The 115,343-nt window shown below is 58.9% G+C and carries 98 protein-coding genes, 8 tRNA genes and 1 pseudogene (1 of these 107 running past the window's edge); 87 read left to right on the forward strand and 20 right to left on the reverse strand.

Annotated elements, in window-relative coordinates; translation table 11 throughout:
- Window positions 1-24 precede the first annotated feature (24 nt).
- The 9 genes from ADJ74_RS06965 to bioB all read left to right on the forward strand — a co-directional run bounded on the left by ADJ74_RS06965 (window position 25) and on the right by bioB (window position 15,535).
- Window positions 25-2,130, forward strand: a complete 2,106-nt coding sequence (locus ADJ74_RS06965) for a methyl-accepting chemotaxis protein (protein ID WP_050343007.1) — start codon at window positions 25-27, stop codon at window positions 2,128-2,130.
- Window positions 2,131-2,167: 37 nt separating this feature from the next.
- Window positions 2,168-4,639 carry a leucine--tRNA ligase gene (gene leuS, locus ADJ74_RS06970; protein ID WP_050343009.1) on the forward strand — a complete coding sequence of 824 codons (2,472 nt, stop codon included), beginning with the start codon at window positions 2,168-2,170 and terminating at the stop codon, window positions 4,637-4,639.
- Between the two features lie 51 nt (window positions 4,640-4,690).
- Window positions 4,691-5,839, forward strand: coding sequence for an HD-GYP domain-containing protein (locus ADJ74_RS06975; protein ID WP_050343011.1), 1,149 nt, complete (start codon window positions 4,691-4,693; stop codon window positions 5,837-5,839).
- 142 nt (window positions 5,840-5,981) lie between these two features.
- Complete coding sequence (gene uvrB, locus ADJ74_RS06980) at window positions 5,982-8,024, forward strand: excinuclease ABC subunit UvrB (protein ID WP_050343013.1); 2,043 nt, start codon at window positions 5,982-5,984, stop codon at window positions 8,022-8,024.
- Window positions 8,025-8,037: 13 nt separating this feature from the next.
- Complete coding sequence (gene uvrA, locus ADJ74_RS06985; protein WP_050343015.1) at window positions 8,038-10,866, forward strand: excinuclease ABC subunit UvrA; 2,829 nt, start codon at window positions 8,038-8,040, stop codon at window positions 10,864-10,866.
- 48 nt (window positions 10,867-10,914) lie between these two features.
- On the forward strand, window positions 10,915-11,832 hold the full coding sequence (locus ADJ74_RS06990) for an AEC family transporter (protein ID WP_009442927.1): 918 nt from the start codon (window positions 10,915-10,917) through the stop codon (window positions 11,830-11,832).
- A gap of 13 nt (window positions 11,833-11,845) precedes the next feature.
- On the forward strand, window positions 11,846-13,003 hold the full coding sequence (locus ADJ74_RS06995) for a metallophosphoesterase (protein WP_050343018.1): 1,158 nt from the start codon (window positions 11,846-11,848) through the stop codon (window positions 13,001-13,003).
- On the forward strand, window positions 13,000-14,442 hold the full coding sequence (locus ADJ74_RS07000; protein ID WP_050343020.1) for a glycosyl transferase family 41: 1,443 nt from the start codon (window positions 13,000-13,002) through the stop codon (window positions 14,440-14,442). Before ADJ74_RS06995 ends, ADJ74_RS07000 begins: the two co-directional genes overlap by 4 nt.
- A gap of 82 nt (window positions 14,443-14,524) precedes the next feature.
- Window positions 14,525-15,535: a biotin synthase BioB gene (gene bioB, locus ADJ74_RS07005; RefSeq protein ID WP_050343022.1), complete on the forward strand. Its 1,011-nt coding sequence runs from the start codon at window positions 14,525-14,527 to the stop codon at window positions 15,533-15,535.
- 57 nt (window positions 15,536-15,592) lie between these two features.
- Here bioB and ADJ74_RS07010 read toward each other — a convergent pair whose 3' ends face one another.
- On the reverse strand, window positions 15,593-16,291 hold the full coding sequence (locus tag ADJ74_RS07010; RefSeq protein WP_050343024.1) for a Crp/Fnr family transcriptional regulator: 699 nt from the start codon (window positions 16,289-16,291) through the stop codon (window positions 15,593-15,595).
- Window positions 16,292-16,320: 29 nt separating this feature from the next.
- On the opposite strand from ADJ74_RS07010, the gene ADJ74_RS11580 reads away from it, so the two are divergent.
- A complete protein-coding gene (locus ADJ74_RS11580; RefSeq protein ID WP_071844305.1) occupies window positions 16,321-16,470 on the forward strand; it encodes a secretion protein HlyD in 150 nt (49 codons plus the stop codon).
- Here the strand turns inward: ADJ74_RS11580 and ADJ74_RS07015 are convergent.
- The 3 genes from ADJ74_RS07015 to ADJ74_RS07025 form a co-directional block, all read right to left on the reverse strand.
- Window positions 16,456-16,983 carry a flavin reductase gene (locus ADJ74_RS07015; RefSeq protein WP_050343026.1) on the reverse strand — a complete coding sequence of 176 codons (528 nt, stop codon included), beginning with the start codon at window positions 16,981-16,983 and terminating at the stop codon, window positions 16,456-16,458. The two genes, ADJ74_RS11580 and ADJ74_RS07015, sit on opposite strands and share 15 nt — an antisense overlap.
- A 97-nt stretch (window positions 16,984-17,080) precedes the next feature.
- Window positions 17,081-17,156 (reverse strand) — tRNA-Val (locus tag ADJ74_RS07020).
- Between the two features lie 39 nt (window positions 17,157-17,195).
- Window positions 17,196-17,272 (reverse strand) — tRNA-Val (locus tag ADJ74_RS07025).
- 206 nt (window positions 17,273-17,478) lie between these two features.
- Between ADJ74_RS07025 and ADJ74_RS07030 the strand changes: the two genes are divergently transcribed.
- Window positions 17,479-18,621, forward strand: coding sequence for an amidohydrolase (locus ADJ74_RS07030; protein ID WP_050343030.1), 1,143 nt, complete (start codon window positions 17,479-17,481; stop codon window positions 18,619-18,621).
- Between the two features lie 50 nt (window positions 18,622-18,671).
- Here ADJ74_RS07030 and lgt read toward each other — a convergent pair whose 3' ends face one another.
- Genes lgt through ADJ74_RS07050 form a run of 4 tightly spaced genes read right to left on the reverse strand, consistent with a single transcriptional unit; the run spans window position 18,672 to window position 23,343 of the window.
- On the reverse strand, window positions 18,672-19,496 hold the full coding sequence (gene lgt, locus ADJ74_RS07035) for a prolipoprotein diacylglyceryl transferase (RefSeq protein ID WP_050343032.1): 825 nt from the start codon (window positions 19,494-19,496) through the stop codon (window positions 18,672-18,674).
- 13 nt (window positions 19,497-19,509) lie between these two features.
- Window positions 19,510-20,061 carry a phosphoribosyltransferase family protein gene (locus ADJ74_RS07040; protein WP_050343034.1) on the reverse strand — a complete coding sequence of 184 codons (552 nt, stop codon included), beginning with the start codon at window positions 20,059-20,061 and terminating at the stop codon, window positions 19,510-19,512.
- Window positions 20,062-20,065: 4 nt separating this feature from the next.
- Window positions 20,066-21,379: an aspartate aminotransferase family protein gene (locus ADJ74_RS07045; RefSeq protein ID WP_050343037.1), complete on the reverse strand. Its 1,314-nt coding sequence runs from the start codon at window positions 21,377-21,379 to the stop codon at window positions 20,066-20,068.
- 17 nt (window positions 21,380-21,396) lie between these two features.
- Window positions 21,397-23,343, reverse strand: coding sequence for a peptidase U32 family protein (locus ADJ74_RS07050; RefSeq protein WP_050343039.1), 1,947 nt, complete (start codon window positions 23,341-23,343; stop codon window positions 21,397-21,399).
- 341 nt (window positions 23,344-23,684) lie between these two features.
- On the opposite strand from ADJ74_RS07050, the gene ADJ74_RS07055 reads away from it, so the two are divergent.
- From ADJ74_RS07055 to ADJ74_RS07105, 11 genes are read left to right on the forward strand one after another with little or no spacing between them, the layout of a single operon-like run.
- Window positions 23,685-24,038 (forward strand): NADH-quinone oxidoreductase subunit A, encoded by a 354-nt coding sequence (locus ADJ74_RS07055; RefSeq protein WP_009442917.1) that lies wholly within the window; start codon window positions 23,685-23,687, stop codon window positions 24,036-24,038.
- Window positions 24,029-24,568: an NADH-quinone oxidoreductase subunit B gene (locus ADJ74_RS07060; protein ID WP_050343041.1), complete on the forward strand. Its 540-nt coding sequence runs from the start codon at window positions 24,029-24,031 to the stop codon at window positions 24,566-24,568. Before ADJ74_RS07055 ends, ADJ74_RS07060 begins: the two co-directional genes overlap by 10 nt.
- A complete protein-coding gene (locus tag ADJ74_RS07065) occupies window positions 24,565-25,053 on the forward strand; it encodes an NADH-quinone oxidoreductase subunit C (RefSeq protein ID WP_050343044.1) in 489 nt (162 codons plus the stop codon). Before ADJ74_RS07060 ends, ADJ74_RS07065 begins: the two co-directional genes overlap by 4 nt.
- Window positions 25,053-26,153 (forward strand): NADH-quinone oxidoreductase subunit D, encoded by a 1,101-nt coding sequence (locus ADJ74_RS07070; protein WP_050343046.1) that lies wholly within the window; start codon window positions 25,053-25,055, stop codon window positions 26,151-26,153. Before ADJ74_RS07065 ends, ADJ74_RS07070 begins: the two co-directional genes overlap by 1 nt.
- Window positions 26,154-26,165: 12 nt before the next feature.
- Window positions 26,166-27,212: an NADH-quinone oxidoreductase subunit NuoH gene (nuoH, locus tag ADJ74_RS07075; protein WP_009442913.1), complete on the forward strand. Its 1,047-nt coding sequence runs from the start codon at window positions 26,166-26,168 to the stop codon at window positions 27,210-27,212.
- Window positions 27,213-27,224: 12 nt separating this feature from the next.
- Window positions 27,225-27,839, forward strand: coding sequence for a 4Fe-4S dicluster domain-containing protein (locus tag ADJ74_RS07080; RefSeq protein WP_050343048.1), 615 nt, complete (start codon window positions 27,225-27,227; stop codon window positions 27,837-27,839).
- Window positions 27,836-28,330 carry an NADH-quinone oxidoreductase subunit J gene (locus ADJ74_RS07085; protein ID WP_050343050.1) on the forward strand — a complete coding sequence of 165 codons (495 nt, stop codon included), beginning with the start codon at window positions 27,836-27,838 and terminating at the stop codon, window positions 28,328-28,330. The genes ADJ74_RS07080 and ADJ74_RS07085 overlap by 4 nt, the downstream gene beginning before the upstream one ends.
- Entirely contained in the window at window positions 28,327-28,632 is a 306-nt protein-coding gene (gene nuoK / locus ADJ74_RS07090) for an NADH-quinone oxidoreductase subunit NuoK (RefSeq protein ID WP_009442911.1), read from the forward strand. The genes ADJ74_RS07085 and nuoK overlap by 4 nt, the downstream gene beginning before the upstream one ends.
- Window positions 28,633-28,646: 14 nt before the next feature.
- Window positions 28,647-30,551, forward strand: coding sequence for an NADH-quinone oxidoreductase subunit L (nuoL, locus tag ADJ74_RS07095; RefSeq protein ID WP_050343052.1), 1,905 nt, complete (start codon window positions 28,647-28,649; stop codon window positions 30,549-30,551).
- Entirely contained in the window at window positions 30,548-32,077 is a 1,530-nt protein-coding gene (locus tag ADJ74_RS07100; RefSeq protein WP_050343054.1) for a NuoM family protein, read from the forward strand. Before nuoL ends, ADJ74_RS07100 begins: the two co-directional genes overlap by 4 nt.
- On the forward strand, window positions 32,077-33,531 hold the full coding sequence (locus ADJ74_RS07105; RefSeq protein ID WP_050343056.1) for an NADH-quinone oxidoreductase subunit N: 1,455 nt from the start codon (window positions 32,077-32,079) through the stop codon (window positions 33,529-33,531). Before ADJ74_RS07100 ends, ADJ74_RS07105 begins: the two co-directional genes overlap by 1 nt.
- A gap of 94 nt (window positions 33,532-33,625) precedes the next feature.
- Here the strand turns inward: ADJ74_RS07105 and ADJ74_RS07110 are convergent, their stop codons facing one another.
- Window positions 33,626-33,907 (reverse strand): type II toxin-antitoxin system mRNA interferase toxin, RelE/StbE family, encoded by a 282-nt coding sequence (locus ADJ74_RS07110; RefSeq protein ID WP_050343058.1) that lies wholly within the window; start codon window positions 33,905-33,907, stop codon window positions 33,626-33,628.
- Window positions 33,904-34,176: a type II toxin-antitoxin system RelB/DinJ family antitoxin gene (locus ADJ74_RS07115; protein ID WP_009442906.1), complete on the reverse strand. Its 273-nt coding sequence runs from the start codon at window positions 34,174-34,176 to the stop codon at window positions 33,904-33,906. The genes ADJ74_RS07110 and ADJ74_RS07115 overlap by 4 nt, the downstream gene beginning before the upstream one ends.
- A gap of 135 nt (window positions 34,177-34,311) precedes the next feature.
- On the opposite strand from ADJ74_RS07115, the pseudogene ADJ74_RS11585 reads away from it, so the two are divergent.
- Window positions 34,312-34,455 (forward strand): annotated as a pseudogene (locus ADJ74_RS11585) (recombinase); the annotation flags it as partial.
- Window positions 34,456-34,683: 228 nt separating this feature from the next.
- Here ADJ74_RS11585 and ADJ74_RS07125 read toward each other — a convergent pair.
- The 6 genes from ADJ74_RS07125 to ADJ74_RS07150 form a co-directional block, all read right to left on the reverse strand.
- On the reverse strand, window positions 34,684-35,400 hold the full coding sequence (locus tag ADJ74_RS07125) for a hypothetical protein (RefSeq protein WP_050343062.1): 717 nt from the start codon (window positions 35,398-35,400) through the stop codon (window positions 34,684-34,686).
- The gene (locus ADJ74_RS07130) at window positions 35,397-37,010 is read right to left on the reverse strand and encodes an amino acid ABC transporter ATP-binding/permease protein (protein ID WP_371257537.1); all 1,614 of its coding nucleotides are present in this window, start codon (window positions 37,008-37,010) and stop codon (window positions 35,397-35,399) included. Before ADJ74_RS07130 ends, ADJ74_RS07125 begins: the two co-directional genes overlap by 4 nt.
- Entirely contained in the window at window positions 37,010-38,653 is a 1,644-nt protein-coding gene (cydD, locus tag ADJ74_RS07135; protein WP_050343067.1) for a thiol reductant ABC exporter subunit CydD, read from the reverse strand. The genes ADJ74_RS07130 and cydD overlap by 1 nt, the downstream gene beginning before the upstream one ends.
- 8 nt (window positions 38,654-38,661) lie before the next feature.
- Window positions 38,662-39,678 carry a cytochrome d ubiquinol oxidase subunit II gene (gene cydB / locus ADJ74_RS07140; protein WP_050343068.1) on the reverse strand — a complete coding sequence of 339 codons (1,017 nt, stop codon included), beginning with the start codon at window positions 39,676-39,678 and terminating at the stop codon, window positions 38,662-38,664.
- Window positions 39,679-39,680: 2 nt separating this feature from the next.
- Window positions 39,681-41,051 (reverse strand): cytochrome ubiquinol oxidase subunit I, encoded by a 1,371-nt coding sequence (locus ADJ74_RS07145; RefSeq protein ID WP_050343070.1) that lies wholly within the window; start codon window positions 41,049-41,051, stop codon window positions 39,681-39,683.
- 158 nt (window positions 41,052-41,209) lie between these two features.
- The gene (locus ADJ74_RS07150) at window positions 41,210-42,571 is read right to left on the reverse strand and encodes an HAD-IC family P-type ATPase (RefSeq protein WP_050343072.1); all 1,362 of its coding nucleotides are present in this window, start codon (window positions 42,569-42,571) and stop codon (window positions 41,210-41,212) included.
- Window positions 42,572-42,825: 254 nt separating this feature from the next.
- Between ADJ74_RS07150 and ADJ74_RS07155 the strand changes: the two genes are divergently transcribed.
- Window positions 42,826-44,370, forward strand: a complete 1,545-nt coding sequence (locus tag ADJ74_RS07155; protein ID WP_050343074.1) for a glycine betaine ABC transporter substrate-binding protein — start codon at window positions 42,826-42,828, stop codon at window positions 44,368-44,370.
- Between the two features lie 79 nt (window positions 44,371-44,449).
- Window positions 44,450-46,348 (forward strand): fructose-bisphosphatase class III, encoded by a 1,899-nt coding sequence (locus tag ADJ74_RS07160; RefSeq protein WP_050343076.1) that lies wholly within the window; start codon window positions 44,450-44,452, stop codon window positions 46,346-46,348.
- A gap of 285 nt (window positions 46,349-46,633) precedes the next feature.
- On the opposite strand, the gene ADJ74_RS07165 is transcribed toward ADJ74_RS07160, so the two are convergent.
- Complete coding sequence (locus tag ADJ74_RS07165; RefSeq protein ID WP_050343078.1) at window positions 46,634-47,620, reverse strand: protein-tyrosine-phosphatase; 987 nt, start codon at window positions 47,618-47,620, stop codon at window positions 46,634-46,636.
- A gap of 156 nt (window positions 47,621-47,776) precedes the next feature.
- On the opposite strand from ADJ74_RS07165, the gene ileS reads away from it, so the two are divergent.
- From ileS to ADJ74_RS07215, 10 genes are all read left to right on the forward strand, one after another.
- Complete coding sequence (gene ileS, locus ADJ74_RS07170) at window positions 47,777-50,896, forward strand: isoleucine--tRNA ligase (protein WP_050343080.1); 3,120 nt, start codon at window positions 47,777-47,779, stop codon at window positions 50,894-50,896.
- 29 nt (window positions 50,897-50,925) lie between these two features.
- Complete coding sequence (locus tag ADJ74_RS07175) at window positions 50,926-51,780, forward strand: MurR/RpiR family transcriptional regulator (protein ID WP_050343081.1); 855 nt, start codon at window positions 50,926-50,928, stop codon at window positions 51,778-51,780.
- A gap of 207 nt (window positions 51,781-51,987) precedes the next feature.
- Window positions 51,988-53,322, forward strand: coding sequence for an MFS transporter (locus ADJ74_RS07180; RefSeq protein ID WP_050343083.1), 1,335 nt, complete (start codon window positions 51,988-51,990; stop codon window positions 53,320-53,322).
- 29 nt (window positions 53,323-53,351) lie between these two features.
- Window positions 53,352-54,770 carry a decarboxylating NADP(+)-dependent phosphogluconate dehydrogenase gene (gene gnd / locus ADJ74_RS07185; RefSeq protein WP_172664522.1) on the forward strand — a complete coding sequence of 473 codons (1,419 nt, stop codon included), beginning with the start codon at window positions 53,352-53,354 and terminating at the stop codon, window positions 54,768-54,770.
- A gap of 126 nt (window positions 54,771-54,896) precedes the next feature.
- Window positions 54,897-55,574, forward strand: a complete 678-nt coding sequence (locus tag ADJ74_RS07190) for a metal-dependent hydrolase (RefSeq protein ID WP_050343085.1) — start codon at window positions 54,897-54,899, stop codon at window positions 55,572-55,574.
- Window positions 55,574-56,560 carry a tRNA (adenosine(37)-N6)-dimethylallyltransferase MiaA gene (gene miaA, locus ADJ74_RS07195; protein ID WP_050343087.1) on the forward strand — a complete coding sequence of 329 codons (987 nt, stop codon included), beginning with the start codon at window positions 55,574-55,576 and terminating at the stop codon, window positions 56,558-56,560. Before ADJ74_RS07190 ends, miaA begins: the two co-directional genes overlap by 1 nt.
- Complete coding sequence (hfq, locus tag ADJ74_RS07200; protein ID WP_009442889.1) at window positions 56,529-56,762, forward strand: RNA chaperone Hfq; 234 nt, start codon at window positions 56,529-56,531, stop codon at window positions 56,760-56,762. Before miaA ends, hfq begins: the two co-directional genes overlap by 32 nt.
- An 80-nt stretch (window positions 56,763-56,842) precedes the next feature.
- On the forward strand, window positions 56,843-57,295 hold the full coding sequence (locus ADJ74_RS07205; RefSeq protein WP_050343089.1) for a deoxyuridine 5'-triphosphate nucleotidohydrolase: 453 nt from the start codon (window positions 56,843-56,845) through the stop codon (window positions 57,293-57,295).
- A gap of 105 nt (window positions 57,296-57,400) precedes the next feature.
- On the forward strand, window positions 57,401-57,844 hold the full coding sequence (locus ADJ74_RS07210) for an Rrf2 family transcriptional regulator (RefSeq protein WP_050343091.1): 444 nt from the start codon (window positions 57,401-57,403) through the stop codon (window positions 57,842-57,844).
- Window positions 57,844-58,971, forward strand: a complete 1,128-nt coding sequence (locus ADJ74_RS07215) for a cysteine desulfurase family protein (RefSeq protein ID WP_050343094.1) — start codon at window positions 57,844-57,846, stop codon at window positions 58,969-58,971. Before ADJ74_RS07210 ends, ADJ74_RS07215 begins: the two co-directional genes overlap by 1 nt.
- Before the next feature lie 2 nt (window positions 58,972-58,973).
- On the opposite strand, the gene ADJ74_RS11590 is transcribed toward ADJ74_RS07215, so the two are convergent.
- A complete protein-coding gene (locus tag ADJ74_RS11590; RefSeq protein WP_253271739.1) occupies window positions 58,974-59,099 on the reverse strand; it encodes a secretion protein HlyD in 126 nt (41 codons plus the stop codon).
- A 169-nt stretch (window positions 59,100-59,268) separates the two neighbouring features.
- On the opposite strand from ADJ74_RS11590, the gene ADJ74_RS07220 reads away from it, so the two are divergent.
- The 12 genes from ADJ74_RS07220 to pyrR are packed head-to-tail and all read left to right on the forward strand — an operon-like array spanning window position 59,269 to window position 68,595.
- On the forward strand, window positions 59,269-60,150 hold the full coding sequence (locus ADJ74_RS07220) for a RodZ domain-containing protein (RefSeq protein ID WP_050343096.1): 882 nt from the start codon (window positions 59,269-59,271) through the stop codon (window positions 60,148-60,150).
- Between the two features lie 27 nt (window positions 60,151-60,177).
- Window positions 60,178-60,642 (forward strand): transcriptional regulator NrdR, encoded by a 465-nt coding sequence (nrdR, locus tag ADJ74_RS07225; RefSeq protein ID WP_009442884.1) that lies wholly within the window; start codon window positions 60,178-60,180, stop codon window positions 60,640-60,642.
- A gap of 15 nt (window positions 60,643-60,657) precedes the next feature.
- Window positions 60,658-62,406, forward strand: coding sequence for a radical SAM protein (locus ADJ74_RS07230; protein WP_050343097.1), 1,749 nt, complete (start codon window positions 60,658-60,660; stop codon window positions 62,404-62,406).
- A complete protein-coding gene (pgeF, locus tag ADJ74_RS07235) occupies window positions 62,403-63,218 on the forward strand; it encodes a peptidoglycan editing factor PgeF (RefSeq protein ID WP_050343098.1) in 816 nt (271 codons plus the stop codon). The genes ADJ74_RS07230 and pgeF overlap by 4 nt, the downstream gene beginning before the upstream one ends.
- Complete coding sequence (locus tag ADJ74_RS07240; protein ID WP_009442881.1) at window positions 63,215-63,934, forward strand: YggS family pyridoxal phosphate-dependent enzyme; 720 nt, start codon at window positions 63,215-63,217, stop codon at window positions 63,932-63,934. The genes pgeF and ADJ74_RS07240 overlap by 4 nt, the downstream gene beginning before the upstream one ends.
- A 6-nt stretch (window positions 63,935-63,940) precedes the next feature.
- The gene (locus ADJ74_RS07245; protein ID WP_050343099.1) at window positions 63,941-64,441 is read left to right on the forward strand and encodes a cell division protein SepF; all 501 of its coding nucleotides are present in this window, start codon (window positions 63,941-63,943) and stop codon (window positions 64,439-64,441) included.
- 6 nt (window positions 64,442-64,447) lie between these two features.
- Entirely contained in the window at window positions 64,448-65,257 is an 810-nt protein-coding gene (proC, locus tag ADJ74_RS07250; protein WP_050343101.1) for a pyrroline-5-carboxylate reductase, read from the forward strand.
- Window positions 65,258-65,291: 34 nt separating this feature from the next.
- A complete protein-coding gene (locus ADJ74_RS07255) occupies window positions 65,292-66,086 on the forward strand; it encodes an RNA-binding protein (protein ID WP_050343103.1) in 795 nt (264 codons plus the stop codon).
- Between the two features lie 17 nt (window positions 66,087-66,103).
- On the forward strand, window positions 66,104-66,679 hold the full coding sequence (locus ADJ74_RS07260) for a DivIVA domain-containing protein (protein ID WP_253271683.1): 576 nt from the start codon (window positions 66,104-66,106) through the stop codon (window positions 66,677-66,679).
- Window positions 66,680-66,684: 5 nt separating this feature from the next.
- Window positions 66,685-67,143: a signal peptidase II gene (lspA, locus tag ADJ74_RS07265; protein ID WP_050344240.1), complete on the forward strand. Its 459-nt coding sequence runs from the start codon at window positions 66,685-66,687 to the stop codon at window positions 67,141-67,143.
- On the forward strand, window positions 67,140-68,042 hold the full coding sequence (locus ADJ74_RS07270) for an RluA family pseudouridine synthase (protein ID WP_050343107.1): 903 nt from the start codon (window positions 67,140-67,142) through the stop codon (window positions 68,040-68,042). Before lspA ends, ADJ74_RS07270 begins: the two co-directional genes overlap by 4 nt.
- A gap of 4 nt (window positions 68,043-68,046) precedes the next feature.
- Window positions 68,047-68,595 carry a bifunctional pyr operon transcriptional regulator/uracil phosphoribosyltransferase PyrR gene (pyrR, locus tag ADJ74_RS07275; RefSeq protein ID WP_050343109.1) on the forward strand — a complete coding sequence of 183 codons (549 nt, stop codon included), beginning with the start codon at window positions 68,047-68,049 and terminating at the stop codon, window positions 68,593-68,595.
- 93 nt (window positions 68,596-68,688) lie between these two features.
- Here pyrR and ADJ74_RS07280 read toward each other — a convergent pair.
- Window positions 68,689-68,777, reverse strand: a tRNA-Ser gene (locus ADJ74_RS07280).
- A 54-nt stretch (window positions 68,778-68,831) separates the two neighbouring features.
- Window positions 68,832-70,184, reverse strand: a complete 1,353-nt coding sequence (gene brnQ / locus ADJ74_RS07285) for a branched-chain amino acid transport system II carrier protein (protein WP_050343111.1) — start codon at window positions 70,182-70,184, stop codon at window positions 68,832-68,834.
- Window positions 70,185-70,362: 178 nt separating this feature from the next.
- Between brnQ and map the strand changes: the two genes are divergently transcribed.
- The 40 genes from map to infB form a co-directional block, all read left to right on the forward strand.
- On the forward strand, window positions 70,363-71,235 hold the full coding sequence (map, locus tag ADJ74_RS07290) for a type I methionyl aminopeptidase (RefSeq protein ID WP_050343113.1): 873 nt from the start codon (window positions 70,363-70,365) through the stop codon (window positions 71,233-71,235).
- A complete protein-coding gene (locus tag ADJ74_RS07295) occupies window positions 71,232-72,497 on the forward strand; it encodes a DEAD/DEAH box helicase (RefSeq protein WP_050343116.1) in 1,266 nt (421 codons plus the stop codon). Before map ends, ADJ74_RS07295 begins: the two co-directional genes overlap by 4 nt.
- 49 nt (window positions 72,498-72,546) lie before the next feature.
- Entirely contained in the window at window positions 72,547-73,266 is a 720-nt protein-coding gene (locus ADJ74_RS07300) for a nuclease-related domain-containing protein (protein ID WP_050343119.1), read from the forward strand.
- A 105-nt stretch (window positions 73,267-73,371) separates the two neighbouring features.
- On the forward strand, window positions 73,372-74,634 hold the full coding sequence (gene pfp / locus ADJ74_RS07305; protein WP_009442868.1) for a diphosphate--fructose-6-phosphate 1-phosphotransferase: 1,263 nt from the start codon (window positions 73,372-73,374) through the stop codon (window positions 74,632-74,634).
- Window positions 74,635-74,775: 141 nt separating this feature from the next.
- Window positions 74,776-74,851 (forward strand) — tRNA-Met (locus tag ADJ74_RS07310).
- A 12-nt stretch (window positions 74,852-74,863) separates the two neighbouring features.
- A tRNA-Tyr gene (locus ADJ74_RS07315) sits at window positions 74,864-74,949 on the forward strand.
- 8 nt (window positions 74,950-74,957) lie between these two features.
- Window positions 74,958-75,033, forward strand: a tRNA-Met gene (locus tag ADJ74_RS07320).
- 9 nt (window positions 75,034-75,042) lie between these two features.
- A tRNA-Thr gene (locus ADJ74_RS07325) sits at window positions 75,043-75,118 on the forward strand.
- Window positions 75,119-75,124: 6 nt separating this feature from the next.
- Window positions 75,125-75,201: transfer RNA gene (locus ADJ74_RS07330), tRNA-Met, on the forward strand.
- A 164-nt stretch (window positions 75,202-75,365) separates the two neighbouring features.
- Window positions 75,366-75,515, forward strand: a complete 150-nt coding sequence (gene rpmG / locus ADJ74_RS07335) for a 50S ribosomal protein L33 (protein ID WP_006307107.1) — start codon at window positions 75,366-75,368, stop codon at window positions 75,513-75,515.
- A gap of 11 nt (window positions 75,516-75,526) precedes the next feature.
- Window positions 75,527-75,712: a preprotein translocase subunit SecE gene (gene secE / locus ADJ74_RS07340; RefSeq protein ID WP_009442867.1), complete on the forward strand. Its 186-nt coding sequence runs from the start codon at window positions 75,527-75,529 to the stop codon at window positions 75,710-75,712.
- A gap of 14 nt (window positions 75,713-75,726) precedes the next feature.
- On the forward strand, window positions 75,727-76,278 hold the full coding sequence (gene nusG / locus ADJ74_RS07345) for a transcription termination/antitermination protein NusG (RefSeq protein WP_050343121.1): 552 nt from the start codon (window positions 75,727-75,729) through the stop codon (window positions 76,276-76,278).
- Between the two features lie 45 nt (window positions 76,279-76,323).
- A complete protein-coding gene (gene rplK, locus ADJ74_RS07350) occupies window positions 76,324-76,749 on the forward strand; it encodes a 50S ribosomal protein L11 (protein WP_006690943.1) in 426 nt (141 codons plus the stop codon).
- A 57-nt stretch (window positions 76,750-76,806) separates the two neighbouring features.
- Complete coding sequence (rplA, locus tag ADJ74_RS07355) at window positions 76,807-77,490, forward strand: 50S ribosomal protein L1 (protein WP_009442864.1); 684 nt, start codon at window positions 76,807-76,809, stop codon at window positions 77,488-77,490.
- A 295-nt stretch (window positions 77,491-77,785) separates the two neighbouring features.
- Complete coding sequence (rplJ, locus tag ADJ74_RS07360) at window positions 77,786-78,322, forward strand: 50S ribosomal protein L10 (protein ID WP_009442863.1); 537 nt, start codon at window positions 77,786-77,788, stop codon at window positions 78,320-78,322.
- 45 nt (window positions 78,323-78,367) lie between these two features.
- Window positions 78,368-78,739, forward strand: coding sequence for a 50S ribosomal protein L7/L12 (gene rplL, locus ADJ74_RS07365; RefSeq protein ID WP_050343123.1), 372 nt, complete (start codon window positions 78,368-78,370; stop codon window positions 78,737-78,739).
- Between the two features lie 204 nt (window positions 78,740-78,943).
- Entirely contained in the window at window positions 78,944-79,750 is an 807-nt protein-coding gene (sigH, locus tag ADJ74_RS07370; protein WP_039981611.1) for an RNA polymerase sporulation sigma factor SigH, read from the forward strand.
- Window positions 79,751-80,133: 383 nt separating this feature from the next.
- Window positions 80,134-80,874 carry a vWA domain-containing protein gene (locus ADJ74_RS07375; protein ID WP_050343125.1) on the forward strand — a complete coding sequence of 247 codons (741 nt, stop codon included), beginning with the start codon at window positions 80,134-80,136 and terminating at the stop codon, window positions 80,872-80,874.
- 142 nt (window positions 80,875-81,016) lie between these two features.
- Complete coding sequence (locus ADJ74_RS07380; protein WP_050343127.1) at window positions 81,017-82,051, forward strand: sirohydrochlorin cobaltochelatase; 1,035 nt, start codon at window positions 81,017-81,019, stop codon at window positions 82,049-82,051.
- A gap of 127 nt (window positions 82,052-82,178) precedes the next feature.
- Window positions 82,179-83,165 (forward strand): Gfo/Idh/MocA family protein, encoded by a 987-nt coding sequence (locus ADJ74_RS07385; protein ID WP_050343129.1) that lies wholly within the window; start codon window positions 82,179-82,181, stop codon window positions 83,163-83,165.
- Between the two features lie 3 nt (window positions 83,166-83,168).
- Window positions 83,169-84,059, forward strand: coding sequence for an ABC transporter ATP-binding protein (locus ADJ74_RS07390; RefSeq protein WP_253271684.1), 891 nt, complete (start codon window positions 83,169-83,171; stop codon window positions 84,057-84,059).
- Window positions 84,059-84,796 (forward strand): ABC transporter permease, encoded by a 738-nt coding sequence (locus tag ADJ74_RS07395; RefSeq protein WP_009442856.1) that lies wholly within the window; start codon window positions 84,059-84,061, stop codon window positions 84,794-84,796. Before ADJ74_RS07390 ends, ADJ74_RS07395 begins: the two co-directional genes overlap by 1 nt.
- Window positions 84,797-84,826: 30 nt before the next feature.
- Window positions 84,827-85,654, forward strand: a complete 828-nt coding sequence (locus ADJ74_RS07400) for a metal ABC transporter ATP-binding protein (protein WP_050343131.1) — start codon at window positions 84,827-84,829, stop codon at window positions 85,652-85,654.
- A complete protein-coding gene (locus ADJ74_RS07405) occupies window positions 85,645-86,487 on the forward strand; it encodes a metal ABC transporter permease (protein WP_050343133.1) in 843 nt (280 codons plus the stop codon). The genes ADJ74_RS07400 and ADJ74_RS07405 overlap by 10 nt, the downstream gene beginning before the upstream one ends.
- Before the next feature lie 66 nt (window positions 86,488-86,553).
- Window positions 86,554-87,006, forward strand: coding sequence for a ribose 5-phosphate isomerase B (gene rpiB, locus ADJ74_RS07410; RefSeq protein WP_050343134.1), 453 nt, complete (start codon window positions 86,554-86,556; stop codon window positions 87,004-87,006).
- Window positions 87,007-87,025: 19 nt separating this feature from the next.
- Complete coding sequence (gene glyA / locus ADJ74_RS07415) at window positions 87,026-88,288, forward strand: serine hydroxymethyltransferase (RefSeq protein WP_050343136.1); 1,263 nt, start codon at window positions 87,026-87,028, stop codon at window positions 88,286-88,288.
- A gap of 25 nt (window positions 88,289-88,313) precedes the next feature.
- A complete protein-coding gene (gene upp, locus ADJ74_RS07420; RefSeq protein WP_039981014.1) occupies window positions 88,314-88,970 on the forward strand; it encodes a uracil phosphoribosyltransferase in 657 nt (218 codons plus the stop codon).
- 253 nt (window positions 88,971-89,223) lie between these two features.
- A complete protein-coding gene (locus ADJ74_RS07425; protein ID WP_157040600.1) occupies window positions 89,224-90,858 on the forward strand; it encodes a ShlB/FhaC/HecB family hemolysin secretion/activation protein in 1,635 nt (544 codons plus the stop codon).
- Between the two features lie 414 nt (window positions 90,859-91,272).
- On the forward strand, window positions 91,273-105,915 hold the full coding sequence (locus ADJ74_RS07430; RefSeq protein WP_050343138.1) for a filamentous hemagglutinin N-terminal domain-containing protein: 14,643 nt from the start codon (window positions 91,273-91,275) through the stop codon (window positions 105,913-105,915).
- 253 nt (window positions 105,916-106,168) lie between these two features.
- Complete coding sequence (gene hrcA, locus ADJ74_RS07435) at window positions 106,169-107,203, forward strand: heat-inducible transcriptional repressor HrcA (protein ID WP_050343140.1); 1,035 nt, start codon at window positions 106,169-106,171, stop codon at window positions 107,201-107,203.
- Window positions 107,197-107,787: a nucleotide exchange factor GrpE gene (gene grpE / locus ADJ74_RS07440; protein ID WP_050343142.1), complete on the forward strand. Its 591-nt coding sequence runs from the start codon at window positions 107,197-107,199 to the stop codon at window positions 107,785-107,787. The genes hrcA and grpE overlap by 7 nt, the downstream gene beginning before the upstream one ends.
- A gap of 37 nt (window positions 107,788-107,824) precedes the next feature.
- Window positions 107,825-109,690, forward strand: a complete 1,866-nt coding sequence (dnaK, locus tag ADJ74_RS07445) for a molecular chaperone DnaK (protein WP_050343144.1) — start codon at window positions 107,825-107,827, stop codon at window positions 109,688-109,690.
- 9 nt (window positions 109,691-109,699) lie between these two features.
- Window positions 109,700-110,848 carry a molecular chaperone DnaJ gene (gene dnaJ, locus ADJ74_RS07450; RefSeq protein WP_050343146.1) on the forward strand — a complete coding sequence of 383 codons (1,149 nt, stop codon included), beginning with the start codon at window positions 109,700-109,702 and terminating at the stop codon, window positions 110,846-110,848.
- A 128-nt stretch (window positions 110,849-110,976) separates the two neighbouring features.
- Window positions 110,977-112,542 carry a hypothetical protein gene (locus ADJ74_RS07455; RefSeq protein WP_050343148.1) on the forward strand — a complete coding sequence of 522 codons (1,566 nt, stop codon included), beginning with the start codon at window positions 110,977-110,979 and terminating at the stop codon, window positions 112,540-112,542.
- 14 nt (window positions 112,543-112,556) lie between these two features.
- Window positions 112,557-112,916: a hypothetical protein gene (locus ADJ74_RS07460; protein WP_050343150.1), complete on the forward strand. Its 360-nt coding sequence runs from the start codon at window positions 112,557-112,559 to the stop codon at window positions 112,914-112,916.
- A 175-nt stretch (window positions 112,917-113,091) separates the two neighbouring features.
- Window positions 113,092-113,541: a ribosome maturation factor RimP gene (gene rimP / locus ADJ74_RS07465; RefSeq protein WP_050343152.1), complete on the forward strand. Its 450-nt coding sequence runs from the start codon at window positions 113,092-113,094 to the stop codon at window positions 113,539-113,541.
- Between the two features lie 12 nt (window positions 113,542-113,553).
- Window positions 113,554-114,687, forward strand: a complete 1,134-nt coding sequence (nusA, locus tag ADJ74_RS07470) for a transcription termination factor NusA (protein WP_050343154.1) — start codon at window positions 113,554-113,556, stop codon at window positions 114,685-114,687.
- Window positions 114,688-114,978 (forward strand): RNase P modulator RnpM, encoded by a 291-nt coding sequence (gene rnpM, locus ADJ74_RS07475; RefSeq protein WP_050343156.1) that lies wholly within the window; start codon window positions 114,688-114,690, stop codon window positions 114,976-114,978.
- Complete coding sequence (locus ADJ74_RS07480) at window positions 114,962-115,294, forward strand: ribosomal L7Ae/L30e/S12e/Gadd45 family protein (protein WP_050343157.1); 333 nt, start codon at window positions 114,962-114,964, stop codon at window positions 115,292-115,294. The genes rnpM and ADJ74_RS07480 overlap by 17 nt, the downstream gene beginning before the upstream one ends.
- Window positions 115,294-115,343, forward strand: the 5' portion of a protein-coding gene (gene infB / locus ADJ74_RS07485) for a translation initiation factor IF-2 (protein ID WP_050343158.1). It continues 2,536 nt past the right edge of the window; the window shows 50 of its 2,586 coding nt (coding positions 1-50); the start codon lies at window positions 115,294-115,296; the stop codon falls past the right edge of the window. The genes ADJ74_RS07480 and infB overlap by 1 nt, the downstream gene beginning before the upstream one ends.

Genomic DNA, 115,343 nt, shown 5'->3' on the forward strand with positions numbered 1-115,343 from the left:
GTTTTTTCGTAGGGAGGAATGTTTATGTTTGGGCTCTTTGATAAAAAGAAGGAAGCGGAGGTTTCGCTCGCTGACCGCATTGCAGCAAAACCGTTGGTGGCAGCAGGTGCACAGCAGGGAGCGTCCGCCGCAAAGCCGCGTGTGCCGTTCGCGGGACTCGGCAGCGTCGGCGCAGGCGATATGAAGTCTGCCTATCTCTCGCGCAGCGAGCTGACGGCAGAGCGTCTGCGCGATCTCTACGATGTGCCGGGCGGCCCTGCGATTGTGCTCGGCTTCGTCTCGTCCGATCTCCCCATGGCGGAGATTGCGCGTACAGTACAGACAGCATCACCTCCCGATGTTCAGGTTTTGCTCATCTCCTCGTGCGGGGAGCTGACACATACGCCGGGGACACGCTCCTACTATATGGATGCGAAGGACGGACGCGCAAAGGTGCTGCTGCAGGTCTACAGCAAGCGCATGATCGCGCAGACCCACATGATGACAATTCCCCTGCACAACGAGGACATACGGCGCGGTACGGTGGAGTTGACCCCTGACGAGCGCATTAAGAGAATCCGCGAGGGGGTTGACGCACAGCGCGTTCCATTCCCCGTGCGCTTTGACAATACCTTTGCCTTTGTCTATATAGACGGCGTGACGGCGTGCGAGTCGTTCGTGCTGAAGGCACTCTATGACAGCGAGTTCCTGCCCTGCCCCTACATCGGCGGCAGCGCGAGCGGCGCGCTCGATTTCTCCCACACCTATATCTACAACGGGAAACAGGTACTTGAGAATCACGCCGTCGTGCTCGTTGTTCGGCTTGCCGATGATTACCGCTACTCTATTTTCAAGACTCAGGCGGCAGAGCCGACGGGGGATAAGTGGACGATCATCGGATCGGATGCGACGCTCCGTACGGTGGAGACGGTTGCCGACGCAGAGGGGCATCCCGTGCCCTTTGCCGATGTACTGATGGAGCATCTCCATGTCTCCGACGTGAATGCACTCAGTGATGCGCTTGCCGGCTATACCTTTGCCTCGCACGTCGGCAAGCAGTATTTCATCCGCTCGCTGCAGCAGTTTGACGCGGCGGAAAAGCGGTTCCATTTCTACTGTGACATTACGGCGGGTGAGGAGATCTTCCTCATGCGGCGGGAGAACTTCGTCAAGACGCTGAAGGATGAGTACGCCGCATACGCAAAGGGCAAGCCGGCGCCGATCGGCGCAGTGCTGAACGACTGCATCCTGCGGCGCCTGACCTTTGCCGCAGATCTCGCAGGAGCGGATCTCTTCGATGGGATGCCAATCGCGGGGTTCTCTGCCTTTGGGGAGATTGCCGGTCTGCACATTAATGAGACGCTGACGGCAATTTTCTTCTATCAGCTCTCTGGCGGTATGTTCAGTGACGGCTATATGGATCGTTTCCCGTCGAAGTACGCGCTGTACCAGAAGACGTATCTCGAGCATGAGATCAGCCGACGCGCGATCATCGCGCATCTGCGTGAGGGGATCATTCAGGAGTTTGACAGCTACCGTCAGCAGATGATGGGACTCTCGGATGTCATGGAGCATGTGGCGGAGAGCGTTGAGAACGTCTCCGGGCTCGTCAACCAGATGAGCGACGGCATCGGCGATCAGGGCAATATGACGAAGGAACTGCTCGCACGAAATGCTTCGATTACACCGAAGCTGGAGCATCTGACCGAGAGTACGAAAAAGATCGAGCAGGTCATGCACATGATCACGGAGATCTCCGCGCAGATCAACCTGCTCGCGCTCAACGCCGCCATCGAGGCGGCACGTGCGGGCGAGATGGGACGCGGGTTCGCCGTCGTCGCAGGAGAGGTGCGCAAGCTCTCCGAGAATACACGCGAGCGGCTGGAGGCGTCCGATGAGGCGATCCGCGAGCTCCTGCATGATGTGAACGAGATCGATCAGATGCTCGCGCAGAATCAGGAGTTCGATACGAAGGTCGAGGACTTCGAGCAGGACTTTGACGGGCGCGTGACGGATATGAAGAGCAGTCTCGCGAGCGGTGTCGATGCGATCCGTCATTCGAGTGGCTCGCTGGAGAGGGCAGGGGCGCTTGGCGCGGCACTGTCGAAACGCGTGGAGGAATTGGATGCGGTGCTCCGCTCCATTCGATAAGTAATGGCATTTGATATTTGGGAGGAGCTCGAGTAGAGTGGAGAGATATTGTCCGCAGGAGATTGAAGCAAAGTGGCAGAAGATCTGGGAGACGGAGCACAGCTGCCACACGGAGATGGATGCGACGAAACCGAAGTACTACGCGCTTGAGATGTTTCCGTATCCGTCGGGAAAACTTCACATGGGGCATGTCCGCAACTACTCGATCGGCGATGTGATTGCGCGCTTCCGCACGATGGAGGGGTACAACGTCCTGCACCCGATGGGGTTTGACTCCTTCGGCATGCCCGCCGAGAATGCAGCGATCAAGAACAAGGTGCATCCGGCGGAGTGGACGTATGCGAACATCGCGAACATGGAGAAGCAGCAGCGTGCGCTTGGGCTTGCCTACGACTGGGACCGCGAGGTCATCACCTGCCGGGAGGATTATTACCGCTGGACGCAGTGGCTCTTTGAGCTGTTTTATAAAAAGGGGCTTGCCTACAAGAAAAAAGCATCCGTGAACTGGTGCGATACCTGCGGCACGGTGCTCGCGAACGAGCAGGTCGAGGACGGCAAGTGCTGGCGCTGCAAGTCCGAGGTGCACAAGAAGGATCTCGCACAGTGGTTCTTCAAGATCACGGACTATGCCGATGAGCTCCTCGCCGATCTCGACAAACTCCCGGGCTGGCCCGAGCGCGTCAAGACGATGCAGGCCAACTGGATCGGACGCAGCGAGGGCCTTGAGTTCCGCCTGCCTGCGCCCGCGCTCGATGCGGAGATTCCCGTCTACACGACGCGTCCCGACACCGTGTTCGGCATGACCTTTGTCGCGCTCGCACCCGAGCATCCTCTCGTAGAGAAGATCTGCGCCGTCAGCGACAAGGCAGAGGAGATCCGTGCGTTCTGTACGCGCGTCAAAAAGCAGTCCGATATTGAGCGCTCCTCGAGCGAGTCGGAAAAAGAGGGTATTTTCACAGGGATTACCTGCACGAATCCGTTCAACGGGGAGCAGGTCGAGATCTGGGTCACGAACTACGTCCTCTTTGAGTACGGCACGGGCGCGGTCATGGCCGTCCCGTCGGAGGATCAGCGCGACTGGATGTTCGCGGAGAAATACGGCATCCGCAAGATCCTCACGATCCGCCCGAAGGACGGAGAGCTGTGTCTCGAGGACATGACAGCGGCATATACCGAAAAGGAAGGCATCCTCATCAACTCCGGCAAGTTCACGGGGATGGAGATGCACGCGGCGATGCAGGCGATCATGGATGAGGCGGAGGCACAGGGATACGGCAAACGCCGCGTCAACTACCGCCTGCGCGACTGGCTCATCTCACGCCAGCGCTACTGGGGTGCGCCAATCCCCATCATCAACTGCCCAAAATGCGGCGAGGTACTCGTCCCGGAGGCAGAGCTGCCCGTGCGTCTCCCCGAGGATGTCTCATTCGAGCAGGGAGCAGTCTCGCCGCTCTCGTCGAGCGAGCACTTCCTCCACTGCAAATGTCCCAAGTGCGGCGGCGATGCGACGCGCGAGACGGATACGATGGACACGTTTATCTGCTCCTCGTGGTACTACTACCGCTATACGGATCCGAAGAACACGGAGCGTCCCTTTGACCGCGACAAGGTGAACTACTGGGCTCCCGTCGATCAGTACATCGGCGGCATCGAGCACGCGATCCTGCATCTCCTCTATGCACGCTTCTTCACGAAGGTACTGCGTGACGCAGGGATGCTCGACTTCGACGAGCCGTTCACGAATCTCCTCACGCAGGGCATGGTCATCAAGGACGGCGCGAAGATGTCGAAGTCGCTCGGCAACGTTGTCTCGCCCGAGGAGATCATCGACCGCTACGGAGCGGATACGGCACGGCTCTTCATCCTCTTTGCCGCGCCCGTGGACCGTGACCTCGACTGGAGCGATCAGGGCGTCGAGGGGGCGTACCGCTTCCTCGGGCGCGTGTGGCGTATCCTCGGACAGTTCGCAGAGACGATCAAGGGCGCGCCTGCGTCCTACGATGCAGCAACGCTCAGCACAGAGGAGACGGAGCTGCGCCGCGTGCTCCACGCGACCATCAAGAAGGTCACGGAGGACGTGCGCGACCGCTTCATGTTCAACACGGCGATCTCCTCCATCATGGAGCTGGTCAATGCGCTCTACGCATTTCAGGACAAGGAGCTCACGCCGGGGCTCGCGCGTGAGACGGCGAGCGCACTCGTGCGGATGCTCGCGCCGTTTGCACCGCACATCACGGCGGAGTTGTGGGCACAGCTCTTCGGCGGGAACGTTCACGCAGAGACGTGGCCACAGTACGACGCGGCGGCACTCGTGCAGGATGAGGTAGAGATCGTCCTGCAGATCAACGGCAAGGTGCGCGACCGCGTCAAGGTCGCCACGGGACTTGACCGTGCGGCGCTGGAGCAGCTCGCAGCGGAGCTGCCGCGTGCGAAGGAACTCACGGCGGGCAAGACCATCGTCAAGGTTGTCTGTGTCCCCGGCAAGCTGGTCAATATTGTTGTGAAGTAAGGTGTAACGTCAGGGAAAAGTAACATCAGAAGATAAGGGAGAGAGAACATTATGCTGAAAGCGTTTGCAGTACGAAGCCTGCTGCCGGAGATGCTGATTGGCCGTACGGTTTATGATGGTGACAGCGAGAACGTACTCGTCGAGGGCGGCACGGTACTGGACAAAGAGACGATCAAGCTGCTCAAGAAAAAGGGCATCGCCTCTGTCTATGTCGATGAGGACAGCATTATCGCCGCCGTTCAGAAGGAAAAGGCAGTCAAGGCGGAAAAGGCAGCCGTTATCGGCAGTGGTCCCGCTCCCGAGCGCGAGATCAAACTGGACAGCAAATACGAAGAGGACTATCGCTACGTCTACGGCGAGATGGAGAAACTCTTTGCCGAGGCAGCAGAGACCGGAAAGCTCAACATGAGCATCCTGCAGGACGTGATGTCGAGCGGCCGTCTGCGCGACCTCTACAAGGAGGGAGCAACGGCCGTCTCCATGATGTACAGCATGAATCAGGGGGGCAACTACAACCTGCATCACTGCGTACATCTCGCCATCCTCGGTGGGCTTATGGCGAAGTGGATGGGCCTCGTGGGCATCGACCGTCAGAACATGGTACTCGCCGGGCTCTTCCTCGATATTGGCAAGCAAATGGTTCCGAAGGAATTACTCGAGAAGAAGGGCCTCCTGACCGAGGAGGAATTCGACATCCTGAAGAATCACGTTGTTGAGAGCTTCAAAATCGTGGAGAACAGTGAGCTCGAGGGACGTACCGACCTCATGAACGGCATCATCCAGCATCATGAGCGCGACGATGGCACGGGTTATCCCTCGGGGCTGAAGGGGGATGCGATCACGACCTTCGGCAAGGTGCTCGCCATCCTCGACTGCTACGATGCGATGGCATCCAGCCGCAGCTACGCGGCGAAGCGTTCCCCGTTCGAGGTGTTCAAGGTACTCTATGCCGACGTACTGGACGGAAAGCTTGACTCGGAGTACGCCGTTCTCTTCATGCGCAAGATGAATGCCGCACTCAACGGCTGCTGGCTCCGTCTCTCGGACGGTTCAGCAGGACGCATCGTCTACGTCGACGAGTCACGCGTCACGGCGATGCCGGTCATCCAGCTCTCAGATGGCGGCTTCATCGACCTCAATACCGTCAAGGATCTCACCGTTGTCGAGATCATGACGGCGAGCGATGTCAGCAAGCTGTAAACGGATGATGCTCAAAGCACCCGTATGGGTGCTTTTTTCATGGAAATCGTTGATGAGATAGGGAAAAATTCTGCGCTTCCATTGTACCCCTTGACGTATGCGATATAATGAAAAAATAGCTTTTCGTGAAGGAGGGGAACGCATGGCGATGGTGCCAAAACTTAATACAACGCAGTTCGAGGGGGAGATCCCGTTCAAGGTCGTCGCACCGTTTGAACCGATGGGCGATCAGCCTCAGGCGATTGCCGATCTTGCCGGCGGCATCGAGAACGGCATGACGGCACAGGTGCTGCTCGGAGCCACGGGCACGGGAAAGACCTACACCATGGCGAAGGTCATCGAGCACGTTCAGCGTCCGACCCTCGTCATCGCACACAACAAGACTCTCGCCGCGCAGCTCGCGAGTGAGTTCAAGTCATTTTTTCCCGACAACTACGTCGGTTACTTTGTCAGCTACTACGACTTCTACCAGCCCGAGGCGTACATCGCCCAGACGGATACCTACATTGAGAAGGATGCGTCGATCAACGATGAGATCGATGAGCTGCGCCACTCCGCGACCTGTTCGCTCTTTGAGCGGCGCGACGTCATCATCGTGGCGAGCGTCTCGTGCATCTACGGTCTCGGCTCACCGGAGAGCTATCACGAGATGGTTCTCTCCGTGCACAAGGGGCAGACAATCACGCGCGAGGAGATCCTGCAGAAGCTCATCTCCATCCGTTACGAGCGCAACGATATTGCGTTTGAGCGCGGACGTTTCCGTGTGCGCGGCGACGTGATTGAGATCTTTCCCGCAGGGTACAACAACCGCGGCGTGCGCATTGAGATGTTCGGCGACGAGGTGGAGCGCATCATCGAGTTCGACGTGACGACGGGCGAGGTTTACGGCGAGCGGCTTCACTCCATGGTGTTTCCGGCGTCCCACTACGTCACGGACGATGAGGATATGAAGATCGCCATGGCTGACATTCGCACGGAGCTTGAGGAGCGGCTTGCCGTACTGAAAGGTGAGGGCAAACTCCTTGAGGCACAGCGGCTGGAGCAGCGCACGAACTATGACCTCGAAATGATGCAGGAGATGGGCTACTGCTCCGGCATCGAGAACTACTCGCGTCACCTCACGCACCGTGCGCCGGGCGCGACACCGTACACTCTCCTCGACTACTTCCCTGAGGACTTCCTCATCATGATCGACGAGTCCCACGTGACTCTGCCGCAGATTCACGCCATGTACGGCGGCGACCGCAGCCGTAAGGTCTCACTCGTGGACAACGGCTTTCGTTTGCCGTCTGCGTTCGATAACCGTCCGCTGACGTTCGAGGAGTTCGCGGCGCGCATCAATCAGATCGTCTACGTCTCCGCGACGCCCGGAAAATACGAGATGCAGCAGGCACAGCAGGTCGCCCAGCAGATCATCCGCCCGACGGGACTCCTCGATCCCGAGGTCGAGGTGCGTCCGCTCGCAGGGCAGATCGACGACCTCATGGGCGAGATCCGCCTGCGCATCGGGCGCAATGAACGCGTCCTCGTCACGACGCTCACCAAGCGCATGGCGGAAAACCTCACCGAGTACCTACGCGAGGCGGGGGTGAAGGTGCGCTACCTCCACTCGGACATCGCGACCATCGAGCGTGCGGAGATCATCCACGACCTGAGAGCGGGCGAGTTCGACGTGCTCGTCGGCATCAATCTCCTGCGTGAGGGGCTCGATATGCCGGAGGTCTCGCTCATCGCCATCCTCGACGCGGACAAGGAGGGCTTTCTGCGCTCCGACACCGCGCTCATCCAGACCATCGGACGTGCCGCCCGCAACGCCGGCGGGCACGTCATCATGTACGGCGATGTCATCACGGGCTCGATGCAGCGCGCCATCGACGAGACGGAGCGCCGCCGTGCGATACAGCAGGAGTACAACGAGGAGCACGGCATCGTGCCGAAGACCATCGTCAAGCCCATCGTCCCGCTCATCGAGATGACGCTTGTCGCGGCTGAGGATAAGAGCCCGTACGGGAAGAAGGACGGCAAGGCAAAGAAAAAACTCGGCAAAAAGGAGCGCGAGAACCTCGTCAAGAGTCTTCTGCGCGAGATGCAGCAGGCGTCGCGTGCGCTGGAGTTCGAGCGTGCGGCAGAGCTGCGCGATATGATCGTCGAGCTCGAGGGCGAACTGCCGAAGAAGAAAAAATAAGGACATACAGATAATGAATGAATACATCAAGATCGAGGGGGCACGCGCCCACAATCTGAAAAATATTACAGTGCAGATACCGCGCGATAAATTAGTTGTGGTGACGGGGCTCTCCGGCTCGGGGAAGTCCTCGCTCGCATTTGATACGATCTATGCCGAGGGGCAGCGCCGCTATGTGGAGTCGCTGTCCGCCTACGCACGGCAGTTCCTTGGGCAGATGGACAAGCCCGATGTGGACAACATCGAGGGGCTGTCGCCTGCCATCTCGATTGACCAGAAGACGACGAGCCATAATCCGCGCTCGACGGTAGGGACGGTGACGGAGATCTACGACTATCTGCGCCTGCTCTATGCGCGCGCGGGACGCCCGCACTGCCCAAACTGCGGCAAGCCGATCACGCAGCAGAGCGTCGATCAGATGGTGGATCGGATCATGCAGCTGCCCTCAGGAGCAAAGCTCCTCATCATGGCGCAGCTCGTGCGCGGCAAGAAGGGCGAGCACAAGAAGGTGCTCGAACAGATTCGCCGCGAGGGCTATGTGCGCGTGCGCATCGACGGAGAGCTGCATGATCTCGGCGAGGAGATCGCGCTCGAAAAGCAGAAGAAGCACACGATTGAGATCGTCGTAGATCGCCTCGTCGTGCGCGAGGGCATGGAGAGCCGTCTGGCAGACTCGCTGGAGACGGCGCTCCACGCAGGTGAGGGCGTGGTCTACGTACAGGTGGTGGACGGCGATCTCCTCATGTTCAGTGAGAACTTCGCCTGTGTGGACTGCGGCATCTCACTGCCCGAGATCGCACCGCGCATGTTTTCATTTAACAGCCCATTCGGCGCGTGCCCCGTCTGTACGGGGCTCGGCAGTCACAAGGAGTTTGACCCTGCGCTCGTCGTTCCCGACCCGACGCTCAGCGTGGCAGACGGTGTCTTTGCACCGCTCTCGAAAAACCCGAACTCCTATGGGATGCGGGCGATCACAGCACTCCTGGCGGCGCATGACTACGATGCGCATACGCAGTGGAACCGCATCGACAAGAAGACGCAGAAGATGCTGCTCTATGGGGCGGATGAGTATGTTTCCTTCCAGTACACGAATATGTTCGGCGAGGAGAAGGAATACCATGTCCCGTACGAGGGCGTTTTGCCCGCACTCACGCGCCGCTATCGCGAGACGGACTCAGAGGAGATGCGCGAGAGCTACGAGGACTATATGACGGATACGCCGTGCTCGGCGTGCCACGGGGCGCGATTGAAGCCCGAGGCGCTCGCCGTGACGGTCGGCGGGAAGAATATCGCCGCACTCACGGCCCTTACGATTCGTGAGGCAGATGCGTTTCTAACGGAGGCAGAGCAGGATTTTACGCCGCGTGAGGCAAAAATAGCCGGAGAGATTTTGAAGGAAATTCATGCACGCCTCCATTTTCTCCTCGATGTGGGACTCGACTATCTGACGCTCTCGCGTGCGGCATCGACGCTGTCGGGCGGAGAGGCACAGCGCATCCGCCTCGCGACGCAGATCGGCTCGGGGCTGATGGGGGTGCTCTACATCCTTGATGAGCCGAGCATCGGGCTGCATCAGCGCGACAACAACCGCTTGCTCGCGACCCTTCGGCATCTGCGTGACCTCGGCAATACGCTCATTGTTGTGGAGCATGACGAGGATACGATGTACGCCGCCGACCATATCATTGATATTGGCCCCGGCGCAGGAGAGCATGGCGGCGAGGTGGTTGCAGAGGGAACGGCGGCAGAGATCATGAAGAATCCTGCATCCATCACGGGGCAGTATCTCTCACGCAAAAAGTTCATCCCCGTGCCCGCAGAGCGGCGCAGGGGAAACGGCTATTTTCTGGAGATCGTGGGTGCGGCGGAGAACAATCTGAAGAATGTCAATGTGAAATTTCCGCTTGGCACGCTAACGCTTGTGACGGGCGTGTCCGGCTCGGGCAAGTCGACGCTCGTCAACGAGATCCTCTATCGCGGTGTCGCCTCGCGGCTCTACCGCGCGAAGGGAAAGCCCGGCAAGCACAAGAAGATCAAGGGGCTTGAGCATATCGACAAGGTCATCAACATCGATCAGCAGCCGATCGGACGCACGCCGCGCTCGAATCCCGCGACCTACACGGGGGTGTTCGATGCGATCCGCGAGCTGTTCAGTCAGGTGAGCGAGTCGCGTATGCGCGGCTATAAGGCGGGGCGGTTCAGCTTTAACGTGAAGGGCGGACGCTGTGAGGCGTGCCGGGGTGACGGCATCCTGAAGATCGAGATGCAGTTCCTTCCCGATGTCTACGTTCCCTGTGAGGTCTGCAAGGGGGCGCGCTACAACCGCGAGACGCTCGAGGTGCACTACAAGGGCAAGACCATCGCCGAGGTGCTCGACATGACGATTGACGAGGCAGTGGAGTTCTTTGCGAATGTGCCGCGCATCGCGCGCAAGCTCGAGATCATCCGCGACGTGGGGCTCGGCTACATCCGCCTCGGACAGCCTGCGACGACGCTCTCGGGCGGTGAGGCGCAGCGCGTCAAGCTCGCGACGGAGCTGGCGCGGCGCAGCACGGGAAAGACGCTCTATATCCTCGACGAGCCGACGACGGGGCTGCATGCGGCGGATATCCACAAGCTGCTCCTCATCCTGCAGCGGCTCGTAGACGGCGGCGATACGGTGGTCGTCATCGAGCACAATCTTGACGTCATCAAGACGGCGGATCACATCATCGACCTCGGTCCCGAGGGCGGCACGGGCGGCGGCACGATTGTCGCCCAGGGAACGCCCGAGGAGATCGTGCAGGTGAAGGCATCCTATACGGGGCAGTTCCTCAACCCCCTGCTGGAAGAAAAACATTGATGGCTTGCATGAAAGAGAAATAACTGAAATAAAGAAGGTAATGTAGAAATGCTGATTTTAGGGCAGATGATCGTATTCTTTCTGATGATTTTTGCAGGGGCGCTTGCCCGCCGATACAAGATCATCATTCCGAACAATCAGGAGCAGTTTTCCTCCCTGATTGTCAATATCGCGTGCCCCTGCCTCATCATCTCCTCAGCGATGCACGCACAGGAGCACATGGATCTGGCGCAGGTTATTGACACCTATCTCGACTACGCCATTCTCCTCGTGATGATGTGCGCCGCCGGTTTCCTGCTGCCGATTCTCCTGCGCTATCGCGGACGTCTGCGCGGTGCGGTGAACCTCTCGTTTTGGTTCAACAACTCACTCTTCATGGGGCTGCCGCTCGTGCAGGGGGTGTACGGCGATCAGGCGGTCGTCTATATGACGCTGTTCTTCATTCCCGTCAATCTGCTCTTTTTCATCTACGGCGTTTCCTCCATCAGCATTCATAAACAGCGCGGTCTTGAGATGGTGCGCATGCTGCTGAATCCCGGCATCATCGCCTCGCTGATCGCCTGCGTGATCTACTTCGGTGAGATTCCGACAAATCCGCTCCTCCTGCAGGCGTTTACGATGGTCGGTGCGATGACGGCGCCGCTCGCGATGATGATGATCGGCGCATCGCTGAAGGATATCCACATGCGCCACATGCTGACCGACCGCAAGCTGCTCGTCTACACCTTTCTCAAGGCCGTGGTGCTGCCGATCCCTATTCTCTTTGCGATGAAGTTCTTCGTCACGAATCCCTACATCCTCGGCTGCAGCCTCGTCATCGTCGCTGCGCCGACGGGCGGCATGGTGGCGATGGTCGCCCTGCTCTACAACAAGGTCGCCTATCCGCTCATGACGGAGATCATCGCGCTCTCGACAGTCATCTCCGTGGCGACGATACCGCTCGTGTCGATGATTACGGGAATTTGACAGGGAGGTACATTTGCCCATCTTTGTTCTGATCTTAGTGTCTGCCATAGCCCTAATCGCAGGGCTGTCGGCATTTTTCCTGCGGTACCTGACGGAGGGACGGCGGCTGCGCGCGGCGCGTGCGGCGATCGTCCTCTTTGATGTCCTCGGCGTCGGCGCGATGCTCTTCCTCTTTGCCTCGCATCGGACGGAGGGCTGGGCGGGGATGATCGCCCTGCCGATCTTCCTCGGTTACGTCGCGCAGATCATCGCGCTGCTCCTGACGATGCTCGCCGTCCTCGTGCGTGCAGCCGGCCGCAGGCTGCGCGGCGTCCCGTACAGCCCCGCGCGGCGGCGCGTGCTGAAATGTGCCGCGCTCTATCCGGCGGCGGGAGCGCTGCTCGGCAGCTACGGCGCATTCATCGAGCGGACGGCGACCGTGCGCCGTGACTACCGTATCCCCATACGGAATCTCTCGCCTGAGGCGGATGGGCTGGTGATCGCTCAGATCAGCGACGTGCATCTCGGCGCGTTTTTCTCTGTGGAGGAATTCGATGCGCTTCTCACCGAAACAGCGGCAGGGGGGGCTGATCTGCTCGCCGTGACGGGCGACCTCTTTGATGCGGAGCATCTGAACGAGGCGGCGGCTGCGGTGCTTGAAGCACACGCAGAGGATTTTCCGCGCGGGATCTGGTACTGCATCGGCAATCACGAATACTATCGGCGGAATGCGCTCCCCATTGTTACGCAGATGGCACGCAGAGGTCATGTCCATGTCCTTCTCAATGCGGCGGAGCGTGTTCCGGGCTGCGGCGCGCTCTACCTCGCGGGGACTGACTATCCTTTTGCACGCGGGGATGCGTTCTACACGGAAAAGGCAGCGTTCTTTGCGGCAGCGATGGAGGACGTTCCGGCGCACGCGGTGACAGTGCTCCTCGCGCATCATCCCGAGTTCATCGACGATGCAGCGGCAGACGGGCGCGTCCCGCTGACGCTGACGGGACATACGCACGGCAGTCAGTTCGGTATCCTCGGGCAGCCGCTTTTCCCCGTCTTTAAGTACACGCGCGGGATGGTGCGCATCGGGGAGAATTATGGCTATGTGCATACGGGCAACGGAAGTTGGTTCCCCCTGCGGATCGGCTGTCCGCCCGAGACGGCGTATTTTAGATTGGAGCGAGGCGACGTATGAGCTGGATTGAGGACTACAGTGCCCTGCGTGAGGATATCCATACGGGGTACATCTACGAGGCGATTGAGGCGATTCTCTACATGCGCGCGCATGAGGAGATCCCCGCAGAGGAGCAGTGGCGCTTCTCTGAGATGATGGGGATGTGCTGCCGTGCGCTCGCCGATACGGAGGGGGCGATTGCCGCGTATTTCGAGGCGGCGACCGAGGACAAGAGACTGCGCCTTCAGCGGGAACATTTCTCCCGCTACCTCTATCTCTGTCATGCGGCGGCGCAGCTGACACCGAAGGAGCTGCAGCCGCAGTTTGCGATGTGTGCGTCGCTCTATCAGCGTGAGGAGCCGCTCCCGCCGCGTGCCCCCGTCCATCACGCGCGTCTGCGCATCGGCTTCCTTGCGCCGCAGTTTGACCATACGGCAGTCTACGGCGCACTGGCAACGCATCTGACAGAGCGATACGATGTCTATGCCTATGCGCTCACCGACCGCACGAATGCACCAACGTCATGGGAGGCGGCGGGCGTTCATACTGCCGCGCTCGCGCAGGGGACGCCGCAGGAGCAGGCGGAGCGCATCCGTGCGGATGAGATCGATATCCTGATTGACCTCGGCGGGCATCGGGACGGCGGCGCGACACTCCCTGTGCTCGCGCTGCGCCCTGCGCCCGTACAGATGGCGGGGCTGGATGCCGCCTCGACGACGGGGATGCCCTTTGTCGATGGGTTCCTGACGGATGAGCTGCTCTCTCCTGCGGGGACGGAGGAGTTCTACAGCGAGGAGCTGCTGCACCTGCCGCATGCGCTGTGCTATGCGGCGGATGATGCCCTGCGCCGTGCGCCTCTCGCGGAGCGTGCGGCGGATGCACCGCTGACCTTCGGTGTGATGCAGGACTTCATGTGCATCAACGAGGAGGTACTGAAGGTATGGGGACGCATCCTGAAAAAACTCCCGAAGGCGCAGCTCATCCTGCAGGATACGGAGGACAGCCCCCTGCGCGTGACGACGATTGTCGAGATGCTGGACGGGCTGAAACTGCCCATGAAGCGCATCTTTGTGAAGCCGGGCGGTGCGGGCGCTTTGGACGATGGCTCTGTCGATGTCGTCCTTGACACCTTCCCCTTTTCCGGAGCGGCTGCGGTGGCAGAGGCGCTCCTCCATGGTACTCCCGTTGTAACTCTGTGCGGGGAGACGCATACGGCACGGCGCAGTGCGTCCGTGCTCGCGGCGGCGGGGCAGACGCAGTGGATCGCGTCCGATGCGCGTGCCTATGAGCGGATTGCCTGTGCGCTCGCGGAGGATGTCGCCGCTCTGCGTACACGCCGCGCCGCACTGCGTGACGCGGTGCTCGCATCGCCTCTGACCGATCTATCGGCGTATACGGCATCCGTTGCGGCGGTACTGGACGGGTATTGGGATGAGCGTGGAGCAAAGGTAAACCAATAGACAATATCTAGTTGACGTAATAAAATTCCTGCTCTATAATAGACCTCATACGTACGATCTATGATAAGGCAGGGATTTTTTTATGAAGAAACGCCGTATTGCTGAACTGACGCAGAAGATTATCGCGGGCTACCGCGTCCGCCGTGAGGACGACCGCTCGATATTCATGGATGCCCCGCTGGAGGAGCTGCAGGAGGGGGCTCATCGTCTGCAGCAGCAGTTCTGCGGAAACCACATCGATCTGTGCACGATCGTCAACGGCCGCAGCGGCCGCTGCGGGGAGAACTGCAAGTACTGCGCACAGGCGGCGTGTCACAAGACGGGCGTGGAGACGTATTCATTTCTCCCGCAGGAGGAGATCATCGCTCATGCAAAGGCGAATCAGGATGCGGGAGCGAACCGCTTCTCCATCGTCACCTCGGGCGGGGCTCTCTCGGGTGAGGAGTTTGAGAAGGCTCTTGACACCTATCGGGCGATGCGCAAGTCGCTGACGATTGATCTCTGCGCGTCACATGGCCTCCTCACGCGCAGCCAGCTGCGCCGCCTGCGTGAGGCGGGGGTGACGAGCTATCATCACAACATCGAGACATCGGAGCGGTATTTTCCGCAGATCTGCACGACGCATACGTACGCCGACCGCATCCGCACGATCAAGGCGGCACAGGCAGAGGGGATGTGTGTCTGCTCGGGCGGCATCATCGGCATGGGTGAGACGTGGGAGGATCGCTTTGACATGGCGTTCGCCCTGCAGGAGCTCGGCATCGAGTCCATCCCCATCAACTCGCTGATGGCGATTCCGGGGACGGCACTGGAGCATCTCGCTCCGCTCTCGGGGGAGGATATCCTGCGTACGGTGGCGATCTTCCGCTTTATCAATCCGACGGCGAACATTCGCCTCGGCGCAGGGCGTAAGCTGCTCCCGGAGAACGGCGCGACGGCGTTCCTCTCCGGAGCGTCCGCCTCCATCACGGGCAACATGCTCACGACCTCGGGCACGACGATCGCTCAGGATATGGAGCTGCTGAAGGAGCTCGGCCTGACGAACCGCGACGAGGACTGCAGTGTGCACACGGGCTCGTGTGCCGCACGGTAATTCATCAAAAACAAAAACCGCCAACGAAGCTGAACTGTTTCGTTGGCGGTTCTTTTGTTATAGGTAGCTCTCAAATTTTTCCATATCTGTGATGCAGATCTTGCGCCCTGCCGCCTTGAGAATGCCCTCACGCTGCATCGCACTCAGCTCGCGTGAGAGGGAGGGGCGGCTGACGGCGAGGTCGGCGGCAATGAACTCGCGGCTGACAGAGAGTGCAGCGCATCCATTTTTTTCGATGTAGGGGAGGAGGTAGCGCACGATTTTCTCGCGCAGCGTACCGCTTGCGAGGACTTTGAGCTTCGTGTGCATCGCGTATGCCTTGCCCGCGAAGATGCGCATGAGGTTGCGCTGGACGAGCAGGGCGGAGCGGTGCGGCGTCTTGCCGATGTCCAGCGTGAAGAGGTGGCTCGATACCTCGAGCAGGGTCGTTCTGGTGACGGCTGTGACATACATATCGTAGGGGCGCTGCAGCACCTCGTAAACCTCGCCGAACATATCGCCCGGCTGATTGATCTCGGAGATGAAGATCTGGCGCCCCGAGCGCGTATCCTTGAGGATGTGCACCTCCCCCGCAATCAGGATGTAGAGGGAGTGGGGCATATCGCCGTCGTGAAAGATGATCGTATCCTTTGGATAGGTGTGCAGGCGCACGTCGCTTGAGGCGAGGAGCTCCTCGACATCCTCCTCGTTCATATTGCGGGCAAGAGAGGAGGCGGCGAGGATGCGCGCGGCAGTTTCCTTGTCGTTCGCTGGCATAGTTACTCCTTTAGGGAAACGCTGATAAAATGAAGTCCGTCGGATTGGTGCAGATTTTTTGTCCTGTCCAGGAGACAAACCGGACGCATAGCAGAAGCTATGTGGAGGATTTGTCGACACAGACAGGGCGAAAAAGATGTGCTAAGACGGCGGCGCTGAATTTATCAGTGTTCCCGTAGTAGGATGTTCTCGATCTCTGCGATATACATCGTGTGGTAGTCATGCTCCGGATAGTAGGTTTGGGGAAAATCCTCCTGCCCATTTACCGCAGCGTTCATAAAGCAGGAGGGATCCAATTTCTGCGCATAGAGTTTCTTCGTGAGCATGGTGAGGCGCGCCTCCTCAAAGTAGATATAGCTACCGTGCTCCTTCTTCGTCAGCGCGTATTTTGCGATCTTATCCTCGTCGCGCCCGGACACCGTTCCAAAATACTGTATCATGGGCTTGTATTTCTTCTCAAAGACCGAAAGGGTGATGCCGTCGGATGCGTCGACAAACTCTTTCGTATAGCGCGTCGGACGAATGAAAACATAGGCGACCGGGCGTGCCCAGAGAAAGCCAAGACCGCCCCACGACGCCGTCATGCCGTTGACCTTTCCGTCGTGTACAGCGCTGACCAGCATCCAGTCCTGACTGATTAGCTTGAATACGTTCTCCGTTAGATCCATGGGGCGAATTTCCTTGATTGCCATGATATATACCTCCTAGAATATTCTGTGTTGGCTCTCATTATAGCATAGGAGAACGCACAAAAAAACCGTCCCCGTGGGACGGCATCAGATATCTTTATGGTGCTCACTGAGGGATTCGAACCCCCGACCCCCTCCATGTGACGGAGATGCTCTACCAACTGAGCTAAGTGAGCCTAAGAAAAAATCCGCACAACTGCGGATGAAAAATCAAATGGTGGGGTTAACAAGATTCGAACTTGTGACCTCCTCGATGTCAACGAGACACTCTAACCAACTGAGCTATAACCCCATTTGTTTGTCGCTCATTTCCAAACGACAGAACGAATTATAACAGATGAAATACAGCCTTGTCAACCCGAAATTTTCAAAAACTTGGCGGCGCGAGAATCCTCCATTTATCGGTTCAGGATCAAAGTGCGGTTGACAAGACAGAGAGCGCAATATATAATTCGGTTATAACATATCGAATATATATGGATTAAAAGGGAGAATATCATGGATGCAATTGAGGATATAGAGGCATTCATCGTAGAGGAATTTGAGTGGTTCCATCGTCACCCCGAGCTCTCCTACGAGGAGGTCGAGACGACGAAGCGCATTCGCGCCGCCTTGGAGCGGGCGGGGATCCACATTCTGGATCTGCCGCTCAAGACAGGACTGGTCGCGGAGGTCGGGCAGGGGGAGCCGCTCGTTGCGCTGCGCACCGATATAGACGCCCTGCCGATCGAGGAGCAGACGGATCTGCCATACCGCTCGGAACATAGAGGACGGATGCACGCCTGCGGGCACGACTTCCATATCTCGTCGGTGCTCGGCGCGGCGCTCCTGCTCAAGCAGCATGAGGCGGAGCTCACGGGGCGCGTGCGCATCTTCTTCCAGCCGGCAGAGGAGGCACCGGGCGGTGCGAAGGTACTCATCGAGGCAGGCGCGTTGAGGGACGTTGCAGCGATTTTCGGTCTGCACGCCTCGCCCCTCATGGAGGTCGGCACGGTTGGCATCTCGGCGGGAGCGGTGATGGCAGCGGTGGATCGCTTTGTTTTCCGCTTTCATGGCACGGGGACGCATGCCGCACATCCCGAGTCCGGCGTCGATCCGATTGTCCTTGCGGCGGCGTTCATCCAGTCCGTGCAGACGGTTGTCGCACGTAATCTCAATCCGTTCTCCGCGGGCGTTGTGAGCGTCACGCATATTGCGGCGGGGAATACGTGGAACGTGATTCCCGAGGAGGCACTCGTCGAGGGGACGACGCGCAGCATGAATGCAGAGGAGCGTACGCACATCCGCGCGCGTGTCTGTACTCTCGCAGAGCAGCTGGCAGCATCCTACGGTGCCGCGGTGGAGACGGATTGGTACGAAGGACCTCCCGCAACGTGCAACGATGGCTTTTGGGCGTCGTACGCCGCGGAGAAGGCGAAGGAGCGCGGGCTGAATGTCGTACCCGCACCGAAATCGCTTGGCGGTGAGGATTTTGCCTTCTATCAGGAAAAGGTGCCGGGCATGTTCGTTCTCGTCGGGACAGGGCTTTCTGCTGCCATCCACAATCCGACCTTCCGCGTTGACCCGCATGCCCTTGCGCCGACGGCATGCTATCTGGCGGAACTCGTGCGCGGCGCATTGGGGAAGGTGAAGGAACGATAGTTTATCTGTGATGAAAAAAGCTGCCATTTTTTGGCAGCTTTTTTCGTATGTTATTTCTTTCGATGCGATTTTTTTGCGATGTGGTCCTTGAGTGGTGCAGCTGAGGGGGTACCGCGCCAGCCAAGCCAGAGGAAGAAGCCGAGGGCGATGAACCCGAAGGCGAGGCTTCCCGTTTGCGCGCTCGTGAAGAGTCCAAAGTATTTCTCCGTGTAGTCGCCGCGCAGATACTCGAGCGCAAAGCGCACGAGGCTGTAGAGCATGATGTAGAGGGCGAAGCACTGCCCTCGTGCATGACCGCGCGCGCGGAAGAGGAGGAGGAGCGCGAAGATGACGATGTCGAGCTGTCCCTCCCAGACCTCCGCCGGCCAGAGTGGCTGTGCGCCGTATGTGTGGTGGGCGAGGGTCGACGCGGGATAGAGGATGCCGAAGTCTCCGCCGGTCGGTGCGCCGAAGGCGTCGCCATTGAGGAGGTTCGCGCAGCGTCCGAGTGCCTGACCGAGGACGATGGCGGGCGCGACAACGTCGAGGAAATGGATGGTGTCAAGACCGTGCTTTCGGCTGTAGAGAATGCCGACGAGCACGCCGAGAAAAACGCCGCCCTGGATGGCCATGCCGCCCTGCCAGACGTTCAGCAGCTCGGTCAGGTGGTGCTGATAGTAGTCCCAGTCAAAGAAGAAGACATCCCAGAGCCGCGCACCGAGAAGCCCGGCGATGCCGCAGTAGATGCCGATGTCGGTGATGTACTTCTCGTAGCCGCGTCCGTCCGCCTTTGCGAGGTAGTAGGCGACCCCGGTAGCGAGAAAAATCGAGAGGGAGATCACGACGCCGTAGGCACGGATGGGAAAATTTCCGATGTAGAAGAGATATTGATGCACGAAATGCCCCTTCCTATGCGGGCGTATAGAGCGGCAGCGTCTCGAGGAAGATGATGTCTTTCCGCTGTGCCGCCTCGCCTTCGGCGAGAACGGCCGCCTGTCCGATGACGTGCGCACCAGCCTTCTCGGCGAGATGGGCGAGCGCCTTCATCGAGCCGCCCGTGCTGATCACGTCGTCGAGCAGGAGGACGCGGCGTCCCTTGATGCGTGCGATGTCATCCGCCGTGAGGTAGAGCCGCTGTTTGCCAAGCGTCGTGATGGACTCGTCCTCGACCCAGATGGGATCCTCCATGTACGCCTTGATGGATTTGCGTGCCGTGATGTAGTAGGGCATGCCAAGCTGCCGTGCGAGTTCCGCCGCCAGGGGGATGCCCTTCGTCTCGGCGGTCATGAGGATCTCCGTGTCCGTCGGAATCACCTTTGCCAGCTCGCGTGCACACGCCGTGCACAGCTCCACATCGCCCAGCATGACGAAACCTGCGATCGCCAGGTGTTCGTTGAGGTTCAGGATGGGGAGACTGCGGCGGCAGCCTGCGACGGTGAGTTCATGGTAGCGTTTTGCCATAGCGTTAGAGTCCTTTCTCCGTCAAGATGATCTCCACCGCATTCAGCACGTCGCTGATGTTCTGCTCCGTGATGATGAGCGGCGGCTGAAATGCCATGACGTTGCGGGCGATGCCGTTTTTGCCGACGATAAAGCCGCGGTTCTTGAGCTCCTCGAGCACGGCATCCAGCTCGGCAGGGGCGGGGGATTTGTCCGCGTGGACGAATTCTGCGCCGACCATCAGCCCGAGGCCGCGAATGTCGCCGATGATGGGATGCCGCGCTGCAATCTCCTGCAGCCCTGCACGCAGCTGTGCGCCGCGCCGCTCGGCGTTCCCCATGAGATCATGCGACTCGATATAGCGGATGACGCCGAGTCCTGCCGTGGAGGAGACGGGATTGCCGCCGAGGGTCGATGCGCCGGGCTTCTTGTATTTGTCGGCGACTGTCGGCGTCGCGATAAATGCACTGATGGGCGCACCGTTGCCGAGTGCCTTTGCCATGGTCATGATGTCGGGCTGCACATCGTAGTGCTCGATGCCGAACATCCTGCCCGTGCGCGCAAAGCCCGTCTGCACCTCGTCCGCGATGAAGAGCGTGCCGAAATGTGTGAGGATCTCCTTGATGCGCTTGAAGTAGCCGGGCGGCGGGACGACGATGCCCGCGTTGCCCTGGATGGTCTCGGCGATAAAGGCGGCGGGGCGCCCCGATGTAACTGTTCGGATGATGTCCTCGACCATATTGGCACAGGCAAGGTCACAGGCGGGGTATTCCTTCCCCATGGGACAGCGGTAGCAGTAAGGATTCGGTGCAAAGCTGATGCCTCCGACGGGGTTCGGGTCGGTGCGCCACATGGCAATGCCCGTCAGGCTCATCGTCAGTTTCGTGCGCCCGTGGAGTCCGCTGCGCAGGGCGATGAACTCGCTGCTGCCCGTAGCGATCTCGGCAAGCAGTGCCGCACCCTCATTCGCCTCCGTGCCTGTGGAGCAGAAGAAGCTTTTCTGCAGTGCGCCCGGGGTGATGCGGGCGAGCTGCTCGGCGAGATTGACGAAGTTCTCCGTAAGGTAGATGTTGCAGACGTGCTGGAGGGTATTGACCTGCTCCGTGACGGCGGCGTTGATCTCGGGGTTGCAGTGCCCGCAGTTGATGACCGAGACGCCCGCGAAGCAGTCGAGATACGCTCTCCCCTCGCTGTCGTAGAGGTACTGCATGGAGCCGCGTACGATCTGGCGCGGGGCGCTGTAGAAATGCCCCAGACAGGGCATGATGTACTTCTTTTTCTTTTCCAGTATGGCAGCTGCGCCGATGTAGGAGTGTTCGCTGATAGAATCTGTTGCCATGAAATATACTTTCTTGATTAAATCGAATTGCGGCTCTGACGGAAGCGGTAAGTTCCGATGCCCAAGGGGCGCGGAGCAATCTCTGTGAGGCGGTCAAACTCCGCCGCACGATAGCCGTCGCCGCCCGCGGCGAGACGGTCGAGTGCCGCACGGTAGATGCGGACGATCTCCGCCGTCACGTCCGCCGTGTAGTCCTGCGCCTCGATGCGGTACGAGCCGAGCCCATTGAACTTTTCGAGGTAGGGGTAGAGGCACAGATCCTTGGCAAAGTAGATGTGACTGCGCCCGTACTGGTCGATGCGGATCGAATGGACGCCGCCTGCCTCGTCACGGAACGCATAGTGCGTGTCGAGCAGCTCGGGCGAATCGAGGTCGTTGTATGCGGGCAGCGACATCGCGGGGAAGTTGTAGTCGCAGATCATGGACTCGTACGCGCCGTGGACGACCGCCTCGATCGGCAGGACGGCGTTCTCGACGATCTCGCGCAGCTGACGGAAGGACAGCTCATAGGATGCCGTCGCCATGGTGAGCCCGTTTTCCTTGAGAAAGGCTGCGGCGAGATGGTTAAAGAGGTTAAAGGAGTGATCCGCCTGAATGGGAAGCTTCGTGAGCGTGCGCACGAGCTTCAGCGTGCCGAGGTTGCCGACCATGACGCCGTCCACGCCGATGTCATTGAGGGCAGTGAAGAACTGCTCGAGCTCTCCGCATTCGCGGCGCATGGTTGTGCGCGGTGTATTCACGATGACGTGAGCGCGTCCTGCCGCGTCGCGCACGAGTGCCTCATAGTCGCGCAGCGTCCACGGACGCTGCGGACGAAACGCCTCGCCGCCGACGTAGACGGTGTCGGCACCTGCGTCGATGGCGGCGCGCGCCGCCGCGGGAGTGCCGACGCGGACACTCAGGCGACGACTGGGTTCGTTTTCCTTTGCGATCGGCGGCTCCTCGCGCAGCACCTCGTCGGCAAAGCCCGCCTCCTCGATCGCCTGACTGAAGAAGCGCGGCTCGCGCTCGCCCGTCATGCCGATGTCGATTGCTGTCGGCTGTCCAAATGCGAATGTGGTCGTGTAGTCGCGCACACGGTTTTCGTAGAGGCTGCGCCAGCCCTCCTCATCCGTCGTATAGCCGTTCGGATCGGCGATGTAGGCGTCGATGGCGGCACGATAGGTAGAGACGAGGCGGCGGATGAATTCCGGCGCACGCATCCGCCCCTCGATCTTGAACGAAAAGACACCCGCCTGTATGAGAGCGGGGATGGCACGATACATGCACATGTCCTTGAGCGCGAGCTTGTACGGTCCGGGGCTGGACGCGTCGAGCACCTCTCCCGTCTCCTCGTTGATGAAGGCAAACGGCCAGCGGCAGATCTTCATGCAGCGCCCGCGGTTGCCGCTCTGCCCAAAGAGAACGCCCGAGTGGATGCACTGCCCGCTCTCGGAGATGCACATATCGCCGTGCATGAAGTACTCCACCTCGATGCCCGTGCGCGCACGGAAGAGGGCGAGCTCGGAGAGCGTCATCTCACGACCGACCACGATGCGCGTGATGCCGTACTCCTTGAGCTTTTCGATGGCGTATTCGTTGTGCGTATTCATCATGACCGAGGTGTGCAGGGGTACGGTGATGCCCATCTCGTGCACGAGCTCGAGCACGGCAAAGTCCTGTACGAGAATCGCATCGGGGCGGATCTCCTCCAGATAGGCGAGATAGTCGCGCAGAGCCGGCAGCTCCTCGTTGCTGATGAGGTTGTTGAGGGTTATGTAGAGGTGGACGTCATGGGCGTGGGCGTAGTCAATTGCCTCCTTGAGCCGCGCGTCGTCGAAGTTAAAATCGCCCTCGTGCAGGCGCATATTGAAATGTTTGCCGCCCAGATAGACGGCGTCCGCGCCGGCATCAATCGCTGCCGTCATGGCATCCCATGTGCCGGCAGGTGCAAGCAGTTCGACGGATTTACGGTGTAACAGCATTGTGTAAAGTCTCCTTTGTTGCCGGAGGTGCCGCTGACAGACAGGGACACTCCTTCATCATTGTTTCTGATTATAGCAGGAAATACCATTTCTTTCAAATAAGCATGGCCTTCTTTTCCCTATCGTTTGATGGAGTTTATCAATAGAAAGTTTTTTGCGCTGTATCTTGTAAAAAAGGCACTTTTCAGGTATGATGATATATAGATTTTATCGTTTATACTGACAATTATAAATACAACGTCTGTTAAGCCGTGATTATATTTTTTTGCCCTTGAATTATTGTTTTAAATTATTTACTTTTCCTATGTATTTATTAATTCTTCTATAAGGAGGGCTTATGTATGGGAGAATATGGGAGCTTGGGCATTTTTCTTCTCGTAGCGTTGTTTTTCCCCGTCATGGCACTGGGACCGGCATTCCTGCTGCAGCCGAAGAAGCCGTCGCCGCAGAAGTACATTCCCTACGAGTGCGGTGTCGATTCGATCGGGTCGCCCTACGTCCAGTTTCGTGCGGGGTATTTCCTCTACGCGCTACTGTTCATCGTCTTTGACATAGAGACGGTGTTCCTCTACCCGTGGGCGGTGGAGTTCCGCATGCTCGGCGCATTTGCGCTCATCGAGATGTTCATCTTCGTTGGGATTCTGGTGCTCGGCCTTGCCTATGCGTGGCGAAAGGGGGATCTCACATGGAAATAGCAGAGCGCGTCCCGGAGTGTCTGCGGGAAAATGTCTTTGTCGTCAAGTTGGATGAACTGCTGCGCTGGGCGCATGCAAACTCGATCTGGCCGCTGTCCTCGGGGCTGGCCTGCTGCGCCATTGAGATGATGACCACAGCGACGGCACGGTTCGACCTCGCACGATTCGGCTACGAGGTGTTCCGTCCCTGCCCGCGTCAGGCGGATCTCTTCATCGTCGCGGGGACGCTGACGTGGAAGATGGCGCCGGCAGTCGTGCGTCTCTATGAGGAGATGCCCGAGCCGAAGTATGTGATTGCGATGGGGGCGTGCGCGATTGCGGGCGGCCCCTTTGCGGATTCGTACTCGGTTGTCTCGGGGGTCGATGAGCTCCTGCCCGTGGATGTCTACATCCCGGGCTGTCCGCCGCGCCCCGAGGCACTGATCGACGGCATGCTGAAGCTGCGCGAGAAGATCCTCCATCCCGAGCGCGTCCGCGCGGAGCGTGCCTACTGGGCAGAGCGGGCGGCAGAGAGGGCGGTGAACGCATGAGGAACAAGTATGTGACGCCTGCAATGCTGGAGGCACTCAAGGTCGCCTTTTCGTCGGCGGAGTACGATGTGGAGGCAGAGCGTCCCGCACTCTATATTGCTGCCGAGGAGCTCCTCGGCCTGCTGCGCGTCCTGCGTGACGACGGGACACTGCAGCTGACGCGGCTGGAAAATGTGACGGCGGTGGACTGGAAAGACCGCTTCGAGATGGTCTACCATCTCTTTTCACCGACGGAGCTGCACTGGCTGACGCTGAAGGTGACACTGCCGCATGATGTGCCCGTGCTCCCCTCGGTGACGCCCGTGTTCCCCGGCGCAGAGTTCGAGGAGCGCGAGGTGTATGATCTCATGGGCATTGTGTTCACGGGTCACCCCGATCTGCGGCGTGTCTTCCATGCGGACGATTTTGTCGGGTATCCGCTGCGCAAGGACTTTGTCCCGCCGCCGCCGCCCGATGTCCCATCCTTTCGGAAGGAGGAGTCCTGATGCTGCGTACCGAGACCTATACGCTCAACATGGGTCCCCAGCATCCGTCGACGCACGGCGTGCTGCAGGTGCAGCTCGAGCTGGACGGCGAGCGCATCGTGAAGGCGACGCCGATCATGGGCTATCTCCATCGCGGGATTGAGAAGCTGCTTGAGGCGCGGACGTATGCGCAGGGGCTTCCCTATACCGACCGCCTCGACTACATCTCTGCCATGAACAACAACTTCGGCTATGCGCGTGCGGTGGAGGAGCTGGCGGGGATCGAGACGACGCCGCGCGCAGAGTACATCCGCGTCATCATGGCGGAGCTGAACCGCATCAACAGTCACCTGATCTTCATCGGGACGCTTGCAAATGATCTCGGCGCGTCGACGGGAATGCTCTATTGTTTCCGCGACCGTGAGAAGATCCTCGATATTTTCAATCTCGTCTGCGGGGCACGTCAGACCTTTCACTATATCCGCATCGGCGGGGTAAAGGAGGATCTCTCGCCCGAGGCGGCGGAGATGATCCGCGCCTTTGTCGACAGCGTGCCTGACTTCCTCGCGGAGTACAACCGTCTCCTCACGGGCAACGAGATTTTTGTCCGCCGCATCCGCGGCACGTCGCCCATGACGACGGAGGAGGCACTCGCGTGCAGTATGACTGGGCCAAACCTGCGCGCGACGGGGCTCGCCTTTGATCTGCGCAAGGTGGACGGCTACAGCGTCTATGATGATTTTGACTTCGAGATCCCCGTGGGTGAGCACGGCGACAACTGGGACCGCTACATGGTCAAGCTCGCCGAGATCGCGGAGAGCGCGAAGATCGTGCGGCAGGCAATCGACGGACTGCCCGAGGGCGACTTCATGGCAAAGAAGGTGCCCAAGGTCATCAAGCCGCCCAAGGGCGAGGTGTTCAGCCGGACGGAGGGAACGCGCGGGGAGCTCGGCTTCTACATCGTCAGCAATGGTACGACGAAACCGTACCGCATTCACATCCGCCGTCCCTCGTTCGTAAATATGCAGGGGCTCAATCCAATGTGCCGCGGCATGCTCATCGGCGACTCGGTCGCCGCCTACTCGTCCATTGACCCGATCATGGGCGAAGTGGACTGCTGAGAAAGGAGACGAATGATGGAGAGCTCTTTTCTTTCTGCGACTGCGGTGGGGCTGGACGGACTCATCTACCGCCTGATCCCGATTCCGTTCGTAGTGGATCTTGTGATGACCTTCGTCGGTATTGCCATCCTGCTCGGTATCATCTCGATGGCGGCGATTGTCTTTACCTACACGGAGCGCAAGATCTGCGCGTTCATCCAAGTGCGCATCGGGCCGAACCGCGTGGGCGGAAGATTCGGTCTGCTGCAGCCCGTTGCGGATATGCTGAAGCTGATGAGCAAGGAGGACATTATGCCCGCCGGTGCGGACAAGGTGGTCTGGGCACTCTCGCCCGCGCTGCTCTTTGTCCCCGCAGCGCTCGTCTACGCGCTTTTCCCGTTCGATGCGGGGGCGGTACTCGCCGATGTCAACGTCGGTGTGTTCCTCCTCTTTGCCATCTCGGGGCAGGCAGTGCTGCCATTCCTCATGGGCGGCTATGCATCGAACAATAAGTATTCGTTTATCGGCGGCATGCGCACCGTCGGGCAGATGCTCAGCTATGAGGCGCCGCTCCTCTTCTCCCTGCTCGGCATCATCATGCTGACGGGCTCACTGCGCCTCGACGATATCGTCCAGATGCAGGCGCAGAACTACTGGTTTATCTTCATGCAGCCGCTCGCGTTTATCATCTTCCTGATCGCAGCGGTCGCCGAGACGAACCGTACGCCGTTTGACCTCGTGGAGGGCGAGTCAGAGATTATCGCAGGACCGTTTACGGAGTACTCGGGAATGCGCTGGGCGCTGTTCTTCCTCGCAGAGTACGCGAACCTCCTGACGGCGGCGATCCTCGCGACGACGTTTTTCCTCGGCGGCTACAGCGGGCCGTCGTTCCTGCCGGGATTCGTCTGGTTCGGCTTCAAGGCGGTGCTCATGGTGCTGCTCATCATGTGGTTCCGCTGGACGTTCCCGCGCACGCGCGTGGATCAGATCCTGACGTTCGGCTGGAAGGTGCTCGTCCCGCTCTCGATTCTGAACGTTGTTCTGACGGGCGCGCTGATGTTCTGGTTCGGTATCGTTTAAGGGGGGACGCACATGTTTGGAAAAGGCCTTTTGACCGGCATGAGTGTCACATGGAAGCATCTCTGGGGCAAGAAGGAGACGGTCTGCTACCCTGAGGAGAAGCTGCCCATGACGGATAATTTTCGCGGCGGCAATCTCGCGATGGACTGGCGCGTCTGCATCGGCTGCTCGATGTGCGCAAATGCGTGCCCGAACAAGGCGCTTGATCTGACAATTGTCCCAGATGCGAAGAAGAAGCGCCACATGAAGTCCTACATTCATCACTCGGGGCGCTGTCTTTACTGCAATCTCTGTGTGGAGGCGTGTCCGGTCCATACGCTCGTCTGGGATAAGAACTACGCCATCGCCACGTGGAGCAAGGAGACGATGACGCACGATGCCATGACGGACGAAGACCGTGCCGATCTCGCGGACTTCCTCGCACAGGCAGAGGTCGAGGCGGCAGAGGAAAAGGCGAAGAAAGAAGCCGCTGCCAAGGCAAAGGCGGAGGCAGAGGCAAAGGCGAAAGCCGAAGCGGAGGCTGCCGCAAAGGAAAAAACCGCTGAAGAAAAAGCTGCGGCGGACACATCCGCCACGGAAAACGGCACGGCAAAGGATGCGCAGACGACGGAAGGAGGGGCGACATGAGCTTTATCTTTTACTTTCTCGCTGCCGTGACGATCATCGGCGCGCTCGGTGTCGTTCTCTCACCGAATGTCGTGCACAGTGCACTCTTTCTCGTACTCTCATTCATCGGTGTGGCGGCGATCTATTTCTACATCGGTGCGGAGTTCCTCGGTGCGGTGCAGCTCATGGTCTACAGCGGCGCAGTCGCTGTCCTCATCGTCATGGCGATCATGCTGACGCGGCGGGACTCGATGGCGCACTCCAATCCCTCGCAGAAGCTCTTTCGCCGCGTCGTAACGGGGCTGCTGGCAGGCAGTATCTTCTTCCTCATCGGATGCGGCATTGTCCTTGCTCCGCTTCCTGCGGGCGAATTTGCTGCATCGACGGGGGCAGACGAGATCGCCCAGCTGATGCTCGGCACGTATCTCGTGCCGTTTGAAGTGACGGCGGTACTGCTCCTCGCGGCGATGGTCGGCGCACTGCTCTTGGCGAGAGGAGGGGATGCGGCATGATCGGTATTCCTGATCTGCTCTTTTTGTCTGCACTGCTGTTCTGCATTGGGCTCTATGGGCTCCTCACGCGGCGCGGCATCATCCCGATTCTCATGTGCGTGGAGCTGATGCTCAATGCGGTCAACATCAATCTCGTTGCCTTTGACCGCTTTTACGCGCACAACGCGGAGGGGCAGCTGATGGCACTCTTCTCGATTGCGGTCGCTGCATCCGAGATCGCCGTCGGGCTGGCTCTCGCATTCCGCCTGTATCAGATTCGGTTCACGACGAATGTCGATGAGCTGGATACGCTGAAAGACTAGGGGAGGGGAGTGCTATGTTTACCTTTGCTCTGACGCATGCCTATCTGATTCCCCTGTTCCCTGCGCTTGCGTTCCTCATTATTGCACCCTTTACGCGGCGGGAGAAGAACCTCTCGGCGACGATTGCGATTGCGATGATGGCTCTGGCCTTTGCGTTCTCCGTCTTTGTTGCACTCGCCGCGGTAAACTATCAGATCACGATGGGCGATCCCTACGTGATGAAGACGGTCTGGGCGCACATCGGTGCGGTGGAGCTCGCGATGGGCGTTCTGATCGACCCGCTGACGGCACTCATGCTCGTCATCGTGACGCTGGTCTCGCTGCTCGTCTACATCTACTCTGTCAGCTATATGGAGCACGATGAGGGGATGGGGCGCTTCTTTGCGTTCATCTCGCTGTTTTCGGCCGCGATGCTCGGGCTGGTCGTCTCGGTCAACTTTCTCCAGCTCTATGTGTTCTGGGAGGGCGTCGGGCTCTGCTCCTACCTCCTGATCGGATTCTACTACAATAAGGTCTCGGCGCGCGAGGCGGCGAAGAAGGCGTTCATCACGACGCGTATCGGCGACTTTGGAATGCTGGTCGGCATCCTGCTCGTGCAGGTTGCGTTCGGGACGATGGACTTCATCGAGCTGCGGCTGATGATGCCCGCGTATGTCCTCGTCGCGGGGACGGGCTACTTGACGGTGATCGGTCTGCTGCTCTTCATGGGGCCGATCGGAAAGTCCGGTCAGTTCCCGCTCCACGTCTGGCTGCTCGATGCGATGGAAGGCCCGACGCCGACCTCGGCGCTCATCCATGCGGCGACGATGGTCGCAGCAGGTGTATTCCTCGTTGCGCGTGCCTTTTTCATCTTCAGTGAGTGTCCGCTCGTGATGGACTTCATCGCAGGGCTCGGAGCGTTTACGGCGCTCTTTGCGGCGGTTATCGCCGTGACGCAGCGGCGATTCAAGGCGGTGCTTGCCTACTCGACCATCAGTCAGCTCGGCTACATGATGCTCGCGGTCGGGATTGGCGCGTTCTCCGCCTCGATGTTCCATCTCATGACGCACGCCTTCTTCAAGGCGATGCTCTTCCTCTGTGCGGGCGCGGTGATGCACGCACTCCACGATGAGACGGACATCACCAAGATGGGCGGGCTCTGGAAAAAGATGCCGCTCACCTTCGTGACGATGCTGATCGGTGTCCTTGCGATCTCCGGTATCCCACCGTTCTCGGGCTTCTTCTCAAAGGATGAGATCCTCGCCGCGGCGATGCACGCGAGCACGCCGCTCTATCTCATGGCAACGTTCACCTCCTTCCTCACGGCTTTCTACATGGCACGTCTCCTCATTGTCGCCTTTCTCGGCGAGAGCCGCAGTGAACACGAGGCGCATGAGGTCGATGCCTTCATGCGCTGGCCGATGATTATGCTCGCGCTGCTTACGATTGTAAGCGGTCTGTGGGGCTACTTCGGCGGATTCTCTCTGTGGATCTACGCGGATGCACCGCATCATGAGGCGATCGACTGGACGGTGGCGGGGACGAGTATCGTGCTCGCCCTCCTCGCCTTTGCGGCGGCGTATCAGGTCTATGGCCGTCATTGTCTGCGCACGGCGATGCAGCAGCGAAGCTTCGGCTTCCTCTATCGCGTCGTCTACAACAAGTTCTATGTGGATGAGCTGTATGGCTACTTCCGCGAGCGCTTCGTCTACGGCACGGCGGTGGTTCTCAAGTGGGTCGATGAAAAGATTTTCGACGGCATCATAAATGGACTCGGCGCCTATGGTCTGGCAATGAGCGAGGTGCTGACGGAGAACGTCAACGGGCAGGCACAGCGGTATGTCGTCGTGTTCTACACGGGCGTCGTGATTCTCCTGTGCTATGCGCTGTATTGGGCGGTACAGGTTCTGATGTATCTGGGAGGAGGTCTTCTGCGATGACATTTCCGATTCTCTCGGTCATTCTCCTCACACCGCTCGTGGCCGCGCTCATCCTCGCCTTGCTGCCGGGACGCCTGCACGATACGATACGTCAGCTCTCGGCACTGGCGATGATCATCGTGACGCTGCTGACGCTCTTTGTCTACGCGGACTACGATATGGCGCTCGGCGGGATGCAGTACACAGAGTACATGCTGTGGATCACGGATCTCGGCGTTGCCTACTCGCTCGGTGTGGATGGGATCTCTCTGCCGATGCTCCTCCTGTCAAGCGTCGTTGGGCTCGCGGCTGTCTACAGCTCATGGCATGTGGAAAAGCGGGTCAAGGAGTACTTCGTCCTTCTGCTCATCGTGATCGCGGGTGTCTCGGGAGCATTCCTCGTGCGCGACCTCTTCTTCTTCCTCGTTCTCTGTGAGATGGTCGTCATCCCCGCGTATCTGATGGTGATGATCTGGGGCTCGTCCGAGCGCGTGACGAAGGAACACGCGGCGATGAAGATGACCATTTTCCTCCTTGTCGGCTCGGCGTTCATGCTCGTCGGCGTGCTCCTTCTCTACGTGAGTGCATACGAGTCCGGGATGCGGACGTTCGACTTTGAGGCACTCGCCGCCGCTGCTATCGCGGGACATATCTCGTGGGAGGTGCAGGTGACGGCATTCCTCCTCCTGCTCGTCGGGTTCGGTTCGCATCTCTCGATGTTCCCGATGCATATATGGTCGCCCGACGGCTATGCAGGTGCACCGACGGCGATCTCGATGATCAATGCGGGTGTGCTGAAAAAGATCGGCGGCTACGCGCTCATCCGCGTCGGCCTCTTTATCCTGCCGCTCGGGGCAAAGTTCTGGGCACCGCTGATCGCGATCCTCGCCACGATCAATGTGATCTATGCGTCCTATATCGCACTCGCGCAGCGCGACATCAAGTACATGATCGCCTACTCCTCCATCTCTCACATGGGCTACGTTCTCCTCGGCTTCGCGGCACTCAATGTCGTGAGCGTCGGCGGCGCCGTTGCCTATATGGTGGCGCATGGCATCATGCTCGCACTCTTCTTCTCGCAGGTCGGCTACGTCTACGAAAAGACGGAGCTGCGCCGTGTAGGCGATCTCTGGGGCTTGGCGCACTATATGCCGCATGTCACGGTCGGCTTTATGCTCGCAGGGCTGTGCTCGCTCGGGCTGCCCGGCCTGATCGGCTTTGTGCCGGAGTTTACCATCTTTGTGGGGACGGTGGAGGCATATCCGGCTCTCACGGTGATTGCGGTCTCCGGCATCATCTTTACCGCATTCTATGTTCTGCGCATGCTCGCGCGCGTGCTCTTCGGCCCGAAGGTGGAACGCTTCGCGAAGTACCCCGATGAGCGGAAAATCGACGTTGTTCCGCTCGTTGTGCTCGGCGTTTTCCTCGTCGGATTCGGCGTCTTCCCGGGGCTCCTCATGGGCATGGTGGACGCGGGGACTGCGCCGTTGGCACCGCTTCTTGAGATGATTCAGGATGCACCGACGATTCTGGGAGGTGGGCAGTGATGATGCAGGAAATGAATCTTGCCGCGATCTCCATCGAGCTGGGCATCGCCGTACTCATGGCGGCCGTGCTCCTGATCGACCTCTGTATGGCGCGTGGGACATCGCGCCGCGCCCTCGCCCGCGTGACTGCGCTCGGACTGCTCGGCGTCCTCGCTCTCGCCGTGCGGATGTATCCGCCGGATGGGGGAGCAACGGCGTTCTTCGCGGGGCTCTACATCGTTGACGGCTATGCCGTGTTCTTCAAAATTCTCTTTATCGTCGGTGTTCTCGCCACCGTGCTTTTCGCAGAGGACTATGTGGAGAAGATGATCCGCCACAGGGGCGAGTTCTATCTGCTCCTCCTGTCCGCCCTGCTTGGCATGTGCGCTCTCGCCTCGGCGAACGACCTCATGACGGCATTTGTCGGGCTGGAGCTCATGACAATCTCGTTCTATACACTCGTTGCGATCCGCACGGATGCGCCGCTCTCGGCAGAGGCGGGCATCAAGTATCTGGTGTTCGGGTCGGGCTCGACGGCAGTGCTCCTCTACGGCATGAGCCTCGTCTACGGGATGACGGGGACAATGATGTTTCAAGGGATTGCACAGGGGCTTGGTCTCGTGCTTTCCCTCGGGCTCATCGGCGTGGTCTTTATCCTTGCGGGCTTCTTCTTCAAGCTCTCGATCATCCCGTTCCATCTCTGGGCACCCGATGTGTATGAGGGAGCACCTGCGCCCGTGACGGCGCTCCTCGCCATGTGCTCCAAGGCGGCGGGGGTGGCGATCCTCCTGCGCGTGCTCTTCGTCGCATTTCCTGCGCTCTCGGCGTACTGGACGCATCTGATGGCGGCGCTTGCGTGTGTCTCCATGGTTGGGGGCAACATCATGGCGTTCCGTCAGACGAACATCAAGCGGATGCTCGCCTACTCCTCGATTGCGCAGGCGGGGTACATGATGACGGCGATGGTTGCGACGAACGCGGCGGGCATCAAGGCGGTGCTCTTCTACGCGATGGTCTACGTTTTGGCGAACGTCGGGGCGTTCGTGACCGTCTCCTATCTCGAGACGGAACGCGGCAGTGCGGACTTCCGCAGCGTGCGCGGGCTGGCGCATGACTCTCTGCTTCCGGCGGGCATCCTGATGGTTGCGCTCCTGACGATGGCGGGCATCCCGCCGACGGCAGGCTTTGTCGGCAAGATTTACATCTTCTCCGCAGCGATTGATGCGGGCTACCTCTGGCTCGCGGGGCTGGGCTTTGTCGTGTCGATGATGTCCGTCTACTACTACCTCCTTGTCATCAAGGAGATGTTCCGCGATGTCGAGGCAGATGAGCCGATGATCGACACGCCGCTGCGTCTCCCGTTCTCGGCAGGAGCCATGGGCATCATTGCTGTCGCCTTTACCCTCGTCATCGGCGTCTGGGCAGAGCCACTCTCGATCTTCAGCAATATCGCCGTCTATACCTTTATGCGTTAGAAAATTTGTGATAAGAAAGAGGCTGCTGCACGAAACAAACGTGCAGCAGCCCCTTTGATTTACTGTCTGTTCTCTAGGGAGCAGACCAAACAACTTATTCATCGAATATGTCTGCATGGGTTCCAGTTTCGACTAGGGTCAAGGTTAGGACGTCGTTTTCAACGAGGTATATCAACAACCAATCCGGTTGAATATGGCACTCGCGAAATCCCTCCCAATTGCCATGAAGTGCATGGTCACGGTATTTGGCATCTAGCTTGTGCCCCTGTCCCAATGCTTCAACAACATTATCCAGTAGCTTGAGATTCAAGCCGCGTTTCTTGGCACGCTTGTAACTTTTCTTATAAGCGTTGGTGAACTTGATGTGATAGGTCATTCTTCCAATGCCTTCTTCAAGTCGTCCATGTTGTCATAGCTAGGAACATCCGGGTTGCGGGAGATTTTTCTTGCTTCTTCCATAGCCGCCAAGGTGCTTTGTTTATAATGGGGCATTTCGATAGAAAATGGGATGCCTCCACGAAGGACACACTGATGGAGAAACATATTAACGGCACCGGACATATCTAGGCCCAGCCCAGAGAACAATGCGCTAGCCTGTTCTTTTATGTTCCGGTCAATTCTTATTTGAGTAGGGACGGTTGACATGATGACCACACTCCTTTCTTTTGGAACCAGTATAGCTTGTTTGGTTTACGATGTAAAGCGAAACGTTTGAGTATAACTAAGGAGAGGCGGTCAAAGCTTTCTTTTTTACAAAAGCAGAGAGTCGCAATAATCTCCAAGCCATGCAGCACAAAGCATCTAACGGAAGAGGAGATCAAACAGATTTTCGTCAAGGCACTGAACTCCTTGCTGAAAGTCAAAGAGAACGTAATTGCGAGACGCCGCTCCCTGATTGACAGCATTTGCCAGACGGGAAAGCTCTGTAGGAAGAAAAAGTGATAAAACCTTTGAATTAGATGGGAGCTGTTGCACGAAACAAATGTGCAGCAGCCTTAATTTTGTGAAAAAACACAGAAGGAGCTATTGCACGAAGGTAAATTTATCTTTGTGCAATAGCCCCTTGTGTTCTGCTTTAGAATAGTTCGGCATGTGATCCTGTGCGTGATGCAGTCAATCTAAGATAGCGGTGCTGAATTTATCAGTGCTTCCTTAAATATCCCAGTGAAGCCGTGCAGGATCGGGAGTGGCGCGGTCGATCTCGCGCAGAATCCATGAGGCGTTTTCGTGTGTCTGTGCAAATGCATCGGCAAGGGGTTGTTTGTAGTCAGGCGGGATCTCCATCGCGTGAATTGCCATGTGCATGTAGTCTTTTGCGATGAGGACGACACCGCGCTCGGCGGCGAGATGTGCCTTGAATCGGTAGCCGTAGTACAGGTAGCTGTTGTGCGGGACGGCATCCTCCAGTCCATCAAAGGCGGCGATGCGCTCGTCTGCCTCCGCCTCGGCGTCCTTGGTCATGCCGAGTTTGTGCATGAGGTTCCACCGATCCGCCCACAGTTCACCGCGCAGAATGTACTTGTAGAGGAAATCCGTCCCCTCGGCGCACTCGATCGCAAGATTGATGTGATCGAGTGCCGCTTCCTGAGTTTCCTTTTCCTCCGCCTCAAGTGCCGAGAGCCCCTGCATGGCGTAGACTTTCTCCTCTACGTCCTGCGCGAGTTCCTCGTTCACCTCGGCATCCATAACACTTTGAAAGAGTTCGATGGCCTCTGCGCGATGCTCCGGCATCTGTGCGAGAAAATGGGCGAGCCGCGCCCGTGCGTGCCAGTCCTCCACACCGCCGGCAAAGAGCTCGTGGGGCGGGGCGTTTTTTCCGAGACGGTCGATAACGAGATGGATGCGTTCATGAAATGTTTCCGGCGTCATAGTTTTATCACCTGTTTCATTTGATTCAAAAGGGGCAGATCGTGTGTGATGACGATGAGCGTTGCGCCGCGTGCATCGGCATCTGCCAAGACGGATGTGATGAGGCGTGTACCGCAGGCAGCATCGAGCCCTGCTGTCGGCTCATCGAGGAGCAGGATCGGCGCATCGCCCGCGAGTGCAAGTGCGGTGAGCAGGCGGCTGCGCTGTCCCCCCGAAAGACGGGAGGCGTTCATTCCGAGCGGCTCGTCGAGCCCTGCGGGCAGAGCCCGAACGACGTCCGCGAGCTGCGCCGTTTCGAGTGCGTGCCATATTGCTGCCTCAGAGATATCGCCGCGCAGGCGCAGAAAGTTGTCCCGTATGGAGGCAGAGAAGAGCCAGCTGCCCTGTAGGGCAGCACCAAAATAGGTGCGCGACCCTTCGAGAGGGAGCTTCGTATGGGGAATACCATCGTAGGAGATCGTGCCCGCATCGGGCTCCCAGAGGCGGAGCAGAAGGCTCGCCAGCGTCGTCTTGCCTGCGCCGCTCTCACCGATGATGGCCGTGTGCTCGCCGCGGCGGATCGTAAGGCTGAGGTTCTGCACTATGGGGATGCCCGTATGATAGCCGAAGACGAGGTGTTTCGCCTCGATCAGAGGTGCGTTTGCTGATTTTTCGGAAGGCGGTGCGATGGAGGCAGGCTGTGTGTGCTCTCCGTCTGATGGGAGAATGTGTCGCGCGGCACGCGCCGATTCCTGTGCGCCGAGAACGGCGGGGGGGATCGGGCGGAGCTCGGCGAGTACTGCCTCAAGGGCGAGAACCCAGACCGCGTACTGGATACCCGTGAGGATCCCCTCGATCACGCGAGGGATGAGGAGGATGATGGCTGCGATCCAGACGATGATCCGCAGGACGTCGAGCAGGGTGAAGAGCTGCTCGCGGCGCCTCCCTCGTGCCGTCCGCTCGCGCTGAAACGTCGCCGCCGCCTCATCCAGCACTGCCTGTGCATGCTGTGTACTGCCGGCGGCGCGCAGCTCGGTGCGCCCGTCGATCTGATCGAGGAGGCTGCTGCGATAGTCGGCACTTTGCGCGCGCAGTTCCGTTTCGCGGAGGAGGAGAGGGAGCGCGAGGTGGAGTAGAAAGAGCAGGAATACGACTGTGGCCGCAGGGATGCTGAGCGGCAGGAGAGCCGCACAGGCGAGCAGCACCAAGGCAAGGGCGATCAGTGGCGGCGGGACGGCGCGCAGGTAGAAGTCGCGCAGGGTCTCACAGCCCGTCAGCAGATCGTGGAGGAACTCGCCCTCGCGTACGTTGCCCTCTCGCATGGGAATGACGGCGGCAGAGCGGCGGTAGGTCGCCTGCTGCAGCGTCTCGTAGCATCCGAAGGCGAGACGGTGAGAGAGCAGGCGCTCCAGGTAGCGAAAGACGGCGCGCCCGATGCCGCACGCCCGCACGCAGGTAATGGCAAGGGCAAGTGCCGAGAGGGGCGGCGCGAGTGCCGCACTGGCGATGATCCACGCCGCAGAGGCAATGAGGGAAATGCCCGCCGCGGCCGCGAGGAATCCCGCGAGGAGGGCGGGGAGTGCCGCCGCAGGTGCGGCGATGGAGAGCAGCCGAAAGAGCATTGTGGTCATCATGCCTCACCTCCCAGTGTCACGACCTGGTCTGCCCATGCGATGAGCGCAGGACGGTGCGCCGTCAGAATCATCGTGCGGTGATGTGAAAACACTGTCAGGGCATCGATCACGCACCGCTCGGTCTCCTCATCCAGCCCCGCCGTCACCTCGTCCAGAAGGACGATGGGGCGATCCTGAAAGAGGGCGCGTGCCAGACCGAGGCGGTGACGTTCTCCTGCCGAAAGCGGATGGCCGCCCATGCCGAGGCGCGTATGCAGACCATCGGGCAGCGCGCGCAAAAAGTCGCCGAGTGCCGCCGCCTCCAGTGCCGTCGTGATTTCGGCATCCGCCGCGTCCCGCGTCCACAGCGTCACGTTTTCCGCAAGGCTCGCACCAAAGATATGCGGCTCCTGCGGGACGTAGGTGATGAGCGCAGTGCGTGTTTCCTCCGTGAGACGTGCGAGGTCATAGCTATGCGCTGTTCCTGCACCGTCCGCGAGGGTGATCCTCCCCTCCGAAGGAGAGAGCTGCCCCGCGAGGAGAAGGAGCAGCGTCGATTTGCCGCTGCCGCTGTCCCCTGCGATCACGGTGGACTTTCCTGCGGGAAAGGAGAGCGTGAGATCCGTCAGAACGGCCTCATCGGTCAGCGGATAGCGGTAGGTGAGCGCCTTCGTGCGTACGGAGGGAGGGGAGAGAATCTGATCGTGTGTTCCCGTGATGGACGGTGGTGCATCGAGGTAGGGGGCAAGTGCCTTCTCTGCCGTCGCGGCATCCATCGCTGCATGGAAGGCGATCCCGCCCTCACGCAGCGGCTGATAGAACTGCGGCGCAAGGATGAGCACGAAGAATGCCGCCTGAAAGGTCATGCCGCCGTCCATGAGACGCAGACCGATGGAGACCGCGATGAGGGCAATCGACAGGGTGGTAATCAGTTCCAGTGCAAAGGAGGAGACAAAGGCGAGCCGCAGTACGGCAAGCGAGGCCTCGGAGAACGCATGGCTCATCTGCGCGAGATGATGTCCCTCCGCATCGACGCGGCGAAAGATTTTAAGCGTCGCCGCCGCGCGCACCAGATTACCGAATCCGTCCGTCAGCGTACGCATCTCATCCCATTGACGCTCACTGGCACGGCGCGTCGCCTTGCCGATGAGGTAGAGGAGAAATGGCGCGATCGGCAGGGTGACCAGAAAGAGCAGCGCCGACAGCGGATCGACGACAGCCGTCACGAGCAGGACAAGCGGGATGATGACGACACCTGCGATCATGGTGGGCAGGAGAGTGCGAAACCAAGGGTCGAGCGCATCGACGCGCTCAAGCGTAAGCGTCAGTACACCCGCACCGCTCTGTCCATGTGCAAGCAGCTCTCTGTGGAGGGCACGCCGGCAGTAGAGCCGCAGATCATCGGAGAGCTGCGCCTCGATGCGGCTCTTTGGCAGGCGCAGGAGCGCCATGGCGAAAATGCACAAAAACAGCATCAGAAGCTCTGATGCTGTTTCGGCAAGTCCGCCGTGCCCAAGAAATACAGTGTTCACAATGGCGGCTGTATTCCATGCCGCGAGGATGGTCAGCCCTCCGTGCAGGAGTTCGACCGCAACGCGGATGGAGAGGCTGCGCCGCTGCGAATGCAGCATTTGAAACAGGATGGACTTTCGTTTTTTCATTGTTTCCTTTAATATGCCTGATGTCCCGAATCGTTCGGGGAAATGCGCTTGCGGAAGATGTAGTACGTCCAGATCTGATAGCAGAGGACGACGGGGACAAGAATGCCGGCAGCAATGGTCATGATGGAGAGCGTGTATTCCGTCGAGGACGCATTGTAGATTGTCAGACTGTAGCCGGAGTTCAGGCTCGAGACCATGAGACGCGGGAACAGTCCGGCGAAGAAGCCGACCGTCGTGCCGACGATGGCGAGGGCGCCGAGGATGAACGCACCCTTGTGGGCGCGCTTGTAGAGAGCACCGATGCCGAGCACGAAAGAGAGCGCCGAGAGGAAGAGAGCCGCCGTGGCAACAGTGCTCTGGTAGAGGTCGGTCTCAACATAGGTGAGGATCATGCAGATCACATAGAAGACCGCTGCAGCGACGCCAAACTTCAGACCGAGCACGCGGGCGCGGTCGAGCAGATAGGTGCTGGTCAGGCGCAGCTGCAAGAATGCCGCGCCGTGGAACGCGAAGACGAGGACGAACGTGATGCCGCCGACGATCGTGTAGGGCGTCAGGAGATCAAAGAATCCGCCCTGATAGACCTTGTCCGCACCGATGGGAAGCCCTGCGATCAGATTCGTGACCGCAACGCCCCAGAGGAATGCGGGGACGATGCTGCCGAAGGCAAGCGCATACGACCAGCGGCGCTGCCATACTTCATCCTCGCGATGATGGCGGAACTCGAAGGCGACGCCGCGCAGGATGAGGGCAGCGAGCATGAGGAAGAGCGCGATGTAGAAGGTGCTGAACATCGTCGCATAGACATGCGGGAAAGCCGCAAACGTGGCACCGCCCGCCGTAATCATCCAGACCTCGTTGCCGTCCCAGACAGGACCGATGCTGCGGATGAGCTGAGAGCGGTCGCTCTCCTTGTCGGAGATGAGTGTGAGGAGCGTGCCGACGCCATAGTCAAAACCCTCGAGGAAGAAGAATCCTGTGAAGAGGACGACGATCAGCACGAACCAAAGAATATTGTAGTCCATTCTTACTTCCCTCCTTCGATGGCAGGAGTGATCTTCGTGCGGCGGATGAAGCGGAAGGCGAGATAGAGAGCGGTGATGAGCAGCAGCAGGTAGAGTACCGTGAAGCCGATCATCGTGAACCAGATCTCACCTGCTGTGAGATTCGGCGACACGCCGTTCACTGTCTTTTGCAGTCCCACCACGAGCCACGGCTGACGCCCCATCTCTGCGACGATCCAGCCGCAGGAATTGGCGATAAACGGAATGACGACCAGCCACGGCAGGGCATAGAGAAGCTTCTTTGCCGAAAGAAGCTTCTCTTTTTTCGTCAGATAGAGCACGACGAGCGAGACGAGCACCATGAAGAAGCCAGCGCCGACCATCGCACGGAAAGCGTAGAAGAGCATCGTGACGTGCGGACGGTAGTCGCCCTCGCCGTACTTCTGCACAGCCTCTTTCTGGAGATCGTTGATGCCGCGCACCTCGCCCGAGGGGCCGTCATGTACCATGATCGTGAACATGTAGGGAATGGTGATCTCGAAATCGTTCTGCCCCTTTTCCATATTGGGGTAGGCGAGAACGGCAAACGGTGCAGGATCCTCCGTCTCCCAGAGGGCCTCCATGGAGGCGAGTTTCATCGGGTTTGCCTGTGCGAGGTACTGTGTGTGGAAATGTCCGCTCGCAATGACGCCGACCACCCCGACAAGCGTGTAGATGGCACCCGCCTTGATCGCCTGCGTGAACGCATAGCGCGACTCCGTGTCGTGCATTAGCTTCCATGCCGAAACTGCCATGACGACGAAGCCGGCCGTCGTGATGCCTGCAAAGAGTGTGTGGGACTGCTCGCCGAGGATGTAATGGTTCGTCACGAGCTCTGCGAAGCTTGCCATCTCGGCGCGCCCGTTGGCGAGTACGTAGCCGGCGGGATGCTGCATGAAGGAGTTCGCGACGAGAATCCAGAAGGCGGACAGATTGCTGCCGAGTGCGACGAGCCAGATGCAGGCGCAGTGTGCCTTCTCCGAGAGCTTGTCCCAGCCGAACATCCAGATGCCGAGGAAGGTGGACTCGAGGAAGAACGCCGTGAGAGCCTCGAGTGCGAGCGGTGCGCCGAAGATGTCGCCCATGAAGCGCGAATACTCCGACCAGTTCATGCCGAACTGGAACTCCTGTACCAAACCTGTGACGACACCCATCGCGAAGTTGATGAGAAAGAGCGTACCGAAGAAGTTCAGCAGTTTTCGGCAGGTCTTCTTCCACTCCGGCCGTTTCGTCCTGACGTAGCACGTCTCAAGCAGGGCGACAAAGATCGCCATACCGAGTGTGACAGGGACGAAGAGAAAGTGATAGATGGTAGTGATTGCAAACTGCCATCGCGACAGCATCACTGCTTCCATGTCCAAATCCCTCCTAAAAATAATACCTATGATAATAACAGCAACGGCTTTTGTCCACGGCGTGTGACAAAAGCCCCTCGATTCCCTGCATTATATCATAGGTTTATATGAAATACAAGTTAGATTGATAAAATGAACTATCTAGGAATTAGTCGTAATTATTTTCGCAAGGCGTTGACTGTCTGTATGCCGACCACCGCCGCGAGTGCACCGGCAACCCACGGATAGGGAAGCGGGCCATCGAACAGCGGCAGGAGCCCTGCTGCTGTCGGCGTGCAGAGTGCGATGAAAAGAGCGGTGAGCCACGTATTCTGGCGGGCGCGTACGCGTGCCGCTTCGCCTGCATCGAGCAGGGTGACGAGACGCGGCAGTCCGACGCTGTCCAGTGCGATGTCGGGGACATAGTTCTCGATCTTACCCTGATTGCGCCGCGTCTGTGCCTCAAAGTAGGCAGCGTCCTCGGGTGGGATGAGCGGCTCGACCACCTCGGCGGCGGCCGCTGTGCCGTCCGGCCCCTTTAGCAGCTCGGCACGCAGCGGATCCGTCTCCGTTTCCTCCTCCGCTGCTTCGGCGGGCGGCTTTACGAGGGTGGACGGGCAGCCGATGCCGATGTCCGCTGTGCGCAGGGCGGCCTGATCGGCAATCGGGTCGCCCACCATGGCGACGATGGCGCCGCGTGACTGCAGCAAACGGATCTCGCGTGCCTTGTCCATCTCCGTGAGATCGGAGCGCACGTCGGCGATGTGCAGCTCCTTGCCCGTCGCGTTGGCGAGACGCTTCGTCTCACCCGTGAGGAGGACGAGGGAGAGTCCGCGCTGACGCAGGGCGTTCAGTGCACGCTTTGCCTCCATGCGCAGATCGTCGCGGACGGCGATGATGCCGCGTGCGTACTTGCTTGAGCTGACGAAGAGCGGCGACTGCCCGCTCGTCGCGAGCTGATCGGCGCGCGTCAGGAGTGCCGCGCTGATCTCGATGTTCTCCTCCTGCAGCCACTCCTTTTTGCCGACGCGCACAGGCGTACGTACGATCAGTGCCTCTACGCCGAAGCTCTCCTCCTCGCGTGCGGCGGAGTGTCGCGTGAGATGCAGCCCACGTTCGATGGCGGTACGGTAGAGTGCCTGAGCGTAGGGATGGAGAGCGTCGCGCTCGGCGCTCGCCGCGAGTGCGAGCAGCGAGCTCTGCGTCATGCCCTCGGGCACGAGCGCCGAGATGAAGATATCCCCCTCCGTCAGCGTTCCGTTGCGGTTGAAGGCGATGGTATCCACGTGCATGAGCTCGGTGAGTGCGCTCATGCGGCTGCATACGATGCCGTCCGTGCGCAGATGTCGCTTGATCCGCAGGGCGATCAGCCAGCGTGACACGAGCCATGGGATCGGCGATGCGGCGAGGAAAACGCCGAGAAAGATCTCGGATGCCGCCTCGATACTCACGTTTTCCGTCGTGTACCAGAAGCCCACAGCCGCCGCTGCGACAATAACGCTGAGGACAAAATGGACCGTAGAAGAAAGAAATTTTTTCAAGGATACTCAGCTCCTGCCATACGATTGTTACACGGGCATTATATCATAGGAAAGGAGAAGAGACAAACACGATGCGTTTGTTTGGAGAAGATATACAGACATTCCATACCGTAACATTTATCATAGATAGGAGATATTGTCCTTCCTATAATGATATGGTATAAAGAAAACAAATTGTGCCGTCGCGGCGCATCTATTTTGTCCATGCTTCGGCGGAGATTCGTGATTCTAATACGATATGGGAGGGTGATACCATGACGTTGCTGCATGCAGTAGTTTCGATGATGACGGAGCGCAGTACGTTCTTTTTGCAGCTGATGATCGAGCACCTTTGGATTTCGGGCGCGGCGATCGGCATTGCCATCATCGTCGGCGGTACGGCGGGCATTCTCATTTATCGCTATGAGCGTGCGGCAGCACCGACGCTTGGCGTAGTTAATTTCCTTTATACAATACCATCGATCTCAATGCTCGGCTTTCTCATCCCGTTTTTTGGCATCGGCAACGCGGCGGCGATCATCGCACTCACGATCTATGCGCTTCTGCCGATGGTGCGCGCGACCCATACGGGGCTGGCGCAGATCCCCGCGGCCCTCTCCGAGGCAGGAGCGAGTCTTGGCGGGTCGGATTTCTATGTGCTGACGCGTGTCCAGCTGCCGCTCGCCATGCCCATCATCATGGCGGGTATCCGCAATATGGCGACAATGACGATCGCCCTCGCGGGCATCGCCTCGTTCATCGGTGCGGGCGGACTCGGTGTCGCGATCTATCGCGGCATTACGACGAACAACCCCGCCCTCACCATCGCGGGCAGCCTGCTCATCGCCGTTCTCGCGCTCTCAGCAGATGCTGTCTTGGGGCGTGCGGAGGCATGGCTGAAGCATCCCCCGCGGATGGCAGGAAAGAGACGCGTTGCCTATGCGGGCACGGCGGCAGCTGTTCTCATCGTTGCAAGCGGTGTGACGTATGGATTTTTCGGCAGAGCGGATGTCATTCACATCGCGACGAAGCCCATGACGGAGCAGCTTATCATGGGTGAGATGCTGAAGATGGTCATTGAGCAGAATACGGGATTGGAGGCGCGCATTACGGCGGGCGTCGGCGGCGGAACATCAAACATCCAGCCGGGGATGGAGAGCGGCGCGTTCGACATTTATCCCGAGTACACGGGGACGGGCTGGAATATGGTGCTGAAAGAGGACACGAAGTACAGCGAGGAGAAATTTTCACAGCTGACAGCGGACTATGAGAAAGCATTTCGTATGCGCTGGGTTGGCATGTACGGATTCAATGATACCTTTGGCCTCGTCGTGCGCCGTGCCGTCGCGGAGCAGTACGATCTGCACACCTACTCCGATCTGCACCGTGCGGCACCGCGCCTGACCTTTGGTGCGGAGTACGATTTCTATGAGCGGGAGGACGGCTATCCTGCGCTCTGTGCGGCATACGGACTTTCCTTCGCACGGACAGTTGACCTCGACATCGGGCTGAAATATGCGGCACTCGCGGATGGGCAGGTAGATGTGATGACCGTGTTTACGACCGACGGACAGCTCTCGGCGGCAGATGCCGTCATTCTCACGGATGATCAGCACTTTTTCCCGTCCTATCGCTGCGGCAACGTCGTGCGCGAGGATGTGCTGACGCGCCATCCCGAGCTGAGCACCGTACTTCTCTCCCTTGAGGGCAGCATTTCGGATGCAGAGATGGCGGCGATGAACCATGCCGTTGAAAGCGAGGGCAGGGAGCCCCGTGCGGTTGCTGAGGAGTTCTTGCGCAAAAAAGGAATATTGAATTGAAGTAAACACAGTTTAATGGTAAAATACAGAAAAATATAGAAACAATAAATTTCCTAATGAGAGTACAGGAGGATATGGCATGACGACAGCGGCAGCAGCGGAGGATAAGGTTCTTCGCCTGATGGCGGAGAAGTATCCGACGAAGGAGATTGTCTACGAGAAAATCATCTACCTGAAGTCGCAGCTCATGCTGCCGAAGGGCACGGAGCACTTTATGAGTGATCTGCACGGTGCGTACGACTCCTTTTTTCATATCCTCAACAACTGCTCGGGCGTCATCAAGGAGAAGGTGGACTATTGCTTTGAGACCCGCATGACGGTGGAGGAGCGCGCGGAGTTCTGTACGCTCATCTACTACCCGCGGGAGAAGATGGAGCAGCTGACGGCGGAGGGGAAGACTTCTCCGCTCTGGTATCAGCAGAATCTCGCGAATCTCCTTGAACTGACAAAGCTCATGAGCTGGAAATTCCCCGCGAGCAAGATGCGCAACTACATCCCGAAACGCTATGAGTCGGTCATCGTGGAGCTGCTGAGCACGCGTCCCGAGCACGATGAGGCACAGCTTTCGTACTACCGCCAGCTGATTGAGACCATCGTGGAGATCGGCGGCGGGCCAGACTATATTGAGGCGTTCAGTACGCTGGTCAAGCGGCTCTCTGTGGAGCGCATCCACATCATCGGCGATTTCTACGACCGCGGCGACCGCCCTGACGGCATCCTCGACCTTCTCATGGAGCATCCGTCCGTTGATATCCAGTGGGGCAACCACGATGTGCTCTGGATGGGCGCGGCACTCGGCAGCGAGGTCTGCATCGCGGCGGTTATCCGCAACAGCCTCCGCTACCGCAATACCGACGTATTGGAGCGCGGCTACGGCATCAGCCTGCGCCCGCTCACGACATTTGCCTCGCGCATCTACCCCGACGAGAACCCCATCAAGGCGGCGGAGCGTGCCGTTACGATGATGATGTTCAAGCTCGAGGGCGCACTGATCCGCCGTAATCCCGACTTTCAGATGGAGGATCGTCTGCTGCTGGACAAGATCAACTTCGATCTCTCCTGCGTGACGCTCGGCGGCGGGCGGCGCGTAGAGCTCGACAGCGCGTATTTCCCGACGATTGACGATCCTGCTGACTGTTGGGCGCTCACGGAGGATGAGGAGAATATCATCGCCGATCTGCGCTCGTATTTCCTCGAGAGCAAGGCTCTCCAGCGCCATGTGGACTATCTCTATGAGCGCGGCAGCATCTATACGTGCTACAATGGAAATCTGCTCTTTCACGCCTGTGTGCCGATGGAGGAGTCGGGGGAATTCCGCACGATCACGTACAAGGGACAGGCATATCGCGGGCGCGCGTGGATGGACTTCTGCGAGGAGAAGGCACGCGAGGGATGGAATGAGCACACGCAGGAGGGGCTGGACTTCATGTACTTCCTCTGGTGCGGCTACAATTCTCCCGTGTCGGGGCGCTCCTTCACGACGTTCGAGCGTTCCTTCATCTCTGATGAAAGTACGTGGAAGGAGCCGTCCGATCCGTATTTCCGCCTCGTGAACGATGAGGCGGTCTGCGAAAAGATTTTGGAGGAGTTCGGGCTCGACCCGAAGCGCGGGCATATCATCAACGGGCACGTCCCCGTCAAGGTGCAGAAGGGGGAGAGCCCTCTGCGCGGCAGCGGGCGCGCCCTCATCATCGACGGCGGCTTTGCCGCGCCGTTCCGTGCCAAGACGGGCATCTCGGGTTATACGCTCATCTACAACTCACGCGGGCTGCGCCTCCTGCAGCATCAGCGCGTGGCGAGTGTGCGCGACGCCCTGCGTGAGAACCGCGATATAGAGTCCGTCTCCCAGACGATTGAGCTGCAGGCACGCCACTCGCTCGTGCGCGACACGGATCGCGGTGCCGCCATCGAGAGCAAGATCGCCGATCTCCATGCGCTCCTGCGCGCCTATCAGACGGGGCATATCAAGCCCCAGTAAAAGAATTACTGTACTCCCCTCATCGGCTCGCTGCGCTCGCCACTATACCTTAAAGCCTTCCCCGTGATCACGGGGAGCGGTCAACGTCAGCCAATCACACATCGCTGTCGCTCGTGTTCTTGGGACGTTTTCCCATACGACCTGTTACCCAATCAGCTTCGTCCTGTGGACTTGCTTCTTGGACAGGTCAGCAAGGGGGACCGCGCAAGCGGTGGAAGGGGCACAAAGAGGGAGCTGCTGCTCGAAGGTTTTAACTTCGTGCAGCAGCTCCCTTTTCTTATGTCCTTATGGATTCTTCTTCAGCCAAGTACTCCACGGTACGGCATAGCCGTTCCCGTGGTTTTGCTGAACGTAGTCGTAGAACTTTGCGATCATCTCTGTCTTGTGGTGGTAGTCTGCATCCTCCCATCCCGTCGCCGCGTGCTGCGTGGCCGGGTCATAGGCGAGGTATGCCCCGCCGAGCAGGTACTGGCGATAGAGAATATCCTTCAGCGGGACGGAGGGATTTTTCATCATATCGTACATCGCCATAAAGCTGGTCGTGCGTCCCTTGCCTGCCTGACAGTGAAAGTGCATCCATGTGTCTGCAGGCATTTTCCTCACGAGATCGACAAAAGCGTCGATGGTCTGCGGCTCTGCCCATTTGTGATCGGTGACAGCGAGACGGACGTAGCGCGCGCCCGCACCCTCGACCAGCTCGCGCTCCGTCATCGCCTCAGTGACGCGAACGGTCTGCGGATTCTTGGGCTGCTTTTTCTTATCGAGATGAGCGAGCACGACGTCTTTGCCCTGTGCACTGTGGATGCGCGTGTTCTCGTCGCGCAGTGCCTCGTGCTGCGTCCTGCCGATGTTGCCCCAGTCGTGCTTACCGTACCAACTGACGGCATTTCCGTTCATGAAGCCGTGCGACTCCTGCCGCAGATCGACGATGCAGACCGCGCCCTCTGTGCGCGCGTGCAGATTGTTCAGCAGCGCGTGAAAGGCAGGGGCGGAGAACTCCGCACTCCCCGAGAGCGGCAGGGCGTCCAGTCCTTCCCGCGAGGGCGTGTAGTTCGGGTCAACGCCGAACTTTGCTGCGTCTTTCCGCGTTTGGAACGGTGATGCCGCCGTGCGGAAATTGTGCGGCAGCTCCGCCGCATCCCCCGCCGCCGCATCGATGCGCCAGACATAGCCGCGGTAGTCTGCATTCGCATCGGCAGCAGAGACCGTGTACGGGATAATGCAGAGCGTGCATAACAGCAGAGCAGTGAGTAAATGTTTGAATGTGTGCATAAGATCCCCTTCGCTTCCTATATGATTCACCGTAGGTTATAGCACTCTTTACATAAAGGTGCAAGGGAAATCTTGCACAGGTGCCGCCTGTTCCTTGAAAAATCGCCGTTCCCGTGCTAGAATAGCATGACTATGTATGCTGCGGGAGGGATTCCTTTGTACGAAAAAGTAGATACAAATCTGGATTTTGCCGCGCGCGAGAAAGCCGTTGCGGATTTTTGGCGCGATAATCATATTGCACAGCGTGCCGTTGACCAGCGTGAGGGCTGCGATACGTTCACGTTCTACGACGGCCCGCCGACGGCGAACGGCCGCCCACATATCGGGCACGTTTTGACGCGTGTCATCAAGGATATGCTGCCGCGCTATCAGTCGATGAAGGGGCGCAAGGTGCTCCGCAAGGCGGGCTGGGACACGCATGGGCTGCCCGTTGAGCTGGAGGTCGAGAAGGCGATCGGCATCAACGGAAAGGAGCAGATCGAGGAGTACGGCATCGAGCCGTTTATCAAGAAATGCCGTGAGTCCGTCTGGAAGTACAAGAGCATGTGGGAGCAGTTCTCCGATGTCGTCGGCTTCTGGGCGGATATGGAGCATCCCTACATTACGTACGAGAACGACTTTATCGAGTCCGAGTGGTGGGCGCTGAAGGAGATCTGGAAGAAGGGACTGCTCTATCAGGGACATAAGATTGTCCCGTACTGCCCGCGCTGCGGCACGCCGCTCTCCTCGCACGAGGTGGCGCAGGGCTATAAGGATGTCACCGAGCGCTCTGCCATCGTGAAGTTCAAGGCGGCGGACGAGGATGCCTATTTCCTCGCATGGACGACGACCCCGTGGACGCTCCCGTCGAACCTCGCCCTCTGCGTGAACCCGAACGTGACCTACGTCAAGCTGCGCGTCTGCGGCAAGGTCTACTACCTCGCCGAGGCTCTCGTGGACAGCGTGTTCGACGGCTCGTGGGGCGAGCGTGAGGAGCTTGCCAAGATGAAGGGCAGCGAGCTCGAGTACCGCAAGTACGAACCGCTCTATCCCTTTGTGACACAGGATGTACGTGACAAGGCATTCTTCGTGACCTGTGACGATTACGTCACCACGGAGGACGGCACGGGCATCGTCCACATGGCACCGGCATTCGGCGAGGACGATAACCGCGTCTGCCGCAAGTACAATATGCCGTTCGTTCAGTTCGTCAACGAAAAGGGCGAGATGACCGAGGAGACGGATTGGCCGGGCGTCTTCGTGAAGGATGCGGATCCGCTGATTCTCGACGATCTCGAAACGAGCGGCAAGCTCTTCAAGGCGCCGGAGTTCACGCACAGCTATCCGCACTGCTGGCGCTGCGACACGCCGCTCATCTACTACGCGCGCGCCTCGTGGTTCATCCGCATGACGGCTGTGCGCGACGAGCTCGTTGCGAACAACAAGACGGTCAACTGGATCCCGCCGTCCATCGGCGAGGGGCGTTTCGGCAACTGGATCGAGCACGTGCAGGACTGGGGCATCAGCCGCAACCGCTACTGGGGAACGCCGCTCAATATATGGAAATGCTCCTGCGGACATGAGCACGCGGTCGGCTCGATTGCGGAGCTGCGCGAGCTGCAGCCAAACTGCCCGGCGGACATCGAGCTGCATCGCCCGTACATCGATGCGATCACGTTCCCGTGCCCGGAGTGCGGAGAGATGATGCACCGTGTGCCCGAGGTCATTGACTGCTGGTTTGACTCGGGTTCCATGCCGTTTGCTCAGTGGCACTACCCATTTGAAAACAAGGAACTCTTTGAAAAATACTTCCCGGCGGACTTCATCTCCGAGGCCGTCGATCAGACACGCGGCTGGTTCTACTCACTGATCGCCATCAGCACGCTGCTCTTTGACAAGAGCCCCTATCGCAACGTCATTGTGCTCGGTCATGTGCAGGATAAGGACGGGCAGAAGATGAGCAAGTCCAAGGGCAACGCCGTTGACCCGATGGATGCGCTCGGACGGCACGGCGCGGACGCGATCCGCTGGTACTTCTATGAGAACAGCGCACCGTGGCTGCCGAACCGCTTCCACGACGATGCCGTGCAGGAGGGCGCACGCAAATTCATGGGGACGCTGTGGAACACCTATGCGTTCTATGTGCTCTATGCGAATATCGACGAATTCGATCCGACGAAGTATACGCTGGACTATGACCAGCTTTCAGTGATGGATCGCTGGGTGCTCTCGCGCCTGAACACGATGGTGCGCACGGTGGACGACTGCCTCGGACACTATCGCGTGACGGAGGCGGCCAAGGCACTGCAGTCCTTCGTCGAAGAGCTGTCGAACTGGTATGTCCGCCGCTGCCGCAGCCGCTTCTGGGCGAAGGGGATGGAGCAGGATAAGGTGAACGCCTATCTGACGCTCTATACGGCACTCGTGACGACGGTGAAGGCGGCGGCGCCGATGGTGCCGTTCATCACGGAGAGCATCTACCGCAATCTGGTCTGCTCCGTTGACAAGAATGCGCCGATCTCTGTGCACCTCGCGGACTTCCCGACGGCAAACGAGGCGTGGATTGATCCCGCACTTGAGGACAATATGGAGGTCGTGCTTGAGGTCGTAACGCTCGGCCGTGCGGCACGCAACGCAGCGAACATCAAGAACCGCCAGCCGGTGGGGCAGATGTATGTCAAGGCGGCACATGAACTGCCGGACTTCTTCGTGAAGATCATCGAGGATGAGCTGAACATCAAGGAGGTCGTCTTCCGCGACGATATGTCGGACTTCCTCGCCTATCACGTCAAGCCGAATTTCCACGTTCTCGGCCCGAAGGTCGGAAAGCAGATGGGCGCGGTCAAAAAGGCACTCGAGGCGAGCGACGGCGCAGCCGTCAAGGATGCTCTCGCCGGGGATGGGAGCTATACGCTTCATCTGCCCGACGGCGATGTCACGGTGACGGCAGAGGATGTCGAGGTGACCGTCTCCCAGCGAGATGGGTACAACTGCCAGAGTTATGGCGGCGTGACGGTCGCTTTGTCGACCACGCTCACCGAGGCGCTGATCGAGGAGGGGTTTGTCCGCGAGATCATCAGCAAGGTGCAGACGATGCGCAAGGAATGCGGCCTTGAGGTGACGGATCACATTGCGCTCGACCTCTCGGGCAACCCGCGCCTCGTTGAGATTGCGCGCAGGAACGAGGCGTTCATCCGCGAGATCACGCTTGCCGACAGCCTCTCCTGTGATGCGCCGATGGGCACGAGCAAGGAGTGGAACATCAACGGCGAGAAGCTGACCATTTCTATCCAGTAAATATGGACAGCAGAATGGAGAATCCTACGATGGAGCAAAATCGTGCGTTGACTCTCCCCTTATTGCGTAATTCCTATCGTTCACTGACAAAGTCGGAGCAGCGCATTGCTGACTATATTGATGCACATGCACGGGAAGTCCTTGAACAGACGATTTCAGATTTAGCTGCGCATACAAAAAGCGCAGAAATTACGGTTTCCAGATTCTGTAAAAAACTTGGGTTCAGCGGGCTGCAGGGATTGAAAATTGCACTGGCATCTGCCGTATACTCTTCGGATGAAGTTGTCTATCAAGATGTTCGATCTGGTGATTCCTATGCGACGATTGCACAGAAGATGTTTCGCAGCATTTCAGAAGGACTGCAGGATACGTTAAAACTGCTGGATTATGAGGATGTGAATCGTGCTGTTCAGTTGATATGTCAGGCACAGCGTGTTGCGGTGTATGGCTTTGGGAACTCAGCAACAGTCTGCCATGACATTGAAACACGTTTTTTGCGATTTGGTATTCCTGTTCAGGCGTATTCCGATTCACACCAGCAGATAACGTCTGCGGCTCTTCTTACAGAACATGATGTTGTCATCGCTGTTTCACATACCGGGACTACGGCAGAGCTGCTGCAGAGTGTTGATGTTGCTAAGGCAAGCGGAGCAAGGATTATCGGCATTACCAGCTATGTCCATTCAGCACTTGCAAAACGCACCGATATTACACTGCATGGAATGGGGCGCGAGATACGATACCAGTCAGAGTCTGTAGCGTCACGGTTGATTCACATGGCGATCGTTGATCTCCTTTACATGGGAGTGGCTATGGCGAATCCAACAGTCTATCGGGAGAATATCCGCAAGATGCGCAAGGTGATCGCAGAGAAAAGAACTTGATATAGGAAAAACTACCTTTGAGATGATTCTCAAAGGTAGTTTTTTTGATATAATAATATCATTAATTATGGAATAAATGACAACATACTTGCAATAAAAAGCAGATATTGATATAATAATATCATCTTTATAGACGTTCATAAAGAATACAAAATAATGGAAGGGGGATATATGTCGTAATTTGCTGTAGTTTTTAGGAGGAGCACTATGCAGACAAAAACGTATGACCAAGAAACGGTCAAAAAGTTCAATCGCTTTAAAATGCAGTCGCTGTTAGGTGTATTTATCGGCTATATGGCGTACTATATCGTGCGAAACAATTTTATTTTCTCGACGCCGTATTTGAAGGAGGAAATGAATCTTAGTGCCACGGAGATCGGTCTGCTGAGCAGCTGTATGTTGATCACGTATGGACTGAGCAAAGGATTTATGAGCGTTCTTGCGGATAAATCCAACCCGCGTTATTTTATGGCAACGGGGCTGATTCTTTGCATCCTGATCAATATAGCCATGGGGTTCAGCACGAGCTTCTATCTCTTTGTGGGCTTGGTTGTTTTGCTTGGTCTGTGTCAGGGGATGGGGGTAGGCCCTTCAATTATCACAGTAGGGCACTGGTTTTCTCGCTCAGAGAGAGGGCGTGCGAGCACTTCGTGGAACGTGTCTCACAACATTGGCGGCGGTCTTGTTGCGCCGATTGTCGGAGCTGCAATGGCGTACCTTGGAACAGAACATTGGCGTATTGCTGCTTACATTGTTCCCTGTATTGTCGCCTTGATCTGTGTTGTTCTCGTATTGCTCCTGGTGAAGCGCCGTCCTGTAGAGGAAGGCCTTCCGACGGTCGATGAGATCTCTCATGAAGAGTCCGTTACGGAGAAGGTACTAAAAAAATCCGATGACCGTCCGAAAGATATGTCTGCATGGAAGATTTTCTATCAATACGTATTCAAAAATGAGAATTCATGGTATTTGGTCGGTATTGACATCTTCACCTACATGGTTCGGTTTGGCATGATTACGTGGATTCCCCTCTATTTGCTCACCGTCAAGGGACTTACGCGGCAGGAGATGGGTGTGTCGTTTATGCTGTTTGAATGGGCTGCGATACCATCGACGCTTGTTGCAGGCTATTTGGTGGACAAATTCTTCAAGGGACGCGTCATGATGCTCCCCTTCGTCTGCCTGATTGTCGTATTTCTCTGCGTGTTTGGTTATATGCAGTCTGACTCTGTGTTCGCAATTACGATTTTTGCTACGATCACAGGATGCTTGATTTATATTCCCCAGTCCATGGTTGCCGTTCAGGCAATGGAAGTTATTCCGAGCTTTGCACTGGGGTCGGCAGTGGGCCTCAGAGGTTTGATGAGCTATTTGGTCGGAAGTTCTATGGGAACAACGTTATTTGGCTATGTGGTTGACCATTTTGGATGGGACAGCGGGTTCTACCTCATCATGGTTGGTGCGTTGCTCTGCATGACATTTTGCTTCCTCTCGCATCGCGGCGTTCAAAAAATCTATGGAAAAACCAGTGTGCCTGAAGTGTAAGAAATTCATGTTGGCTGGGGGAGGTGTTTATGTTGGCGTTCAATGATATAGGTATGGTCGGGATGGCCGTTATGGGAAGCAATATGGCGCTCAATATGGCAGACCATGGATTTCGGGTTGCATGCTATAATTATACTCCCGATCTTACGGAGCAAGTACTGAGAGAACATCCGCATGAAAATATGACTGGTTATTATGATTTGAGCGAGTTTGTTCAGTCCCTCAAACGTCCGCGTCGTATCATGCTGCTCATTATGGCGGGGGCACCGGTCGATGCTGTGGTTGACCAGCTTATTCCCATGTTGGAGCATGGGGATATCATCATTGATGGTGGAAATTCCTTCTTTAAAGATACCATTCGCCGGTGTGATTATGCAAAACAGCATAAAATCCACTATTTTGGGACGGGTATCTCAGGCGGAGCTGATGGTGCTCGCAATGGCCCATGTATTATGCCGGGCGGTGAAAAAGATGCCTACGAGAACCTGAGACCCATCTTTGAGTCTGTGGCAGCACGAGCTGAAGACGGTTCACCTTGCTGTACCTACATTGGTGAGGATGGCGCGGGGCACTATGTCAAGATGGTGCATAACGGCATCGAGTATGCGGATATGCAGCTCATCGCCGAAAGCTATCTGATTTTAAAATACGTCGGGGGTCTCAGTAATGATGCCATGGCTGAGGTTTATCATGTATGGAATCAGGGCGAATTAAAAAGTTTTCTCATCGGCATTACGGCAGATATCTTTAAGGAAAGCGATGAGGGCAGCGGGCAGATTATCGATAAGATATTGGACAGCGCAGGGCAGAAGGGGACTGGGCGTTGGACGAGTATCGCAGCACTTGAGCAGGGTGTTAATGTGTCGATGATCACAGCAGCATGTAATGCACGCGTTATGTCAAATCTTCAAGTATCCCGTGCTGAGGCATCAAAGAAATTTTCTGCTCCAAATGGCACGTCTAAAGTGCCGGCAGATTTGGTTGAAATGGTACGACAAAGTCTTTATACAGCTAAGATCATTGCGTATGCTCAGGGGTTTGCCCTATACCGGTCGGCGAGAGAGATCTACCACTGGACACTGGATTATGGACGTATTGCTTCCATTTTCCGCGCAGGCTGCATTATTCAGGCGGCATTCCTGACTAAAATTGCGGAGGCGTATCGTAGAAATCCGCAATTAGACAATCTTATTTTTGATGAGTTCTTTATGGATAAAATCAATGCGAATCAAAGCAGCTTGCGTCGTGTTGTCGCACTGGCGGCAGAGCGTGGTATTCCCATTCCGGCGATGGCAAACGCTCTGCAATATCTGGATGCCTATCGCAGTCCCTGCGGTGGTGCGAACCTCATTCAGGCGCAGCGTGACTACTTTGGTGCACACACCTATCGCCGCATTGATAGGAGCGGTGATTTCCATCATGAGTGGCAAAAGCATTATAAGGAATAGTGCTTCTGTTTCCTTTCTCAAAGCTGTCCGACGCAGATGCTGCGTTGGACGGCTTTTCTATTGACAATATGGGGGCGGGACGTATAATAAGAAAGAATTACTGTGTTATTGAGGGGAGTGATCGCATTGGTAAAATTCAGTTACTACGGACATGCGGCATTTTTGCTGGATGATGGGACGCATAAGGTGCTCGTTGACCCCTTTTTGACAGGGAATCCCGTCGCGAGCGTTAAGGCGGACGATGTGGCGTGTGACTATATTCTCGTTTCTCATGCGCACGGGGATCATCTGGGTGATGCGCCGTCGATTGCGGCGCGTACCGGGGCGAAGATCGTCTCGACGCCGGAGGTCATCAGTGTCTGTGAGAGTCAGTCACTGGCGGAGATTGCATCCTGCCCGATGAATATCGGCGGCTCGCTCAATCTGCCGTTTGGCAAGGTGCGTATGACGTTCGCCCAGCACAGCGCGGGCGTGGCGGGCGGGATCGCCTGCGGGTTTGTCGTGTATATCGGCGGCCGGACACTCTACTATGCGGGCGATACGGCGCTGTTCAGCGATATGCAGCTCATTGGACGCAAGGACAGCATCGACTATGCCGTCCTGCCCATCGGCGATAACTATACGATGGGACTTGAGGATGCGGCGATGGCGGCGCAGTGGGTCAACGCGGGGCACGTGATCCCCGTGCACTACAATACGTGGCCGATCATCAAACAGGAGGCACGGCACTACAAGGACGTGACGGAAGCCATGACGCGGGCCAGAGTGCATATCATGGCGCCCGGAGATACAATGGAGCTTTGATGCAGGCGCAGAAGACGCCTCTGCTCGTTCTCCTCGGCCCTACGGCAGTGGGTAAGACGGCGCTCTCGCTGCAGCTCGCGGAGCGGCTCGGCACGGAGATCATCTCGGGGGACTCGATGCTCGTCTATCGCGGCTTTGACATCGGCAGTGCGAAGCCAAGTCCGGAGGAGTGCGCCCGTGTGCCGCATCATCTCGTCGATGTGCTCGATGCCGATGCGCCGTTCTCTGTGACGGAGTTTGTCGCGCGCGTGTCGGAGCTCGCACGTGACTTTGATGCGGCAGGACGCCTGCCGTTCGTCGTCGGCGGGACGGGGCTCTATGTCAAGGCACTCGTCGAGGGATATGACTTCAATGTGACGCAGGAGCATACGTGCTTCCGTCATGCCATGGCGGGGATTGCCGCACGCCGCGGAAATGCCCGCGTACATCACTTCCTCGCGCGTCGTGACCCCGCTGCGGCAGAGCGGATCCACGCGAATAATCTGCGCCGCGTGATCCGCGCGCTCGAGGTCACGCGCTACGGTGATGAGAGCATCTCGCGTGCGTGCGCGATGGAGCACGGGACAATGCCCTATGATGCCCATGTGATCGGGCTTATGCGGGAGAGGTCACATCTCTATGCGCGCATCAATGAGCGCGTTGAGGCGATGTTTGCCGCAGGGCTGTGTGCAGAGGTGCAGCAGCTTTTGGACAGCGGTGTACGCCGCGATGCTCCGGCGATGAAAGGCATCGGCTATAAGGAGACGGCGGCGTATCTTGCGGGAGAGATCACGCGCGCGGAGGCCATCACGGCCGTGCAGACGGCAACGCGGCATTTTGCAAAGCGTCAGCTGACGTGGTATCGGGGGATGCCCTACATCCGCTGGTACGATGCGGATGCGTGGACGGAGCCGGAGCTGTTGGAGCGCATTTTAATGGATATAAAGGAATGGCGAGCAAAAGGAGAGGCAAAGGATGACGGCCAAGATCATCAATCTGCAGGATAACTTCCTCAATCAGGTGCGCAAGGACGGGATTCCCGTGACGATTCATCTCGTGAACGGCTTTCAGATCAAAGGAACGGTGCGTGGATTTGATAATTTCGTCCTCATGGTGGATGCGATGGGAAAGCAGCAGATGATTTATAAGCATGCGGTCTCGACCATCACGCCGGCACAGCCGGTGCGGACGGGCGACGATGCGTCGTAATCACGCCGAACAACGCTGCTGTACCGCCTGCGGTGCAGCGGCTTTTTCCTTTTTATCTGTTCCCTGATGGAGGAGAAGCGATGAAGCAGCGAGGATTTGAGATCGTCTCGGCGTACGCAGGGGCGGGCGTGCTGCTCCCCGAGCGCAAGACGGGGGCGAGTGCGGGCTATGATCTTGCAGCGGCGGCTGCCGTGGAGATCGTCCCACAGGGCTTTGCCATGGTGCCGACGGGCGTCAAGGCGTATATGCAGGCGGATGAGGTTCTGCTGCTCTACATTCGCTCAAGCATGGCGGTGAAACGTCAGCTCATGCTGATGAACGGTGTCGCCGTGATCGATGCAGACTACTATGGAAATGCGGACAACGAGGGGCATATTATCGTACCTCTATACAATTACGGACGGGAGCCCGTGTCGATTGCGGCGGGCGAGCGGATCGCGCAGGGCATCTTTACGCGTTATCTGACGGCGGACGGCGATATGGCGGGATGCGGTCGGGCACGCAGCGGCGGCTTCGGCTCGACGGGCGCATAGCAGCATCCGTACGTCTGCATTTTGACAGGAAAAAGAAACTCATTTATAATGATATCAGTATGATTTTAGGGTAAACGGTAGGATTTGCCCACACAGGAGATCTTTATGAAACTTTCAACGAAGGGGCGTTACAGTGTCACGGCGCTCTATGAGCTCGCCCTGCGCTACGGCAAGGGCGTCGTTCCGCTGCATGCGATTGCAGCGACACAGGGGATCTCCGAGCACTATTTGGAGCAGCTGATGGTGCCGCTGCGTCGCGCAGGACTGGTTGAGAGTGTGCGCGGGGCTCAGGGGGGCTATACGCTCGCGCTCCCACCTGAGAAGATTACGATCGGGCGGATCATCACGGCCGTGGAGGGCCCGATCGCTCTCGTGGACTGCCTGCTGACGGATGCGGAGGCGCACGATCAGAGCTGTGAGCGCGCCGGGAACTGCGTGACGCGGCAGATCTGGGAGGAGGTCTGTGACAGCATCAACAGTGTGCTGAACAACATTGCCCTCTCCGATCTCGTACAGCGCGGACATCGCCGTGCGGGGTGCAATCAGTGATGCCGGTCTACCTCGACTATGCCGCCACGACGCCGCTCGATGCGCGTGTCCTCATGGCGATGCAGCCGTATCTGACGGAGGTGTGCGGGAATCCTTCGAGCCTGCACTGCTTTGGACAGGCGGCGCGGCGCGGTGTCATGCGCGCGCGGGAGGAGGTGGCGGCGCTCATTGGCGCGTCTCCATCAGAGGTGTTCTTTACCAGCGGCGGGACGGAGAGCGATAACTGGGCACTGCGCGGCATTGCGGAGGAGCGGCGAAAGGCAGGCTGTCGGCATATCGTGACCTCCGCCGTTGAGCATCCCGCCGTGCGCGAGACCTGCCGCGATCTGGCGGCACACGGGTATGCACTGACGGAGGTGCCCGTCGATGCCACGGGGCGCGTTGCTCCGTCCGATGTGGCGGCGGCCCTGCGTGAGGATACGGCGTTGGTCACGATCATGACGGCGAACAACGAGGTCGGTACGATTCAGCCGATTGCGGAAATCGGCGCGCTCCTTCGGGCGCGCGGGATTCCGTTTCATACGGATGCCGTGCAGGCGGCGGGACATATTCCACTCGATGTGGAGGAACTGTACGTCGATGCGCTCTCGCTTTCGGCGCATAAATTCTGCGGTCCGAAGGGTGTCGGCGTGCTCTACGTGCGCCGCACATTGCGGATGGCTCCGCTTCTATATGGCGGCGCACAGGAACGCGATATGCGCGCGGGCACGGAGAATGTGGCGGGGATCGTCGGCTGCGGCTGTGCGGCGGCGATTGCCTGTGCGGAGATGGGCGCAGAGGATGTGCGCCTGCGCGCTGCGGCTGAGTCGCTGCGCACCGCACTTTCGGATATCGACGGCATTCGATTTTACGGGCACAGAGAGGAGCGGCTGGCGGGCATCCTGAGCTTTGGCATACGGGACATCCCACAGGATACGCTGCTCATCCGTCTGGATCTCGCGGGCTTTGCCGTATCGGGCGGCAGTGCGTGCAGTGCGGGGGCAGCGCACCCATCCCACGTCCTGTGTGCGATGGGCTGCCCGTCGGAGGCGGCGCGCACGGCGATCCGTGTGAGCCTCGGACGCTTTACGCGTGAGGACGATGTGACGGCGTTCGCCGATACGGTTCGTGCTATCGCAAAAGAGTAGAATTACGGAAGCACTGATAAATTCAGCACCGCCATCTTAGCGCATCTTTTTTGCCCGCTTTTTGTCGGCAAATCCTCCACATAGCCCTCGCTATGCGTCCGGTTTGCCTCCTCAATCGGACGAAAAATCTACGCCAATCTGACGGACTTCATTTTATCAGCGATTCCTTACCTGAAAAAATTTGTCTTTGCCGTGCACTTTGTGTATAATCAAAAGAAATGTTTTGGAAATCACGGGTTCATTGCGTGATATTGCAGACGTGATATTCTAGATTGGTATAGATCAGGAGGGAACTTCATGGTCGGAGACATCCTGCGCAGCGCTCGTGTCAAGCAGGGACTGACAATTGCAGATATAGAAAAAGGGACAAGCATCCGTGCTCTCTACATCGAAAGCATCGAGCAGAGCAATATCGACAATCTGCCTGGTATGGTCTATGCCAAGGGATTCGTCCGTAATTATGCGGGCTTCCTGCATCTGGATGCAGAGGAACTGGTGCAGCAGTTCGCAGCGGAGAACGGCACGGCAGCCGCTCCGGCGGCACCGACCACAGAGGAGAAGCCGCGGCGCATCTCACTCAACAACATCGGTGATGCGTCGCTCTCTGAGATCTCCATCGGCGGCAGGAGATCTTCCTCTGCGGGCATGCTCGGCAAGCTGGTCGCTGGGATCGTGGTGCTCACTGCACTGGTCGGCGGCGGTGCGGCACTCGTCTCGTTCATCAATTCTCCTGCGCGCGAGACGACCGCACCTGCGGCACCTGCGCGTGCGGAGAGCCAGCCGACGCAGACGCCGGCAGCAGAGGCGAACGCCGTGGATGAGGCGCGTGCGGCCTCGCCGGCGAAGGATGTGCGCGTGAGCGTGCACCTCACCGAACGCTGCTGGACGGAGGTGACGGTTGACGGAAAGACCGTCTTTGAGGGGCTGCTCGAAGAGGGCAAGACCGAGAACTGGCAGGGCAAGGAGTCCATCGTTCTGCGTGCGGGCAACGCCGGAGCACTTGAGGTGACAGTGAACGGGAAGAAGCTCGGCACGTTCGGCGATGAGGGCGCTGTCGTTGAGCGCACCTTTACGCGGACGACGAAGTCACTGGAGGATGCCGCTGCCCCCAGCGGTGATGCGGACGGCGAGCAGCCGAAAAAGAGCACGGCGAAGCGTACACAGAGCCGCAGTCAGTAACGTGATGCGTGAGAGAGGGTGAGGGCAATGCGATGCCCTTTTTGCAAAGAGCCGGACAGCCGTGTCATTGATTCCCGTGCGGCAGAGGAGGGGATGACCATCCGCCGCCGCCGCGAGTGCGGAAAGTGCGGGCGACGGTTTACGACGTACGAGGTGGTGGAGCGCCTGCCACTCATGGTCGTCAAGCGTGATGGCCGCCGTGAGCCGTTCAGCCGCGACAAGCTGCTGACGGGGATCATACGCTCCTGTGATAAGCGCGACATCTCGATGGAGCAGATCACAAATTTCGTCGCGGAGATCGAGCATGAGATCCGCAACCGCACGGAGCCCGAGGTGCCCTCCGAGAAGGTCGGTGAGATCGTCATGGAGCATTTGAAGGACTTTGACGAGGTAGCTTACATCCGCTTCGCCTCGGTCTATCGGAAGTTCGATGATATTACGAATTTTATCGAGGAGCTGGAGACGCTGCGTGCACATCGTGAGAAAGAATGAAAGGTAGAGTGGGGATTGGATCATCGGCTGCGGGAACGCCTGCGGGCACGTCTGGCGCAGGAGCGCGGATATTATCGCTATCCTGCGGGCGCGCGCACGCGATTTGCTCTCGTCTATCCCAATACTTACTTTGTCGGCATGTCGAACCTCGGGCTGCACATTGTCTATGCGTTGCTGAATGAGCGCAGTGACACGGCGTGTGAGCGCGTCTTTCTGCCCGATCGCGATGAGATGCCGCGCTATGTGCGCACGAATACGCCGATGATGAGCGTGGAGACGCAGACCCCGCTCGCGGACTTCGCCATCGTCGGCTTTGCCATTTCGTTTGAGATGGATTATTTTCATGTTGCGGAGATGCTCGCACGCAGTCACATCACGGCGCTTGCCGCGGACCGCACGGCACATGACCCCCTCGTGATCGCGGGGGGGCCGTGTGCCACGTTCAACCCTGAGCCGCTCGCTGCGCTGATCGATGCCTTTGTCATCGGTGAGGGAGAGGCGATCCTTCCGGCGATGATGGACGCCTATCATGCAGGGCTGCGTGCGGGCGACGACCGCACGGCACTTCTGCAGCGGCTTTCCCATGTCCCCGGGGTCTATGTCCCGGCACTCTATACGCCCACATACGATGCGGAGGGGCATCTGACGGCACTCCTGCCACGCGCGGGGGCGCCGTCCCATGTGGCGCGGCAGTGGGTGGAGGATCTCGACGCGCATCCCGCCCATACGGTTGTCATTACGGACGATACGGAGTTCAGCTTTTACCTCATCGAGACGGCGCGCGGGTGTGGGCGTCACTGTCGCTTCTGCATGGCGGGGTACTGCTTCCGCCGGCCACGCAACCGCTCTCTCTCCGTCATCGAGGGTGAGGTGCGCGACGCACTCGCCTACGGCAAAAAGATTGGACTCATGGGCGCGGCGATCTCGGACTACCCCGAGATCGATGCCCTCTGCCGCTCCATCCTCGGGGAGGGGCTCTCGATGTCGGTCGCGTCCTTCCGCGCGGACTCCGTGACGAAGGAACTCGTGGAGTCGCTCGCGGCGAGCGGCCTGAAGACACTAACCATCGCCCCCGAGGCGGGCAGTGCGCGGATGCGCGCGGTCATCAACAAGGGCATCGAGGAACATCATCTCTTCACATCAGTTGATCTCGGCGCGGCAGCGCATATCCTGAATTTTAAGCTATATATTATGGTTGGCCTGCCCTTCGAGATGGATGAGGACATCGACGCGATCATCGACCTCACGCAGCGCCTGCGTTCCTACATGGACGAGAAGGGCTGCCGCGGCACACTGACACTCAGCGTGAATCCCTTCGTTCCCAAGCCGTTTACGCCGTTTCAGTGGATGGCGGCAGCGGAGAAAAAGCGCATGGATGCGGTGATGAAGCAGCTGACGCAGGTCCTCAGCCGACACAAAAAGATCGTCGTGCACTTTGAGTCGCCGAAGGAGGCGCGTGTCCAGTCCATTCTCGCGCGCGGTGACCGCCGCCTTGGCGCACCTCTCATGCGTGCGGCGATGGGGCGCGGGGCAAAGGATCTAGCGACAGAGATGCGTGCGGAGGGCCTCTCCGCGGAGGACTATCTGGCTCCTGCGTGGACGGAAAAGACATATCTGCCTTGGGATCATCTCGACATGGGCTTTTCCAAACACTATCTGTGGCAGGAATATGAGCGGGCAAAGGCGCTCCTGCCGACACCGATCTGTTTCGACGGCTGTCTGCGGTGCGGCGTCTGTAAGCCTGCGGAAAGGATGACGGTATGAGCTTTGTACTGCGGCATCTCGGCAACAATCTGTGGAGCGGGCGGCTCGATCTCTTTCCGGGCGACGCACTCGTGCATGGGTTCTCGGCACGGCAGGGCGGCGTCAGTGCTCCCCCGTATGATACGCTGAACATGGCACTGCACGTGGAGGATGATCCCGCGGCTGTGTGGGAGAACCGCAGGCGGTACTGCGCGGCGCTGGGGCTCTCGGCAGAGCGGATCTGCACGCCGCGACAGGTGCATGGGACGGAGATCGTACGCGTTTTTCGCCGCGATGCGGGCCGCGGTGCGCGGGACTATGCGGACTGTATCGCTGATGCGGATGCACTGATCACGAATGACAACGATGTCACGCTCCTCCTCTGCTATGCGGACTGCGTGCCCGTCCTCCTCTACGATCCTGTGCATCATGCCATCGCGCTCGTTCACGCCGGTTGGCGTGGGACGGTGGAGCGGATCGGGGCAAAGACGCTCGCTCGTATGGCGGAGGAGTTCGGGACAAGACCCACGGATGCCATTGCGGGGATCGGGCCCTCCATCTGCGCCGTCTGTTATGCGGTCGGTGAGGAGGTCGCCGCGCAGTTCCGTCGCGCATTTTCGCATGATGCGGAGCGGATCGTCGCGGAGCGGGATGGGAAATACCATCTGGACCTATGGGCGGCGAACCGCCTTGCACTGGAGGAGACGGGCGTCCCACCGCGGCAGATCGACAGCGCACAGACATGCACGTCGTGCGATCATACATGGTTTTACTCCTATCGTGCCGCAGGCGGCAGGACGGGACGTCTGGCGGCAGTAATGGAGTTGAAATGAGTGAAGGAACGATGATCGGGGAGCAGATTCAAAAGGTACGTGCCGAGATCATGGCCGCGCGGGCGCGGCGGACGCACGTCTCGAAGGACGCGCCTGTGGAGCTGATTGCCGTGACGAAAAACCATCCCGTCGCGGCGATGCAGGAGGCCATTGATGCGGGCATCATGAACATCGGAGAGAACCGCATCCAAGAGGCGCTGGACAAAGCGGAGACGCTTGAGCGCGAGGTAAAATGGCATCTGATTGGGCACCTGCAGACCAATAAGGCGAAATACGCCGTGCGCCAGTTCGACCTCATTCATTCGGTTGATTCCGTGCATCTTGCACAGGCGGTGAACCGCGCGGCGGAGAAGTTCGGCAAGGTGCAGAATATCCTTGTGCAGGTTAATCTGGCGCGTGAGGAGAGCAAGTCCGGCGTCTACCGTGAGGATCTCGACGAGCTCCTCGCGGCAATTGATGGAATGGATTCGGTTCGCTTGCAGGGTTTTATGTGTATTGCGCCGAATTATGAGGATGTAGAGCAGTGCCGTCCGCTCTTTCGTGCGATGTACGAGCTGTACGGCACGATCAAGGCGGCAGAGCCGCACAAGGCAGACATCCGCTACCTTTCGATGGGCATGACACACGACTATCGCATTGCCGTCGAGGAGGGCGCGAATCTCGTGCGTGTCGGCACGGCGATTTTTGGTGCACGCAATTATACCCTAGGAGTGTGAGGGATTGTGAAGATTTTCAAGAATTTGTTCGGCATCTCGTCCGAGGAGGATGAGGAGCTCGAAGAGCGGGAAGAAAAAAAGCCTGCGCCCGTGACCGAGATCGGCTCGCGCACGGGACGGCAGCGCGTTGAGACAGGGGCAAATCTCTCGGGCTTTCCCGATTTTACCCCGCCGGCAGGCGCAGCGGCAGGGGCTACGCCGATCGACAATGTCGTCGCGGCGTACCGCATGAACGTCGTGGTGATCGAGCCGCAGTCGTTCGACGATGCACAGCAGGTGGCGGTCAATCTCCAGAAGAAAAAACCCGTCGTACTGAATTTTGAGAAGACGGAAAAGAGCGTCGCGAACCGCATCATCGACTTCATCAGCGGAACGACATACGCACTCAACGGCGACATCAAGAAGATCAGCAACAATGTCATCCTCTGTGCGCCGAGCAACGTCAACGTCAGCTACTCCGAGGATGAACACCGACTGGGGGACAATATACCCTTCATGGATCGGTAGGCGCACATGAAAGGCGCATGGAAGATCGGCATCATCGGTGGCGGCGCAATGGCAGAGGCGATGATCGCGGGCATGACGGCGGAGAGGGACGTGCCATCGCCGCAGATCTATGTATCAGATCACAAGGCAGCACGGTGCTGTACACTGCATGAGCAGTATCACGTAAATGCACAGGTCGGGGCAGATGATTTTCTGCCCCGTATTGACGTTCTTGTTCTGGCGGTAAAGCCCTCTGCTGCGCGCGCGGCAATGCGGGAGACTGCGCCGCTGCTGCGCAGCGATGCGCTCGTGATCTCCATTGTGGCTGGGCTGACGATGGCGCAGATTGCGGCAGAATATCCGGGGCATCCGATTGTCCGCGCGATGCCGAACACCCCGCTGGCCGTCGGCGCGGGGATGTCCGCTTATGCGTGCAGCGACGATGCAGATGCGTCCGCACGCGAGGCTGTGAATGTCGTGCTCGGCACGGCGGGACGCGTTGTCGAGGTAAAGGAGCATGACCTCGATGCGGTGACGGGACTCTCGGGCAGTGGTCCCGCCTATGCGTTCCTCATGATCGAGGCGTTGACCGACGGCGGCGTTGCGGCCGGGCTGCGCCACGAGACGGCGTCTTTGCTTGCTGCACAGACGCTGCTTGGCGCGGCACAGATGGTGCTCGATGGGACTGCGCCCGCCGCACTGCGCGCTGCCGTGACCAGCCCTGCAGGGACGACAGCGGCGGGGCTGCGCGTAATGGAGCGCGCCGGCGTGCGCTCCGCGCTCATCGAGGCGGTTCTTGCCGCGGCGGAGCGGTCGAAAGAACTCGGCAAACAGTAACAGTTCGCAGGACGATTTCCCAAAGGAGGGGACTATGGCATCAGAACAGAAGGAGCGGATTCTCCGCTTTTATCGCGGCAGCGAAGGGGAGGAGACGGCAGTGCGCCTGCTCGACCTCGCAGAGACCGTCGTCAAGACGCGTAAATTTCGCATCAGTCCCTTTCTCGACCCTTACGGGCAGGAGATCGCCGAGACGATCCGCGCGAGCTATGATGATCTGCAGCTGGACTTTGACGGCGGCTATCAGGGGGCGGAGCGTGCGCGTGCGATGCTGCGCCATCGGGACTTTGCGGGGCGGACGGAGGATTTCGGTATCGCCTGCGTAGAGGCCACGTGGAACGGGCAGTTTGCCCGGCTCACGCATCGTGATGTCCTCGGCGCAGTGATGGGACTGGGGATTGAGCGCGAGATGATCGGCGACATCCTGCCTGCCTCCGATGCGGCGAAAATCCTCTGTGAGGCCAAGATCGCCCCGTTCCTGATTGAGAACCTGACGATGATCGGCGCGGTCGGCGTGAAGACCGTGCCTGCGGAGCTGACGGAGGTCGCACCGCGCGAGGAGCGGACGAAGGAGATCCGCGCGACGGTGGCGTCGCTGCGGCTCGACTCCATCGTCGCGGCAGGGTTTGGCATCTCGCGCAGCCGTGCGGCGGACGATATCACCGCCGATAAGGTGAAGCATAACTGGCAGAGTGCGGCGAGTGCCTCCAAGACGGTCAAGGAGGGAGATGTCCTCTCCATGCGTGGGCGCGGCCGCGTCGAGGTGACTGAGGTGCGCGGTCAGACGAAGAAGGGCCGCACGGTTGTTGTACTGCATCGATTCTTTTGAAGAAAGGCGGGAGCGCGATGCTGACACCGATGGATATTCATGCCAAGGAGTTTGGTCGGAGTTTTCGCGGATTTAACGAGAACGAGGTCAACGATTTTCTCAATGAGATCATGAAGGCGTACACGGCGGTACTGGATGAAAATGAGCGCCTGCGGGGCGAGCTGGAGCGCGAACGCTCGGCGAACGGAGAGTTCCGCCGCATCGAGCAGAGCATGCGCGAGACGCTCGTCGTCGCGCAGAAAACGGCGGAGGAGATGAGCACGAGCGCCAAGCAGGGCGCCGACCGCCTGCTTGAGACGACGGCGAAAGAGGCGCAGAACATGCGCCGCGAGGCGACACTGCAGGCAAAGGCACAGCTGGACGAGGCTGCGGACAAGGTACGCGCCATCGTGGCGGAGTACGAGCGGCTTGTCCGCGAAAAGCATCAGTTCCTGCGCCGCATGAAATCCAATGTGCAGGCAGAGCTGGCCCTCATCGAGGATGCCATTGCAGAGATGCCGGATATGGTACACGAGAAGAAGGTACCGCCTGCGCCTCCTGCACCGCCGATAAAACCGAAGGACGATGCCGTGAAGGAACAGGAGGACGATTGAAGACGATGATCGGGTGCGGAAAGGCCGCACTGCTCTTTGGCGGGACAGTAATTTTGGATCAAGCGGTGAAAGCGTACGTCGCCTCGACCATGCTGCCGGGGGAGAGCATCCCCGTCATTCCGTCATACCTCCATCTGACCTACGTGCTGAACGCGGGGGCTGCGTTCGGGATCTTTGAGCGTCAGCAGTGGCTCTTTTTGCTCACCGCCGCGCTGTTCTTCCTCGTATTCCTCTTTCTCTATCCGCGTCTCGCGCGCGGCAGCGCACTCATTCACTACGGCAGCGTCGCCTTTGCGGCAGGAGCGCTCAGCAACATGGCGGATCGGATTCGCCTCGCACACGTCATCGACTTCATTGATTTCCGCGTATGGCCGGTATTTAATATCGCGGACATCGCCATCGTGGTGGGAACGATCTGCGTTCTCTGGGCGCTCTTCGTGCAGAAGAAGGAGTTTCTTCCGTGAGCACATTTATTTCCGATCAGGCAGGGGAACGGCTGGATGTATTCCTCGTGCGGCAGCTGCCGACCCTCTCGCGCAGCTACGCACAGCGCCTCGTCGCAGAGGGACACGTAACGGTGGACGGAGAGCGGCGCAAGGCGAATTTTAAGCTGAGTGGCGGCGAGAGCGTAGCGTGTACCATCCCGCCCGCAGAGGCGGTTGAGATCCGTGCAGAGAACATCCCGCTGGATGTCCTCTATGAGGATGCGGACATTATCGTCATCAACAAGCCGCGCGGCATGGTCGTGCACCCTGCCGCGGGCGTATATACGGGGACGCTCGTCAACGCACTGCTCCATCACTGCAGCGATCTCTCGGGGATCAACGGAGACCTGCGCCCCGGCATCGTTCATCGCCTCGATAAGGATACCTCGGGCGTGATGGTTGCCGCGAAAAACGACATGGCACATCATTTCCTCGCCCGCCAGATTCGGGACAAGGAGGCACGGCGTGAGTACCGCGCCATCGTATACGGGAACATCGTCGAGCGCGCGGGCGTCATTACGGGGGACATCGGACGGCATCCGACGGATCGCAAGAAAATGGCGATTGTCCGTGAGAACGGCAAGCCCGCGACGACCCATTTTGAGGTGCTTGAGCGGTTCGGTGACTACACCTTTGTCGCCTGTCGTCTGGAGACGGGGCGGACACATCAGATTCGCGTTCACATGACGAGCATCGGACATCCGCTGGTCGGCGATACGAAGTATACGGCGAAGAAGAACCCCTTTGCCATTGCGGGGCAGGCACTGCACTCGCTGACACTCACGCTGACACATCCGCGTACGCAGGCAGAAATGACGTTCACCGCGCCCCTGCCGGCGGACATGGAGGAGATACTGCACACACTCCGAAGGAGCTGATCGCATGACTGAGTTTAGAGAAAAGGCCGTGCTGATGGATGAGGACGGCATCCGCCGCGCCCTCATGCGCATCGCGCACGAGATTGTAGAGAAAAATCATGGGACAGAGCATCTGGTGCTCGTCGGCATCCGCAAGCGCGGCGTACCGATTGCGGCGCGGCTCGGCGCAGAGATCGCGCAGATCGAGGGACGGGAACTGCCGCGCGGCGTGCTCGACATCACGCTCTATCGCGACGACCTCAACGAGCTCGCCTATCAGCCCATCGTGCACACGACGGAGATTCCCCTTGACATCACGGACAAGACCGTCATCCTCGTCGATGATGTGCTCTACACAGGGCGCACGATACGGGCGGCGATGAACGCCCTGCTCGACCTTGGGCGGCCGCGCATGATCCAGCTCGCCGTCCTCATCGACCGCGGACATCGCGAGCTCCCGATCCGCGCCGACTATGTTGGCAAGAACGTACCGACGGCATCTGCCGAGGACGTATCGGTGCAGCTTCACGACACCGATACGGAGGAAAAGGTCGTCATACGCGAGCGCGTCTGAACGCGGCGGATAGACCGCCTTCCCATTTGACAAAAAAGGGTTGTTATTACGAAGACAGAGACCTCGTAATAACAACCCTTTACCATTTCATTATGGCGGAGAGGGTGGGATTCGAACCCACGGTGCGTTGCCGCATCACCGGTTTTCAAGACCGGCTCCTTAAACCACTCGGACACCTCTCCATACACTGTATGGAATACAATACTTTTGCATTCTATCAAAAAGGCGTCGCCGCGTCAATAGCTGCGCGTTTTTTGCCGTGCACAGATGAGCGCACCGACACAAAAACCAATCAGCGCGGGCACAACCCACCCCATCCCGAGGGACGCGAGGGGAAGCGCCTCTCCTGCCGTACACAGAGCAGGCGTCCATGAAAACGCGTTCTGCAGAGCGGGCGGCAGTGCACGGAGAAAGTCGAAGAAGGCGGCCGCACTCGTGCCGACAATGCTCCACACATAGAGCGGGCGACGGTAGCCGATCAGCCCCTCGATAAGACAGAGGGCGATAAGGACGATGGCGACGGGATAGAGAAAGCAGAGCACGGGGAGAGAATACGCGATGATGCGGCTGAGGCCGACGTTCGATATGGCGAATGAGAACGCGGAGAAGATCACCGTGTATTTTGCATAGGAAAAGCTGCGCGGAAAGAGCGCGGCAAACGTGGATGCACACGCCGTGACGAGTCCGATGGCGGTCTTGAGACATGCACAGGTGATCGTGATGCCGAGCAAAATGCCGCCGTACGCGCCAAAGTAATGCGCTGCAATATGGGCGAGCACATCGCCGCCGTTGGCATCGATGTCGTAGACGGTGCGGCTTTGTGCTCCGACGTAGGTGAGCGCGAGATAGATGAGCGCCATGAGCAGTGTGCTGAGACTGCCCGAGATGATCGTGCTGTAGGAGAGATCAGCAGGGGAGGAGAGGCCAAGGCGACGGATGGAGTCGACGAGGATGCTGCCATAGGCGAGAGCAGCGAGCACATCCATCGTATTATAGCCCTCGAGCAGCCCTGTGAAAAAAGCATTCTCCGCGTACGCTCCTGTGGGCGGCATCGTCCACACGCTGCCCATCGGCGCTCTTAGTGCAGCGACGATCATGACAGCGAGGAAAAAGAGAAAGAGCGGATTCAGCACCTTGCCGATCCAGATCAGAATCCCCGACGGACGCAGGGAGAAAAAGAGCACCACGGCGAAGAAGAGCGCGGTAAAGACGAGGAGCAGAACATCGTGCAGGGCAGGGGCGACAAACGGCAGAACGCCAACCTGAAAGGAGACGGTCGCCGTGCGCGGAATGGCGAAGAGCGGCCCGATGCAGAGATAGAGCGCACAGGTAAAGAGCAGGGAAAAACGCCGCCCCACCCTGTTCCCAATCGCGGAGAGACTATCGCTCGCCGTGATGCTGATCGCCGCAATGCCGAGCAGGGGCAGCCCCACGCCTGTGATACAGAACCCGACAAGGGCAGGCAGCATCTCCATCCCCGCCCGCTGCCCCATCGATGCGGGAAAGATCAGATTGCCCGCACCGAAGACCAGACCGAAAAGGAGAGATGCGACAAAGAGATATTCTTTTTTCGACAGCCGCTGTTTCATACTGGATGCTTTCCTATCTACAAAAGAATCATAAAATTTTAATAAATTGATTATACAGGGGCAGCAGGGATTTGTCAAAAAATCTATTGGCGATCGTCCCTTTACATCCACCGAGGGAGCGGGCTATAATGCAGGGAGAGAAATAGTGGGGATTCCCCAAGATGATAAGGAGTACAGGATGAATCGAAACGACCTATGCTGGTGTGGCAGCGGCAAGAAATATAAAAAATGTCATGAGGACTTTGACGAGCGCATCGCCTCCATCCGCTACGATGTGATCAAGGGGCAGGTGCGCCCGCCGCGCAAGATCATCAATAACGAGGCGGATATCGCGGGCATCCGCCGTGCCGCCGTCATCAACGATGCGGTGCTCGACCTCATGGGGACGCTCGTCGCACCGGGCGTTGACACGGAGACGCTGGATCGTGCGGCGCATGAGTACATTGTCTCACACGGCGGCATTCCCGCCTGCCTCGGTTTTGAGGGCTTCCCCAAGAGCATCTGCACGTCGATTAACAACGTGGTCTGCCACGGAATTCCGTCGACCAAGGATGTGCTCAAAGAGGGCGACATCATCAACGTTGACTCGACCGTCATCGTGGACGGCTACTATGCGGATGCCTCGCGGATGTATCTCATCGGCAAGGTACCGGCGGCAGCGGAGCGGCTCGTCAAGGTGACGAAGGAGTGCATGGAGCGCGGCATTGCGGCGGCGCGCCCGTGGCATTTTCTCGGCGACGTGAGTGCGGCGTGCGGCGACTGGGCGCATGCCAACGGGTACTCGGTCGTTACGGCACTCGGCGGTCATGGCGTCGGCAAGGACTTTCACATGGAGCCGTACGTCCCACATGAGGGCGAGCCGGGCACGGGGATGCTCATGGTGCCGGGCATGGTGTTCACGGTCGAGCCGATGATCAATGCGGGCGACTACGATGTCACCGTTGACCGCACGGACGGATGGACGGTGCGGACGAAGGACGGGACGCTCTCTGCGCAGTGGGAAAAGACCATTCTCATCACAGAGACAGGCGCAGAGGTACTTTCATCATGACGCATTTCGATCAGCTCGGCATCTCGGAGACGCTGACCGCACTCCTCCAAAAACAGGGCATCACGCAGCCGACCCCCGTGCAGGAGCAGGCGATCCCGCCCATGCGCGCGGGGCGTGACGTGATCGCACAGGCGCAGACGGGGACGGGCAAGACACTCGCCTATCTCCTGCCGCTCCTTGCGCGCATCAAGCCGCAGGGCGCGGCGGCACAGGCACTCGTCATCGCACCGACGCGTGAGCTCGCCATCCAGATCGAGCGCGTCGCCGAACCGCTCGCCCAGCCCCTTGGTATTGGCACCGTCGTGATCTATGGCGGGGCGGATATCGAGCGGCAGAAGGAAAAGCTGCGCCGCAGTCCGCAGCTCGTCATCGGTACGCCGGGACGTCTGCTCGATCACGTACGGCGCGGAACGCTTGCGCTCGGCAGTGTGAACAAGGTCGTCCTCGACGAGGCGGACGAGATGCTGAAGATGGGCTTCATCGAGGATGTGGAGACCCTGCTCGGTGCTGCGGCACAGGACTATCAGCTCGCACTCTTCTCGGCAACGATGCCCGAGCGCATTGTGCGCCTGACCAAGCGGTTCATGACTAACCCCGCGCACATTCGTCTCGCGGGCGAGACCGTGACACTCGCCGCCATCGAACAGGTCGTCATACCCGTCAGTGCAGGGGACAAGCTCGACCGCCTCTGTGCCTCCATCAACGAGGAGGCACCCTACCTAGCAATGGTGTTCTGCGCCACGAAGGAGCGCACTCGTGCGCTCATGATGGAGCTCGCACAGCGTGGCTATCTCGTCGATGCGCTCAGCGGCGACCTCACGCAGACGCAGCGCAGTTTCGTCCTGCGCCAGTTCCGCAGTGCAAAACTGCAGATCCTCTGCGCGACGGACATTGCGGCGCGCGGACTCGACATCGAGGGCGTGACCCACGTCTATAACTACGACCTGCCGCCGACCGTGACAGACTACATCCACCGCATCGGCCGCACGGGGCGCGCAGGGACACAGGGCAAGGCGATCACACTCGTTGCGCCGCATCAGCACGAAAAACTCCGCAAGATGGAAGCTGCACTCAAAGAGCGGCTGCGTCGTGACGCAGTGAAAAAGAAACCGCGTCCGACGGAGACGACCGAGATGCAGCAACGGGTGCAGCGCGGTGAGCGGAAGCGGACAACGCCGAAAAAAATAAAGCCCAGGCCGCGCAGCAAAAAGTCCGGCAAGACTGTTACAAATCTTGGACATCGCAGCCGCAGGAAGCGGTGAATGGCGAGAGAAAATCATTTCTTTTTGGATTGCGAGAGTGGATGATGTTATGGCAGTACTGCATACAAGAGAGTCCTCCTTTGCACAGGCGAGGAGGAGGAATCTCCTCTTTGCAGGTGTCTTTTGCGGCTTGTGCTTATTGATATGGCTGTGGTGGGTGAATAACATCCTCTCCGGTCACCTGCTCCAGACGGATGCTGCTGTTCCTGTGCTCCTTGCCTTCGGTGCGGCAGGCTTTGTCGGCAAGCGCTTTTGGCACGCCTACAGGAAGTCTGCCTCAGGTGACAAGGGGGTGGAACGGGCAATGGATGTCCTGCGGCAGCTGCCGGACAGTTATCATATCCTGAGCAATGTTCAGGTGCCTGGCGCCTATTGTGGACTTGTTGTGGTTGGGCGGAACGGAGTCTTTATTATCAATACCAAGCACCACAACGGAACCATCACACCGAGCAATGGAGATTGGGGGCAGGAAAAGACGGGGCGGCGCGGCACAGACTACTCCTCCTCCATGCGGAATCCCGTCAAGCATATGAAGCGGCAGATCCATGTCTTGGCAGATTATCTAAAGTCTGTTGGGATGCATGTTTGGGTGGACGGCATTGTATTCTTCACCAATCCGGATGTAATTCTGAACGGTTGTTCGGATCACTTTACGGATCGCGGCGACGCTGTGCGTTCCTACATTCTGAACTACAGAGCACGTTTCCTGCTTAGTGATGCCGATGTGCTGCGGCTTGTGCAGCGGCTGGATCATACGAGAGCTTCTTGATGCTTTGAGCGAGCTGATTTGAATCGGTGATGAAGAGAGCAGGAAAATAATTTATTTCGTCGAATTTATATAAAGTACAGACAATTTAAAAGAGGAGGCATATTCATGATTGGGATCAAGAACGTCATTGCGATCATCTGCGGGGGTGGCCCCGCACCCGGCATCAACAGCGTTATTTCTGCCGTGGTCAGCGAGGCGACGCGGCATGGGTGGGATGTGCTCGGCATCTACGATGGGTTCTCGCGGATTGCACGCGGCGAGAAGAACTACGTGCGCCTGGAGCCCGCGAACATTAGCCGCATTCATCTGACGGGCGGCTGTATTCTGAAGATGTCGCGCTTCAACCCGACGAAGAAGGAATCCGACCTCCGCACCGTAGTCGAGACCCTGACCGAGCTCGGCGTGACGCATCTCGTCACCATCGGCGGCGACGACACGGCATTCAGCTCCATGGCGGTCTCCGAGTACGCACGCAAGATGGGGCGCACGATCAACGTCGTCCACGTCCCGAAGACCATCGACAACGACCTGCCGCTCCCCGAGGGCGTGCCGACGTTCGGCTTTGAGACGGCGCGTGCCTTTGGTACGATGGAGATCGAGAACCTCATGGAGGATGCGAGCACGACGAACAACCGGTGGTACTTCACCATCGCGATGGGACGTACGGCGGGGCACCTCGCCCTCGGGATGGGGCGCAGCGCAGGCGCGGCGATCACCATCATCCCCGAGGAGTTCTCCCAGAAAAAGATTCCGCTGCAGCAGGTCGTCGACGTGATTGTCGGCTCGATCGTGAAGCGCTACCTCACGGGGCGCAACTACGGCGTTGCCGTCATCGCTGAGGGCGTGATCGAGAAGATCGCCGAGGAGGACTTCGCCAAACTCGGCAACGTCGTCACGGACGAGCACGGACACATCCGCTACAGCGAGCTCGACTTCGGCGAGATCATCAAACAGGCGGTGCTCGCCGAGACGAAGAAGCTCGGCATCACCATCAGCGTCATCGACAAGGAGATCGGCTATGAGCTGCGCTGCACGGCACCGATCGCCTATGACATCGACTACTGCCGCTCGCTCGGCTACTCCGCCGTCAAGTTCCTCATGCAGGGCGACACGGGCGCGATCATCACGATCCAGGACAATCAGGCGGTGCCGATGCGCTTCGACGAGATTCGCGACCCCGAGACGGGCAAGACGAAGGTGCGCAAGGTCAACATCGGCTCCGTCCACTACCGTATCGCACGCGGTTTCATGATGCGCCTCGAAAAGGGCGACCTCGACGATCCGGGACTTGCGAATGCCTACCGCATGACGCAGGAGGAGTTCAAGGAACGCTACTCCTATCTCTTTGACGGCGACGCCGCAGAGTAATTTCGCCGTAGAACTGCCCAAGGACGATGGTGTGAAACGAAAAAGTTTCGCATCATCGTCCTTTTTTCTATTTTAGGTATTGACGCGCCCGCTCCTTTGCCGTATAATACCGTATTGTCAGTGCAACACACGACAGAACATCGCGGGGTGGAGCAGTCGGTAGCTCGTCGGGCTCATAACCCGAAGGTCACAGGTTCAAGTCCTGTCCCCGCAACCAATAGCATATCATGGGTAGGTGGCCGAGTGGTTAAAGGCAACAGACTGTAAATCTGTCATCTTCGGATTACGATGGTTCGAATCCATCCCTGCCCACCACTTTTTATCGCGGGGTGGAGCAGTCGGTAGCTCGTCGGGCTCATAACCCGAAGGTCACAGGTTCAAGTCCTGTCCCCGCAACCAAGTCTGTGCGCTGGTGTAGCTCAGTCGGCAGAGCGTATCCTTGGTAAGGATAAGGTCACCAGTTCAATCCTGGTCATCAGCTCCATATAACGGCGGCATAGCTCAGTTGGCTAGAGCATGCGGTTCATACCCGCAGTGTCCGGAGTTCAAATCTCTGTGCCGCCACCATTTTGCTTGATCCCCCCGCAACGGGGGTTCTTTTATGCTTTCAGGGAGCACTCCGGTGTCTCCTTAGGGAAAATGTACTTCATGCGTTGACAGCATTTTCCAAGTATGATAAATTGATACGAGTGATTTCGTGTCATGAAAACTAACAAGGAGAGTCGATATTCATGCGCAACAACATTACGCTTGAGTGCACGGAGTGCCATAGCCGCAACTATCGCACGAACAAGAACAAGAAGAACAATCCGGATCGTCTGGAGTTCAGCAAGTACTGCAAGTTCTGCCGCAAGCACACGCCGCACAAAGAGACGAAGTAAGCGCCCGCATCATGGGAAAGATTGTGAAATTCCTGCGGGAAGTCGTCGCCGAGATGAAGAAGGTCTCGTGGTCGACGCGGCGCGAGCTGGTCACCTACACCGGTGTTGTCGGCATTGCGATCGTCGTCGTCTGCGCGCTCATCTGGATCTGCGACACTATTTTTGCGCGCATCTTTCAGGTTATCCTGCATTACTAGACGGGGTGAGGGACATGGCAGACAAGGAAGAACTCAATCTCCGGCAGGCAAATCCGCATCGCGCATGGTATGTCATCCACACCTACTCGGGGTATGAGAACAAGGTCAAGGCAAACCTTGAACGCCTCATGCACTCGGCGAGCATGAGCGAGATGATCTTTAACGTCGTCGTGCCCGTGGAGAACGAGATCGAGGTCAAGGACGGCAAGGAAAAGGTCGTCCCGCGCAAGGTATTCCCGGGCTACGTCCTCGTTGACATGATTGTCGATGAGCACTCGTGGTACGTCGTGCGCAACACGACGGGCGTCACGGGCTTTGTCGGCTCGGAGAAGCACCCCATTCCGCTGACGGCGGAGGAGGCGGAACGCATCCTCTCCGGCTCGGTGGGCGGGGCACCGAAACGCCGCGCCAAGGTGGATGTCGGTGACACGGTGCGCATCATCTCGGGCGCATTCGAGGACTACGCGGGCAAGATCACGTCGATCGACACGTCGAGTATGCGTGTGCAGGTCGATGTGGACGGAACCCCACTGGATGTCGAGATCGATCAGGTCGAACGGATCTGAGATCAGATATACCGCTGATTTTTCACCGAAAGGAGGTGAATGTGGATGGCAAAGAAGGTTGCGCGTGTCGTAAAGCTGCAGGTTCCTGCGGGAAAGGCGACACCGGCTCCTCCGGTCGGACCTGCGCTTGGTCAGGCGGGCGTCAATATCATGGCATTCGTCAAGGACTTCAACGAACGCACGGCGAAGCAGGCGGGGCTCATCATTCCGGTTGAGATCACAGTCTTTGAGGATCGTTCCTTTACCTTTATTACGAAGACCCCTCCGGCAGCAGTTCTGCTGAAGAAGGCGGCGGGCATTGAAAAGGCGTCGGGCGAGCCGAACAAGACGAAGGTCGCAAAGCTCCCGCGCGCGAAGGCACGCGAGATCGCAGAGTCCAAGATGCCGGATCTGAACGCCGCATCGATCGAGGCGGCAACGTCCATGATCGAGGGCACGGCCCGCAGCATGGGCATTGAGATCACGGACTAATTGTCCGTGACCAAGTGGAAGGGCGTACGCCCGTTATGACCACGAAGGGAGTTATTCATGGCAAAGGTTGGTAAGAAATACCAAGACGCTGCGAAGCTGATCGAGAGCGGCAAACTCTACACTTCGCAGGAAGCGATGGAACTCGTCAAGAAGACGGCAACGGCCAAATTCGACGAGACCATCGAGCTGCACGTGCGCCTCGGCGTCGATCCGAAGTATGCGGATCAGCAGGTGCGCGGCGCCCTTGTCCTGCCGCATGGCACGGGCAAGACCCAGCGCGTGCTCGTCTTTGCAAAGGGCGAGAAGGTCGCTGAGGCTGAGGCAGCAGGAGCTGACTTCGTCGGCTCGGATGAGATCGTGCAGAAGATCCAGGGCGGATGGCTCGACTTCGATGTCGCTGTCGCTACGCCCGACATGATGGGCACGGTCGGCCGCCTCGGTAAGGTTCTCGGTCCGCGCGGACTCATGCCGAACCCGAAGCTCGGCACGGTCACGATGGATCTGAAGAAAGCCATCGGCGAAATCAAGGCAGGTCAGGTGGAGTACCGCACGGACAAGGCGGGCAACGTCCACGTTCCCATTGGGAAGGCCTCCTTTGATGCGGAGAAACTCCGCGAAAACTATCAGGCGATCATCGACACGCTGATCCGCGTGAAGCCGGCAGCGGCAAAGGGGCAGTACATCCGCTCCATCACCGTTGTGGCGACGATGGGACCCGCCGTCCCCGTTGCGCTTAGCTAATTTTAGCGGCGCACGGAATTTCCCCGGGCTGTAGACAGCAGGTTTGCGCAAGCATCTAACGACATAGTCGCCTGCCGAGGCCGGACGTGAATTTGAACATTCATCTCCGGCAGGATAGCAGCCGGAGATTTTTCATTGGAAAGAATAAGAGCCGTCCAGATTGGTGCGGATTTTTGTTCGAGCAAGGAGGAACACCGGACGCGCAGTTAAGTCCTGCGTGGAGGATGTTCCGACGCGGCGAGAACGGAAGGACGTGCCAAGATGAACGGCGACAAGAAAGGAGGGAAATGATTACATGGCAGATCACAAGAAAGAAGTCATCGTCGAGAAGCTGAAAGAGCAGCTCTCCTCGGCGAAAGGAGCTGTCTTTACGACGTACAGCGGTCTCACCGTTGCACAGGATACGGAGCTGCGCCGCGAGCTGCGCGCTGCGGGCGTCTCCTATCACGTCGTAAAGAACACGATGCTGCGCCGTGCGGCAGATGCGCTTGGTCTTGAGGGGCTCGATCCGCACCTTGAGGGCACGACCGCATTTGCGTTCTCGGCAGACGATGCCGTCGCTCCGGCGAAGGTCATCTGCGGCTACATCAAGAAAAACAAGCTCGACGAGAAGGGGATCCTGTCCGTCAAGGTCGGTACCGTTGAGGGCAAGGTCATCGAGACGGCTGAGGTTCAGGCGCTCGCATCGCTCCCGTCGCGCGAAGAGCTTATCGCAAAGCTCATGGGCAGCATGAATGCGCCGATCTCGAACACGGTCAACGTACTGCAGGGCGTTATCCGCAATGCCGTCTATGTGCTTGAGGCTGTGCGTGCGCAGAAGGCGTCCGCATAAACATACGATTGAGAGAGAATTTACATACTATTGGAGGTATACAGCATGAACAAGGATCAGATTCTGGAAGCCATTGAGAACATGACCGTTCTCGAACTCTCCGAGCTCGTGAAGGCAATGGAGGAGAAATTCGGTGTCAGCGCAGCTGCACCGGTTGCAGTTGCTGCTGTCGGCGGCGCTGCTCCGGCTGCGGGCGGCGAGGAGAAGACGGAGTTCACCGTCGTTCTCGCGGCAGCAGGCGACAAGAAGATCAACGTCATCAAGGCCGTTCGTGAGGCAACGGGTCTCGGCCTGAAGGAAGCGAAGGAGCTCGTTGACGGCGCACCGAAGCCGGTCAAGGAGAACATCGCCAAGGCTGAGGCCGAAGAGCTCAAGAAGAAGCTCGAAGAGGCTGGCGCAACGGTCGAGCTGAAGTAATCTAAGTTTTTTCTCTTCCCCATAACTTTCTCCGTTTGACGGGGAAGGGGGACAAATAGGGACTGTGCATGAGGTGAGAACCATCATGCACAGTCCTTTTTGTCTCTTGACGGGACTTTTGCAATAGAGTTATAATAATCATGGGACGATTGTGCGTGGCAGGTGACTGTCATGCACCGGAAGCATGGGAAGACGGTGCATCGTATGATTTTTTACGGCGAAAAGCAAAAGCCCCTGTTGGATGAAGAACGTTCCGTGTCGGAGGAGATGGATACGGGCGAGCTCGCTGCCGATGGGGACACCTACGCAGACGAGACGGCGGAAAACAGCATCTATGACGGCTGCTCGGATGAGGATCTCCTCGCCCACATTCGCGGCGAGCGCGGTGATGAGGCACTCGACTATCTCATCAACAAATACCGTAACTTCGTGCGCTCCAAGGCACGCTCCTACTTCCTCATCGGTGCAGACCGCGAGGACATCGTGCAGGAGGGCATGATCGGCTTCTTCAAGGCGATCCGTGACTACCGCCCGGACAAGCTCTCATCGTTTCGTGCGTTTGCGGAGCTATGCGTGACGCGCCAGATCATCACGGCGATCAAGACGGCGACGCGGCAGAAACACATCCCGCTCAACTCCTACGTCTCACTGAACAAGCCCATCTACGACGAGGACTCTGACCGCACCCTGCTTGACGTGCTCTCCGGTGCGCGCATCAGCGACCCCGAGGAACTCGTCATCAGTCACGAGGAATTCATCGACATCGAGCAGAAAATGGAGGAAATCCTCAGCGACCTTGAGTGGCGCGTCCTCATGAGCTACCTCGACGGCAAATCCTATCAGGAGATCGCCGTCGACCTGCATCGTCAGGTCAAATCCATCGACAATGCGCTGCAGCGCGTCAAGCGCAAGCTGGAGAAATACATGGAGTCGCGCGGGGACGAGCTCGACATCGGGACAGTCTATCGCGGACTGACGACCATCAACCGCGTGGGACGCGCACAGGAATAAAGAAACATCAAGGGACCATTGCATACCCCCATCGGCTCGCTGCGCTCGCCACTTCCCCCGCGCGGCGGGGGAAGCTAATATACCGTTATCCTAAAAGCCTTCCCCGTGGTCACGGGGAGCGGTCAACGTCAGCCAATCACACATCGCTGTCGCTCGTGTTCTTGGGACGTTTTCCCATACGACCTGTTACCCAATCAGCTTCGTCCTGTGGACTTGCTTCTTGGACAGGTCAGCAAGGGGGACCGCGCAAGCGGTGGAAGGGGCACAAAGAAGGGGCTGTTACACGAAGTTTGCGACTTCATGCAACAGCCTTTTTGTTTTATGTGAATATCATATTCTATTGCTGTCATTCAAAAAGCAGTTGAGAAATAGGAGGCATGACCATGTGGAAAAAATTTTCATCCATCCTGCTGACGGTACTGCTCTGTCTCGCCTGTGCCGTGGCGTCCGCACAGGCGGCAGAGGACAGCACACCGAGAGCGGCTGCGCCGCAGGAAAAGCCGAGCCGCATTGAACTCGTGATGATCCTCGACAGGAGTGGATCCATGCACGGGTTGGAGGCGGACACCATCGGCGGCTTTAATGCGATGATCGAGAAGGAGAAGAAGCTTGGCATCGACGTGCGCGTGACGACGGTGCTCTTTAACGACAAGATTGACCGCCTCTACGAGCACAGGGCGATCCAGAGCGTGCGCCCGCTGACCGAGCGGACGTATGAGACGGGCGGCACGACGGCACTCCTCGACGCCGTCGGTGATACCATCCTGCGCATGGAGCAGTCGGGCGCGGGGGACAGGCAGGGGACAAAGGTGATCGTCGTCATCATCACGGACGGCATGGAGAACGCGAGCACCGAGTTCACCAAGGCAAAGATCAAGGAACTCATCTCGGACAAGCAGGAAAAGGCGGGCTGGGACTTCATCTACCTCGGTGCGAACATCGACGCGGCTGAGGAAGCAGACGCCATCGGGGTGCGCAAGGCGAACGCCGTGACGTACAAGAACACATCGAGCGGTGTCCGTGCGAACTACGACGCGGTAGGCATCTACGTGGCGGAGCGCGCCAGCGGCGATAAGGAATCCGGTGCGTGGAAGGATCATGTCGAAAAGGATGAGACGAAATAAGACGGATTGACATTTTCCTCCTGACGTTGTATGCTATGTAACGTAGTACATCCCTATATACATATAATAGAACTGAATTGATGAGAGAGGCGGCAGGTCGCGTGCTTTGCCGGGAGAGTATCTATTTTTAGGAGGAATCGGAATGAAAAACTGGAAGAAAATGCTGGTCGCTTCGCTTGCGTGCTCGGCAGTCTTGGGTCTGTCCTCGTACAGCCCGGCAGAGGCTGCGTACGAGCTCAATCCTGAGGTCAAGACGGTGACACCGGCACTCATGGAGGCGTCAGAAATCGGCGTTCTGAAGTACAACAACCCGCAGATGGCGAACTACACGAACAAGGACGCCATCGTTGTTGCAAGCTTCGGTACGACGTTCAAGGACACGCGTGAGAAGACGATCGAGGCGACGGTGCGCGACATCCAGGCAGCGAACCCCGGTGTAAAGGTCGTCACGGCATTTACCTCCCATATCATCATCGACCGTATCGCGGCAAAGGAAGGCAAGCACTATCCGACGCCCGAGGAGGCTCTGACGCAGCTCAAGGCAGAGGGCTACTCCCGCGTCGCACTGGTCTCGCTCGACGTCATTCCGGGCATGGAGTACTCCTACGTCAAGGCGGTTTACAACGAGTACAAGGATCAGTTCAAGACGATGACCTGCGGCACCTCCCTCATGTACTGGCAGGGACAGGAAGATCAGGCGGACGATGTGACGGAGTTCATCAAGGCGGTCTCGACGCAGTTCCCGGCGCTGGGCAAGGATGAGGCACTCCTCCTCATGGCACACGGCACGCCGCACGTTTCCAACGCCTACTATTCCGTGATCCAGGCAAAGCTTAACGAGCTCGGCTATAAGAACGTCTACGTCTACACAGTCGAGGGCTGGCCGAGCTTGGAGACGATCCTGCCGAAGCTCAAGGAGAACCACATCAAGATGGTTACGCTCATGCCGATCATGATGGTTGCGGGCGATCATGCGCACAACGACATGGCGGGTAAGGATTCGGATTCGCACAAGAGTATCCTTGAGAGCCAGGGCTTCAAAGTCAACACCTATCTGCACGGCCTCGGTGAGAACCAGGCGATCCGCGCTGCCTTCGTGGAGCGTGCCAACGACGCATGGGATGCGCTGCAGGGACGCAAGGGGGCGGATGCAGACCACATCAAAATGATGAAGTAATACAGCGTATCAGCTCAGAGCCTGTCGCAGGAGCATCTGCTTCTGTGGCAGGCTCTTTTCTTTATGGAGATACCCTGTTATAATAAATGGCACGAAACGTAAGAGAACGGTAGACAGGAGTACGCGAATGAAGATTGCAGTCGTCGGAACGGGAATGATCGCACGCGAGGCGCTTAATGCACTGCGCATGGTGAGAGGTGTGGAGGTTCCCGTGCTCTGTGCACGTCCGCACAGCAGGGAAAAAGCGGAACGCATGGCGCAGGAGTTTGACATCCCGTATGTCGTGACCGACTACGCCGAGCTGCTCGCATCCCATGCGGCCGACTTTGTCTACCTCGGCATCGTGAACAGCGCACATTTCGACTACGCGCGTCAGGCGATCTCGGCGGGCTGGAATGTCATCGTGGAGAAACCCTTTGCCTCGACCCTCGCAGAGACGGAGGAGCTGATCGCGCGCGCCCGTGCGGCACAGAGCTATGTCTTTGAGGCAATGACGCCGCTCTATATGCCGAACTTTCGCGGCATCGTGGAGCGGCTGCCCCTGCTCGGGCTCGTCCGCCTCGTACAGGCGAACTTCTCCCAGTACTCGAGCCGCTACGACCGCTACCTCGCGCGCGACGTTGCTCCCGCGTTTGACCCTGCCTGCTCGGGCGGCGCACTCTATGACCTGAACGTCTACAACCTAGCGCTCATCATCGCACTCTTCGGACGCCCTCTGTCTGCATCCTATCTGGCAAACATCGGATTCAACGGCATCGACACATCAGGGGTGATGACCCTGCGCTACGACGGCTTTTGCGCCTCGTCGGCAGCGGCGAAGGACAGCAGCAGCCCCTCGTTCCTCATGATCCAGGGCGAGAACGGCTGGATTCGCACCGACGGCACGCCGAACGAACTGCGCTCCTTCACCATCGGCCTGCGCGGTGCGGCGCCCGAGACCTTCGCGCTGAACCGCCACGAGCACCGCATGGTGCACGAGTTTGAGGAGATGCAGCATATATATCAGCAGCGGGACTACGCCGCCGTGGAGGATGGCTTTGCCGTGACGCGTGCGGTGATGGCCGTCATAGAAAAAGCACGCCTGATGGCGGGCATCCAGTTTCGGGCGGATTGATACATGGACAATGACATGATGATCGAGATGGAACATCTCGTCAAAAAATTTCCGCATACCAATGAGAAAAAAGAGAGCGCATGGAAGACCGCCGTCAATGATGTATCGCTCTCCGTACGGCGCGGCGAGGTGTTCGGCCTCCTCGGCCCGAACGGCGCAGGCAAGACGACGATCATCCGGATGCTCACCATGCAGACCCGTCCGACGAGCGGACGCATCCGCATCGGCGGAGAGGACATCCACGCGGCAGAGCGCAGTGTCAAGGCACAGATCGGCGTCGTACCGCAGCACGTGAACTTTGATCAGGAACTCACCGTCTGGGACAATATGGAGCTGCACGCGCGCCTGCACCACATGGAGCGTGCGGAGCGCACGGCACGCATCGAGGAGCTCCTGACGGAGATGTCGCTCATGGAGGTGCGCAACGACGGTGTGCGGCAGCTCTCGGGTGGGATGAAGCGGCGGCTGCTCATTGCGCGTGCGCTCATCCACCGACCGCGTGTGCTCTTTCTCGACGAGCCGACCGTCGCCCTCGATCCGCAGATTCGCCGCCACATCTGGGATGTGGTGCACGGCATCGCAGCGCACGGCGTGACCGTCCTCCTCACCACACACTACATCGAGGAGGCAGAGGCGCTCTGCGCACGCGTCGCCATCATCAATAAGGGGCGGCTCGTTGACTTGCAGACGCCGCAGGCCTTCTGTGAGGCGCTGGGCAGACACGCCGTGGAGTGGGATGGGGCGGACGGACGCGCCTACCGCTTTTTCCATATGCAGGAGGAGGCGCGCGGCTATGCGCGCAGCATCGAGGATACGATGGCGCGTGTGCTCCTGCGCCCGACGAATCTAGAGGATGTCTTTATCGAGCTGACGGGACGGAAGGAGGGGCTCTGATGCTTGGCGATATATGGACGGTGTTCTGGCGCGACTGGATCGTGCTGCGCCGCCGCCTGAAAAAATATATCCTGAGTCGCATGGTTTCGCCGCTCATGTTCCTCATCGCCTTCGGCTGGGGACTCGGGCGGAGCATCGACGTCGGCGGCGGCTCGTACATCGACTTCCTCGTACCGGGGCTGCTCGCGATGAACTCCATGAACATCAGCTTTAACAGCATCATCCCCGTGCACGCGGAGCGCATCTACCATAAAAGCCTTGAGGAGTACCTTATCGCCCCCATCCGTCCCGATGCCTACGTCATCGGCAAGGTCGCGGGTGCCGTGCTGCGCGGACTGATCTCCTCGGCGATCATCATCGGACTGAGTTATCTCTTCGGTGCACATTTTTCCGTCACGCCGCTCTTTCTTCTTGTGCTGACGCTGAACTGTGCGATTTTCGCGGAGATTGGCTTTCTCGCGGCGATGTATATCTCCACCTACGAGGAGATGGGACAGGTCAACCTCTACGTCCTCCTGCCCATGTCGTTCCTCTGCGGGACATTCTTCTCCACGGCGGCACTGCCGGATGCAGTGCGCTATCTCGTGGAGATCCTCCCACTGACACATACGAGCTACCTCCTGCGCAGCCTCAGCGGGGCAGGGGACTACTCCGTTATCTCGCTTGCCGTCGTCGTGCTCTACGCCATCCTCGGCATCGTCGCCGGTACATGGAAATTCCGCCGACTGACTGACTAAGCAATCACTCATATCACTCAGAGGACAATCATGCTCAGGCATATCTTTCATCACAGCGGCGCAGCAGAGGGCTGCGCGCACTTCTGCTGCACGCGCGTCGAGGACTTCGGCGTCTCCTACGGGACATTTGACGTCTTCTCGCACGTCAATCTGCACTTTCACTGCGGTGAGCTCACCGCCATCATCGGCCCGAACGGCGCGGGAAAATCAACCCTCCTGCGCGCCATCCTCGGCGAGGTGCCGCACACGGGACACATCCGCTTCGTCGACGCCGAGGGGCGCCATACCGGCCGCCCCGTCATCGGCTACGTCCCGCAGTACCTCCGCCTCGACGTGAGCGCACCGACCACCGTCATGGATCTCTTTATGGCGTGCATCACGGCGCGCCCCGTCTGGCTCTGCCCCGCACGTCGCTATCGTGCACGTGCCACGCAGAGCCTTGCGCGCGTGCGGGCGGAGCACCTCATCGACCGCCGCCTCGGCGCACTCTCGGGCGGAGAACTGCAGCGCGTTCTCCTCGCGCTCGCGCTCGACCCCATCCCGAACCTGCTCCTCCTCGATGAGCCCGTCTCGGGCGTCGACCAGCGCGGACTGGCGCTGTTCTACGAAATCGTTGCGGAGCTGCGCGCCAAGGAGGATCTCGCGATCCTTCTCATCTCACATGACCTCGGCATGACAGCACGCCACGCGGACAAGGTCGTCCTGATGAACCACGGCATTGCAGCGGCCGGTACGCCCGAGGAGGTCTATCGCTCTTCGGCGATGGAGCAGATCTTCGGCATCCTGCCCGACCTCAGCAGCCTGCACGCACCGACGGAGAAACGCACGGCAGGAGAGGAGGGGACGGCATGGAACTGATCTATCACATCATGGACACACTCCTGCCCTTTTCGTGGACAGAGTACACCTTTATGAAAAACGCCCTCCTCGCCGTCCTCCTCATGACGCCGCTCTTTGGGCTTCTCTCGACCATGGTCGTCTCAAGCCGTATGGCGTTCTTCTCGGATTCGCTCGGCCACGGTGCATTCACGGGCATTGCCATCGGCGCGCTCGTCGGCATCGTCTCGCCGCTCACCGCGCTCATCATCTTCTCGATCGCCTTTGCCCTCCTCATCACCTACATCAAACATCGGACAGCGGCATCGGCAGACACCGTCATCGGCGTATTCTCCTCGACCGCCATCGCCGTCGGCCTCATGGTCATGAGCCGGGGCGGCGGCTTCTCGAAATTCTCCCCGCTCCTGATCGGCGACATCCTGAGCATCACGCCGTCCGACCTCGCGGGACTGCTCGCCGTCGATCTCCTCGTCGTACTGGTCTGGGCCGTCCTCTTCAACCATCTGCTCCTGCTCTCCGTCAACCCGTCACTCGCGCACAGCCGCGGCATCTCCGTCGTACGCATCGAGGCGGCGTTTGCCGCCCTGCTCGCCGTCGTCGTCGCCGTCAGCATCCAGTGGGTCGGCATCCTCATCATCAATGCACTCCTCGTCCTGCCGGGGGCAGCCGCGCGCAACGTGGCGCGCAGCGTCAAGGAGTACCACCTCATCGCCATCCTCACCGCCCTCGTTGCGGGCATCGTCGGGCTCTTCTCCGCCTACTACCTCGGCATCGCGGCCGGCGCGGCCATCGTCGCCGCCGCCGCCCTCATCTTCTTCCTCTCGCTCGCACTCCGTACACGCGTGCAGCGGTGATCTGTTTTTTTTCATCGAATTATGCTAAAATGGGCAGAAATAAAACATCTAAAGGAGGCCGTTCGGATGAAAATAACGATTGGCAGCGATCATGGGGCAGTAGAGCTGAAAGAGGAAGTCAAGATGGTGCTCCACGAATTTGAGGATGTCCGCGTCACGGACGTCGGCACCTTCGGCACGGAGTCGGTCGACTATCCCGACATCGCGGAGAAGGTCTGCGCTGATGTCATCTCCGGCAAGGCGGATCGCGGCATCGTCCTCTGCGGCACGGGGATCGGCATCTCCATCGCGGCAAACAAGATCGACGGCATCCGCGCCGCACTCTGCGGCGACGTCTACTCGGCGATCATGTCGCGGAAACACAACGACGCAAACGTCCTCGCCATGGGCGGACGCGTCACGGGCATCGGCCCGGCGGGTGAAATCGTGCGCGCATGGGTCTGCACGGAGTTCGAGGGCGGCCGCCACGCCCGCCGCGTCGACAAGATCATGGCACTTGAGCAGCAGAAATACAGCTAACAGCTAGGGGAGAGTACACATGAGCATTATGGACACGCTGAAACAGTCAGACCCGCAGGTCGCGGAGGCAATTGATCACGAGCTCAACCGTCAGCGGACAAAGCTCGAACTCATCGCCTCGGAGAATATCGTCAGCCGTGCCGTCATGGAGGCACAGGGCAGCGTCCTCACCAACAAATACGCCGAGGGCTACCCCGGCAAGCGTTACTACGGCGGCTGTGAGTACGTCGATGTCGCAGAGCAGCTCGCCATCGACCGTGCAAAGGAACTCTTCGGCGCGGCGTGGGCGAACGTTCAGCCCCACTCAGGCGCACAGGCGAACATGGCGGTATTCTTCGCCCTCCTGCAGCCGGGCGACACCATCCTCGGCATGAACCTCACGGACGGCGGACACCTCACGCACGGCAGCCCCGTCAACATCTCCGGCACCTACTACAAGGTCATCCCCTACGGTGTCGACCGCGAGACCGAGCGCATCGACTACGACGCCCTCGAAAAACTCGCCGCCGAGCACCATCCGCGCATGATCATCGCAGGCGCATCGGCATACGCACGCATCATCGACTTTGAGCGCATCGCCGCCATCGCCAAAAGCGTCGATGCCATCTTCATGGTCGACATGGCACATATCGCGGGGCTCGTCGCAGCAGGGCAGCACCCCAGCCCCGTCCCCTACGCCGACATCGTCACCACGACCACGCACAAAACCCTGCGCGGCCCGCGCGGCGGCCTCATCCTCGGACGCGACGAAGAACTCGGAAAAAAGATCAACAAGGCCGTATTCCCCGGCATCCAAGGTGGCCCTCTGATGCACGTCATCGCGGCAAAGGCAGTCGCCCTCGGCGAGGCACTAAAGCCCTCGTTCAAGGAGTACGGCGCGCAGGTCGTAAAGAACGCCGCCGCGCTCGCCGACGAACTCACAAAGCTCGGTTACCGCATCGTCTCGGGCGGCACGGACACGCACGTCATGCTCGTTGACCTCACAAACAAGGACATCACGGGCAAGGAAGCGCAGACACTCCTCGACGAGGTCAACATCACATCGAACCGCAACACCATCCCGTTCGAGCCGCGCAGCCCGTTCGTCACGAGCGGCATCCGTCTCGGCTCGCCCGCACTCACCACGCGCGGCTTCCGCGAGGAGGACATGCGTGAGGTCGCACGCATCATCGCGCACGTCCTCGATGCACCGACAGACGAGAGCCGCCGCGCAGAGGCACGCCGCCGCGTCGATGCACTCTGCAAAAAATATCCAATCTATGAACATCTCGGGGAGAACTGACCTCCCCGTGGAAAGGAAACATCCCATGGCTGACACATTCCGCCCGTCCGACATACCGACACTCCACCTCGTCGATCATCCGCTCATCCAGCACAAACTGACTATCATGCGCCGCAAGGAAACGGGGACAAAGGAATTCCGCGAACTGCTCTCGGAGATCGCCATGCTCATGGCATACGAGATCACGCGCGACTTCCCCCTGCGCGACGTGGAGATCGAGACCCCCGTCGCACATTGCCATGCCAAAATGCTCGCGGGTAAAAAACTCGGCATCGTCCCCATCCTGCGCGCAGGCCTCGGGATGCTCGACGGCATCCTGAACCTCATCCCCGCGGCGCGCGTCGGCCACATCGGACTCTATCGCGACCCCGAGACACTTGCCCCCGTCGAGTACTATGCAAAGCTCCCGCGCGGCATCGAGGATCGCACCCTCATCGTACCTGACCCCATGCTCGCCACGGGCGGCAGTGCGTCGGCAGCACTCACCATGCTCAAGGACAAGGGCGCGCGCAGCATCATCCTCATGTGCCTCGTCTCCGCTCCTGAGGGCATCCGCCGCGTCGCGGCAGACCATCCCGACGTACCGATTTACGTCGCGGCAGTGGACGACTGTCTCAACGAGCACGGCTACATCGTACCAGGGCTCGGCGATGCGGGCGACCGCATTTTCGGAACACTCTAAGCTGTCCACCCTCGCGCGCGAGCGGTGGAGGGGGCGCCTGTCGGATAAGACATTAAAGCCTGTTGCATGAAGCTTTTTAGCTTCGTGTAACAGGCTTTTCTATTGTTGTCTGATACATTAAAAAGCGGAACCGTAACATTTGTTTCTAGGAATAAAGTCATAGATGTGTTAATATAAAGTATAAACTGGCGATAACTATATTAAGAGTATCTATTAAGGACAGCAATACGCGCAAACAGAAGGAAATGTGCGAATGAATCAGATGAACATAAAACATGTAACGAACGCGCATCGCGTGAAAAAACGACTGCTGACCGCAGGCCTTACCGCCCTCTGTGCCGTGAGCTGCATCCCCGCCGTGCACGCCGCCGAAAAGGCGACAGAGAAGACGACAGAGAGTATATGGGTCGCACGCTATACATTTGGCGGAGAAAATCCCGTGACCGATGCCGAGCTGCGGGACATACTCGCGCCGCATCGCCACCATGAGGCGACGCTCTCCGACCTTGAGGCGCAGGCGGAGGAGATTACGAAATACCTGCGGGGCAAGGGCTACTTTGTCGCGTTTGCTTACCTCGCACCGCAGGAATTTCGTGACGGCGTCGTCACCTTTACCATCGTACCGGGGCGCTATGGCGAGATCATCGTCAACAACGAGACCTACGTGCACGATCGGGCGATCCTGCGTGAGATGGGCGTCGCACCGGGACAGATCATCGACAAGAACGAACTCAGCCGCGGCGTCTGGCTCACCAACGACATGAACCGTATCGAGGCAAACACCAAACTCAAGGCGGGCAGCGAGCCGGGGACGACCGATCTCATCGTCAACGTCAAGAGCAAGGGACACCGCATGTGGGGCTACCTTGGCGTGGACAACGGCGGCTACCGCTACACGGGACGCTACCAGTACAGCGCATTCTTCAACTACGCGAGCCCCTTCCGCGAGGGGGACATCTTCTCCATCGGCGGTGTCATGTCAAACGGCAAGATGTGGTCGGGCTCCGTCTCCTACAGCACGCCGTTCTGGCGGCAGGGCGAGCGGTTCGGCATCAGCTACGCACGATCCTTCTACTCCCTTGGCGGCGCATTTTCCTCCATGGATTTCGTGGGCTCGTTACAGAGCATCGGATTCAACTGGCAGCACAACTTTCGCCGCAGCCGCGACCTCAACCTCTACGGCTCCGTGCGGCTCGACTTCAAGAGCATGGGCAGCGAGGCGCGGCAGATGTCCTTCCGCGACCCGAAACACGCACGCAACTGGGTGTTCGGCATCAATGGGGACAACCTCGACCGCTTCCTGACGGGCGGGCGCAACACCTTCTCGCTCTCCTATACGCGCGGCAACGTCATGATCGACGAGCCCATGCAGCGGCTCAACGACGCGGTGACGGGGCGCACGGCAGGGCATTTCGGCAAGTGGAACCTCGACCTCACGCGGCTCCAGCACATCGACGATCGGCTTGCCCTCTACCTCAGCTACAGCCGCCAGTGGGCGGAGAAAAACCTCGACTCCTCGGAGAAATTCCCCCTCGGCGGGCCGAGCGGCGTACGCGCCTATCCCGTCAGTGAGGCGTCGGGCGACGACGGCTGGAAATGGACGGCGGAGCTGCGGTGGAACGTACCGACGCGCGAGGGCGATACCAACGTCTGGCAGATGATCGTATTCGTCGATGGAGGACATGTGAGCATCTACCATGAGGGCTATCCCGGCTATACGGGATCGGACAGCCGCAGCCTGTATGGGGCAGGCCTCGGCGTCAACTGGAGCAATGATGATAACTGGGTCGCTCGTGTAAACTACGCGTGGAAGCTTGGGCACGAGCCTGCGGTCTCGGACAGTGACCGCAGCGGACGCTTCTGGTTTCAGGTCTATAAATTCTTCTAAACGGTGATCTTCCTTGAGATTTCACCAGCCCCCATAGCCTCCTCGTTCGACGGGAGAAGCTAACGGCAACACCACAGCCTCTCCCGTTCGATGGAAGGCAGAACGGCAAACACACCCATAGCCTCCCCCGTTTGACGGGAGGCAGAGCGGCGACACCCACAGCCTCCTCGTTTGACGGGAGACAGAGCGGTGACACACATAGCCTCCCCCGTTTGACGGGAGGCAGAGGGGCAATCCCCACAGCCTCCTCGTTCGACGGGAGGCAGCGCGGCACACCCCAATAGCCTCCCCCGTTTGACGGGGGAGGGGGACCGCTTGCGGTGGTGGGGGCACCATAAGGAAGAATCAACAGAGGACAGAGTATAGGGATTCCGACGCACGTCGGACGGTCTTTGGGATAAAGGGGATACGACAATGAGCATCATGAACAGACACCGTCGCGGACGCCTGCGACGCGCCCTGCGCAGCGGCGTCAGTTTCTTTGCAGCAGGGACATTATTGGCGAGCACGGCAGAGCCCGTACTTGCCCTTCCGCAGGGCGGACAGGTCGCGGCCGGCGACGCACAGATCGCCTCGAACGCGGCAGAGATGGCGATCCATCAGAACTCGCAGAACGCCGTCATCAACTGGCAGAGCTTCAACATCGCAGCGGGCGAGCGCGTGAGCGTCCTCCAGCCGAACGCACAGGCGGCCCTCCTGAACCGTGTCCTCGGCAGCAACCCGTCCGAGATCTTCGGACAGCTGCAGGCGAACGGACGCGTCTTCCTCGTCAACCCGGCGGGCGTCTACTTCGCCCCGGGCGCACAGGTCGATGCGGGCGCGATCATCGCCTCCACCATGAACATCACGAATGCGGACTTCATGGCGGGACGCTATAACTTCGTCGGCACAGAGCACGACGGCAAGGTCATCAACAAGGCATCGCTCGCCGCTCAGAACGGCGGGCTCATCGCCCTCCTCGGCAAGGACGTCGTCAACGAGGGCGTCGTCGTCGCGAAGAAGGGCACGGCGGCCCTCGCAGCGGGCGAGGCGGTCACACTCGACTTTGGCGGTGACGGCAAGGTCGAGGTCGTCCCCACCAAGGCGGCACTGGAACAGGCGGTCACGAACAAAGGTCTCGTCGAGGCAGACGGAGGCCTTGTCTTTATGTCCGCTGCGACAGGCGAAATGCTCACGCGTTCGGCGGTCAATCAGGACGGCATCGTCCGTGTCTCCTCCCTCGCAGACGCGCCGGGCGCAATCCGCATCACGGCGCGTGACGTGAACCTCGGCACGGGCAGCCTGACGGATGCGAGCGGCATGCAGGGCGGCACGATCGAGATCGGCGGCGGCTGGCAGGGCACGGGGACGCTTGCACACGCCACGAACGTGAGCATCGCGCATGGCGCGGCTCTGCGCGCCGACGCGACAGCGGACGGCGGTGCGGGCGGCACCGTTGCCGTCTGGTCGGACGGCGAGACGCGCTTCGCGGGCGAGATCACGGCGCGCGGCAGGGGCGCGGGCGCAGGCGGCATGGTCGAGACATCGGGCCACAAAGTCCGCATCACAGGGCTTGTCAACGCGTCGTCCGAGGCAGGAACAGGCGGCTCATGGCTCATTGATCCCGGCAATGTTGTGATTCGTAACCTGCTGCCCGGTGAATCGGCATCATCCGAGCTGGTTGACGTGAACAGTGTCAATACGTCACTGAGCAGCGGGTCGTCAATCATCGTGCAGACAGCCGAGGGGAACAATGATTATAGTCTGACAGTGCAGGATGCGATTCAGAAGACGGGCGGCAGTGATTCAACACTGACCCTCAAGGCAACGGGTGATGTCAACATCGGCGCGGATGTTCAGAACACCTCGACCGTCGGTAAGCTCAACGTCATGATCGTTTCGGATACCAACCACCTCGCAGGCGGCAGTGTAAATGTTGGCGCTGGAAAGCACATCGAGACGCTCGGCGGAAATGTCAACATCGGCGGTGGACTCGTCATGGGCGGAGTTGGCTTTGCCAATTCCCAGAGCTCAGGTGTTGCAGGGATTACTATCGGCAGCGGTGCCGTCATTGATACGCGTGATTCCTCAGGTACGACGGGCGGCAATGTAGAGATGTCGGGCAGTGTGACAGGGAATGATACGGGTATCGCCCTCACGGGCGCGCAGATCCATGCGGGGGCGGGCAAGGTCGCCCTCACAGGTGTATCCTCGAGCGGCAAGGGCATCGTTGTGGACAGCGCGACGACCGTGGATACGCGCAGTGTTGACTTGCGCACAGATACCATCGACCTTCAGGGAACGATTACGGGCGATGGTGATTCGGACGGATCAGCGACAGTTCGGACATTCACAGGAGACAGAATAATCAATTTTGGCACTGGCTCAGGCGGACTCGATCTTGCGGGCAATACCTTCTCCAGTGCGGGTAAGATCCAGGGATTCAAGAAGAACATCGTCGGTGATGCTGCGAAGAAATCGAACATCAAGGCAGGTGGCGTGACCGCGGACAATAACCTCGTACTGAGCAGTGCGGCGGGGAAGATCACCGTCAGCGGAGCGGTGACAGTCGCTGCGGGGCATGGCCTGACCCTTGCCTCCAAGGATTCTGTTGAGGGGGCAGGCGTCATCACCGCAGATGCAGTAAATCTTGATGCAGCAGATGCAGTAGTACGTCTTACGGGCACGCATGCTATTCAGAAGCTCGATGGAAAGGCGAAGGAGCTGGCATTTAAGAACAGCGCCAACCTTGTCGTGGGCGGAGAGACGGGCTTGACAATAGGCGCCGGCGGCGCAAATATCGCCGTGACGGCAGGTGATCTCACAGTCGGCGTACATGGACTTAAGAACGGTGCGGGGGCACTGGCACTAAAGGCCTCGGGTACGCTCAGTATGGATGCGGGGGCTGAGGTTGCATCGACGGGGGCGGCAGATACCTCCCTCGAGGCAGGTGCTGTTGCCGTCGGCACAGGGGCGAAGATCAAGACGACAGGCGGCAAGATCAATGTCAAGACGGATGCGCTCACGCTTCCCTCGGGAGAGCAGGGCGTTCTTTCGAGCGCAAACGGAACTGTTACGGTTGAGACAAAATCAGCCGGCAAGACCATGTCCGTCAATGGCGGTACTGCCGACATACAGATGACGGATCTCGGCTTTATCAACTCCGGTACGGGAGCTGTGCAGATCGGCAATGCCAGTACGGGAAGCATCGAGATCGGAACAACTTCGGTTGACGCGCCGCTGACGGTCACCTCGGGCGCGACAGTCAGCGTTACGGGAGCGGTCACGAACCCAAACAACAAAGATGTAACCTTTAAAGGGAATACGGTTGACTTCACGGCAGGTTCATCTCTCGCAGCCGGCTCGGGGACGACGACCATTGTTGCAGACAACGTAAGACTTGACAATGGCTCGTTCACGGGGACGGGGATTTTTCGTGTACAGAAAAAGACGGCTGGCGGCTTTACGGTCGGCGGCGCGAGCACATTCGTTTCGGATGCTGGACTCGGCAAACTCATAGGCGGCTTTTATAATGTCGAGATCGGCGCAAAGGACTACGTTGGTACAGCAACGATCAATACGATTTCCACAGGGAAACTTCCTGCCTATACGAGTATCCTGACGAAGGGGGCACTCTCTGTCACGGGGACGGTCAACGGCGGCGCGACTGATACTCTTGTCCTGCATGGGGAGGGCGGGCTGACGCAGACAGCACCGATCAAGGTCGGCAATCTACTCCTCCTCGGCAAAGGGACAGTGGCTCTCGATGGTGTCGCGAATAATGAGATTGGCAATATTGCCGCTGATATGAGCACTGGTGTACTCAAACTCAAGAATCAAACGGATATGAAGGTGGACAAGATCCAGGACCGTACCGTCACTCCTGCCGCAGATGTCGATGGTATCGCGGCGAAGTCGACGGAGATTCATCTTGGCATAGGTAAAAAGCTGGATGTCCGAAGCAACATTAAGACCACGGATGATGCGAAGCTCGAGGCGGACAAGATGGATCTCGGCAGCAAAGTAGATATCGGCAAGCAGTTCACACTTGAGAAGGCAGACAAGAACAGTGCAGTCAATATCGGTACGGGCGGAGATTGGGACGGGCTCAACAATTCCAAGTATGAAAAGATCAAGATTGGCGGCAATGGACAGAGCGGCGATATCAACATCGCGGGCACGACCTTTAAGAACCCATCGGATATTGAGACGACAGGAAAGGTCAAACTGACGGGGACAAATAAGGCAGGAGCGGACGGAAAGTCCGACATGACGATTACGGCAAACACGGCAGAACTGCCGACTGCCGCTGATTCGCTTGCCGTTAAGAATCTCACGCTCAACCTCTCGGGCGGCATTGACCTTGGAAACGGTAAGGTGCATGGAGCAGAGGGCGGAAACATCAAGGTCGGCAATGTCCCCACGGGCAAGGACATCGTCATCAGTGATAATGCTTCTGATGCAGCAGCGGGAGACTTCCGCATTTCCTACCGTACGATCAACGACACACTTGACGGCTTTAAGGGATTCGATGTTGCAGGCGACCAGCACGTGTACTTCTATGGCGGTGCGGTTAAGAAATCCATCAATGCGGCAGGCAAACTCGGTGTTGAGGTGCGTGATGATCTTTCGATTGAGGGGAAAGGGACGAAACTAAAGATCGGATCTGATCCTTCTGCAGGTACGCCTGATACAGTGATTAACGGCGGCTTTACTGTGAAACAGGGAAAGACCGTCCACGTCAAGGGTGTTGGTGCGGGCAGTAAGGCGGAAGGTGCGGAGATCAACATTCAGACGGGGGGGGATATTCACCTGGAGCAGGGGGCTGCACTCAAGGTCGAGGGCAACTATGCACAGGCGACACTCAACTCGCGCGGCGGTGATGTCGTTCTGAATGAGGATGCCAAGGTAAAGGTCGTTGATGGCTCTACGCCTGTTTGGGTTGATGTTACGGGCAACAACGTGCAGTTGGATGCAAGGGCACAGCTCGACTCCGGCACGGACACGGTCGGCGCTCTTCGCGTGCACACGGATAAGATCATCACGCCGATGGCAGATGACAATACGACCAATATTGTAGGAAAGAGTGGACTTGTCATCACGCGCAAGACCGCAGGTGATCTGACACTCAACAACTCTGCTGCAGGTGCAGGGCTTCACATCACGAGTGACCAACTCAATGGCAAACTTTTTGGCAACGAGTTTGCAGAGCTTGTTCTTGGTGATCAGAGGAGCAACACCGTCACGATCGACGGCCTTGCTGCAAACAACCGCGTTGTCGTCAAAACGGCGGACAGCGGGAAGGTAACGGTTGGTGCAGGCGGTCTGAAGGTCGGTACAGATGGTACAGGAAAGGCGTATAACGTAACACTTACAACGGGAGAGATCGAAAATACGGGCGGCGGTACGATGGAGATTGCACAAGGCGCCGCATTGAACCTCTATACAAACAGCATAGCAAATCTTTCGGCGGTTCCATCCGGTCCTGCCGTTAAGGGACATGGCACTCTAGGCATTGGTACGTTTGACGGTACAAAGTCGATTGGTGTCGGCGATAATGCAACAGGTGATCTCCTGCTGACGAATAATGCATTCAATACGGTTTTTGGACCAAATTTTGAGCACTACAGCATTGGTGGAACTCGCTCCGTTTCAGGATCGACCATCACGCAGGGAACGATCAATGTCAATCATTCATCGTTGACGCAGAATACGACCCTGCAGGCGAACAATATCAACTTTGCAGGTGATATGACACTTTCCTCAGGCAAGATCCTGACCGTCAACGCAGGTGTGAAGGCGGAGCAGACGGCAGGTAAGATCAAGACGGACAACCTTGCTGCGCTTGGCAAAGAAATTAAGCTGGATAAGAACAATGAGATCGGCACGCTCGCGGCAGATGCGTTCTCCATCAACGTCAAGTCGGATGCGCTTACCATTGGCACGATCACAACTCCGGCGGGAGCACCTGTCGCATCCCGTACGATTACGGGGGTCAAGGCGGGCTCCGTCACTTCGGGCAGTACGACGACGAATGGAAACATTAAACTCGCTGCCGATAGTATGACATTCACCGACGGAGCAGAGGGCAAGGGGACTCTCGAGCTTGAGCAGGCGACGGCGGGGACCAACTTGAACGTCGGGAAGACAGGAACGGGACTGACTCTCCCCACGAGCATCTTCGGGGGGAATAAGATTAAGGACGGATTTGAGCACGTCTATCTTGGCCGGGAAGATGCAACAGGCACGACGAATGTCGGAGGCAGTCTGAACTTCCTTGATCCGACGACGATCCGATCCGGCAAGACAGCGGGGGCGATGAACCTCGACGGCACCACGAACATCACTACGAACGGAAATAACCTTGATCTTGAGTCGAAAAATCTGACCACCGATCCCGGCAGTCAAGTCAATACAGGTACGGGAGATCTCACGCTCAAGACCGATAAGATGGATCTGAAGGGGCGTATGGGGAGCAGCGGAGGAAAGCTTAACGTCCTTCCCATTTCCAGCAATCAGGATATCAGTCTTGGTTCGGACGACCCGACAAAGCTCTCACTGATTGATGAGTATTTCAATACGGTCAATGGCAATACCCCTGTGTTCTGGGGGTATGGGAGTGTCAATATCGGTGATCGGGGCGGTACGGGCAGACTCTGGCAGAGCGGCTCGATGAACATCCCGTTTACGGTTAATATCCAACAAGCAATCAACACCAGTACGGGTGGTGTTGATCTTCGCGGCACCATCAACACTCACGGCAGAGATTATACGGTCGACAGCCGTGCGGTCAATCTGGACAACGCGCACATCAATGCGGACAGCAATCCTGCGACGGGGGCTGGGCAGAACGGTACGGTCACCATTAAGACAGACCAACTGACGACACAGAATGGCAGTACGATTAAGGGACATGGCGATATTGTTTTTGATACCTATACGCCGGGAACGACGATCGCTTTTGGTGCACCTGCCTTGGGCGGTATGCCCGGCAGTTTGGTGCTGCCATCGAATATCTTTGAGGGCTCCGGTCTTCTTCAAAAAAATGCAGACGGTACGGGATTTAAGAAAATTCGCATCGGAGGCGTGAACGCAGGAAATGTCGAGGTGGGGAATATAACCCTGCCGGAGGGGCTGGCAAGCGGTGTTGCCATCAAGACGAGCGGCAACGTCAGTTCAACTGGTGTCATGAAGAGTGTTCCGACCCTTGATGTCGATGCTGCATCGGTCAATCTGACGGGACCGAATGAAATCCAGAATATCGGCAATGTGACGTCTGCGGGCGGTGTCAACATCGAGACGAAGGGCGGCACAACGATTGCAGGCAAGGTCACGGGGAAGGATGCTCCCATCAAGATTACCAATTCAACCAGCGGAAATGTGACGATCGCGCCAGGCGGGCAGATCGTCGGCAAGGGGACCTCAGATATTGCCATCAATGCGAAAGATGGCTTCTTCATCAATAAGGGGGGGGCAAATGCACTTAAGACAGACCCGGGACAGCGATATATTGTACGGACGAAGGATTCGGTCGGCAATGTGTTGGACGGGCTCGTATTTAATGTACGCAAATATGGCGTGAATGACAGCAATATTGCGTCTTTTACGCCGCCGGCGGGGCAGAGTGCACTCTTCTACGAGTATCAGCCGGAGCTGAAGCTCTATGCAACACGCGCGTACGGTGATATCAATGCGGCATTCTTCAATGATGGTTCCGGATTCCAGATTGTCGATGACGGCGATCTGAAGCGGCGTGAACTCGATAAGGACGAGGTCAAGTACATCAGGGAGCACGTGAAAGATTCCGGTACGCATAACTTTGGTACGACACAGGCGACCGCAGCCAATGCTGATATCAATACGGCATCGGGCGAAGTGGAGCACGCAGCGGACGATGTTACGATGCGTGCAGGGATGCGCCATTATGGTTCGGATTCGACTGTCGCGAGTGAGAAGATTATCTATACCGGACATAATGATCTCAACTATAAGATTACGGTAGACTATCGCATCGTGCCGCGTGTTGTCACTGTGACAGGAAAGACGGACACACAGAAATATAAAGGCTCGGGATATACCTATTCCGGTTATAATGGGGTCACGTTTGCCAACTTTGCGAACGGACAGACGGCATCATCAGCGGGAATTACGGCGGGGTCTATTACCTATACGCCGATTGTGGATTCCACACAGACGAGCGGCTATGCCCAGGGGGCAATCCACGCAGGGACCTATGATCTCGATGTGTCAGGAAACCTGAGGGCAGCAAACTATAATTTTGTTTACAAACCAGGAAAACTGACGATTCAGCCGCGCGAGATTCACTTTACTGCACCGAGCGGCACGCGTATTTACGGCAATGAAAATAATACCGCACAGCTGACGGGAAGCCTGTCTCATACGGGAGATTGGCTTGTTTCAGGTGACTCTTTTGACGCGTATACGGTTACGGCAACTGACAGCGCGAACCATGCTGTGACGAAGGAAACAGGCGTGGGCACCTACACGATGAAGGTGCAGGGAGCCACCATTGCCTCCAGCAGCGTTGCACGGGACGGGGATTACAAAATTACCTCAACGCCAGGTACACTGACGATCAATAAGCGTGACCTCTATATCACGGCGGGAGACAAGAGCCGTGCGTACGGCGATGACAATGATAAGGCGACGTATGTACCTGGCTCATCGAAGTTCACCGTGCGTACGGCGACAGCGACGACAGGCCTTGCGAACGACGATAAAATTTCGGATGTAGTGGAGACGCTCGACCCCTTGGCGACGGTGACGACGCACGCGGGAACGACAGGACTCAAGACAACGGTCTCGGGCGCGACCTTCGGCGTGGGCACGGATGCGAACTACAACGTGCACTATACGGACGGCACGTTGAGTATTACAAAGCGTAATCTGACGCTCGTTGCGGGTGATAAGACGCGCATCTACGGTGCGGCAAACAATACGGCCTCCTATGTGAACGGGACGGGGCTCTTTGCAGTCAAGACAGGGACGAACCTCGTCAACGGCGATCAGGTGACCTCGGTGACGGAGTCACTTGACGGCAATGCGGCAACGGATGCGGGCGTAACAGGGCTCATGACGCATATCTCGGGGGCTGTAATTGGCGGCGGAGCCGGCAATACGAATGACTACAACATTACCTACGAGACGGGCACACTCAATATAACGAAGCGCGATTTGACGCTCCATGCGGGCGACAAGACGCGTGTCTACGGTGCGGAGAACAGCACGGCGACCTATACGGGCGGCACGTCGAAGTTCCGCGCTGACGCCGCGACGGGGACGACGGGTCTCGTGAACGGCGACACGATCGCCGACGTCACGGAGTCGACGAACGCCCTCATCACGACGAACGCGGGCACGACGGGGCTCAAGACGAAGATCGCGGGCGCGACCTTCGGCGTGGGCAAGGCGTCGAACTACAACATCACCTACGTCGACGGTGGCTTCGACATCACGAAGCGCGACCTCTATATTGATGCAGGAAATAAGACCCGCGCGTACGGCGCAGAGAACAGCATAGCAACCTATACGGGCGGTACGTCGATGATTAACGTACGCACGGCGACGGCGACGACGGGGCTTGCAAACGGCGATACGATTTCTGCCGTCACGGAGACGATTGATCCGACGGTGACCGTCACGACGGATGCAGGAACGACAGGTCTCTGGACACGGGTCTCGGGCGCAACGTTCGGTACAGGGCTGGCTTCCGACTATACGATTCACTACGGAGATGGCAATTTCAGCATCACGCCGCGTGAGGTAAAGGTGACGGCAGGAAATGCCGAGCGCAACTACGGGCAGCCGAATCCCGTCGTGACGGCATACACCGTTGAGCACGGAACGAGTGCAACAAATCGCGGGCTGCTCCCGGTGGATAGCATTCCCATTACGGGAATCACGTCGACCTATGCGCCGTCGATAACGACAACGACCAATGCGGGGACGTATAACAACGTAATCACCATTGACCCATCCTCTGTTACGGGCAGCTATACCGGTGCGACGAATCTTGCAAACTATCGTTTTGTATATGAGCCCGGCACGCTGACCATCAAACCGACGGGCTTTACGCCGAGCACGCCGGGCGGTGCAGCAGTGATGACGAGCACGACGACATCGTCACAGACGACATCCGGCATGACGACGGGCGGCGGCGGTGCATCTGTCGGCACGCAGACGGGCGGCTCCGGCAGCATCGGCGGCGGCCCCGGACCCAGCATCGGCGGACTGCCTGGCGGTGGCGGCGGTGGTACGGGTGCCGGAGGTGGCGGCGGTGCAGGCGGCGGAACTGTTCCGACGCCGGGCACAATACCGGGCAGCTCGACCACGACGGGCGGCGGCTCTACACCGGGAACGACAACAGGAACAACGACGGGCACAGGCGGCTCGTCTGCTTCGAGTACAACAACGGGCGGCGGAACGACGGGCTCAACTACGGGCACGGGCGGAACGTCGACCACAACAGGTGGCTCGTCTACCTCGACAGGCGGCTCCTCGACAAGCACAGGTGGCTCTTCTACTTCAACAGGAGGCTCTTCGACCAGCACGAGCGGTTCTTCTACTTCAACAGGAGGTTCTTCCTCCAGTTCGGGTGGTTCGTCTACAACTGGTGGATCTTCCTCCAGCTCGGGCGGCTCTTCTTCCGGCACAGGCACGTCGACCAGCGGTGGCTCTACGCCGGGCACGGGAACAGTCCCGGGCACTACACCGACACCGGGCGGCAGCACGGGAGGCTTTAGCTTCACAGGCGGCAGCTCCGGCTCTGTCCCGGGAATGCCCGGCGGCAGCGTCGGCGGTGGCACGGCAATCCCGGGCGGCAGCTCGGGCGGCATCAGTGTCGTCGGCGGCGGCACGGGCAGCATCACCGGAAATCCGGGCGGCCTGACGGGCGGCACGACGATCCCGGGCGGCAGCTCGGGCGGCGGCGTCAGCCTTGGCGGCGGTGGCCTCACGGGAGGTTCCACACCGAGCACGGGTGGCCTCACGGGTGGCTCAACGCCGAGCACCGGCGGTGTAACTGGCGGCACAATGCCAAGCACAGGCGGACTTACCGGTGGTTCGACACCGAGCACAGGTACATCCACGGGCGGCACGGGGACAACTCCGGGCGGCTCGACGGGCTCTACGCCGAGTGCAGGAACAACCACGGGTGGGTCAACCCCGAGCACGGGCACAACACCGGGCAGCTCGACCACAACGGGCGGCGGCTCTACACCGGGAACGACAACAGGAACAACGACGGGCTCAACTACGGGCACGGGCGGAACGTCGACCACAACAGGTGGCTCGTCTACCTCGACGGGAGGCTCTTCGACCAGCACGAGCGGTTCTTCTACTTCAACAGGAGGTTCGTCCTCCAGTTCTGGCGGTTCGTCCACAAGCGGTGGAAGCTCCTCCTCTGGCGGCTCGTCCTCCGGTTCGGGCACGTCGACCAGCGGTGGCTCTACGCCGGGCACGGGCACAGTCCCGGGCGCTACACCGACACCGGGCGGCAGCATGGGAGGCTTTAGCTTCACGGGCGGTGGCTCCGGCTCTGTTCCGGGAATGCCCGGCGCCAGCGTCGGCGGCGGTACGGCGATCCCGGGCGGCAGCTCGGGCGGCATCAGCGTCGTTGGCGGCGGCACGGGCAGCATCACGGGCAATCCGGGCGGCCTGACGGGCGGCACGACGATCCCGGGCGGCAGCTCGGGCGGCGGCGTCAGCCTTGGCGGCGGCGGCCTGACCGGCGGTTCGACACCTAGCACAGGTGGTCTTACGGGTGGTTCCACACCGAGCACGGGCGGCCTTACCGGCGGTTCGACGCCGAGCACCGGCGGTGCAACTGGCGGCTCTACGCCGAGCACGGGTGGCCTTACGGGTGGTTCCACACCTAGCACGGGCGGCCTTACCGGTGGCTCTACGCCAAGCACAGGCGGACTTACCGGTGGTTCGACACCGAGCACGGGCACAACACCGGGCAGCTCGTCCACAACGGGCGGCGGCTCTACACCGGGCACGACAACAGGAACAACGACGGGCACAGGCGGCTCGTCTGCTTCGAGTACAACAACGGGCGGCGGAACGACGGGCTCAACTACGGGCACGGGCGGAACGTCGACCACAACAGGTGGCTCGTCTACCTCGACGGGCGGCTCTACGCCGGGTACTGGCACAGTACCGGGCGCTACACCGACACCGGGCGGCAGCACGGGAGGCTTTAGCTTCACAGGCGGCAGCTCCGGCTCTGTCCCGGGAATGCCCGGCGGCAGCGTCGGTGGCGGCACGGCAATCCCGGGCGGCAGCTCGGGCGGCATCAGTGTCGTCGGCGGCGGCACGGGCAGCATCACCGGAAATCCGGGCGGCCTGACGGGCGGCACGGCGATCCCGGGCGGCAGCTCGGGCGGCGGTGTCAGCCTTGGCGGCGGCGGCCTGACCGGCGGTTCGACACCTAGCACAGGTGGCCTCACGGGAGGCTCGACACCGAGTACGGGCGGCCTTACTGGTGGTTCCACACCGAGCACGGGTGGCCTTACGGGCGGCTCTACGCCGAGCACGGGCGGCCTTACGGGAGGTTCTACACCGAGCACGGGCGGACTTACTGGTGGTTCCACACCGAGCACGGGTGGTGTAACTGGCGGCACAACGCCAAGCACCGGTGGTGTTACGGGTGGAACGACGCCAAGCACAGGCAGCTCGTCTACTTCGAGTACAACAACAGGCGGCGGCACGACGGGCTCGACTACGGGCACGGGCGGAACGTCGACCACGACGGGTGGCTCGTCCACCTCGACAGGCGGTTCCTCGACAAGCACAGGTGGATCGTCTACCTCGACAGGAGGTTCTTCCTCCAGTTCGGGTGGTTCGTCCACGAGCGGCGGAAGCTCCTCCTCGGGCGGCGGCTCGTCCTCCGGTTCGGGCACGTCGACCAGCGGCGGCTCTACGCCGGGTACTGGCACAGTCCCGGGCGGCACACCGACACCGGGCGGCAGTACGGGAGGCTTTAGCTTCACGGGTGGCGGCTCCGGCTCTGTCCCGGGAATGCCCGGCGGCAGTACCGGCGGCACGGCAATTCCGGGCGGCAGTTCGGGTGGCATCAGCGTCGTTGGCGGCGGCACGGGCAGCATTACCGGAAATCCGGGCGGCCTGACGGGCGGCACGACAATTCCGGGTGGCAGCTCGGGTGGCGGCGTCAGCCTTGGCAGCGGTGGCCTGACGGGTGGTTCAACGCCGAGTACCGGCGGTGTTACGGGTGGAACGACGCCAAGCACAGGCGGCCTCACTGGTGGTTCAACGCCAAGCACAGGTACACCCACGGGCGGCTCGGGGACAACCCCGGGCGGCTCGACGGGCTCTACGCCGAGTGCAGGAACGACCACAGGCGGGTCAACCCCGAGCACGGGCACAACAACCGGTGGCACAACGCCGAGCACGGGTGGCTCGTCCACAACGGGTGGCGGTACAACACCGGGAACGACAACAGGCACCACGACGGGCACAGGCGGCTCGTCTACTTCGAGGACAACAACCGGCGGCGGCACGACGGGCTCGACCACGGGCACGGGCGGAACGTCGACTACGACGGGTGGCTCGTCCACATCGACAGGCGGTTCCTCGACAAGCACAGGTGGATCGTCGACCTCGACAGGTGGCTCTTCGAGCAGCACGGGCGGTTCTTCTACTTCAACAGGAGGTTCTTCCTCCAGTTCTGGTGGTTCGTCCACGAGCGGCGGATCTTCGTCCAGCTCTGGTGGCTCCTCCACGAGTGGCGGAAGCTCCTCTTCGGGCGGCGGTTCGTCCAGTTCGGGCACGTCGACCAGCGGCGGTTCTACGACGGGTACTGGCACAGTCCCGGGCGCTACACCAACACCGGGCGGCAGCACGGGAGGCTTTAGCTTCACGGGCGGCGGTTCCGGCTCTGTTCCGGGCATGCCCAGCGGCAGCGTCGGCGGCGGCACGGCAATTCCGGGCGGCAGTTCGGGCGGCATCAGCGTCGTTGGCGGCGGCACGGGCAGCATTACCGGAAATCCGGGCGGCCTGACGGGCGGCACGACGATTCCGGGCGGCAGCTCGGGCGGCGGTGTCAGCCTTGGCGGCGGCGGCCTGACCGGCGGTTCGACACCTAGCACAGGTGGCCTCACGGGAGGCTCGACACCGAGTACGGGCGGCCTTACTGGTGGTTCCACACCGAGCACAGGCGGACTTACTGGTGGTTCGACACCGAGCACAGGTACATCCACGGGCGGCACGGGGACAACTCCGGGCGGTTCGACGGGCTCTACGCCGAGTGCAGGAATGACCACAGGCGGGGCAACCCCCAGCACGGGCACAACAACCGGTGGCACAACGCCGAGTACGAGTGGCTCGTCTACCACGACAGGCGGCTCTTCGACCAGCACGGGTGGATCGTCCACAAGCGGCGGAAGCTCCTCCTCGGGCGGCGGCTCGTCTAGCTCGGGTGGATCTTCTTCCAGTTCGGGCACGTCGACAGGCGGCTCCGAGACGAATACGCCGCAGGGGTCGACGCAGGTGCTGACCAGCGACAAGGTCATTGTCACGATGGGGAACAACCCTGAGACACATGACTATGTTGAGGGCTCGGACGGCTCGTTCGGCTTTGACCTCGGGAAGACACGCGGGATTCGTGGTGTGCACCACGAGGAGATCCCCAACAGCACGGCTGAGGCAATCCCCTTCCTCTTTACGGACGGCGGCTCGCGCGATCTCGACGGCATCTATACGATCAACTATAGTCCCGTACGTCTGACGATCAAGCCTGCCTCAAAGAAGGCGGACATTCCGGATCCGAAGGAAATCCGCAATATGTCTGAGCAGAGGCTCAACTTCCTCTATCAGACAGCAAACGGAGCCTATGAGGTGACGTTTGGCAACGGCATTGTGACGCTTTATCCGAAGGATGAACCGGCACTTACGATTGTGACGAGTTCAGACCGCAAGGCGGAACGCGCCGTGCTGGCATCGGGACTTCTCACAGCAATTGAGAATCTCGGCGTAACGCCGGTAGAGATCCGCGCGGTCTACATCTTCAAGGTCTTTGCGGATAAACCGACTGCGTAGTAGTTTATTCCATCCTATGGAGCGGTACGGGACAGTTTGTTTTCGTGTCGCTCTTTTCTTGTGTCCTGTCACGGTAAGGAATCCTGCGATCTTTTGGATGGCAGGGGACGCTAAAAGAGATATCCGTAATAAAAAATTTGACTTTTTGTCATTTTGCTATTGACTTTTTGTTTTTTACGCTGTATATTCTTTATAGATTTTGATTAGCACTCAGACCAATAGAGTGCTAACAGAATTGAAAGGAGAGGGGTGAATGTCGAACGATCTGGATGAGCGCAAGAGCCAAATCCTATGGGCGGTCGTCGATGACTACATTGCATCGGCGGAGCCGGTCGGGTCACGGACGCTTGCGCAGAAGTACAATCTCGGCATCAGCCCGGCCACCATTCGCAACGAAATGGCGGATCTGGAAATGCTCGGTTATCTGGAGCATCCGCACACATCCGCCGGACGCATTCCGTCGTCGAAGGGCTATCGCTTCTACGTCGACGGGCTGCAGCCCATCGCTCCGGTGACGGATGCCGAGAAGACAAAGATTCATGATTGGTACAAAGGGCGCGTGCGGCGGCTCGATGAGGTGTTTCAGGAAACGGCGCGCCTCATCGCCGATGTGACACATAACCTGTCGCTCGTGCTTGCACCGCAGGCCGCACAGTCCACGTTCCGCATGCTGCAGTTCCTGCCGCTTGATCTCGGTCACGCGATTGCCGTCCTCATGACGGATGCAGGGTTCGTCGAAAACCGTATCGTCGAGATTCCAGACGGTGCGACGTTCGCAGACTTCCAGCGGATGGCGGGCGCGGTGAATCAGACGCTCTCGGGCAAGGCACTCCGTGCTGTGACAAAGCAGGATATGCGACGCATCCGCGATGCGATCGGCGATGAGTCGATCTTCGTCGCGGCGGTGGAGGTGATGCACCGCGCGCTCGAAGGGCGTGAGGATGGTCGTCTTTATCTTGGTGGGACAGCGCAGCTCCTCAGCAATCCCGAGTTTCAGGATCTCGATCGCGTACGCGCGATGCTGCTCGTCCTTGAGCGCGAGGATCTTGTGAAGGATATCCTGCATACCCATGCGGGAGAGGGACTGACAGTCACGATCGGGCGAGAGAACGAGAGCAGTACGTTTTGGGACAGCAGCTTCATCACGGCGACCTATCATGTCGACGGAAAGCTGCTCGGAACGATTGCCGTGCTCGGGCCGACGCGGATGGAATATGCGAAAGCAATGCGCATCCTTGAATATGTCAATACGAACTTGACAGAAATGATCTATCAATTAAAGTGGTAGGAGAGGTGAACGGCTTGCAGGAAGAAGAGAAGGTACAGGACACGGCAGAGGGGCAGTCTGAGGCTGCTGCGGATGCTGTGACTGAGACGGATGCGGCGGACACACCCGCAGGGGAGGAGGACAGCGCCCCGACCGAGGCGGATAAAATTGCTGCACTCGAGGCGGAGCTGAAGGAAAAGAGTGATCGTGTCCTGCGCCTGCAGGCGGATTTTGAAAATTTCCGCCGCCGCACGGCGAAGGAAAAAGAAGAACTCGCCGCCGTCATTACGCAGAATATGCTCGGCGATCTGTTGCCGCTCCTCGATAATTTTGAGCGGGCACTCGCCGTGGAGCAGACGGATGTCGAGGCGTTCCAGAAGGGCGTCGAGATGATTCACACGCAGCTGCGTGAGGTCATGCAGAAGCACGGCCTTGAGGCCATCGAGGCAGAGGGCCAGCCCTTCGATCCGAATTTTCACCAGGCGGTGATGCGCGTGGAGGATGCGGATGCAGAGGACGGAACGATCACACAGGTGCTCCAGAAGGGCTACCAGGCAAAAGGACGTGTGATCCGCCCCGCGATGGTGCAGGTCGCCGGTAACTAACGAAATAATATCTTTATGATTTTTGGGGGAATATAACATGGCTAAAGTAATTGGTATTGATCTTGGTACGACGAACTCGGTTGTCTCCGTGATGGAGGGCGGCGAGCCGGTCGTTATTACGAATCCTGAGGGCAGCCGCATCACGCCGTCTGTTGTCGGTTTTACGAAGGACGGCCAGCGTCTCGTCGGCCGCCTCGCGAAGAATCAGGCGGTGTCGAATCCTGACCGCACGATCTCGTCGATCAAGCGTCACATGGGTGATCCGAACTATCATGTCACGATTGATGGAAAGAGCTACACGCCGCCCGAGATCTCAGCAATGATTCTGCAGAAGCTCAAGAGCGATGCAGAGGCATATCTCGGCGAGACGGTTTCGCAGGCGGTCATCACGGTGCCGGCGTACTTCAATGACAGCCAGCGTCAGGCGACGAAGGATGCGGGTAAGATCGCAGGCCTTGAGGTGCTGCGTATCATCAACGAGCCGACGGCGGCGGCACTCGCCTATGGCTTGGATAAGGATCAGGATGAGACGGTGCTCGTCTTCGACCTTGGCGGCGGCACATTCGATGTCTCCATTCTTGAGCTGAGCGAGGGCGTGTTCGAAGTCAAGGCGACGAACGGCGACACGGTGCTCGGCGGCGACGATTTCGATAAGAAGATCATGGACTGGATGGTCGAGGAGTTCAAGAAGGAGAACGGCATCGACCTCTCGCAGGACAAGATGAGCGCACAGCGTCTCATCGAGGCGGCTGAAAAGGCGAAGATCGAACTCTCGAGCATGAGCCAGACGAACATCAACCTGCCGTTCATCACGGCAGATGCCACGGGCCCGAAGCATCTCGATCTGACGCTCTCGCGTGCGAAGTTCGATGAGCTGACAGCTGACCTCGTGGAACGCACGATGGTGCCGACGCGCAAGGCTATGGAGGATGCGGGGCTCTCGGGCAGCGACATCGACAAGATCATTCTCGTCGGCGGCTCGTCCCGTATCCCTGCGGTACAGGAAGCCATCCGCAAGATCCTTGGCAAAGAGCCCTCGAAGGGCGTGAACCCGGATGAGTGCGTCTCCATCGGCGCCGCGATCCAGGGCGGTGTCCTCGTCGGTGAGGTCAAGGATGTCCTGCTCCTCGACGTTACCCCTCTTTCGCTCGGCATCGAGACCCTCGGCGGCGTCTGTACGAAGATCATCGAGCGCAACACGACGATCCCGACCTCGAAGAGCCAGGTGTTCTCGACGGCGGCGGACAATCAGCCGGGCGTTGAGATCCATGTCCTGCAGGGTGAGCGCGAAATGGCAGCGGGCAACAAGACCCTCGGCCGTTTCCAACTGACGGACATCCCGCCCGCACCGCGCGGCGTACCCCAGATCGAAGTCAAGTTCGACATCGATGCAAACGGCATCGTCAATGTGTCGGCAAAGGATCTCGGCACGGGCAAGGAGCAGAAGATCACGATTCAGTCCGACAGCGGCATGAGCAAAGAGGACATCGACCGCATGGTCAAGGAAGCCGAGGCACACGCTGCCGAGGATAAGGCGCAGAAGGAAGCCGTCGATGCGCGCAACACGGGCGACTCCCTTGTCTATCAGGCGGAGAAGGCGATCAAGGATCTCGGCGAGAATGCGGACAAGGCGCTCGTCTCCAAGGTACAGGCAGGCATTGATAAGCTGAAAGAGGCGCTCAAGGGCTCTGACATCGAGGCAATCAAGTCCGCGACGGAGGAAGTCCGCCAGCCGCTCTATGAGCTTTCTGCCGCTGCCTATCAGCAGGCACAGCAGGCGGCGGGTGCCGCCGGTGCAGCGCCGGGCGCGGAGGCAAATGCCGGCGCAGGTGCGCAGGGAGCGCCGCAGGACGACAACGTCGTCGATGCGGAGTTCACCGAAGTCAAGGATGATAAGAAGTAAGGTGGTATCGTGAGCGAGAAACGCGATTACTACGAAGTCCTGGGGCTCAAAAAGGGAGCCTCGGACGACGAGATCAAAAAAGCATACAAGAAACTCGCGCGCAAGTATCACCCCGACCTCAACCGTGACGACCCGAAGACCGCTGAGGAGAAATTCAAGGAGGTCAACGAGGCGTACGATGTGCTGAAGGATCCGAAGAAGAAGGCGACGTATGACCAGTTCGGTCACGATGCCTTTGACCCGCGCCGCGGCGGTGCGGGGGCCGGAGGGGGCAGCCCCTTCGGCGGCGGATTCGAAGGCTTCGATATGAACGATATCTTCGATATGTTCGGCATGGGCGGCGGCGGTCGCCGTGCACGCAGACAGGGCCCCGAGCGCGGGGCTGATCTGCGTTACGATCTGGAGATTTCGTTTGAGGAAGCGGCATTCGGCAAGGAGGTAGAGCTCTCCATTCCGCGCGAGGAGAACTGTCCGACCTGCGGCGGCTCCGGTGCGGCAAAAGGCTCGGAGGCGGAGACCTGCCCGACGTGCCACGGCACGGGACAGGAACAGGTCATGCAGCGAACGATGTTCGGCAATATGATGAGTGCACATACGTGTAGCCAGTGCCACGGCACGGGCAAGATCATCAAGACGCCGTGTCCCGACTGTCATGGTACGGGTCGCAAGCGCGTGACGAAGACGATCAAGGTCAACATTCCGCGCGGCGTGGACGACGGCCAGCGCGTCCGTGTGACGGGCGGCGGCGAGGCGGGTGTACGCGGCGGGGCGAACGGCGACCTCTACGTCTACATCTTCATCCGGCCGCACAAGCTGTTCCAGCGGCGCGGCAACGATGTCATCATCGAGATCCCGATCACGTTCGTGCAGGCATCGCTCGGCGCAACCGTACAGGTGCCGACGCTCGACGGGGCGGTCGATCTCAAGATCCCGGCGGGGATCCAGACGGGGACGGTGCTGCGCGTCAAGGGCAAGGGAATCCCCAACCTGCGCGGCACGGGACGCGGTGACGAGCATGTCCGCGTCAAGGTCACAACGCCGCAGAAGCTCTCAGCAAGGCAAAAGGAGCTCCTCAAGGAGTTCGCGGAGCTGAGTGGCGATGCGGTGAATCCGGAGCAAAAGAGCTTTACGGAGAAGTTCAAGGATCTGTTTACCTGATCTATTTCAGCGAGGCGGCTGCAGCGTTTGCTGCGGCCGCCTCACTGCGCATTGACATCGTTTCCTACTTTTGTTAGGATAAAAGGAATTGAAATTTGTATTGAGGGCGCATGGCATCGGGAGGGTTCATGGAAAATGTCTACGCGTTGGTCAAGCGCTTTTACTTGGCGCATGGACGCGCACAGATTTTTGTTCCGCGCACACTGACGGAGCGGTATCTGCGTGAGGCGGCGTGGCGGGGCGAGAGTGCTGAGGGGCTGTGTACGGACTGGTACTGCATCGAGGACTTTCTCACGGTCATTATGCGGCGTGATGATTCGCTCGCACGGCTTTTGATCCATATCGACTACCTTGCGCTTTTTTTCCGCTTTGCCGACGCACATATCGACCGTCGTCCGCTGAAACGCCATGCGGAGGATTATTTTAAACGCATGAATGATTTCCTCACGTATCTGGATGAGACGGGGAAGTATGAGATCGATTTCGGTGAGCTGGATGCCGATCTGGAGATGTTCTACCTTACGGGGCGTTTTCGCCTGCCGGAGCGTGTGGCGTGGGAGGAGATCGAAGGGCTGACCCTTGAGGATATCGAGGAGGATGAGCGCATCGAGATGGAGGAGCTGAATTTGCAGCTCAACGAGCTCCTCCACGAGATCGGCGAGTATTTCCGTCGCCCCATGTACCAGCGGGAGATCGGGCGCGCGGCGATGATCTATACGGGCAATCTCTACGACGCGAGTGCCTACGAGCAGTCTTCTGACGAGGAAAAAGAGGCGTTCTGGCTGCGGTTCTGGGACTATTTCTTCTTTGATTACCATCTGATCAGTACGGATGAGACACCGATCGAGCACTTCTGTGCGAAGGAGGATAAGACGCTGCGGCAGGATGAACGTGAGATTCTGCGCGATCTCCTCGCAGCACGGTTTGCCGTGCTGACGGTGGAGGAGACGTATGAGGATCACATTGTCTGCAGCGATCTTCTGCGTGAGGAGGAGGTCGTTCTGCCGCGGCCTGACATCCCGGGGGCGCTCGAGAAGAATATTCTGTTCGGACACATCTGTGATGAGGGCATGATGATGCTCAACTATATCACGGCCGTACCCGCGAGCCGACCGCTGCAGCGGCGCATCAAGGATACGATTCAGCAGGAGTATGAGCTCTTTCTCTATCAGTCGCCCAAGGCAGATATGGATAATTTTCTCGCACGCGAGGCGGCACTCGTGCGTCATACGATTCACATGCTCGCGTCGCGTGCACGGCTGAATGTTTTGCCGCAGCATGCGCTGCCGCCGAGGCGTCCGAAATGGACGCTCTCGCAGCATAGGTGTGCGGAGGAGTTCAGTGCACTTGCTGTCGTATCGGAGGCACTGGGATTCAGCCACCATGCGCGGGATTTGCTCGGGACGATGTTCTTTGACTACGCGCAGTTTGATCTGAAGCGGGCACAGACGGCGGAGATGCTGACGGCAGCGATTTTCCTCTTTGCCGAGATCAATGGCATTGATCTCACGTCGCTCACGGAGCTGTATCATGTACTCGGTTCGAATAAGCGGAGTGTCAATGCCGCGTATCGCCGCATGCGGGAGACGCTCGGCTGCGTTCCATTCGACCCGCGCTATCTGAGCGAGGAGGGGTTCGTGACGATGTTGTGCGGTGCGGCGATGCGCAAGGTGGATGAGAAAACAGAGTCGTGAAGGGAGGAGATCCCATGGAACAGGATCCGCGTATCCGGCCGATGAGTCCGGAGGAGAATGCCGCTTATCGCGGTGTGACGGTGGATGAGAGCGGCGCAGAGCCGCAGGATGAGGCACGGCATGGCTCTGCCTATGGCGGCGGGCGCGGCTCTGTGCGCTATGTCCGCATCGGGACCGGGATACCGCGCCGTTCGCTGTTTTCGAGCATTGTATGGGCAGCTGTGTTTGCGGCACTCCTTGCAGCGTTCCTCTTTGTCGCGCTGCCCGCGATTGCCATGATTCTCGTGGCCGTCCTGATTGCAGGAACGATCCTCCGTCTCATCGGTCCGAGCCGCGTGATGTCGTGGATCGTACGGCGGCTGTACGGGAGATAGATTTTGGAGAACGAGAACATTATCTTCGCCTTTTGGCGCGGCAACAGCAGATGTTTCGTGAGAAGTAGGGCTTTACAAAAGTCCTATCCTATGCTATACTGCAAGAAATTCATTTAAGTTTCGGAAAGAGTGGGTGGAAGCCCACTCTTTCATTACGTATGAGAAGAGGGAGAGCATGAGCGCGAAGATCGAGGAGCGCGTCGAGGAGATGGTGCGCGGACTGCTGACGGATTCGCCCGCCATCGAGCTGGTGGATGTCGAGTACGTGAAGGAGCGTGACTACTATCTGCGCGTTTACATCGACAAGGCGGGCGGCATCGACATCGACGACTGTCAGAGTCTCAGTGAGCGGCTGGAGGAGGTTCTCGATCGGGAGGACGTTATTCCCGACGCCTACATGCTGGAGGTTTCGTCGCCGGGGCTTGACCGTGTCCTGCGCAAGGAACGTGACTTTGTGCGTGAGCATGGACGCGTCGTCGATGTGACGCTCTATGCTCCGTTTGAGGGGAAGAAACAGTGGACAGGGACGCTCGCGGGTTATGACGGTGAGACGTTGACACTGGACGATGGGATACGGATTCCCATGAAGCAGGTCTCACAGGTGCGCCTGCATATCGATTTTTAGGAGGCTTTGGGGTTGGCAAGAAAAAATACCAAGGAGAAGGACAGCGGCAAGGAATTTTTGCAGACGCTGAAGGAGCTGGCGTACGAGAAGGGCATTGACGAAGAGCTCCTCTTTGAGACGATCGAGGCGGCACTGATCTCGGCGTATCGCCGTAACTTCGGTGCGGCGCAGAATGTCCGCATTTCCCTGTCACGTGAGACGGGCGCATTCCATGTTTTCGCCATCAAGACGGTGGTGGATGAGGTGGAGAGCGATGTCACGGAGATTGGACTTGCACAGGCTAGAGCCATCAATCCGGACTATGTGGTCGGCGACGTGGTCGAGATCGAGATGACGCCGGCAAACTTCGGACGCATTGCCGCACAGACGGCGAAGCAGGTCGTCATGCAGCGACTGCGTGAGGCAGAGCGTGGCATCGTCTACGAGGAGTACATGAACCGCTCCTCGGAGATCGTCACGGGGATCGTCCAGCGCGTTGAGGGGCATAATGTGTTCGTGGACATCGGGCGCGCCGAGGCGGTGCTCATGGCGACAGAGCAGCTGCCGAATGAGACGTACAACTACGGCGACACGGTGCGCGCCTACATCATCGAGGTCAAGCGCACGAGCCGCGGTCCGCAGATCATGCTCTCACGGACGCATCCGGGACTGCTCAAAAAGCTCTTTGAACTGCAGGTGCCGGAGATTCAGGAGGGGGTCGTCGAGATTCGCTCCATCGCGCGTGAGGCGGGCAGCCGCTCCAAGGTGGCGGTCTGGTCGTCCGAGGAGCGCGTCGATCCCATTGGCGCCTGCGTGGGCCCGCACTATATGCGCGTACAGGCGGTTGTCGATGAACTGGCGGGGGAGAAGATCGACATTGTCAAATGGAGTGACGATCCCGCGACCTATATCGCCAACTCGCTGAACCCCGCCAAGGTGATCTCGGTCGCGGTGAACGAGGCGGAAAAAATCTCCCGCGTTGTGGTGCCCGACTACCAGCTCTCGCTTGCCATCGGCAAGGAGGGGCAGAATGCCCGCCTTGCCGCAAAACTCACGGGATGGAAGATCGACATCAAGAGTGAGACGCAGGCACGGGAAACAGAGCAGGCCGATGGTGCGCCTACAGATGCGCCGTCCGAAGACCAAGCGGCGGCCGAGGAGGCCTAAATGGGGCGGGCGAAACAGCCCGAGCGGCTGTGTGTCGGCTGTCGAACGCTGCATCCCAAGGACGAACTGCTGCGTGTTGTGCGTCATGCGGATGGAACCGTCGGTATTGATCCGACCGGAAAGAGCCCGGGACGGGGGGCCTATCTCTGTCGCTCTGTCGCCTGTGTGCAGGAGGCACGGCGTCATGGCGGTCTTTCGTGGTCACTGAAAGGCCGCGTTGCACCTGCGGTCTACGATGCGGCGGAGGCGGCGGTCTCCGGAGAGGAGTGTGCTCATGGACGCAGCGACTGAAACGCGCGTACAGAATCTCCTCAGTATGGCGGCACGCGCGCGGCGTATTGTCTCGGGAGCATTCATGGCGGAGGAGATGCTGCGGAAGAAGCGCGGCGCCTATCTCCTGCTCGCGCGGGATGCGTCGGAGGAGACGAAGGATAAATTTACCCGCATGGCGGCACAGATGGACGTGCCGGCGGCGGAACTGCTGACGATGCAGCAGCTGGGACACTGTCTTGGCAAGGAATACCGTGCTGTTGCACTGCTGATAGATAGAGGATTTGCAAAGAGGCTCGCCGCCTGCTTGCATGATATACCGACGGGGGTGGATTGATGTCAGAAGCGAAATACAGAATCACCGATTTGGCGAAGGAATTTAAGAT

Source organism: Selenomonas sp. oral taxon 478, from assembly GCF_001189555.1.
GTDB lineage: Bacteria > Bacillota > Negativicutes > Selenomonadales > Selenomonadaceae > Centipeda > Centipeda felix.

Coding starts and splice junctions, on each gene's coding strand:
- ADJ74_RS06965 (WP_050343007.1), top strand. CDS start 25: ATGTTTGGGCTCTTTGATAAAAAGAAGGAAGCGGAGGTTTCGCTCGCT.
- ADJ74_RS06975 (WP_050343011.1), top strand. CDS start 4,691: ATGCTGAAAGCGTTTGCAGTACGAAGCCTGCTGCCGGAGATGCTGATT.
- uvrB (WP_050343013.1), top strand. CDS start 5,982: ATGGCGATGGTGCCAAAACTTAATACAACGCAGTTCGAGGGGGAGATC.
- uvrA (WP_050343015.1), top strand. CDS start 8,038: ATGAATGAATACATCAAGATCGAGGGGGCACGCGCCCACAATCTGAAA.
- ADJ74_RS06990 (WP_009442927.1), top strand. CDS start 10,915: ATGCTGATTTTAGGGCAGATGATCGTATTCTTTCTGATGATTTTTGCA.
- ADJ74_RS07000 (WP_050343020.1), top strand. CDS start 13,000: ATGAGCTGGATTGAGGACTACAGTGCCCTGCGTGAGGATATCCATACG.
- bioB (WP_050343022.1), top strand. CDS start 14,525: ATGAAGAAACGCCGTATTGCTGAACTGACGCAGAAGATTATCGCGGGC.
- ADJ74_RS07010 (WP_050343024.1), bottom strand. CDS start 16,291: ATGCCAGCGAACGACAAGGAAACTGCCGCGCGCATCCTCGCCGCCTCC.
- ADJ74_RS11580 (WP_071844305.1), top strand. CDS start 16,321: ATGAAGTCCGTCGGATTGGTGCAGATTTTTTGTCCTGTCCAGGAGACA.
- ADJ74_RS07015 (WP_050343026.1), bottom strand. CDS start 16,983: ATGGCAATCAAGGAAATTCGCCCCATGGATCTAACGGAGAACGTATTC.
- ADJ74_RS07030 (WP_050343030.1), top strand. CDS start 17,479: ATGGATGCAATTGAGGATATAGAGGCATTCATCGTAGAGGAATTTGAG.
- ADJ74_RS07040 (WP_050343034.1), bottom strand. CDS start 20,061: ATGGCAAAACGCTACCATGAACTCACCGTCGCAGGCTGCCGCCGCAGT.
- ADJ74_RS07045 (WP_050343037.1), bottom strand. CDS start 21,379: ATGGCAACAGATTCTATCAGCGAACACTCCTACATCGGCGCAGCTGCC.
- ADJ74_RS07050 (WP_050343039.1), bottom strand. CDS start 23,343: ATGCTGTTACACCGTAAATCCGTCGAACTGCTTGCACCTGCCGGCACA.
- ADJ74_RS07055 (WP_009442917.1), top strand. CDS start 23,685: ATGGGAGAATATGGGAGCTTGGGCATTTTTCTTCTCGTAGCGTTGTTT.
- ADJ74_RS07060 (WP_050343041.1), top strand. CDS start 24,029: ATGGAAATAGCAGAGCGCGTCCCGGAGTGTCTGCGGGAAAATGTCTTT.
- ADJ74_RS07065 (WP_050343044.1), top strand. CDS start 24,565: ATGAGGAACAAGTATGTGACGCCTGCAATGCTGGAGGCACTCAAGGTC.
- ADJ74_RS07070 (WP_050343046.1), top strand. CDS start 25,053: ATGCTGCGTACCGAGACCTATACGCTCAACATGGGTCCCCAGCATCCG.
- nuoH (WP_009442913.1), top strand. CDS start 26,166: ATGATGGAGAGCTCTTTTCTTTCTGCGACTGCGGTGGGGCTGGACGGA.
- ADJ74_RS07080 (WP_050343048.1), top strand. CDS start 27,225: ATGTTTGGAAAAGGCCTTTTGACCGGCATGAGTGTCACATGGAAGCAT.
- ADJ74_RS07085 (WP_050343050.1), top strand. CDS start 27,836: ATGAGCTTTATCTTTTACTTTCTCGCTGCCGTGACGATCATCGGCGCG.
- nuoK (WP_009442911.1), top strand. CDS start 28,327: ATGATCGGTATTCCTGATCTGCTCTTTTTGTCTGCACTGCTGTTCTGC.
- nuoL (WP_050343052.1), top strand. CDS start 28,647: ATGTTTACCTTTGCTCTGACGCATGCCTATCTGATTCCCCTGTTCCCT.
- ADJ74_RS07100 (WP_050343054.1), top strand. CDS start 30,548: ATGACATTTCCGATTCTCTCGGTCATTCTCCTCACACCGCTCGTGGCC.
- ADJ74_RS07105 (WP_050343056.1), top strand. CDS start 32,077: ATGATGCAGGAAATGAATCTTGCCGCGATCTCCATCGAGCTGGGCATC.
- ADJ74_RS07110 (WP_050343058.1), bottom strand. CDS start 33,907: ATGACCTATCACATCAAGTTCACCAACGCTTATAAGAAAAGTTACAAG.
- ADJ74_RS07115 (WP_009442906.1), bottom strand. CDS start 34,176: ATGTCAACCGTCCCTACTCAAATAAGAATTGACCGGAACATAAAAGAA.
- ADJ74_RS07125 (WP_050343062.1), bottom strand. CDS start 35,400: ATGACGCCGGAAACATTTCATGAACGCATCCATCTCGTTATCGACCGT.
- ADJ74_RS07130 (WP_371257537.1), bottom strand. CDS start 37,010: ATGACCACAATGCTCTTTCGGCTGCTCTCCATCGCCGCACCTGCGGCG.
- cydD (WP_050343067.1), bottom strand. CDS start 38,653: ATGAAAAAACGAAAGTCCATCCTGTTTCAAATGCTGCATTCGCAGCGG.
- cydB (WP_050343068.1), bottom strand. CDS start 39,678: ATGGACTACAATATTCTTTGGTTCGTGCTGATCGTCGTCCTCTTCACA.
- ADJ74_RS07145 (WP_050343070.1), bottom strand. CDS start 41,051: ATGGAAGCAGTGATGCTGTCGCGATGGCAGTTTGCAATCACTACCATC.
- ADJ74_RS07155 (WP_050343074.1), top strand. CDS start 42,826: ATGACGTTGCTGCATGCAGTAGTTTCGATGATGACGGAGCGCAGTACG.
- ADJ74_RS07160 (WP_050343076.1), top strand. CDS start 44,450: ATGACGACAGCGGCAGCAGCGGAGGATAAGGTTCTTCGCCTGATGGCG.
- ADJ74_RS07165 (WP_050343078.1), bottom strand. CDS start 47,620: ATGCACACATTCAAACATTTACTCACTGCTCTGCTGTTATGCACGCTC.
- ADJ74_RS07175 (WP_050343081.1), top strand. CDS start 50,926: ATGGAGCAAAATCGTGCGTTGACTCTCCCCTTATTGCGTAATTCCTAT.
- ADJ74_RS07180 (WP_050343083.1), top strand. CDS start 51,988: ATGCAGACAAAAACGTATGACCAAGAAACGGTCAAAAAGTTCAATCGC.
- gnd (WP_172664522.1), top strand. CDS start 53,352: ATGTTGGCGTTCAATGATATAGGTATGGTCGGGATGGCCGTTATGGGA.
- miaA (WP_050343087.1), top strand. CDS start 55,574: ATGCAGGCGCAGAAGACGCCTCTGCTCGTTCTCCTCGGCCCTACGGCA.
- hfq (WP_009442889.1), top strand. CDS start 56,529: ATGACGGCCAAGATCATCAATCTGCAGGATAACTTCCTCAATCAGGTG.
- ADJ74_RS07205 (WP_050343089.1), top strand. CDS start 56,843: ATGAAGCAGCGAGGATTTGAGATCGTCTCGGCGTACGCAGGGGCGGGC.
- ADJ74_RS07210 (WP_050343091.1), top strand. CDS start 57,401: ATGAAACTTTCAACGAAGGGGCGTTACAGTGTCACGGCGCTCTATGAG.
- ADJ74_RS07215 (WP_050343094.1), top strand. CDS start 57,844: ATGCCGGTCTACCTCGACTATGCCGCCACGACGCCGCTCGATGCGCGT.
- ADJ74_RS07220 (WP_050343096.1), top strand. CDS start 59,269: ATGGTCGGAGACATCCTGCGCAGCGCTCGTGTCAAGCAGGGACTGACA.
- nrdR (WP_009442884.1), top strand. CDS start 60,178: ATGCGATGCCCTTTTTGCAAAGAGCCGGACAGCCGTGTCATTGATTCC.
- pgeF (WP_050343098.1), top strand. CDS start 62,403: ATGAGCTTTGTACTGCGGCATCTCGGCAACAATCTGTGGAGCGGGCGG.
- ADJ74_RS07240 (WP_009442881.1), top strand. CDS start 63,215: ATGAGTGAAGGAACGATGATCGGGGAGCAGATTCAAAAGGTACGTGCC.
- proC (WP_050343101.1), top strand. CDS start 64,448: ATGAAAGGCGCATGGAAGATCGGCATCATCGGTGGCGGCGCAATGGCA.
- ADJ74_RS07255 (WP_050343103.1), top strand. CDS start 65,292: ATGGCATCAGAACAGAAGGAGCGGATTCTCCGCTTTTATCGCGGCAGC.
- ADJ74_RS07260 (WP_253271683.1), top strand. CDS start 66,104: ATGCTGACACCGATGGATATTCATGCCAAGGAGTTTGGTCGGAGTTTT.
- lspA (WP_050344240.1), top strand. CDS start 66,685: ATGATCGGGTGCGGAAAGGCCGCACTGCTCTTTGGCGGGACAGTAATT.
- pyrR (WP_050343109.1), top strand. CDS start 68,047: ATGACTGAGTTTAGAGAAAAGGCCGTGCTGATGGATGAGGACGGCATC.
- brnQ (WP_050343111.1), bottom strand. CDS start 70,184: ATGAAACAGCGGCTGTCGAAAAAAGAATATCTCTTTGTCGCATCTCTC.
- map (WP_050343113.1), top strand. CDS start 70,363: ATGAATCGAAACGACCTATGCTGGTGTGGCAGCGGCAAGAAATATAAA.
- ADJ74_RS07295 (WP_050343116.1), top strand. CDS start 71,232: ATGACGCATTTCGATCAGCTCGGCATCTCGGAGACGCTGACCGCACTC.
- ADJ74_RS07300 (WP_050343119.1), top strand. CDS start 72,547: ATGGCAGTACTGCATACAAGAGAGTCCTCCTTTGCACAGGCGAGGAGG.
- pfp (WP_009442868.1), top strand. CDS start 73,372: ATGATTGGGATCAAGAACGTCATTGCGATCATCTGCGGGGGTGGCCCC.
- rpmG (WP_006307107.1), top strand. CDS start 75,366: ATGCGCAACAACATTACGCTTGAGTGCACGGAGTGCCATAGCCGCAAC.
- secE (WP_009442867.1), top strand. CDS start 75,527: ATGGGAAAGATTGTGAAATTCCTGCGGGAAGTCGTCGCCGAGATGAAG.
- nusG (WP_050343121.1), top strand. CDS start 75,727: ATGGCAGACAAGGAAGAACTCAATCTCCGGCAGGCAAATCCGCATCGC.
- rplK (WP_006690943.1), top strand. CDS start 76,324: ATGGCAAAGAAGGTTGCGCGTGTCGTAAAGCTGCAGGTTCCTGCGGGA.
- rplA (WP_009442864.1), top strand. CDS start 76,807: ATGGCAAAGGTTGGTAAGAAATACCAAGACGCTGCGAAGCTGATCGAG.
- rplJ (WP_009442863.1), top strand. CDS start 77,786: ATGGCAGATCACAAGAAAGAAGTCATCGTCGAGAAGCTGAAAGAGCAG.
- rplL (WP_050343123.1), top strand. CDS start 78,368: ATGAACAAGGATCAGATTCTGGAAGCCATTGAGAACATGACCGTTCTC.
- sigH (WP_039981611.1), top strand. CDS start 78,944: ATGATTTTTTACGGCGAAAAGCAAAAGCCCCTGTTGGATGAAGAACGT.
- ADJ74_RS07375 (WP_050343125.1), top strand. CDS start 80,134: ATGTGGAAAAAATTTTCATCCATCCTGCTGACGGTACTGCTCTGTCTC.
- ADJ74_RS07380 (WP_050343127.1), top strand. CDS start 81,017: ATGAAAAACTGGAAGAAAATGCTGGTCGCTTCGCTTGCGTGCTCGGCA.
- ADJ74_RS07385 (WP_050343129.1), top strand. CDS start 82,179: ATGAAGATTGCAGTCGTCGGAACGGGAATGATCGCACGCGAGGCGCTT.
- ADJ74_RS07390 (WP_253271684.1), top strand. CDS start 83,169: ATGGACAATGACATGATGATCGAGATGGAACATCTCGTCAAAAAATTT.
- ADJ74_RS07395 (WP_009442856.1), top strand. CDS start 84,059: ATGCTTGGCGATATATGGACGGTGTTCTGGCGCGACTGGATCGTGCTG.
- ADJ74_RS07400 (WP_050343131.1), top strand. CDS start 84,827: ATGCTCAGGCATATCTTTCATCACAGCGGCGCAGCAGAGGGCTGCGCG.
- ADJ74_RS07405 (WP_050343133.1), top strand. CDS start 85,645: ATGGAACTGATCTATCACATCATGGACACACTCCTGCCCTTTTCGTGG.
- rpiB (WP_050343134.1), top strand. CDS start 86,554: ATGAAAATAACGATTGGCAGCGATCATGGGGCAGTAGAGCTGAAAGAG.
- glyA (WP_050343136.1), top strand. CDS start 87,026: ATGAGCATTATGGACACGCTGAAACAGTCAGACCCGCAGGTCGCGGAG.
- upp (WP_039981014.1), top strand. CDS start 88,314: ATGGCTGACACATTCCGCCCGTCCGACATACCGACACTCCACCTCGTC.
- ADJ74_RS07425 (WP_157040600.1), top strand. CDS start 89,224: ATGAATCAGATGAACATAAAACATGTAACGAACGCGCATCGCGTGAAA.
- ADJ74_RS07430 (WP_050343138.1), top strand. CDS start 91,273: ATGAGCATCATGAACAGACACCGTCGCGGACGCCTGCGACGCGCCCTG.
- hrcA (WP_050343140.1), top strand. CDS start 106,169: ATGTCGAACGATCTGGATGAGCGCAAGAGCCAAATCCTATGGGCGGTC.
- dnaK (WP_050343144.1), top strand. CDS start 107,825: ATGGCTAAAGTAATTGGTATTGATCTTGGTACGACGAACTCGGTTGTC.
- ADJ74_RS07455 (WP_050343148.1), top strand. CDS start 110,977: ATGGAAAATGTCTACGCGTTGGTCAAGCGCTTTTACTTGGCGCATGGA.
- ADJ74_RS07460 (WP_050343150.1), top strand. CDS start 112,557: ATGGAACAGGATCCGCGTATCCGGCCGATGAGTCCGGAGGAGAATGCC.
- rimP (WP_050343152.1), top strand. CDS start 113,092: ATGAGCGCGAAGATCGAGGAGCGCGTCGAGGAGATGGTGCGCGGACTG.
- rnpM (WP_050343156.1), top strand. CDS start 114,688: ATGGGGCGGGCGAAACAGCCCGAGCGGCTGTGTGTCGGCTGTCGAACG.
- ADJ74_RS07480 (WP_050343157.1), top strand. CDS start 114,962: ATGGACGCAGCGACTGAAACGCGCGTACAGAATCTCCTCAGTATGGCG.